112 protein-coding genes, 2 pseudogenes and 1 riboswitch (1 of these 115 cut by a window edge) are annotated in these 109,669 nt (G+C 65.9%); of the genes and pseudogenes, 52 read left to right on the top strand and 62 right to left on the bottom strand.

Going from position 1 to position 109,669, the window contains the following annotated elements; all coding sequences use genetic code 11:
- The 3 genes in view from ACH2CY_RS04690 to ACH2CY_RS04680 are tightly spaced (at most 17 nt apart) and all read left to right on the top strand, a layout consistent with a single transcriptional unit that may run on beyond the window.
- Positions 1-283, top strand: the end of a protein-coding gene (locus ACH2CY_RS04690; protein WP_395016470.1) for an adenylate/guanylate cyclase domain-containing protein. 794 nt of this gene lie to the left of the window's left edge; the window shows 283 of its 1,077 coding nt (coding positions 795-1,077); its start codon lies off the left edge, out of view; the stop codon is at positions 281-283.
- A 12-nt stretch (positions 284-295) separates the two neighbouring features.
- A complete protein-coding gene (locus tag ACH2CY_RS04685) occupies positions 296-1,198 on the top strand; it encodes an aldo/keto reductase (protein WP_395016468.1) in 903 nt (300 codons plus the stop codon).
- A 17-nt stretch (positions 1,199-1,215) separates the two neighbouring features.
- Positions 1,216-1,887 (top strand): DUF6064 family protein, encoded by a 672-nt coding sequence (locus tag ACH2CY_RS04680; protein WP_395016466.1) that lies wholly within the window; start codon positions 1,216-1,218, stop codon positions 1,885-1,887.
- On the opposite strand, the gene ACH2CY_RS04675 is transcribed toward ACH2CY_RS04680, so the two are convergent.
- Positions 1,847-3,274 (bottom strand): serine hydrolase domain-containing protein, encoded by a 1,428-nt coding sequence (locus ACH2CY_RS04675; RefSeq protein ID WP_395016465.1) that lies wholly within the window; start codon positions 3,272-3,274, stop codon positions 1,847-1,849. The genes ACH2CY_RS04680 and ACH2CY_RS04675 overlap by 41 nt on opposite strands.
- Before the next feature lie 99 nt (positions 3,275-3,373).
- On the opposite strand from ACH2CY_RS04675, the gene ACH2CY_RS04670 reads away from it, so the two are divergent.
- On the top strand, positions 3,374-4,219 hold the full coding sequence (locus ACH2CY_RS04670) for an NAD(P)-dependent oxidoreductase (protein WP_395016462.1): 846 nt from the start codon (positions 3,374-3,376) through the stop codon (positions 4,217-4,219).
- Here the strand turns inward: ACH2CY_RS04670 and ACH2CY_RS04665 are convergent.
- Genes ACH2CY_RS04665 through ACH2CY_RS04655 form a run of 3 tightly spaced genes read right to left on the bottom strand, consistent with a single transcriptional unit; the run spans position 4,201 to position 6,188 of the window.
- On the bottom strand, positions 4,201-4,575 hold the full coding sequence (locus ACH2CY_RS04665) for a nuclear transport factor 2 family protein (protein WP_395016459.1): 375 nt from the start codon (positions 4,573-4,575) through the stop codon (positions 4,201-4,203). The genes ACH2CY_RS04670 and ACH2CY_RS04665 overlap by 19 nt on opposite strands.
- 40 nt (positions 4,576-4,615) lie before the next feature.
- The gene (locus ACH2CY_RS04660; protein ID WP_395016456.1) at positions 4,616-5,833 is read right to left on the bottom strand and encodes an MFS transporter; all 1,218 of its coding nucleotides are present in this window, start codon (positions 5,831-5,833) and stop codon (positions 4,616-4,618) included.
- 13 nt (positions 5,834-5,846) lie between these two features.
- Positions 5,847-6,188: a GFA family protein gene (locus tag ACH2CY_RS04655; RefSeq protein WP_395016453.1), complete on the bottom strand. Its 342-nt coding sequence runs from the start codon at positions 6,186-6,188 to the stop codon at positions 5,847-5,849.
- 240 nt (positions 6,189-6,428) lie between these two features.
- Between ACH2CY_RS04655 and ACH2CY_RS04650 the strand changes: the two genes are divergently transcribed.
- Positions 6,429-7,871, top strand: coding sequence for an aldehyde dehydrogenase family protein (locus ACH2CY_RS04650; RefSeq protein WP_395016451.1), 1,443 nt, complete (start codon positions 6,429-6,431; stop codon positions 7,869-7,871).
- Positions 7,872-7,945: 74 nt separating this feature from the next.
- On the opposite strand, the gene ACH2CY_RS04645 is transcribed toward ACH2CY_RS04650, so the two are convergent.
- The 3 genes from ACH2CY_RS04645 to ACH2CY_RS04635 all read right to left on the bottom strand — a co-directional run bounded on the left by ACH2CY_RS04645 (position 7,946) and on the right by ACH2CY_RS04635 (position 11,386).
- Positions 7,946-9,622 (bottom strand): methyl-accepting chemotaxis protein, encoded by a 1,677-nt coding sequence (locus ACH2CY_RS04645; protein WP_395016449.1) that lies wholly within the window; start codon positions 9,620-9,622, stop codon positions 7,946-7,948.
- A 155-nt stretch (positions 9,623-9,777) separates the two neighbouring features.
- Positions 9,778-10,701, bottom strand: coding sequence for a DMT family transporter (locus ACH2CY_RS04640; protein ID WP_395016447.1), 924 nt, complete (start codon positions 10,699-10,701; stop codon positions 9,778-9,780).
- 10 nt (positions 10,702-10,711) lie between these two features.
- Complete coding sequence (locus tag ACH2CY_RS04635) at positions 10,712-11,386, bottom strand: peroxiredoxin-like family protein (protein WP_395016444.1); 675 nt, start codon at positions 11,384-11,386, stop codon at positions 10,712-10,714.
- Positions 11,387-11,513: 127 nt separating this feature from the next.
- Here ACH2CY_RS04635 and ACH2CY_RS04630 point away from each other — a divergent pair, with 127 nt between their 5' ends.
- The 3 genes from ACH2CY_RS04630 (at position 11,514) to ACH2CY_RS04620 (ending at position 14,367) form a co-directional block, all read left to right on the top strand.
- Positions 11,514-12,173 carry a TetR/AcrR family transcriptional regulator gene (locus ACH2CY_RS04630; RefSeq protein WP_395016442.1) on the top strand — a complete coding sequence of 220 codons (660 nt, stop codon included), beginning with the start codon at positions 11,514-11,516 and terminating at the stop codon, positions 12,171-12,173.
- 26 nt (positions 12,174-12,199) lie between these two features.
- Positions 12,200-13,003 carry a DODA-type extradiol aromatic ring-opening family dioxygenase gene (locus tag ACH2CY_RS04625; RefSeq protein WP_395016439.1) on the top strand — a complete coding sequence of 268 codons (804 nt, stop codon included), beginning with the start codon at positions 12,200-12,202 and terminating at the stop codon, positions 13,001-13,003.
- 104 nt (positions 13,004-13,107) lie between these two features.
- Positions 13,108-14,367, top strand: coding sequence for a hypothetical protein (locus ACH2CY_RS04620; protein ID WP_395016437.1), 1,260 nt, complete (start codon positions 13,108-13,110; stop codon positions 14,365-14,367).
- A gap of 39 nt (positions 14,368-14,406) precedes the next feature.
- On the opposite strand, the gene grxD is transcribed toward ACH2CY_RS04620, so the two are convergent.
- The 12 genes and pseudogenes from grxD to ACH2CY_RS04560 all read right to left on the bottom strand — a co-directional run bounded on the left by grxD (position 14,407) and on the right by ACH2CY_RS04560 (position 22,228).
- On the bottom strand, positions 14,407-14,748 hold the full coding sequence (gene grxD / locus ACH2CY_RS04615; RefSeq protein ID WP_395016434.1) for a Grx4 family monothiol glutaredoxin: 342 nt from the start codon (positions 14,746-14,748) through the stop codon (positions 14,407-14,409).
- 70 nt (positions 14,749-14,818) lie between these two features.
- Positions 14,819-15,058 (bottom strand): BolA/IbaG family iron-sulfur metabolism protein, encoded by a 240-nt coding sequence (locus ACH2CY_RS04610; protein WP_395016432.1) that lies wholly within the window; start codon positions 15,056-15,058, stop codon positions 14,819-14,821.
- A gap of 21 nt (positions 15,059-15,079) precedes the next feature.
- On the bottom strand, positions 15,080-17,308 hold the full coding sequence (purL, locus tag ACH2CY_RS04605; protein WP_395016431.1) for a phosphoribosylformylglycinamidine synthase subunit PurL: 2,229 nt from the start codon (positions 17,306-17,308) through the stop codon (positions 15,080-15,082).
- Positions 17,305-17,997, bottom strand: coding sequence for a phosphoribosylformylglycinamidine synthase subunit PurQ (gene purQ / locus ACH2CY_RS04600; protein WP_395016430.1), 693 nt, complete (start codon positions 17,995-17,997; stop codon positions 17,305-17,307). The genes purL and purQ overlap by 4 nt, the downstream gene beginning before the upstream one ends.
- Positions 17,998-18,003: 6 nt before the next feature.
- Positions 18,004-18,246 carry a phosphoribosylformylglycinamidine synthase subunit PurS gene (purS, locus tag ACH2CY_RS04595; protein ID WP_395016428.1) on the bottom strand — a complete coding sequence of 81 codons (243 nt, stop codon included), beginning with the start codon at positions 18,244-18,246 and terminating at the stop codon, positions 18,004-18,006.
- Positions 18,247-18,277: 31 nt separating this feature from the next.
- Positions 18,278-19,042 carry a phosphoribosylaminoimidazolesuccinocarboxamide synthase gene (gene purC, locus ACH2CY_RS04590; RefSeq protein ID WP_395016426.1) on the bottom strand — a complete coding sequence of 255 codons (765 nt, stop codon included), beginning with the start codon at positions 19,040-19,042 and terminating at the stop codon, positions 18,278-18,280.
- Between the two features lie 154 nt (positions 19,043-19,196).
- Positions 19,197-19,544 carry a hypothetical protein gene (locus ACH2CY_RS04585; protein WP_395016563.1) on the bottom strand — a complete coding sequence of 116 codons (348 nt, stop codon included), beginning with the start codon at positions 19,542-19,544 and terminating at the stop codon, positions 19,197-19,199.
- Positions 19,445-19,885, bottom strand: a complete 441-nt coding sequence (locus tag ACH2CY_RS04580) for a hypothetical protein (RefSeq protein WP_395016424.1) — start codon at positions 19,883-19,885, stop codon at positions 19,445-19,447. Before ACH2CY_RS04580 ends, ACH2CY_RS04585 begins: the two co-directional genes overlap by 100 nt.
- Positions 19,879-20,148, bottom strand: a complete 270-nt coding sequence (locus ACH2CY_RS04575) for a hypothetical protein (RefSeq protein WP_395016422.1) — start codon at positions 20,146-20,148, stop codon at positions 19,879-19,881. Before ACH2CY_RS04575 ends, ACH2CY_RS04580 begins: the two co-directional genes overlap by 7 nt.
- A pseudogene (locus ACH2CY_RS04570) lies at positions 20,139-20,393 on the bottom strand (DUF1007 family protein); the annotation flags it as partial. The pseudogene ACH2CY_RS04570 and the gene ACH2CY_RS04575, both read right to left, overlap by 10 nt.
- A 104-nt stretch (positions 20,394-20,497) precedes the next feature.
- Entirely contained in the window at positions 20,498-21,403 is a 906-nt protein-coding gene (locus ACH2CY_RS04565; RefSeq protein ID WP_395016419.1) for a metal ABC transporter solute-binding protein, Zn/Mn family, read from the bottom strand.
- A gap of 78 nt (positions 21,404-21,481) precedes the next feature.
- Complete coding sequence (locus tag ACH2CY_RS04560) at positions 21,482-22,228, bottom strand: NRDE family protein (RefSeq protein ID WP_395016418.1); 747 nt, start codon at positions 22,226-22,228, stop codon at positions 21,482-21,484.
- A gap of 171 nt (positions 22,229-22,399) precedes the next feature.
- On the opposite strand from ACH2CY_RS04560, the gene ACH2CY_RS04555 reads away from it, so the two are divergent.
- Positions 22,400-22,723: a DUF1476 domain-containing protein gene (locus ACH2CY_RS04555; RefSeq protein ID WP_395016415.1), complete on the top strand. Its 324-nt coding sequence runs from the start codon at positions 22,400-22,402 to the stop codon at positions 22,721-22,723.
- Here ACH2CY_RS04555 and ACH2CY_RS04550 read toward each other — a convergent pair.
- The 3 genes from ACH2CY_RS04550 to ACH2CY_RS04540 all read right to left on the bottom strand — a co-directional run bounded on the left by ACH2CY_RS04550 (position 22,720) and on the right by ACH2CY_RS04540 (position 25,487).
- Complete coding sequence (locus tag ACH2CY_RS04550) at positions 22,720-23,562, bottom strand: GNAT family N-acetyltransferase (RefSeq protein WP_395016412.1); 843 nt, start codon at positions 23,560-23,562, stop codon at positions 22,720-22,722. The two genes, ACH2CY_RS04555 and ACH2CY_RS04550, sit on opposite strands and share 4 nt — an antisense overlap.
- Positions 23,525-24,820 (bottom strand): adenylosuccinate lyase, encoded by a 1,296-nt coding sequence (gene purB, locus ACH2CY_RS04545; RefSeq protein ID WP_395016409.1) that lies wholly within the window; start codon positions 24,818-24,820, stop codon positions 23,525-23,527. The genes ACH2CY_RS04550 and purB overlap by 38 nt, the downstream gene beginning before the upstream one ends.
- 64 nt (positions 24,821-24,884) lie before the next feature.
- A complete protein-coding gene (locus ACH2CY_RS04540; protein WP_395016406.1) occupies positions 24,885-25,487 on the bottom strand; it encodes a helix-turn-helix domain-containing protein in 603 nt (200 codons plus the stop codon).
- 147 nt (positions 25,488-25,634) lie between these two features.
- Here ACH2CY_RS04540 and ACH2CY_RS04535 point away from each other — a divergent pair, with 147 nt between their 5' ends.
- The 5 genes from ACH2CY_RS04535 (at position 25,635) to ACH2CY_RS04515 (ending at position 31,389) form a co-directional block, all read left to right on the top strand.
- Positions 25,635-27,149 carry an aldehyde dehydrogenase family protein gene (locus tag ACH2CY_RS04535; protein ID WP_395016404.1) on the top strand — a complete coding sequence of 505 codons (1,515 nt, stop codon included), beginning with the start codon at positions 25,635-25,637 and terminating at the stop codon, positions 27,147-27,149.
- A 39-nt stretch (positions 27,150-27,188) separates the two neighbouring features.
- Complete coding sequence (locus tag ACH2CY_RS04530) at positions 27,189-27,350, top strand: hypothetical protein (protein WP_395016403.1); 162 nt, start codon at positions 27,189-27,191, stop codon at positions 27,348-27,350.
- Positions 27,347-28,747, top strand: coding sequence for a cytosine permease (locus tag ACH2CY_RS04525; RefSeq protein WP_395016401.1), 1,401 nt, complete (start codon positions 27,347-27,349; stop codon positions 28,745-28,747). The genes ACH2CY_RS04530 and ACH2CY_RS04525 overlap by 4 nt, the downstream gene beginning before the upstream one ends.
- Before the next feature lie 52 nt (positions 28,748-28,799).
- A complete protein-coding gene (locus tag ACH2CY_RS04520) occupies positions 28,800-29,363 on the top strand; it encodes an NAD(P)H oxidoreductase (protein WP_395016400.1) in 564 nt (187 codons plus the stop codon).
- 67 nt (positions 29,364-29,430) lie between these two features.
- Entirely contained in the window at positions 29,431-31,389 is a 1,959-nt protein-coding gene (locus tag ACH2CY_RS04515) for an FAD-dependent oxidoreductase (protein ID WP_395016398.1), read from the top strand.
- Between the two features lie 4 nt (positions 31,390-31,393).
- On the opposite strand, the gene ACH2CY_RS04510 is transcribed toward ACH2CY_RS04515, so the two are convergent.
- Both ACH2CY_RS04510 and ACH2CY_RS04505 read right to left on the bottom strand, forming a co-directional pair.
- Positions 31,394-32,038: a glutathione S-transferase family protein gene (locus tag ACH2CY_RS04510; protein ID WP_395016396.1), complete on the bottom strand. Its 645-nt coding sequence runs from the start codon at positions 32,036-32,038 to the stop codon at positions 31,394-31,396.
- Between the two features lie 119 nt (positions 32,039-32,157).
- Entirely contained in the window at positions 32,158-33,288 is a 1,131-nt protein-coding gene (locus ACH2CY_RS04505) for a branched-chain amino acid ABC transporter substrate-binding protein (protein WP_395016394.1), read from the bottom strand.
- 211 nt (positions 33,289-33,499) lie between these two features.
- On the opposite strand from ACH2CY_RS04505, the gene ACH2CY_RS04500 reads away from it, so the two are divergent.
- On the top strand, positions 33,500-34,159 hold the full coding sequence (locus ACH2CY_RS04500; protein WP_395016391.1) for a CGNR zinc finger domain-containing protein: 660 nt from the start codon (positions 33,500-33,502) through the stop codon (positions 34,157-34,159).
- Positions 34,160-34,163: 4 nt separating this feature from the next.
- Here ACH2CY_RS04500 and ACH2CY_RS04495 read toward each other — a convergent pair whose 3' ends face one another.
- The 7 genes from ACH2CY_RS04495 to ACH2CY_RS04465 form a co-directional block, all read right to left on the bottom strand.
- On the bottom strand, positions 34,164-34,517 hold the full coding sequence (locus ACH2CY_RS04495; protein ID WP_395016389.1) for a hypothetical protein: 354 nt from the start codon (positions 34,515-34,517) through the stop codon (positions 34,164-34,166).
- Positions 34,518-34,534: 17 nt separating this feature from the next.
- The gene (locus ACH2CY_RS04490; protein ID WP_395016386.1) at positions 34,535-35,479 is read right to left on the bottom strand and encodes a DMT family transporter; all 945 of its coding nucleotides are present in this window, start codon (positions 35,477-35,479) and stop codon (positions 34,535-34,537) included.
- A gap of 76 nt (positions 35,480-35,555) precedes the next feature.
- A complete protein-coding gene (locus ACH2CY_RS04485; protein WP_395016383.1) occupies positions 35,556-36,746 on the bottom strand; it encodes an SRPBCC family protein in 1,191 nt (396 codons plus the stop codon).
- 72 nt (positions 36,747-36,818) lie between these two features.
- Complete coding sequence (locus ACH2CY_RS04480) at positions 36,819-37,664, bottom strand: 4-(cytidine 5'-diphospho)-2-C-methyl-D-erythritol kinase (RefSeq protein WP_395016381.1); 846 nt, start codon at positions 37,662-37,664, stop codon at positions 36,819-36,821.
- Between the two features lie 41 nt (positions 37,665-37,705).
- Positions 37,706-39,412, bottom strand: coding sequence for a tetratricopeptide repeat protein (locus tag ACH2CY_RS04475; RefSeq protein WP_395016379.1), 1,707 nt, complete (start codon positions 39,410-39,412; stop codon positions 37,706-37,708).
- Positions 39,413-39,638: 226 nt separating this feature from the next.
- Positions 39,639-40,676 carry a carbohydrate kinase family protein gene (locus ACH2CY_RS04470; RefSeq protein WP_395016377.1) on the bottom strand — a complete coding sequence of 346 codons (1,038 nt, stop codon included), beginning with the start codon at positions 40,674-40,676 and terminating at the stop codon, positions 39,639-39,641.
- Positions 40,673-41,704 carry a hypothetical protein gene (locus tag ACH2CY_RS04465; RefSeq protein ID WP_395016374.1) on the bottom strand — a complete coding sequence of 344 codons (1,032 nt, stop codon included), beginning with the start codon at positions 41,702-41,704 and terminating at the stop codon, positions 40,673-40,675. Before ACH2CY_RS04465 ends, ACH2CY_RS04470 begins: the two co-directional genes overlap by 4 nt.
- Positions 41,705-41,825: 121 nt before the next feature.
- Between ACH2CY_RS04465 and ACH2CY_RS04460 the strand changes: the two are divergent.
- The 3 genes and pseudogenes from ACH2CY_RS04460 to ACH2CY_RS04450 form a co-directional block, all read left to right on the top strand.
- Positions 41,826-42,824 (top strand): annotated as a pseudogene (locus ACH2CY_RS04460) (esterase-like activity of phytase family protein); the annotation flags it as partial.
- A gap of 61 nt (positions 42,825-42,885) precedes the next feature.
- Positions 42,886-42,999: a hypothetical protein gene (locus ACH2CY_RS04455; protein WP_395016561.1), complete on the top strand. Its 114-nt coding sequence runs from the start codon at positions 42,886-42,888 to the stop codon at positions 42,997-42,999.
- A gap of 89 nt (positions 43,000-43,088) precedes the next feature.
- Positions 43,089-43,499, top strand: coding sequence for a hypothetical protein (locus ACH2CY_RS04450; protein ID WP_395016373.1), 411 nt, complete (start codon positions 43,089-43,091; stop codon positions 43,497-43,499).
- Here ACH2CY_RS04450 and ACH2CY_RS04445 read toward each other — a convergent pair.
- The 3 genes from ACH2CY_RS04445 to ACH2CY_RS04435 all read right to left on the bottom strand — a co-directional run bounded on the left by ACH2CY_RS04445 (position 43,496) and on the right by ACH2CY_RS04435 (position 46,789).
- Positions 43,496-44,407, bottom strand: a complete 912-nt coding sequence (locus ACH2CY_RS04445) for a YihY/virulence factor BrkB family protein (protein WP_395016370.1) — start codon at positions 44,405-44,407, stop codon at positions 43,496-43,498. The genes ACH2CY_RS04450 and ACH2CY_RS04445 overlap by 4 nt on opposite strands.
- 81 nt (positions 44,408-44,488) lie before the next feature.
- Entirely contained in the window at positions 44,489-44,890 is a 402-nt protein-coding gene (locus tag ACH2CY_RS04440) for a hypothetical protein (protein WP_395016368.1), read from the bottom strand.
- Positions 44,891-45,136: 246 nt separating this feature from the next.
- Positions 45,137-46,789, bottom strand: coding sequence for an electron transfer flavoprotein-ubiquinone oxidoreductase (locus tag ACH2CY_RS04435; RefSeq protein WP_395016365.1), 1,653 nt, complete (start codon positions 46,787-46,789; stop codon positions 45,137-45,139).
- An 87-nt stretch (positions 46,790-46,876) separates the two neighbouring features.
- Here ACH2CY_RS04435 and ACH2CY_RS04430 point away from each other — a divergent pair, with 87 nt between their 5' ends.
- The 3 genes from ACH2CY_RS04430 (at position 46,877) to moaB (ending at position 50,196) form a co-directional block, all read left to right on the top strand.
- On the top strand, positions 46,877-47,764 hold the full coding sequence (locus ACH2CY_RS04430; protein WP_395016363.1) for a uracil-DNA glycosylase family protein: 888 nt from the start codon (positions 46,877-46,879) through the stop codon (positions 47,762-47,764).
- Positions 47,765-48,069: 305 nt separating this feature from the next.
- Positions 48,070-49,614, top strand: coding sequence for a lytic transglycosylase domain-containing protein (locus tag ACH2CY_RS04425; RefSeq protein WP_395016362.1), 1,545 nt, complete (start codon positions 48,070-48,072; stop codon positions 49,612-49,614).
- Positions 49,615-49,656: 42 nt separating this feature from the next.
- A complete protein-coding gene (moaB, locus tag ACH2CY_RS04420; protein ID WP_395016360.1) occupies positions 49,657-50,196 on the top strand; it encodes a molybdenum cofactor biosynthesis protein B in 540 nt (179 codons plus the stop codon).
- On the opposite strand, the gene ACH2CY_RS04415 is transcribed toward moaB, so the two are convergent.
- The 3 genes from ACH2CY_RS04415 to ACH2CY_RS04405 are packed head-to-tail and all read right to left on the bottom strand — an operon-like array spanning position 50,186 to position 53,933.
- Positions 50,186-50,977 carry a class I SAM-dependent methyltransferase gene (locus ACH2CY_RS04415; RefSeq protein WP_395016358.1) on the bottom strand — a complete coding sequence of 264 codons (792 nt, stop codon included), beginning with the start codon at positions 50,975-50,977 and terminating at the stop codon, positions 50,186-50,188. The genes moaB and ACH2CY_RS04415 overlap by 11 nt on opposite strands.
- Positions 50,974-52,863, bottom strand: a complete 1,890-nt coding sequence (asnB, locus tag ACH2CY_RS04410) for an asparagine synthase (glutamine-hydrolyzing) (RefSeq protein WP_395016356.1) — start codon at positions 52,861-52,863, stop codon at positions 50,974-50,976. The genes ACH2CY_RS04415 and asnB overlap by 4 nt, the downstream gene beginning before the upstream one ends.
- Positions 52,863-53,933, bottom strand: a complete 1,071-nt coding sequence (locus tag ACH2CY_RS04405) for a glycosyltransferase family 2 protein (RefSeq protein ID WP_395016354.1) — start codon at positions 53,931-53,933, stop codon at positions 52,863-52,865. Before ACH2CY_RS04405 ends, asnB begins: the two co-directional genes overlap by 1 nt.
- 123 nt (positions 53,934-54,056) lie before the next feature.
- Between ACH2CY_RS04405 and ACH2CY_RS04400 the strand changes: the two genes are divergently transcribed.
- The 7 genes from ACH2CY_RS04400 to ACH2CY_RS04370 all read left to right on the top strand — a co-directional run bounded on the left by ACH2CY_RS04400 (position 54,057) and on the right by ACH2CY_RS04370 (position 61,020).
- The gene (locus ACH2CY_RS04400) at positions 54,057-55,643 is read left to right on the top strand and encodes a hypothetical protein (RefSeq protein ID WP_395016352.1); all 1,587 of its coding nucleotides are present in this window, start codon (positions 54,057-54,059) and stop codon (positions 55,641-55,643) included.
- The gene (locus ACH2CY_RS04395; protein ID WP_395016350.1) at positions 55,643-57,229 is read left to right on the top strand and encodes a hypothetical protein; all 1,587 of its coding nucleotides are present in this window, start codon (positions 55,643-55,645) and stop codon (positions 57,227-57,229) included. The genes ACH2CY_RS04400 and ACH2CY_RS04395 overlap by 1 nt, the downstream gene beginning before the upstream one ends.
- Positions 57,230-57,284: 55 nt before the next feature.
- The gene (locus ACH2CY_RS04390) at positions 57,285-58,421 is read left to right on the top strand and encodes a PA0069 family radical SAM protein (RefSeq protein ID WP_395016348.1); all 1,137 of its coding nucleotides are present in this window, start codon (positions 57,285-57,287) and stop codon (positions 58,419-58,421) included.
- Positions 58,422-58,470: 49 nt separating this feature from the next.
- A complete protein-coding gene (locus ACH2CY_RS04385; RefSeq protein ID WP_395016345.1) occupies positions 58,471-58,947 on the top strand; it encodes a hypothetical protein in 477 nt (158 codons plus the stop codon).
- A gap of 71 nt (positions 58,948-59,018) precedes the next feature.
- Complete coding sequence (locus tag ACH2CY_RS04380) at positions 59,019-59,591, top strand: ribonuclease HII (protein WP_395016559.1); 573 nt, start codon at positions 59,019-59,021, stop codon at positions 59,589-59,591.
- Positions 59,592-59,645: 54 nt separating this feature from the next.
- Positions 59,646-60,758, top strand: coding sequence for a site-specific DNA-methyltransferase (locus ACH2CY_RS04375; RefSeq protein WP_395016342.1), 1,113 nt, complete (start codon positions 59,646-59,648; stop codon positions 60,756-60,758).
- A 34-nt stretch (positions 60,759-60,792) separates the two neighbouring features.
- The gene (locus ACH2CY_RS04370; RefSeq protein ID WP_395016339.1) at positions 60,793-61,020 is read left to right on the top strand and encodes a hypothetical protein; all 228 of its coding nucleotides are present in this window, start codon (positions 60,793-60,795) and stop codon (positions 61,018-61,020) included.
- Between the two features lie 2 nt (positions 61,021-61,022).
- On the opposite strand, the gene ACH2CY_RS04365 is transcribed toward ACH2CY_RS04370, so the two are convergent.
- A complete protein-coding gene (locus ACH2CY_RS04365) occupies positions 61,023-61,859 on the bottom strand; it encodes a hypothetical protein (RefSeq protein ID WP_395016336.1) in 837 nt (278 codons plus the stop codon).
- 270 nt (positions 61,860-62,129) lie between these two features.
- Between ACH2CY_RS04365 and ACH2CY_RS04360 the strand changes: the two genes are divergently transcribed.
- Positions 62,130-64,544, top strand: a complete 2,415-nt coding sequence (locus tag ACH2CY_RS04360) for a mechanosensitive ion channel domain-containing protein (protein WP_395016332.1) — start codon at positions 62,130-62,132, stop codon at positions 64,542-64,544.
- Positions 64,545-64,555: 11 nt separating this feature from the next.
- Here ACH2CY_RS04360 and ACH2CY_RS04355 read toward each other — a convergent pair whose 3' ends face one another.
- On the bottom strand, positions 64,556-65,074 hold the full coding sequence (locus ACH2CY_RS04355) for a PAS domain-containing protein (protein WP_395016329.1): 519 nt from the start codon (positions 65,072-65,074) through the stop codon (positions 64,556-64,558).
- Between the two features lie 159 nt (positions 65,075-65,233).
- Here ACH2CY_RS04355 and ACH2CY_RS04350 point away from each other — a divergent pair, with 159 nt between their 5' ends.
- A complete protein-coding gene (locus tag ACH2CY_RS04350; RefSeq protein ID WP_395016326.1) occupies positions 65,234-65,494 on the top strand; it encodes a hypothetical protein in 261 nt (86 codons plus the stop codon).
- 23 nt (positions 65,495-65,517) lie between these two features.
- Here ACH2CY_RS04350 and mutY read toward each other — a convergent pair whose 3' ends face one another.
- A complete protein-coding gene (gene mutY, locus ACH2CY_RS04345) occupies positions 65,518-66,594 on the bottom strand; it encodes an A/G-specific adenine glycosylase (protein ID WP_395016324.1) in 1,077 nt (358 codons plus the stop codon).
- Between the two features lie 42 nt (positions 66,595-66,636).
- Here mutY and ACH2CY_RS04340 point away from each other — a divergent pair, with 42 nt between their 5' ends.
- From ACH2CY_RS04340 to ACH2CY_RS04295, 10 genes are all read left to right on the top strand, one after another.
- Positions 66,637-67,536 carry an ATP-binding cassette domain-containing protein gene (locus tag ACH2CY_RS04340; RefSeq protein WP_395016321.1) on the top strand — a complete coding sequence of 300 codons (900 nt, stop codon included), beginning with the start codon at positions 66,637-66,639 and terminating at the stop codon, positions 67,534-67,536.
- Positions 67,500-67,877 carry an ABC-2 family transporter protein gene (locus tag ACH2CY_RS04335; RefSeq protein ID WP_395016319.1) on the top strand — a complete coding sequence of 126 codons (378 nt, stop codon included), beginning with the start codon at positions 67,500-67,502 and terminating at the stop codon, positions 67,875-67,877. Before ACH2CY_RS04340 ends, ACH2CY_RS04335 begins: the two co-directional genes overlap by 37 nt.
- Before the next feature lie 13 nt (positions 67,878-67,890).
- Positions 67,891-68,418 carry a DUF721 domain-containing protein gene (locus ACH2CY_RS04330; protein WP_395016318.1) on the top strand — a complete coding sequence of 176 codons (528 nt, stop codon included), beginning with the start codon at positions 67,891-67,893 and terminating at the stop codon, positions 68,416-68,418.
- A 228-nt stretch (positions 68,419-68,646) separates the two neighbouring features.
- A complete protein-coding gene (locus ACH2CY_RS04325) occupies positions 68,647-69,309 on the top strand; it encodes a DsbA family protein (protein WP_395016556.1) in 663 nt (220 codons plus the stop codon).
- Positions 69,310-69,325: 16 nt separating this feature from the next.
- Entirely contained in the window at positions 69,326-72,790 is a 3,465-nt protein-coding gene (gene smc, locus ACH2CY_RS04320; protein ID WP_395016316.1) for a chromosome segregation protein SMC, read from the top strand.
- A gap of 181 nt (positions 72,791-72,971) precedes the next feature.
- Positions 72,972-73,292, top strand: coding sequence for an AtpZ/AtpI family protein (locus ACH2CY_RS04315; protein ID WP_395016314.1), 321 nt, complete (start codon positions 72,972-72,974; stop codon positions 73,290-73,292).
- A 42-nt stretch (positions 73,293-73,334) separates the two neighbouring features.
- Positions 73,335-74,099, top strand: a complete 765-nt coding sequence (locus tag ACH2CY_RS04310; protein ID WP_395016311.1) for a F0F1 ATP synthase subunit A — start codon at positions 73,335-73,337, stop codon at positions 74,097-74,099.
- Positions 74,100-74,157: 58 nt separating this feature from the next.
- Positions 74,158-74,382 carry an ATP synthase F0 subunit C gene (atpE, locus tag ACH2CY_RS04305; protein WP_395016309.1) on the top strand — a complete coding sequence of 75 codons (225 nt, stop codon included), beginning with the start codon at positions 74,158-74,160 and terminating at the stop codon, positions 74,380-74,382.
- Positions 74,383-74,416: 34 nt separating this feature from the next.
- A complete protein-coding gene (locus tag ACH2CY_RS04300) occupies positions 74,417-74,908 on the top strand; it encodes a F0F1 ATP synthase subunit B' (protein WP_395016308.1) in 492 nt (163 codons plus the stop codon).
- Entirely contained in the window at positions 74,908-75,501 is a 594-nt protein-coding gene (locus tag ACH2CY_RS04295) for a F0F1 ATP synthase subunit B (protein WP_395016307.1), read from the top strand. The genes ACH2CY_RS04300 and ACH2CY_RS04295 overlap by 1 nt, the downstream gene beginning before the upstream one ends.
- A gap of 121 nt (positions 75,502-75,622) precedes the next feature.
- Here the strand turns inward: ACH2CY_RS04295 and hpnR are convergent, their stop codons facing one another.
- From hpnR to ACH2CY_RS04235, 12 genes are all read right to left on the bottom strand, one after another.
- On the bottom strand, positions 75,623-77,134 hold the full coding sequence (gene hpnR / locus ACH2CY_RS04290; RefSeq protein WP_395016305.1) for a hopanoid C-3 methylase HpnR: 1,512 nt from the start codon (positions 77,132-77,134) through the stop codon (positions 75,623-75,625).
- 63 nt (positions 77,135-77,197) lie between these two features.
- Entirely contained in the window at positions 77,198-77,683 is a 486-nt protein-coding gene (locus ACH2CY_RS04285) for a hypothetical protein (RefSeq protein ID WP_395016302.1), read from the bottom strand.
- A gap of 51 nt (positions 77,684-77,734) precedes the next feature.
- The gene (locus tag ACH2CY_RS04280; RefSeq protein ID WP_395016300.1) at positions 77,735-78,907 is read right to left on the bottom strand and encodes an aminotransferase class V-fold PLP-dependent enzyme; all 1,173 of its coding nucleotides are present in this window, start codon (positions 78,905-78,907) and stop codon (positions 77,735-77,737) included.
- Between the two features lie 72 nt (positions 78,908-78,979).
- Entirely contained in the window at positions 78,980-79,504 is a 525-nt protein-coding gene (locus ACH2CY_RS04275) for a cysteine hydrolase family protein (protein ID WP_395016298.1), read from the bottom strand.
- Positions 79,505-79,576: 72 nt separating this feature from the next.
- Positions 79,577-80,140, bottom strand: a complete 564-nt coding sequence (locus ACH2CY_RS04270; protein WP_395016295.1) for a hypothetical protein — start codon at positions 80,138-80,140, stop codon at positions 79,577-79,579.
- Between the two features lie 5 nt (positions 80,141-80,145).
- The gene (gene gcvPB / locus ACH2CY_RS04265; protein WP_395016294.1) at positions 80,146-81,690 is read right to left on the bottom strand and encodes an aminomethyl-transferring glycine dehydrogenase subunit GcvPB; all 1,545 of its coding nucleotides are present in this window, start codon (positions 81,688-81,690) and stop codon (positions 80,146-80,148) included.
- 1 nt (position 81,691) lies between these two features.
- On the bottom strand, positions 81,692-83,044 hold the full coding sequence (gene gcvPA / locus ACH2CY_RS04260) for an aminomethyl-transferring glycine dehydrogenase subunit GcvPA (protein ID WP_395016293.1): 1,353 nt from the start codon (positions 83,042-83,044) through the stop codon (positions 81,692-81,694).
- 146 nt (positions 83,045-83,190) lie between these two features.
- Positions 83,191-83,568, bottom strand: coding sequence for a glycine cleavage system protein GcvH (gcvH, locus tag ACH2CY_RS04255; RefSeq protein WP_395016291.1), 378 nt, complete (start codon positions 83,566-83,568; stop codon positions 83,191-83,193).
- Positions 83,569-83,586: 18 nt separating this feature from the next.
- Positions 83,587-84,705, bottom strand: a complete 1,119-nt coding sequence (gene gcvT, locus ACH2CY_RS04250) for a glycine cleavage system aminomethyltransferase GcvT (RefSeq protein WP_395016289.1) — start codon at positions 84,703-84,705, stop codon at positions 83,587-83,589.
- Between the two features lie 180 nt (positions 84,706-84,885).
- A riboswitch (glycine riboswitch) is annotated at positions 84,886-84,990 on the bottom strand.
- A 90-nt stretch (positions 84,991-85,080) separates the two neighbouring features.
- On the bottom strand, positions 85,081-85,308 hold the full coding sequence (locus ACH2CY_RS04245) for a dodecin family protein (protein WP_395016286.1): 228 nt from the start codon (positions 85,306-85,308) through the stop codon (positions 85,081-85,083).
- 124 nt (positions 85,309-85,432) lie between these two features.
- Entirely contained in the window at positions 85,433-86,005 is a 573-nt protein-coding gene (locus ACH2CY_RS04240; protein WP_395016284.1) for a hypothetical protein, read from the bottom strand.
- A gap of 22 nt (positions 86,006-86,027) precedes the next feature.
- Positions 86,028-86,267, bottom strand: a complete 240-nt coding sequence (locus tag ACH2CY_RS04235) for a CDGSH iron-sulfur domain-containing protein (protein ID WP_395016281.1) — start codon at positions 86,265-86,267, stop codon at positions 86,028-86,030.
- 270 nt (positions 86,268-86,537) lie between these two features.
- On the opposite strand from ACH2CY_RS04235, the gene ispH reads away from it, so the two are divergent.
- From ispH to ACH2CY_RS04215, 4 genes are all read left to right on the top strand, one after another.
- Positions 86,538-87,497 (top strand): 4-hydroxy-3-methylbut-2-enyl diphosphate reductase, encoded by a 960-nt coding sequence (gene ispH, locus ACH2CY_RS04230; protein ID WP_395016279.1) that lies wholly within the window; start codon positions 86,538-86,540, stop codon positions 87,495-87,497.
- A 22-nt stretch (positions 87,498-87,519) separates the two neighbouring features.
- Positions 87,520-88,482 (top strand): homoserine kinase, encoded by a 963-nt coding sequence (locus ACH2CY_RS04225; protein ID WP_395016277.1) that lies wholly within the window; start codon positions 87,520-87,522, stop codon positions 88,480-88,482.
- Entirely contained in the window at positions 88,479-88,928 is a 450-nt protein-coding gene (gene rnhA, locus ACH2CY_RS04220; protein ID WP_395016276.1) for a ribonuclease HI, read from the top strand. The genes ACH2CY_RS04225 and rnhA overlap by 4 nt, the downstream gene beginning before the upstream one ends.
- Positions 88,929-89,161: 233 nt before the next feature.
- Entirely contained in the window at positions 89,162-91,090 is a 1,929-nt protein-coding gene (locus ACH2CY_RS04215; protein WP_395016273.1) for an AsmA family protein, read from the top strand.
- On the opposite strand, the gene ACH2CY_RS04210 is transcribed toward ACH2CY_RS04215, so the two are convergent.
- The 5 genes from ACH2CY_RS04210 to ACH2CY_RS04190 form a co-directional block, all read right to left on the bottom strand.
- The gene (locus ACH2CY_RS04210) at positions 91,085-92,323 is read right to left on the bottom strand and encodes a flavin monoamine oxidase family protein (RefSeq protein WP_395016271.1); all 1,239 of its coding nucleotides are present in this window, start codon (positions 92,321-92,323) and stop codon (positions 91,085-91,087) included. The two genes, ACH2CY_RS04215 and ACH2CY_RS04210, sit on opposite strands and share 6 nt — an antisense overlap.
- Positions 92,324-92,395: 72 nt before the next feature.
- Positions 92,396-93,202 (bottom strand): ABC transporter permease, encoded by an 807-nt coding sequence (locus ACH2CY_RS04205; protein ID WP_395016269.1) that lies wholly within the window; start codon positions 93,200-93,202, stop codon positions 92,396-92,398.
- On the bottom strand, positions 93,199-94,077 hold the full coding sequence (locus ACH2CY_RS04200) for an ABC transporter permease (protein ID WP_395016266.1): 879 nt from the start codon (positions 94,075-94,077) through the stop codon (positions 93,199-93,201). The genes ACH2CY_RS04205 and ACH2CY_RS04200 overlap by 4 nt, the downstream gene beginning before the upstream one ends.
- Positions 94,074-95,141, bottom strand: coding sequence for an ABC transporter ATP-binding protein (locus ACH2CY_RS04195; protein ID WP_395016263.1), 1,068 nt, complete (start codon positions 95,139-95,141; stop codon positions 94,074-94,076). Before ACH2CY_RS04195 ends, ACH2CY_RS04200 begins: the two co-directional genes overlap by 4 nt.
- A 206-nt stretch (positions 95,142-95,347) precedes the next feature.
- Positions 95,348-96,391 carry an ABC transporter substrate-binding protein gene (locus ACH2CY_RS04190; RefSeq protein ID WP_395016261.1) on the bottom strand — a complete coding sequence of 348 codons (1,044 nt, stop codon included), beginning with the start codon at positions 96,389-96,391 and terminating at the stop codon, positions 95,348-95,350.
- A 170-nt stretch (positions 96,392-96,561) separates the two neighbouring features.
- Between ACH2CY_RS04190 and ACH2CY_RS04185 the strand changes: the two genes are divergently transcribed.
- Positions 96,562-97,263, top strand: coding sequence for a GntR family transcriptional regulator (locus ACH2CY_RS04185; protein ID WP_395016260.1), 702 nt, complete (start codon positions 96,562-96,564; stop codon positions 97,261-97,263).
- On the opposite strand, the gene recQ is transcribed toward ACH2CY_RS04185, so the two are convergent.
- The 3 genes from recQ to ACH2CY_RS04170 form a co-directional block, all read right to left on the bottom strand.
- Positions 97,260-99,098, bottom strand: coding sequence for a DNA helicase RecQ (gene recQ, locus ACH2CY_RS04180; protein WP_395016258.1), 1,839 nt, complete (start codon positions 99,096-99,098; stop codon positions 97,260-97,262). The genes ACH2CY_RS04185 and recQ overlap by 4 nt on opposite strands.
- Before the next feature lie 44 nt (positions 99,099-99,142).
- On the bottom strand, positions 99,143-99,625 hold the full coding sequence (locus ACH2CY_RS04175) for a peroxiredoxin (protein ID WP_395016256.1): 483 nt from the start codon (positions 99,623-99,625) through the stop codon (positions 99,143-99,145).
- Between the two features lie 74 nt (positions 99,626-99,699).
- Complete coding sequence (locus ACH2CY_RS04170; protein WP_395016253.1) at positions 99,700-101,673, bottom strand: protein-disulfide reductase DsbD family protein; 1,974 nt, start codon at positions 101,671-101,673, stop codon at positions 99,700-99,702.
- A 150-nt stretch (positions 101,674-101,823) separates the two neighbouring features.
- On the opposite strand from ACH2CY_RS04170, the gene ACH2CY_RS04165 reads away from it, so the two are divergent.
- A complete protein-coding gene (locus ACH2CY_RS04165) occupies positions 101,824-102,399 on the top strand; it encodes a YqgE/AlgH family protein (protein WP_395016252.1) in 576 nt (191 codons plus the stop codon).
- Positions 102,400-102,405: 6 nt separating this feature from the next.
- Here the strand turns inward: ACH2CY_RS04165 and ACH2CY_RS04160 are convergent, their stop codons facing one another.
- Together ACH2CY_RS04160 and ACH2CY_RS04155 are read right to left on the bottom strand one after the other, a co-directional pair.
- Positions 102,406-102,846 carry a VOC family protein gene (locus ACH2CY_RS04160; RefSeq protein ID WP_395016250.1) on the bottom strand — a complete coding sequence of 147 codons (441 nt, stop codon included), beginning with the start codon at positions 102,844-102,846 and terminating at the stop codon, positions 102,406-102,408.
- Between the two features lie 64 nt (positions 102,847-102,910).
- On the bottom strand, positions 102,911-103,156 hold the full coding sequence (locus ACH2CY_RS04155; protein WP_395016554.1) for a helix-turn-helix domain-containing protein: 246 nt from the start codon (positions 103,154-103,156) through the stop codon (positions 102,911-102,913).
- A gap of 2 nt (positions 103,157-103,158) precedes the next feature.
- On the opposite strand from ACH2CY_RS04155, the gene ACH2CY_RS04150 reads away from it, so the two are divergent.
- The 6 genes from ACH2CY_RS04150 (at position 103,159) to ACH2CY_RS04125 (ending at position 109,569) form a co-directional block, all read left to right on the top strand.
- Complete coding sequence (locus ACH2CY_RS04150) at positions 103,159-103,602, top strand: 6-phospho-3-hexuloisomerase (RefSeq protein ID WP_395016249.1); 444 nt, start codon at positions 103,159-103,161, stop codon at positions 103,600-103,602.
- Between the two features lie 142 nt (positions 103,603-103,744).
- Complete coding sequence (locus tag ACH2CY_RS04145; RefSeq protein WP_395016247.1) at positions 103,745-105,472, top strand: diguanylate cyclase; 1,728 nt, start codon at positions 103,745-103,747, stop codon at positions 105,470-105,472.
- Positions 105,473-105,542: 70 nt separating this feature from the next.
- Positions 105,543-106,988 (top strand): amidase, encoded by a 1,446-nt coding sequence (locus ACH2CY_RS04140; RefSeq protein WP_395016245.1) that lies wholly within the window; start codon positions 105,543-105,545, stop codon positions 106,986-106,988.
- Between the two features lie 153 nt (positions 106,989-107,141).
- Positions 107,142-108,593, top strand: a complete 1,452-nt coding sequence (locus ACH2CY_RS04135; protein WP_395016242.1) for an amidase — start codon at positions 107,142-107,144, stop codon at positions 108,591-108,593.
- Entirely contained in the window at positions 108,548-108,925 is a 378-nt protein-coding gene (locus tag ACH2CY_RS04130) for a hypothetical protein (protein WP_395016565.1), read from the top strand. The genes ACH2CY_RS04135 and ACH2CY_RS04130 overlap by 46 nt, the downstream gene beginning before the upstream one ends.
- The gene (locus tag ACH2CY_RS04125) at positions 108,925-109,569 is read left to right on the top strand and encodes a glutathione S-transferase family protein (protein WP_395016240.1); all 645 of its coding nucleotides are present in this window, start codon (positions 108,925-108,927) and stop codon (positions 109,567-109,569) included. Before ACH2CY_RS04130 ends, ACH2CY_RS04125 begins: the two co-directional genes overlap by 1 nt.
- The last annotated feature ends 100 nt before the right edge of the window (positions 109,570-109,669 follow it).

Genomic DNA, 109,669 nt, shown 5'->3' with positions numbered 1-109,669 from the left:
GCGGGCCGCCGAGGGCTTGCCGCCCCTGCCCTTCGGCGTCGCGGTGCATCTCGGCGAGATCCTCTGGGGCAATATCGGTGCGGCCGACCGGCTGGACTTCACCGCGATCGGCCCGGCGGTCAACCTGGTGAGCCGCCTGGAGGGATTGTGCCGGCCGCTCGAGCGCCCCATCTTGGTCTCGGGCGCGGTGGCGGCGGAGACCGAATCCCCGCTGGTGTCACTGGGAACGCATGCGCTGCGCGGGATCGCCCTGCCCTGCGCCGTTTATACGCTGCCGGATTGAAGGGAGGGTCGGATGCGCACGACACGCCGGACGTTTCTGCAGGCTTCCGCCGCCGCGGCCGTTCTGCCGACCGTGGCGCGCGCCGCCGAGGCCACGCTTGGCACGCGGCCGATCCCCTCCAGCGGCGAGGCGATGCCGATGGTCGGGCTCGGGTCATGGATCACCTTCAATGTCGGCGATGACCCCAAGCTCAGGGACGAATGCGCCGCGGTGATGGCGGCCTTCTTCGCGGCCGGCGGACGGATGATCGATTCCTCGCCGATGTATGGATCGGCCCAGCCGGTGATCGGCTATGGCCTCGCGAAGCTCGGGCATCCGACCACTTTGTTCTCGGCCGAGAAGGTGTGGACCTCCGGCGACGGGCCGGCGCAGATCGAGGAGACGCGGCAGCATTGGGGTGTCGAGCGCTTCGATCTCCTGCAGGTCCACAATTTGGTCGACTGGGAGGCCAAGCTGCCGCTCCTTTTCGAGATGAAGGCGGCGGGCCGGCTGCGCTATGTCGGCATCACCACCTCGGAGGGACGGCGGCATGACCTCTTCGAAGCCATCATGCGCGACCAGCCGCTGGATTTCGTGCAACTGACCTACAATGCCGTCGATCGCGAGGTCGAGCAGCGCCTCCTGCCCCTGGCCGCCGAGCGCAAGATCGCCGTCATCGTCAACCGGCCGTTCGAGCAGGGCGCACTGACCCGGCGCCTGGCAGGCGAGAAGCTGCCGGATTGGGCCGGCGAGATCGGCGCCGCGAGCTGGGCGCAGGTCCTGTTGAAGTTCATTCTTTCGCATCCGGCGGTGACGGTCGCGATCCCCGCCACCAGCCGGGTCGATCACGTGCGCGAGAACCTAGCCGCCGCGCGTGGTCCCCTGCCCGATGCCGAGCTGCGCGAGCGTATCGCCGCCGCGGTCCGGGATCTCTGAATGCCAGGGCCTGCGCGATGAGCGAATGGTGGACCTACACGCCGGAAGACTTCCTGCTGTTCTCGCCGCGCAGCTATTGGCGGATGTTCGAGCTGCAGAACGAGGAATTCTGGCCGCTGCCGGTGGTGACCCTGGCCTTGGGTGGCATCGTCACCTTTCTCGCCGCACGCGGCAGCCGCACCGCGATCCGGGCGGCGGCCGTAATCCTGGCGCTGGTCTGGTGCTTCGTCGCCTATACCTTCCTCTGGAATCGCTATGCGGATATCAACTGGGCGGCATCCTATGTCGCACCGGTCTTCCTCATCGAAGCTTTGCTGCTTCTGCTGACCGCTTTCCGGACGGGCACGACCGCGGCGAAGACCGGGATTTCGTCGTGGATCGGCTCCTTGCTGCTGGCCTTCGCCACGGTCGGCGTGCCGCTGTTGCATGGCCGCGAACGCGCCAGCTCGGAGATCTTCGGCATCGCGCCCGACCCGACGGTGATCGCGACACTCGGCCTTCTCATCGCGCTGCGCGGCCGCTGGCTCTGGTCACTCTTTCCGATCCCGGTGCTCTGGTGCCTGATCAGCGGGATCACCCTGCACACCATGGGCGAGGCCCAGGCCTGGCTGCCTTTCACCGCCGTGGCGGTCACCGCGCTGACCCTGGCTACAGCGGCGGTCCGTCACCCGCTGCGGCCTCGAGGGTGAGCGCCTGGATCCGCGGGCTCTGCTCGCCAGTGAGGATGAGCTGGCCCTGCACGACGCCGCGTGCGCAGGTGAGCGTGAGTTTCGCCGACAAGGCGTGGTTCGGAACGGCGTCGATGTGGCGCAATTCTCCCAGGCGTTCGGCGAGTTTCGCCAGATGCCGGTCCCACTCCGCCGCCGGGCGGTCGAGCAGGAAGTTGATGGCGAGCAGCGACTGTGCCTCGGCGATGCGGCCGGCGCGGTAGATCCGCGACACCGCCTCGACCGCGGGCGCCAGTTGCGCGCTGACTGGAACCGGCGGCGCCTTCCAGAGGCCCGCATCCTTCAGCGCTTGCGCGGCATCGACATTGGGCTCGTTCATCGCCGCATAGGTGCGGTTGGCGAAGCTGAAGATGCCGACCCCGGTCTCCGGCGAGAACAGGAAATGCGAACCATAGCCTGGTAAGCCGCCGCGGTGATGCAGAATGCGGCCGAGCTCGCTCTCGACCGAGTTCACCAGGCCATAGCCATAGGCACTGGCAGACCAGATCTCGCGGCCCTGATGCTTGCGCAGGGTCGGCGCGCGTGGACCGCTGTGCAGGACCGCGAGCTCGCGGCGCGTGGCGCGGGCGACCGGTCCGCTCTCCGCGGCATCGCGCGCCGGCCAGGCGTCGATCATGAAGGCGACGAAGCGCGCATATTCGACCGCATTGGTGACGATGCCGGCCATGGCGCCATAGGCGCCGTCATGCTCGATCTCGGCCGGCGACCAGGTGTCGTCATGGCGTCGATAGCCGAGTGCCAGCGCGCCGGCCGGCAGGTCGTCGATCTCGTAGCTGGTCTGCACCATGCCGATCGGCCGCAGGATCTCGCGGCGGACGAAACCGGAATAGGGCTCGCCGCTCGCTGCCTCCACCACGCGGCCGAGCAAGGTATAGCCGAGGTTGGCGTATTCGAAGTCGATGCGCGGGGCCCGGGCGAAATGCATCCCCGCCTCCAGCATGGCGTTGAAGTCGCCGAGCGGCTGCGGGAGCAACCGGTCGCCCCAGGGATCATCGGTGACGAAACCGGCCTGGTGGGTAAGGAGATCGTGCAAGGTGATCGGCCGGCTGTCGGCGGTCGGCAGCTTGAGCCTGGCGAAGCTCGGCACCAGGTCGGCGACGACGGCGTCGAGCGAAAGCCTGCCGCGGTCGCGCAACAGCAGGACGGCGAGCGTGGTCACGCATTTGGTCATCGAGGCGATCCGGAAGAAGGTCTCGGGGCCGACCGGCACCTGGCTCCCCAGCGCGGCGACGCCGGATCCCTTCACATGGGCCAGCTTGCCGTCCTGGACCACGCCATAGACCAGGCCGGGAATATGCTCGGCCTGCTGGTAGCGCGCATAGATCGCGTCGAGTTCCTGGAACATCATTCGCCCCGCCATTCTTCGATGGCTGCCATGGTTACAGGCGGTTTGCGCGCGCGGCAAGCGGCCGGCTAAATTGGAACCAAAGCGAGCAAGGAGAGAAACATGGATGTCGGCTTCATCGGTCTGGGCAAGATGGGCATCGCGATGGCACACAACCTCGCCAAGGCAGGGCATCAGGTCCGCGCCTGGAACCGGTCTCCGGTCGATGCAGCGGGGCTGACCATGGTCAAGACTGCGCGCGAGGCGTTCCAGGCGGAGGTCGTCTTCACCATGCTGTCCGACGACGCAGCACTTCGTGCGGTCGTGCTCGACGGTGGCCTGCTGAAGGATACACGAACGGGCCTGGTGCATGTCGGCTGCTCGACCATCTCGATCGCGATGGCCGAGGAGCTGACCGCCCGGCATGCCGAAGCCGGCATCGCCTACATCTCGGCGCCGGTGTTCGGGCGGCCGGATGTCGCGGAAGCGGCGCAGCTCAACGTCGTGGCCGGCGGTGCCGAGAGCGCGATCGACAAGGTGGCGCCCCTGCTGGCCGCGATCGGCAAGAAGACCTGGGTGATGGGCGATCATCCCGCGCAAGCCAACGCGGCGAAGATCGCCGGCAACATGATGATCGGCACGGCCATCGGCGCGATGTCCGAGGCCACCCTGCTGGCCGAAGGCAATGGTGTCTCAGCCAAGGCCTTCTTCGAGCTGGTGCTGGAATCCCTGTTCGGCTGCCGGGTCTACCAGAGCTACAGCGCCAAGATCGTGGCCGAGGAATATTCGCCCGGCTTCAAGATGGCGCTGGGCCTGAAGGACCTGCGGCTCGCCGCCGAGGCGGCGGAGCGCTGCGGCGAGCGCCTGCCGATCCTCGAGGCGGTACGCGACCAGATGACCGAGGCCGTGCATGCCGGCCTTGGCGACAAGGACTGGTCGGCGCTGGCCGATTACATGCGCAAGACGTAACCGCCGGGCTCGGCTTTGTGCGGCAGGTCCCAGCCGAAATAGACTTCGGTCGAGACCAGCTTGCCGTCGCGCACGGTATGGAACTCGCAGTTCCGGAAGCGCTTGCCCGTCTTCGTCTGGGCTTCGTAGACGATGAAGACATGCTCGCCTTCGCCGATCGCTTGGACCAGGTCGAATGACGAGAATTGCGCGCTGTTCGGCCAGCACCGATCGAAGTAGGTGGCGCGATCGAGGCCGTTGTCGAGCGGGCTGGTGAAGCGATAGTCCGCCGCCACGAGCGCCTCCATGGCGGCGCGGTCCTTCTCCACATAGGCCTGGTAAGCCGCATGGGCGACGGCGATCGGATTCTTCTCCATCACGGCAAAACCGCCGCGATGGAGAAGTGTTCCATCCGGATCAGGCCGGCGCCGCCGCCCGGCGCGGCGGCGGGAAGGCGAGCGCGATCGCCACCGCGCCGAGGCCGACGACGGCAGAGGCGACATAGAGGCCGGTATAGGCGTTCCAGGTGTCGTAGATCCAGCCGCCGATCACCGGTCCCAAGGCCATGCCGAGGCTGGAGATCATCACCGCCGCGCCGAACACCGCGCCCATGATGTTGGGACCGAAGTAGTCGCGCGCCAACACCGCGTAGAGCGGCATCACCCCGCCATAGGCGAAGCCGAAGATGAAGGCGACGACGTAGAAGTACTCGAGGTTGGCCGCATAGAGATAGGCGCCCGCCCCCACCGCCTGGATCAGCAACCCGACGATCAAGGTCGGCTTCACCCCGAACTTATCGCCGGCGATGCCGAGCGCCACCCGGCCGAACAGCCCGCCGATGCCCTCGACGCTATAGATCGTGACGGCGAGCGCCGGGGCGATGCCGCAGATCTGGGCGAAGCTGACGGTGTGGAAGATCGGGCCGGAATGACAGGCGCAGCAGGCGAAGAAGACCAGCGCCAGCACGATGAATTGCGGCGTGCGCAAGGCCCGGCCGACGGTCATGCCCGCTGGTTCGGGCTGCGCCGCCGCCGCCACGGCTTGCGGCACTTCCGCCGCGTCGGGGGAGACCGCGGGCGGGCGGCGGATCAGCAGCGACATCGGCACCAGGAGCACCAGCACGGCGACACCGATGATGAACTGTGCCTCGCGCCAGCCGTAATTCGCGATCAGCCATTCGGCGAACGGCGACACGGTCAAGGGCGCCACGCCGATGCCGACCGAGACCAGGGAGACCGCGAGGCCCCGATGCTTCTCGAACCAGCCCACGGTGGTCGCGATCAGCGGCGGGAAGAAGCTGCCGGCGGCGATGCCGATCACCACGCCGTACCAGATCTGGAACTCCAGCACGCTCTGGGAGCGGCTCGTCATGATGAGGCCGAGCCCGGCCAGAGCATTGCCCATCAGCAGCACCGGTCGGGCGCCGATCTTGTCGCTCAGGGCGCCCCACCCGAAGCCGGAAGCGCCCATCACCAGGAATGCGACGGTCATGGAAAAAGAGACGGCGGTCTTCGACCAGCCGACGCTCTGCTCGATCGGGAGGAGGAATACCGGCAGCGCAAACATACCGCCCGCCCCGATGCACGTGATGATCGCGCCGGCCATGACGATGACCCAGCCATAATGCCATTTCATTTTCGTGTTCCCCCTAAACCGAACGGCCGTCGAAATACTGGAGCGGGACCTTGCCGAGATCCACGCCTTCGAGACAGCGGATGTTGATGTAGACGTCGTTGCCGCCGGTTTTGTCCTCGCCATGGGTGTGGATGCCGCAGCCGGTGCAGAAGCGGTGGCCGATCACATGACGATTGAAGGTGTACTCGCCGAGATCGCCGGGCTGCATCGCGAAACGCACCTGCCCTTTCGGCAACGCCCAGAGCAGCGCGCCCTTTCGCGAACAGATCGAGCAATTGCACGAAAGTGCAGCGCTCAAGTCTCCTTCGGCCTCGAAGGCGACCTTGCCGCAGTGGCAGCTTCCTTTATAGACCATGCTTCGCTCCCTTGGCTGCCGTCCCGACGGCAGGCTCTTGAGAACTCGTCGAAGGAAGACGCCGGGAATCGACAGACGCTCCAGAGTTTTTTCTAGCGGCCGGGCCCTCTGCCTACAACCTGTTGAAAACACTAGGTTCCGAGACGAAAGCCCTGGCCGCATCGCGGTTGCCGGATCGGGTCCGGGGCACTATTTTACCGGCCGAAATCGTCAGACAATTCAGCAATCGACGGAGCCGTCATGAACATGGAAGTGAAGCGCAACCTGATCGCCGGTCAGTGGGTCGAGGGTTCGGGATCGCGGGTCAACGAGAACCCCTCCGACAAGAGCGATCCCGTCGGCTCCTTCGCTTCCGCGACGGCGGACCAGGTGAACGACGCGGTCAGCGCGGCGAAGAAGGCCTTCACCGCCTGGTCGCGCACCAGCCCGCAGGTCCGCTCCGACATCCTCGACAAGGCCGGCAATGAGGTCATCGCCCGCAAGGAAGAACTCGGCAAGCAGCTCTCCCGCGAAGAGGGCAAGACCCTGCCCGAGGGCATCGGCGAGGCGACCCGCGCCGGGCAGGTGCTCAAGTGGTTCGCCGGCGAGGCGCTGCGCATCCACGGCGACAAGATGTCGGGCCTGCGCCCCGGCACCGAGGTCGAGGTCACGCGCGAGGGCCTGGGCGTGGTCGGCATCATCACGCCCTGGAACTTCCCGATCGCGATCCCGGCCTGGAAGGTCGCCCCGGCGCTGGCCTTCGGCAACACCGTGGTGCTCAAGCCGGCGGATCTGGTCCCGGCCAGCGCCTGGAGCCTGGTCGATATCCTGCAGCGCGCGGGCCTGCCGGAAGGCGTCTTGAACCTCACCATGGGCTCGGGCTCGGTGGTCGGCAATGCGCTGATCAACCACAAGGATGTCTCCGCGGTCACCTTCACCGGCTCGACCAAGACCGGCAAGACCGTCGCCGAGGCTTGCGTAAAGCGGCTCGCCCGCGTGCAGCTGGAGATGGGCGGCAAGAATCCGATGGTGGTGCTGGACGACGCCGATCTCGACATCGCGGTCGAGGCTTCGTTCCAGGGCGCGTTCGGTTCGACCGGCCAGCGATGCACCGCCTCCTCGCGCCTGATCGTGCAGCAGGGCATCCACGACAAGTTCGTGGCGGCGATGGTCGAGCGCCTGAAGAAGGCGAAGATCGACAACGCGCTGGAGCCGGGCGCCGAGATCGGCCCGGTGGTCGACCAGCGCCAGCTCGACCAGGACCTGGAATACATCGGGATCGCGCAGAAGGAAGGCGCCAAGCTCGCCTGGGGCGGCGAGCTCCTGAACCGCAAGACCCAGGGCTTCTATCTCAACTGCGCGCTGTTCACCGAGACCAACAACAACATGCGGATCAGCCGCGAAGAGGTGTTCGGTCCGGTCGCCAACGTGATCCGGGTGAAGGATTACGACGAGGCCTTGAGCGTCGCCAACGACACCGAATACGGCCTGGTCGGCGGCATTTGCACCACCTCGCTGAAGCATGCAACGCATTTCAAGCGCAACATCGAGGCCGGCATGACCATGGTCAACCTGCCGACCGCGGGCGTCGACTACTTCGTGCCGTTCGGCGGCCGCAAGAATTCCTCTTACGGCTCGCGCGAGCAGGGCGAGCTGGCGCGGGAGTTCTTCACCGTGGTGAAGACCGCCTATACCCGCCCGTAAGCCGGGATTGCCGGATCGAAAAGAAAGGCCGGGCGAGAGCCCGGCCTTTTCAGTTTGGAGAAAACTCGGGCTTCCTAGGCGCGCACGGTGCGCAGGAACTCCTCGACCTGCGACTTCAGCATCGAGCCGTTGCGCGAAAGCTCGCCGGCCGATTCCAGGACCTGCCGCGCGGCATGGCCGGTCTGGCCGGCCGCGTCGGTGACGCCGGTGATGTTGCCCGAGACCTCCTGGGTCCCCTGCGCCGCCTGCTGGACGTTGCGGGAGATTTCCTGGGTCGCGGCGCCCTGCTCCTCGACCGCGGAAGCGATCGCGGTCGAGATCTCGCTGACGCGGTTGATGGTGTGCACGATGCTGGAGATCGCCTGCGCGGAGCTCTGGGTCGCTTCTTGGATGGCGCGGACCTGGCCGGCGATCTCCTCGGTTGCCTTCCCGGTCTGCGTCGCCAGGGTCTTCACTTCCGAAGCCACGACCGCGAAGCCCTTGCCGGCCTCTCCAGCGCGCGCCGCCTCGATCGTCGCGTTGAGTGCCAGCAGGTTGGTCTGGCCGGCGATGTCGTTGATCAGACGCACTACGTCACCGATCCGCTGCGCGGCATCGGCGAGACCCTGCACCTTGGCATTGGTGTCGTTGGCCTGGGCCACGGCCTCGCCGACGATCCGCGTGGACTCGCTCACCTGGCTGGTGATCTCGCCGATCGAGGCTGACAGCTCCTCGGTCGCGGAAGCGACGGTCTGGACGTTCTGCGTGGTCTCCTCCGAGGCCGCCGCCACCGCGGTGGACTGGCGCGAGGTCTGCTCAGCGGTCGCCGACATCGACTGCGCCGTAGACTGCAGCTGGGTCGCCGCCGCGGTGACGCCGTTCACCACGCCGCCGACGGAGCCCTCGAACCGGTCGGCGAGGTCGAGCATCGCCTGGCGGCGTTCCGCCTCGCTGCGCTGCTTGGCTGCCTCCTGCTCTTCGCGCAGGCGATCGGCCTCGATCATATTGTCCTTGAACACGCCGAGCGCCGCCGCCATGGTCCCGATCTCGTCCTTGCGGTCCTGGCCCGGCACGGCAACGGTTTTGTCGCCGCCGGCGAGCGCCTGCATCGCCCCGGTGATCGACGCGATCGGCTTTGCGATGCCGAAGCGGGCTATGACCAGGGCCAGTCCGAGGCCCATCGCCAGGCCCAGGCCCACCAGGGTCAGGGCCAGGTAGACGGTGGACCAAGTCGCTTCCGTCGCGGCATCCGAGCTGTCGTCCTGGAACTTGATGGCAGCGTCCGAAAGCATGGCCATCTCAGCGGTGAGCTTGGCCATCGGCACCCGGATCTGTGCGGACAGGATCGCCATGGCTTCATCGTTCTTGTTGGCGAGCCCAAGATCGGAAGCCTGCCGAATGGAGACATAGAGCGCATCGTAGCGAGCGGCGAAATCATCGAGCTTGCCGGCGTCTTCCGGACGCGCCGCCTTGGCGATTCCGATGAATTTGTGAAACTGCTCCTTGTCGGCCTCAAGCACAGTGCTCAACGCCTTCATCTGCTCCGGCGTCGTCTCGGCGATGATTGCGTAGATGTCGCCGCGGGTCTGGGCCAGGGCCCTATTGGCGCGCGGAATCGCCACGGCCTCCCGCGCCGGCCCGGTCAGAAGGTCGCTGTAGAGATCGTCGATCCCGACCATGCGAAATGCAGCGAAGCCCATGGCGCCCACCGTGATGAGCGAGAGCAACAGGACCAAGCCGATGATCTTGGTGCCGATCGCGATGTTCTTCATAGAATGCTCCCAAGCGCAGAATGGTTTCCCTCAAGAGCGCCGAGACGCGCTCATGCGAGCGATTGATATCGATCTCTCTTGAAAATATTCTTAATACACAGTCTGTTGGGCAATCATCGTGGTACGATATAGATGTGAAATCGACTCCCGACGCATCAGAGTCGGGTTTCGCCGCGCACCGCGCGCAGGCCCATGATCATTCCGCTCGTCACGGCGACGACACCCAGAATGCCGGCCGGGCCCGGGACTTCCGAGAGCAACGGGATTGCCGCCAGCGTGGTCACGCAGGGCACCGCGGCGGTGAAGAATGCGGTCATGGTCGGGCCCAAGCTCGCCACCGCCCGGGTGTAGACGAAGATCGACACAGCGCCGATGAGCACGCCCTGAACGAGAATCTGCAGCAGCAAGGCATGAAGCGGCACCGCGAGCAGCGCCTTGCCAGGGATGACTGCATAAACCGGCAGGAAGGCGCACATGGAGAACACGGCGACGATGGCCGCGCCTTGCGCCGGCGGCAGTCCGAGGCGGCGCGACAGCACGCCATAGGCCGACCAGAGCAGCGAAGCGAGCAGCAGGAAGCCGTCGCCGATAAGCTGCCTGACGTTTGCCCCGGCCCAGCTGTCAAAGCCCATCAAGACGATGCCGCCGGCAATGATGAGGGTGCCGAGCTTCTGAGCGGCGGTGCGACGCTGCGGTGCGGATAGGCTGAGCACGGCCAGCGTGGTCAGCGGCAGTGTGCCGTGCAGCAGCACCGCGCCATGGGCCGCCGGCGCCAGCGCGAAACCGGCATAGGCAGCGGGCGCAAATCCCAGGCCGCCGAACAAGGCCAGCAGCGCGGCCTGCCACCAGCGGACGCCGGCAAGGCCGGTGCGCAACAGCACGGGCAGCAGCAGCATGCCGCCGATCCCGAACCGCAGCGCCGCGATATCGGGCAAGGTCAGCGACGACGAGAAGCCGAGCCGCGAGGCCAGGGTGAAGCTGGAGAACAGGAAGACCGAAAGCAGGCCGCACAACAGGCCGATCGTGCGCCGCCGATCGAAAGCCGGCGCGTTGCCCGCCGGCTCCCCGATATCGGCCATTTGCCCTGCCCTACGCTGCGCTCCTGGTCAGCGCTTCCAGCACCAGAACGACCTCCAGCGGCTCCGGCCTGCGGGTGTAGTCGGGATCGGCCTTGGCGTAGCGGATCTCGCCCTGGCGGTCGATCACGTAACGCGCCGGCATCGGCAGGGTCCAGCTCGCGTCGCCATTGAAGGCCTGAAGATCGACGCCAAGCTGCCTGTAGAGCGCGATCAGGTAGTCGGGCATGCGAAACCGCAGGCCGTATTGCTCGGCGACGACGTTGCCGGGATCGCTGAGCATCAGATAGCTGAGCTTGTGCTGCTCGATCATCTTGCGGCTGTTGGCGGCGCTCTGCGGGGTGACGGTGACCAAGGTCGCCCCCGCGGCGCGGATGCGCGACGCATGGAGCTCGAGTTCCTGGAGCTCGATGTTGCAATAGGGACACCAGGCGCCGCGATAGAAGCTCAGGACCACCGCCCCCTTCATCAACAGATCGCCGATCGGCACCCGCATGCCATAGGCGTCTTCCAGGGCGAAGAGCGGCGCGGGGCCGCTGCGCAGCGCGCGCTCGGCGATGCCGGAGGCGCGCAATTCGTCCACCGCGCGCCGCATCGCCGCATGGGCTTCGGCGGGAACCGCCTCGAACGGCGGCCGGCCGGATTCGAAACTGGCCTTAAAGGCGGAAAGCTTCTCTTGCAAGGACATGGGATGGGCTCCTGTTGCGGGATCGACAAATCGTCGCGGCCGGCATCAAGCCTATTTTGTAATTAACAGTCAAGAATTATTCTGTGATATACGTTCAAAAATTCGCCAGCGAGGAGCGGAGCGCAACATGGCACGACCCAAGGAGTTCGATGCCGAAAAGGTATTGGCCAACGCCGCCGAGGTATTCTGGCGCCGCGGCTATGACGTGGTGAGCATCCAGGAGCTCGAGGCCGCGACCGGGCTCGGCCGCGGCAGCCTCTACAATACGTTCGGCGACAAAGAGGACCTGTTCATCGCGGCGCTCGACCGCTACATCGAACGCCACGGCGCGGCGCCGTTCCGGCACCTTTCCAACCCGAACGTCCGCCTCGGCATCCAGCGGCTGCTCGAAGCAGTCATCGCCCGCATGGGCGATCCCGCCAATCCGCGTGGCTGCCTGCTGACCAATACCAGCCTCGCCTTCGGCACCGGTTCGAAGCGCATCGACGCGCATGTCGCCGAGAAGATCCAGACCATGGAGACTCTGCTCGAACAGGCGATCGCGCGGGCCCGGCGGGAGGGCCAGATTCCGGCGAGCGCCAGTCCAAAGCAGCTCGCGCGCTTCTACAGCGCGGTGACACAGAGCCTGGGCGTGATGCATAAGGCCTTCGGCGACGACGCGGCGCTGCGCGATATCGCCGCCGTCGCCATGTGCGCCTGGCCGGCCGAAGCGCCAAGGCGCGGCGCTTCAGGGCCTAAGCGCACCCTCCGGCATCACCAGTTGAAAACCACCCCTGCTTGCCGGTAAGTCTGTGCGCCTGAAAGGCGGTATTCGTGACTGAGATCGCATCCCCCCAGATGCCCGTCGTCTTCGTCTCGCATGGCAGCCCGATGCTGCCGTTCGAGGACATTCCGGCCAGGAAATTCCTGCTCGGCCTCGGCGCCAAGCTGCCGCAGCCCACAGCCGTCCTCTGCATCTCGGCGCATTGGGAGAGTCCGGTTGCGCGCGCGACCGGCGCCGCAGCCCCGAAGACGATCCACGATTTCGCCGGCTTCCCGAAGGCGCTCTATGAGCTGCAATTCGATGCACCGGGCTCGCCGGAACTCGCGGCCCGCGCGGTCGCGCTGCTCAAAGACGCCGGCATCGCGGCCGAGATCGATGCCCAGCGCGGGCGCGACCACGGCTGCTGGAACCCGCTGATGCTGGTCTTCCCGCAATCCGGCATCCCGGTGGTGCAGCTCTCGCTGATCGACGGCGGCGACGCCGCGGCGCATCTGAAGCTGGGCGCGGCGCTGGCACCGCTGCGCCAGGAAGGCGTGCTGATCTTCTGCTCCGGCGGCGCCGTGCATAATTTGCGCTGGCTCAACCGCGACGGTCGCGGCGGCACCGTCGACTGGGCGGCGGAGTTCGATCGCTGGGTCGACCAGAAGATCGCGGCCGGCGACGCGGCGGCGCTGGCGCAATATCGCGACCAGGCGCCAAACGCGACGCTCGCCCATCCGAGCGAGGAGCATTTCCTGCCCCTCTTGGTCGCGATGGGCGCCGCCTCCAACGGCGGCACCGGCGCCAAGGGCAAGCGCCTGCACGACAGCTTCAATCTCGGCAGCCTGTCGATGGCGGCCTATGAGTGGCGATAGATCCGCTTAGCGATTGATCATCCGCTCGTTTGCATCCTGCAGTGAAGCGGAGTATCTATTTTACAATCTAAGGCTTTGGTGCCCGGGCAGGCGTGCGAGCGGCAATGGGGAACGATCCCGCGGATGAGGTCGACGTCCCTGCGGACGGCGACTTCCTGCGCTGGGCCACGGGCAGCGGCCGGCGCGCGGCTGCCATCATCCTGCTGCCGGTCGTCGCGGGACTGATCGTCGGGATCGTTACGACGTTCATCGGGTTCGGCCTGCGCTACCCGACCTTCATGTACATGATCCCTTGGGATCTCACCGCCAATTACGAATGCTTCGTGCTGCCGCGTAATATGGTTCGTGGCTGCCTGGTGCTGGCGCCGATCGCCGCCGCCGTCGCCTTCTGGGTGCAGCCGCGCCTGCGCCTGGCGGCGGAGGGCGAGGTGCAGCGCGCCAGCCTGAACGGCCCGGCGATCAATCCCTATTACCTGCCGATCGCGGGGTTCGGCGCGCTGCTGATGGTGGTGGCGCCGGCGGTCTTCGATCTCTACGGCACCGGCTGGTATTTCGCCTGCCGGATGCAGGATCTCTACGGCACCGGCGGCCGCATTGCCCTCTCGGCCATGATCGCGCTGGTGGCACCGGCGGCCTGCCTCGCCGCAGTGGTCTTCGCCTATCAGCTGCGGCGGTACCTGGCCCTCGCCGCCGTGCCGAAAGCGGCCGCGAAGGCGCTGCGCCCGATCGGCCTCGTGCTGGTCGCCGCCGGGCTGATCAGCATCGTTTATGCCGGTTGGGTAGTGCGCAAATCGGACCCAGGCACCGCGATGCTGACCGGTGTCCTGTACCTCGCGCTCGGCACGCTGATCCTCAAAGGCAGTCTCGGCGCCGCGCGACTGATGGGCTGGCTCGCGGCCGGCGAGATTGCCGTCGCCTTCGGCCTGGCGCTGACGGCGCCGCTGCGCTCGCCGCTCGGGCTCCTGCAGGCAAAGCTCCATGTCGACACCCTGGCGACGGTCTTCCCGATCGTCGCGTTCTTCGCTTCCTTCGCGCTGCTGCTTTGGATCTACCTGGCGGTGCGCGACAAGACGATCCTGGCCGCGCGCCGGGCCGCCGGCCGATCCACCGCTCTGCCCTGGACCGGCTTCGCCTTTGGCGCACTGATGGTCGTCTCCGAGGTCTTCCAGATCTTCTATTGGCGACCGGCCGATCTCACCGCCGAAGCAGAACGCCGGGCGCGCACGAAATACGGCGCCGGCTACAGCTACTATGTGTCAAGCGTCAGCGTCAGCACCGGTGGGATCGAGACGCGCGCCTATGCGCAAGTCACCGGCTACAGCCGGGACAAGGTCTTTGACGCGGATGTGGACTGGAAGAGGTAGGCTGCCGGGGCTGCGGCGCGCCCCGGCCTGTCGCGGCGATCAAGCCGCTTCGTTGAAGCTGACGCCCTTGGTCTTCAGCATCTCCTGGAGCTCGCCGGACTGGTACATCTCGCGGACGATGTCGCAGCCGCCGACGAACTCACCCTTCACGTAGAGCTGCGGGATGGTCGGCCACTGCGAGAATTCCTTGATGCCCTGGCGCAAGCTGGGGTCGGTCAGGATGTCGATGCCCTTGAACTTCACGCCCAAATGGCTGAGGCATTGCACCACCGCCGCGGAGAAGCCGCATTGCGGGAAGACCGGGGTGCCCTTCATGTAGAGCACGACGTCGTTCGAGGTGATGTCGTTCTGGATACGGTCAACGACCGGGTTGTCACTCATCGCTCGTTCCTCTCACTGGGCGTGCCTTCAGTATAGGCCGCCAATATTAAAGCCTCTAGGCTATGTCCGGCTATGCGTTCGCCGGCGGATTGGTTTGCAGGGCCAGCGCATGCAGCTGGTCGCCCATCCGCCCTTTGAGGGCCTGGTAGACCATCTGGTGCTGCTGCACCCGGCTCTTGCCGACGAAGGTCGCCGAGGTGACCTGGGCGGCATAATGGTCGCCGTCGCCGCGCAGGTCCTCGATCACCACCTCGGCGTCGGGGATCGCCTCCTTGATCAGCCTGGCGATTTCACTGGCTTCCATCGCCATCCAATCACCCTATCCTTTCAATCACTTAGAAGCGCCCATGAGCTTCGGGAAGAAGGCTTCATGGGCCGATTTCAGCTCGGAAACAGATATGGCCCCGGCCCCGGTCAGAGTCAAATCCGCGCCCGCGGTCTTGCCGAGATAGCGGAAGGCGATGCCCATCTCCTTGGCCTGCAGCTCCAGCACCGCGACATCAGCCTGACGGACAGTGAGGACATAGCGGCCCTGGTCCTCGCCGAACCAGAAGGCGTGGTCGGGGCTCTCCTTCGGCCGCGCCAAGAGGTCGCAGCCGATGCCCGACGCGATCGCCATCTCGGCGATCGCGACCAGGGTGCCGCCGTCCGAGACGTCGTGGCAGGCGGTGATCAGGCCGCGCTCGATCAGGTTGCGCACGAAGTCGCCGTTGCGCCGCTCGGCCACGAGGTCGACCGGCGGCGGTGCGCCCTCCTCCCGGCCGTGGATCTCGCGCAGGAAGACCGAGCAGCCGAGCCAGCCGGCGGTCTCGCCGATCAGATAGATGGAATCGCCCGATTGCTTGAAGCCGATCTTCGGCGACTTCGTGACGTCGGCGATGACGCCGACGCCGCCGATGGTCGGCGTCGGCAGGATGCCCTTGCCGTTGGTCTCGTTGTAGAGCGAGACGTTCCCGGAGACGACCGGATAGTCGAGGGCGATGCAGGCTTCCGCCATGCCTTCGATCGCCAGCGCGAACTGGCCCATGATTTCTGGGCGCTGCGGGTTGCCGAAGTTCATGTTGTCGGTGACGGCAAGCGGCTTGGCGCCGACCGCGGTCAAGTTCCGCCAGCTCTCGGCGACGGCCTGCGCGCCGCCCACCTTCGGGTCGGCCTGGCAATAGCGCGGCGTGCAGTCGGAGCTCATGGCGAGCGCCTTCTTGCCGACCTTGCCGTCCTTGCCCTGCGGGATCAGCACCACAGCGGAGTCGCCGCCGGGCCGCTGCACGGTATGGCCCATGACCAGGTGGTCGTATTGCTCCCAGACCCAGCGCTTCGAGGCGAGGTCGGGGCAGGAAACTAGCTGCTTCAGCACCGCCATCAGGTCCTGCGGGGCAGGAACCTTGTTGGCGACGATCACCGGCTGCTCCGGCGACGGCACCCAGGGGCGCTGATAGACCGGGGCCTTGTCGACCAGCGGCGCCACCGGCATGTCGGCTTCGACCTTGCCGTTCTTCTTCAGCACCAGGTGGCCGGTGTCTGTAAGGACGCCGATCTCGGCGAAATCCAATTCCCATTTCTCGAAGATCGCCCGGGCCTTCTCGCGGCCCTCGGGTTTCAGCACCATGAGCATGCGCTCCTGGCTCTCCGAGAGCATGATCTCATAGGCGGTCATGCCGGTCTCGCGCACCGGCACCTTGTCGAGATCGATCTCGAGACCCAGGCCGCCCTTGGACGACATCTCGACCGAAGACGAGGTCAGACCGGCGGCACCCATGTCCTGGATCGCGACGATGGCGTCCGTGGCCATCAGCTCGAGACAGGCCTCCAGGAGCAGCTTTTCGGTGAAGGGATCGCCGACCTGGACGGTCGGGCGCTTCTCCTCGGAATCCTCGTTGAATTCCGCGGAGGCCATGGTGGCGCCATGGATGCCGTCGCGGCCGGTCTTGGCGCCGACATAGATCACCGGATTGCCGAGGCCCGCCGCCGCCGAATAGAAGATGTTGTTCGCATCGGCCAGGCCCACGGTCATCGCGTTGACCAGGATGTTGCCGTTGTAGCTGGGGTGGAAGTTTACTTCGCCGCCGACGGTCGGCACGCCCATGCAATTGCCGTAGCCGCCGATGCCGGCGACCACGCCGGAGACCAAGTGCTTGGTCTTCGGATCGTCGGGCGCGCCGAAGCGCAAGGCGTTCAAGTTGGCTATCGGCCGCGCGCCCATGGTGAAGACGTCGCGCATGATGCCGCCGACCCCGGTCGCCGCACCCTGGTAGGGCTCGATGAAGCTCGGATGATTGTGGCTTTCCATCTTGAAGACAACGGCCTGGCCGTCGCCGATGTCGATGACGCCGGCATTCTCGCCCGGGCCCTGGATCACCCAGGGCGCCTTGGTCGGCAGCTTCTTCAGGTGCACGCGCGAGGACTTGTAGGAGCAATGCTCTGACCACATCACTGAGAATATGCCGAGCTCGGTCATCGAGGGCTCGCGGCCCATGATCTCGAGAATGAGGTCGTATTCTTCCTTGGTGAGGCCGTGCTCGGCGATGGTGTTCGGGGTGATCTTCGAAGTGGCCGCACTCATGCCGCGAGAGCCTCCGCCATCGCCTTGAAAATCCCGCGGCCGTCGGTCGAGCCCAGCATCTCGCGGATCGCGTTCTCCGGATGCGGCATCAGGCCCAGCACGTTCTTCTCGCTGTTGAAGACGCCGGCGATCGAGCGGACCGAGCCGTTCGGGTTATGCGCCGGATCGAGCGATCCATCGGGTGCGCAGTAGCGGAAGGCGATCTGGTCGCGGCTTTCCATTTGGTCGAGAGTCTTTTCATCGCAGGTGTAGTTGCCGTCGTGATGCGCCACCGGCACCGAGAGCACCTGGCCCTTCTCGTAGCGCGAGGTGAACAGCGACTGCGAGGTCTCGACCCGCAGGTTCACATTGCGGCAGACGAACTTGAGGCCGGCATTCGGCATCAGCACGCCCGGCAGCAGGCCCGCCTCGCAGATGATCTGGAAGCCGTTGCAGATGCCGAGCACCGCCATGCCCTTCTCGGCCCGCGCCTTCACTTCGCGCAGGATCGGCGAATGCGCGGCGATGGCGCCGCAGCGGAGATAATCGCCGTAGGAGAAGCCGCCGGGGACCAGCACGAGATCAACCTTCGGCAGCTCGGTGTCGCGGTGCCAGACCAGGACCGGCGGCGTGCCGCCGATCTCGGTCAGCGCGGCCTCGGCATCCTTCTCGCGGTTGGAGCCGGGGAAGACGATGATCGCGGATTTCATGGCGCCCTACTCCACCAGATCGACCGAGTAGTTCTCGATCACCGTGTTTGCCAGCAGCTTGGCGCACATCTGGTCGACTTCCGACTTGGCCTTGGCCTTGTCGGTCTCTTTCAAATCGATTTCGATGAACTTGCCCTGGCGCACATCGCCGACCGAGGCGAAGCCGAGCGAGTGAAGGGCGTTGGCGATGGCGCGTCCCTGTGGATCGAGGACGCCGTTCTTGAGGGTAACGTGGACGCGGGCTTTCATGACACTCCGTTCTTCGCAATCAGTGAACGCGTCACTGCATCGTGGCGGGACCCTTCATGTCGCGCGGGCCGCCCTCGGGCAGAATGCCGAGGCGGCGCGCGACTTCCTGATACGCTTCCTCGACATTGCCGAGGTCGCGGCGGAAGCGGTCCTTGTCGAGCTTCTCGCCGGTCTTGGTATCCCAGAGCCGGCAATTGTCGGGGCTGATCTCGTCGGCGAGGACTAGGCGCATCTCCTCGTTCTCGTAGAGCCGGCCGAACTCGAGCTTGAAATCCACCAGGCGCAGGCCGACGCCGAGGAAGAGCCCGAGCAGGAAATCGTTGATCCGGAGCGACATCGCCAGGATCTCGTCGATGTCCTGGGGCGTCGCCCAGCCGAAGGCGGTGATATGCTCTTCGGAGACCATCGGGTCGTTCAATTCGTCGGACTTGTAGTAATACTCGACGATCGAGCGCGGCAGCTGGGTCCCTTCCGGCATGCCGAAGCGCTTCGAGAGCGAGCCCGCCACCACGTTGCGGATCACCACCTCGAGCGGGATGATCTCGACCTCGCGCACCAGCTGCTCGCGCATGTTGAGGCGGCGCACGAAATGGGTCGGCACGCCGATCTCGCCGAGCTTGGTCATCAGGTATTCGGAGATGCGGTTGTTGAGCACGCCCTTGCCGGTGATCGTGCCCTTCTTCTGGTTGTTGAAGGCGGTTGCGTCGTCCTTGAAATACTGGACGAGGGTCCCCGGCTCCGGCCCTTCGAACAGAACCTTGGCCTTGCCCTCATAAATGCGACGACGGCGGGACATCCGATTCTCCGACAACCGGTCATCCCGACGGGGTTGGCGGGAGTCGCGGTGGTTTCGGCACCTTCTAGCAGGTACCCCCGCCGGAAACAATCACGGGCGACCGCAGCGCACAAGGCCGCGCCGTCTCGATTTTCGACGCTTTTTCAGACGGTTATCAGGCAGGCGGGAGAAGCAATGCGCCGCATAGGAGCACTGCGCCGATTGCAGTGACGAGAATCGGCCCGATGAGGCCGAAGGCCCGGCTGGCATCGGCGCTCGCAGGGAGCCGGAGCACGATCTGGCGCCGGACCAGGATGCTCGCCACCCCCATGACCGAGAGGGTGATCGCCATGCCGACCGCGATCGCCAGGGTCATCGCAATGCCGGAGAGGACGATGCCGTTGGTCAGCGCGAAGACCAGGATCAGGATCGCGCCCGAGCAGGGGATGAAGCCCGCGGCGAAGCCCAGTAGCCCCTGCTCCCGCCGCGTGCCCCTGGCCGCGCCCCTGGCACATGGGCGCAGCGCTCGCCATGGGCGTGGCTGTGTCCGTGATGGTGTTCGTGGCCGCCGCCACGCAAAGCCTGCCACAGCATGCCGAGACCGATCAGCAGGATCGCGCCATAGCTGAAGACGCGCAGGCCATCGACCTCATCGACCGGCGAGGCGAGGCTCTGCGAGAGGATGAAATGCAGCACGGTCACGATGACGATGGCGCTGACCACGTGGCTCAAGGAGATCCAGCTCGCCATGGCGATGCCGTGCCAGGGATGCGCCTCCCGGCCGAGGAAATAGCCGATGATGATGCTCTTGCCGTGGCCCGGCCCGAGGGCGTGAAAGACGCCGTAGAGAAAGCCGATCAGCAACCCGCCCCAGAGTGCCCAAGGCTGTCGCCCGCCTTGATCGCCATAAGCTGGGCGTTGATCGCGCGGTTGACCTTGGACCGCAGCATGATCACCCAGGCGCCGACCCGGCGCAGGACGGAGGGCTGTCCTTGCGCCGCCGCGCCGGCCGTGGATTCAGCACCCGCGGCGCCGACGCCGAACGGCGAGGCCGTATCGGCCTGCGCCAGCTGCGCGCCGCAGAGGACGGCGAGCGCGACGAGGAGACTGCGCCGGATCAATGACATGACAGCGTGATCTCCTGGGGCGTGACGAAGCCGCCGTAATAGGCGTTCTCGTGGTCGTCGCGGATCCTGGCTTCGCAGGTGACGCCCGCGTTGCCGTGGAACAGGATCGGCTGTTCCTCGGCGAGATCGACCTCGACGTAATACTCGCGGTCGTTGATCTCGACCTTGAGCTGCTGGGTCTTCGGGTCCACGGGACGCGGCGGCTTCACCGAGAAGACGAAGGTGACCTTGCGGTTCTTGCCCGCGCTGGCGGTGAAGTCGACGGGATCAGGAAGGCCAGCAACGGGCCGATGAAGCGACTCACGCGGATCTCCGACTCACCGCGCCTCCACGCGCGGCGCACCCTAGCTCACTGCAGAACCTTCAGCAACGCCGCGAGATTGTATTTGAACATGTCGAGATAATGCGGCGCGAGGCCGCCCGGCTTAGTCAGCGCATCCGCGACCAGCGCGCCGCCCACGGGCAGGCCGGATTCACTGCTGATGGTTTGCGCCAGCGTCGGGTTCGCCATGTTTTCCAGAAAGATTGCTTTCACATGGCCGCTCTTCGCCTGGCGCGCGATCTCGGCGAGATCCGCGGCGGAGGGCTCTGTCTCCGTGCTGGCTCCCTGGATCGAGAGGATGTCGAGGCCATAGGCCTTGCCGAAGTAGTGGAAGGCGTCATGCGATGTGAGGATCCGCCGGTTCGGCGCCGGCAGAGCCGCGAGCTTCGCCTTGATCTCGGCGTCGAGCGCCATCATCTCGGCATCGAGCCTGGCGGCGCGAGCGGCGATCGCGCCGGCCTGGTCGGGCGCCAGCGCTTCGAGCGCCGCAGCAATCGCCTTCACGTAGAGCCGGCCGTTGGCAAGATCCTGGAAGGCATGCGGATCGTCGGGCATGGCGCCGGAAGAATCCGCCTCCTCCTTGAACGGCAGCGGTGTGACCGCGGCGCTGGCGATCACGGTCTTGCCCTTGAAGTCGGCGGCCTCGGTCAGGCGTTCGAGCCAGGGCTCCATGCCCAGCCCGTTGGCGACGATGAGGTCGGCCTTGGCCACCGCGGCGACATCCGTCGGCCTCGGCTCGAAGACATGGGCGTCGCCGTCCGGGCCGACCAAGGTGGTGACGCTGACCGCATCGCCCCCGACCGCTTCCACCAGGTCGCCGATGATGGTGAAGGTGGCAACCACCCGCGGCTTTTCCTGCCCCACCGCAGGCCCGGCCAGCGCCATCAGGAAAGCCGCCGAGACCATCACCTTTCGCAAAACCCGACGCGCCATCGCTGCCCTCCAGAATGTTATGTTATAACATTTCTAGCAGCGACCGGCGAATGGCGCAATGGCGCTTCGCGTCCGGCATCAGAGCTGGATGGTCTGCCAGGGGGTGCGGTCCGGCCTGCCCGCGGTGAAGCGCCAGACCGGCTTGCGGTCGGCCCATTGCACGCCGGGCAGCGCGATCAGCGACGAAGACGCGGTGCCGAAGCCGCTGTTGGAGATGATGTTCATCGCGTCGAAGGCGCTGCCGTCCGGCGCGTATTCGCGCGAGGTCAGCAGCTCCTGCCACTCGGTCCAGTCGTCATGCTCGGGATCCGGCGCCTCGGCCGCCTGCCAGAGCGGCAGGAAATGACGGATCCGTTTCGAAGTCGGGTCGTTGGCATCGGAAGCCGTGACCATGGTGACGCCCTCGGCCAAGGGAAAGGCCTCGACCTCCTCGCCGAGGTTGCGCAGCCAGTAAGCCTGGGTGTTGTCCGCAACCACCATGTTGAATGGGCGATAGGCATTGGTGTCGAGCTCGGTCAGCATCGCGACCGCATCCGCGGCATCGGCGAAGTCGAGCGCGTCGAGCACCAGCTCGCCGCGGCTGCGCTTGCCGGGCTGCGGGCCCAGCGTGTCGCGGCGGTTGAGGATGCCGGCGACGACGCCGAGATCGTTCAAGCCGAGCCAGGTGCCGCCCGCGAGCTCGTCGCGGCCGGCCATCACTTCGGGCCTGTCCGGCCAGTGCCGCGCCGGCGCGGTCCAGGGCCGGTCCAGCATCTCGTCGCGATTGCTGGCCCAAAGGATCGGCCAATCATGACCGGGACGAAAAAGAACGATGACGCTGCACATGATGGGGCTCGTGCATGTCCCATGAAATCAGCGGAATTCAGCGGGATATGCTGCGGCTCCAGACCGCCGCGCCGCCCGCGAAAGTCGATTCTTATAGACTTGACGGAGGGATACCGTCCAACCATTTTACCGGCAAGGATTTACGAATAGAGCGCCCCAGGAGACGCCCCAATGAGCAGCTTTGATGAACGCGAATCGTCGTTCGAGAACAAGTTCAAGCACGACAAGGAGCTGGAGTTCAAAGCGACCGCCCGGCGCAACAAATTGCTGGGGCTTTGGGCCGCCAACCTGCTCGGCATCCACGGCGCCGACGCCGAAGCCTTTGCCAAGGGCGTGGTGAAGGCGGATATGGAGAAGCCGGGCGACCAGGACGTGGTCGACAAGCTGCTCGCCGACTTCAAGCAGCGCGGCGTCGATATGTCCGAGCATCGCTTGCGCAAGCAGATGACCGAGCTGATGAGCGCCGCCGTCGCCCAGATCAAGTCGGAAGCCTAGACACTCCGCGTCAGCACATCCCGGTCCGCCGTGATCGCAAACCCGTGGCGCTTGTAGAGATCGAGCGCCACGCGATTGCTGCTGACCACGTTTAGGCTGAGCGCCCGGCCCGGCAATTGGCGGCGCGCTTCGTCGAGCACCAGGCGTCCGAATCCCCTGCCCTTCACCGCGGGATCGCGGACGATCGAATGCAGGAAGGCCTGGTCCGGCGAATAGCGCAGCGCGGCCAGCACGCGGCCGCCGTCGCAGAGCACGCGGATAGCGCCGCGTCCGACCGCGATCACCCGCCGCTGCTCCGATTCATCGGGGAAATAGACGCCCGGCAGGCCCGCGAAGGCCGCACGATACGTGCGCAAGAAATCATCGACCAGCCTCGGCACGATGTCGCGCCATTGCAGCAGCTTGGGCAAAGCCAGGTCCTGCCCCCAATCCGGCTCGGGACAATGCATGTCGAGATCGCCATAGGCATAGGCGAAGCCGGCATTCTCGATGCTGCGGCGGTGCGGCGCCCATTCCGGCGTGATCATCAGATCGACGCCCTTGAGGCCGAGCCGGCGCGACCTTGCCGCGATCTCCGCCACGAGTGAATCCGCCAGCGCATCCGTCATCGCCCCTGGACGCAGGCCGGCCAGCTCCACCGGCGCACAGCCGGTGCCGGAACGGGCGCGATCGAGAATGACACAGACCGCGCCGGCGTCGCGGGCGTCGATGATCGCCGCCGGGCCGCTGCTCAGATGGCGGAGGAAGCGCTCGGCATCCGCATCCGGGATCGGATGCGCGGCGCACCAGGCGACGAGATCGTCAATCGCCGAAGACGCGGCGGAAGATGGTGTCGACATGCTTGAAGTGATAGCCGAGGTCGAAGCATTCGGTCAGCGCGGCCTTGGAGATCTTGGCGGCGACCGCCGGGTCGGCCAGCAGCTCGGTCAAGAAATCCTTGCCCTCGAGCCAGACCTTCATCGCATTGCGCTGCACCGCCTGGTAGGAATCCTCGCGCGAGAGCCCGGCTTGCGTCAGCGCCAGCAGCACGCGCTGCGAATGGACCAGGCCGGAATAGCGGTCGAGATTGGCCTGCATCGCTTCCGGATAGACGATCAGCTTGTCGATCATGCCGGTTAGGCGCGCGAGCGCGAAATCGAGCGCGATGGTCGCGTCGGGGCCGAACACCCGCTCGACCGAGGAATGCGAGATGTCGCGCTCGTGCCAGAGGGTGACGTTCTCCAGCGCCGGCGTCACCGCCGCGCGCACGACCCGGGCCAGGCCGGTCAGGTTCTCGGACAAAACCGGGTTGCGCTTATGCGGCATCGCCGAGGAGCCCTTCTGGCCCGGCGAGAAATACTCCTCCGCCTCGCGCACTTCGGAGCGCTGCAGGTGGCGGATCTCGGTCGAGAGATTCTCGATCGAGCTCGCGATCACGCCGAGCACCGCGAAGAACATCGCGTGGCGGTCGCGCGGGATCACCTGGGTCGAGACCGGCTCGACATGCAGGCCGAGCTGCTTCGCCACATGGGCCTCGACCTTGGGGTCGATATTGGCGAAGGTGCCGATGGCCCCCGAGATGGCACAGGTCGCAATCTCGTCCTTGGCCGCGAGCAGGCGCTGCCTGGCGCGGTCGAAAGCGGCATAATGGCCGGCGAGCTTCACGCCGAAGGTGGTCGGCTCGGCGTGGATGCCGTGGCTGCGGCCGATGGTCGGCGTCATCTTGTGCTCGAGCGCGCGGCGCTTCAAAGCCGCCAGCAGCGCATCGAGATCGGCGAGCAGCAGCTCGGCAGCCTGCTTCATCTGCACGGCGAGGCAGGTGTCGAGCACGTCGGACGAGGTCATGCCCTGGTGCACGAAGCGCGCCTCGGGGCCGACATATTCGGCGAGATTGGTCAAGAACGCGATCACGTCATGCTTGGTCTCGCGCTCGATCTCGTCGATTCGCGCGATCTCCCACTTCCCGCGTCCCCAGACCGCCTTGGCGGCTTCCTTGGGGATAACGCCCAATTCGGCCTGGGCGTCGCAGGCATGGGCTTCGATCTCGAACCAGATACGGAACCGGTTTTCCGGCTCCCAGATGCGCGCCATTTCGGGGCGCGAATAGCGGGGAATCATCAGGACCTCAGCGTTTGCACCGCCGCAGAAAAGGCGGCTGGGCGCCGAATGTCAACTGGAGGCGCTAAATAAGCGGCGGGGTACAGGCGCAGACCACCACCGCGGTCTGCTTTCCCACATTAAACAGGCGATAGGGCTGCTTTGTGAACAGCTGGAACCCGCCGCCCGCCTCGATCCTGTGGCGTTCCCCGCTCACCTCCAGCTCGACCGTGCCCTGGATCACCACCGCCGCGGTCTCGCCGTTATGGACGATCGCCTCCGCGCCGGTATCTGCCCCGGGCGCGTAGCGCTCGTAGAAGAGCTGCAGCTTCTTGTCCCGCCGCTCGGAGCCCAGCACGCGGAGATCGGCACCGCCCCGGGTCACCACGGCGAGATCGGCCTTCTTGTAGAAGAGCGCATTCTGGCGCGAGACCGGCAGCGCAAAGAACTCCGCCATCGAGATCGGAATCGCGTTCAAGATCCGGTGCAGCGAGGCCAGCGACGGCGCATGGCTGTCCTGCTCGATCAGCGAGATCGTGGCGTTGGTGACGCCCGCGCGCTTCGCAAGCTCGCGCTGCGAGAGGCCGGCCTGCTCGCGCACCGTCTTCAGGCGCGACCCCACCGCCAGCGCGCTGGTGTCGCTTTCCTTCTTCTGCGCCCGCTTGGTCTGCAACGCCCGCTTCGCCACGCCCGAGACTCCGCTCTTGTTGGTGCCGACTTGGTAACACGGCGCAGGCCTCCGGCGACACGAATTGATTCCGCTTGCGTGATTAAAAAAACATGGCATCATTCAAAAAAAATTAAACACCAACCCAGACAGGATGGGAGGCTCGCCTTGACGGCCCTGGACGATTTCGCACGCCTTTCCGGCAAGCTGTTCCTCGACGGCGCACTGGTCGCCAGCAAGAGCACCAGCACATTGGACGTGATCGAGCCGGCGACCGAGGACCGGATCGGCGCCATCGCCGACGCGACCGACGGCGAGGTCGACCAGGCGATCGACCTAGCCGACATCGCGCGGCGCAAGTGGTGCGCCCAGGACACCCGCACCCGCGCCATCATCCTGCACGAAGTCGCGGCGACGCTCCGGCGCAACAAGGAGATGTATGCCGAGTGCCTGACCCGCGAGGAAGGCAAGCCGTTCAAGGAATCGGTGGACGAGGTCTCCTGGTGCGCGACTGCGCTCGACTACTACGCCGAGATCGCGCGGCACGAGACCGGCCGGGTCGCCGGCACCACCGTGCCGGGGCAGTTCCATTTCGCGGTCAAGGAGCCGCTCGGCACCGTCGTCATCATCCTGCCCTTCAACTATCCGCTGGTGCTGCTGTGCTGGGAAGCGGCGGCGGCGCTCGCGGCCGGCAATGCGGTCATCGTGAAGCCGCATGAGCAGACCAGCCTGACCACCCTGAAATTCATGGAGCTGTTCGCCGCCTTGCCAGCGGGGCTCATCCAGGTGGTGACCGGCGGCGCCCGCGTCGGCCAGCGCCTGGTCGCCAGCAACAAGACCCATGGCGTCGCCTATACCGGCTCGGTCGCGGTCGGCCAGGCGGTGGCGAAGACCTGCGCCGAGACCTTCAAGCCCTGCCTAATCGAAGCTTCCGGCAACGACCCGATGATCGTCATGCCCTCGGCGCCGATGGAGATGGCGGTGCGCGGCGCCGCCTTCGCCGCCTACTTGAATTGCGGCCAGGTCTGCACTTCCTCCGAGCGCTTCTACGTCCACACCAAGATCCACGACGAGTTCGCGGAGCGGCTGGCGGCGGAGGCGAAGAAGCTGCGGATCGGCAATGGCCTCGAGAAGGTCGATCTCGGTCCGCTCGCGACGTCGAAGCAACGCGACCGCTTCGAAGGCCTGATCGCCCGCGCCCGGAAGGAAGGCGCCAAGGTGCTGACCGGCGGCGGGCGTCCGGCCAACCTCAACCGCGGCTGGTTCGTCGAGCCGACGGTGCTGACCGATGTGACACCGGAGATGGAGATCCTGAACGAAGAGCCGTTCGGACCGGTGGCACCGATCTGCCGGGTCGACAGCTTCGACGAAGCGATCGCGCTCGCCAACCGCTCGCGCTACGGGCTCGGCGCCAATCTCTACACCCTCGACATGGACGAGGCATTCCGCGCGGTCAACGAGATCGAATCCGGCATCCTCTGGATCAACGCGCCGCTGCTCGACAACGACGCCCTGCCCTTCGGCGGCCGCAAGCTCTCCGGCACCGGCCGGCAGCTCGGGCCGGAGGGCCTGAACCAGTTCCAGAACACCAAGTTCGTGATGCTCGATCCCAAGGCGTCGAACCAGGACTTCTGGTGGTTCCCCTATGCGGAGAAAGAGATGTTCAAGGGGAAAACAAAGTAAGGCGCGCAAATCGCCGCTCAAACATAGGGAGGGGAAAACATGGCGAGTGAGATTCCGGCGGAGCTCGAGCGCCGCATCAAGCTGCTCGAAAACCCGGCGAACCAGGGCGAGGACTTCGACGGCACCAGCTGGTTTTGGCTGATCGCGCTTGGCGTCGCCTTGCCGATCGTGGCGCTCGTCACCGGATGGGGGCTGCAATGACGACGACGGAAATGCAGATCGCGGCGGAAGCCGACAAGAGCGCCTGGCCGCTGCTTCCCGCCGAGCGCAACTGGGGTTCCTGGAAGCTCGGCATCAGTCTGGCGACCGCCGCCGCCGCCACCTGGTGCTACATCATCGGCGAATACGTCGGCTATTATCTCGGCTTCGGCAAGGGCTTCATGGCCTTGGCCGCCGGCAGCATGATCGGCATGTTGATCGTCGCCATTGCCGCGGTGCCGATCTGCATCCGCTTCGGCGTCGATTCCATCGCCTCGACCAAGCCGCAATTCGGTTCTCAGGGCTGGATCATCCCGGCCTTGATGCAGCAGATCTCCATCGTCGGCTGGAACTCGCTGCTGCTGATCTTCTTCGCGAAATCGACCACCCAGCTCCTGATCGCGCTCGGCTTCATGGCCGAGGGTGAGACCAGCCTGCTGGTGCCGATCACCATCCTGGTCGCCTGCGCCCTGGTCTTCCTGTTCCTGCTCAAGGGTTCCGGCGGCCTCGATCGCATCGCCAAGATCCTGGTGGCCCATGTCTTCATCGGCTTCTGGATGCTCTACATCCTCTTGAGCCAGCGCTGGGGCGACATCGCCGCCGCCAAGCCCGCCTATGCTTCCGGCGACCCGGTCTGGGACTACACCACCGGCATCGAGATCGGCATCGTCTCGCTGCTGTCCTGGTGGCCCTATATCGGCGCGATGGTGCGCATGGCGCCGCGCGGCCGCACGGCGGCGGTGCCGATCATGGTCGGCATGGGCGCACCCGTGCCCCTGCTCTCTCTGATCGGCGTCGCCGGCATCCTGGCGCTGCAGATCTCCGATCCCGCGCAATGGCTGCGCACCGTCGGCGGCCCGACCTACGGCATCATCGCGCTCATCTTCGTCGCCGCGGCCAACCTCGGGACGGCGGTGGCGGGCGTCTATGCCTCGGCGATCGGGCTGCGGCATTTCCCGGCGCTCGACAAGTGTTCCTGGCCGGTGCTGCTGCTCCTCACCATCGCGCCCGTTGTGCTGGTCGGCATCTTCATCCCGGAGCTGTTCTTCGCCAACTTCGGCTCCTTCCTGGCCTTCATCGGCGTCAGCTTCGCGCCGCTCTGCGGGATCCAGATCGCCGACTACTTCTTCCTCCGGAACCGCAAGATCGACGTGCGGGCCTTGTTCGTCGGTCATCCGGGCACGGCCTATCGCTTCTGGAGCGGCTGGAACCCGGCGGCGCTGATCGCCATGGCGGTGGGTTGCGGGACCTATATCTATCTCCTCAACCCGCTCACCTATGTCAGCCATTCGCCCTATGACTTCACGACGGCCTCGCTGCCGACCATCGTGATCGCCGGAATCGTGCACATCCTGGCGACCAAGATCATCGTGAAGCCCGCCGGCAAAGGCGGCTACTGACCCTGTGAATGCCGGCCGCTATGATGCGGCCGTCATTTCCTCGGAGTTCCACATGAACGTGCTGATGGTGCTCGCCGTCCCGCGGCGGGATTCCCTGACCGGCCAGGCGGCGGATGCCTTTGCGGCCGCCGCTGCTGCGAACGGACACCGGCTCGAATGGGCCGACCTGCAGCGGGAAGGCTTCGATCCGGTCCTGCACGAAGCCGACGAGCCCGACTGGAACGACCCCGACAAGATCTATTCGGAGGAAGTCCGCCGCGAGATGGCGCGGGTCGAGCGCAACGACGCCACGGTCATGGTCTTTCCGGTCTGGTGGTGGTCGGTGCCGGCGCTGCTGAAGGGGTGGATCGACCGGGTGTGGAACAACGGCTGGGCCTATGGCGCGCGCAAGTTCCCGCAGCGCCGGGCCTGGATGATCGGCATCGCCGGCGGCGATCTCGCCGCCTACCAGAAACGCGGCTACGACGCGGCGATGAAGACGCAGCTCGATACCGGCATACTGGATTACTGCGGCGTTCCGGAACGCCGTCTGGAGCTGCTGTTCGGCGCGATCGAGGGCGCGCCCTATCCCGAGCAGATCCTGGCCGCGGCGAAAGATCTGGGCGAGCAATTCTGAGTGCCCGCCCCTTGCCCTTCGCGCGGGATTCGTCGCACAGTCACCGCATTCGCCTTGGGAGGGGCATTTGTCCGGCACAACTCTGCAACATCTCTTTTCACCTCTGACCATCCGCGGCAAGACCATCAAGAACCGCATCCTGTCCACCGGTCATGACACCACCATGCCGACGGATTCCCTGCCGAACGACCGGCTGGTCGCCTATCACCAGGCGCGGGCCGAGGGCGGGGTCGGGCTGATCATCGTCCAGGTCGCCGGTGTGCATGATTCCGCGCGCTACACCACCCATGTGCTGATGGCGACCAGCGACGACTGCATTCCGGGCTACAAGAAGATCGCCGATGTCTGCCACGCCAACGGCACCACCGTGTTCGGCCAGCTGTTCCACCCCGGCCGCGAGGTGATGGAGAGCCAGGACGGCACCGCGCCGGTCGCCTACGCCCCCTCCGCGGTGCCCAACGAGCGCTTCCACGTGATGCCGCGGCCGCTGACCAAGCGCATCATTCGCGAGATCATCGACGGCTATGGCAGCGCCGCGCGACGGCTGCAGAAAGCCGGCCTCGACGGCGTCGAGATCGTGGCCAGCCATGGCTATCTGCCGGCGCAGTTCCTGAACCCGCGGGTCAACCTGCGCGAGGACGAATACGGCGGAAGCCCCGAGAACCGGCTGCGCTTCATCCGCGAGATCATCGCCGCCATCCGCAAGGAATGCGGCGACGAGCTGATCGTCGGCATGCGGATCAGCGGCGACGAGAAGGATTATGCCGGCTTGCAGGACGGCGAGGCGCTGGAGGCGATGGGCGCACTCGAGGGCACGCTCGACTTCTACAACATCGTGGTCGGCAATTCGGCGAGCTTCGGCGGCGCGATCCACATCGCAGCACCCATGGCCTTCGAGCATGGCTATGTCGCGCCGTTTGCCGCCGCGGCCAAGGCGCGGGTGAAGACCCCGATCTTCGTCGCCGGCCGCATCAACCAGCCGCAGGACGCGGAGAAGATCCTCGCCTCGGGCCAGACCGACATGGTCGGGATGACCCGGGCGCTGATTTGCGATCCCGAGATGCCGGGCAAGGCCGAGGCGGGCCGGCTCGACGACGTGCGCGCCTGCATCGCCTGCAACCAGGCCTGCATCGGGCATTTCCACCTCGGCTACCCGATCTCCTGCATCCAGCATCCGGAGACCGGGCGCGAGCTCACCTACGGCAAGCGCAAGCCGATCGCGAGGAAGAAGCGGATCCTGATCGCCGGCGGCGGCCCGGGCGGCATGAAGGCCGCCGCGGTCGCGGCCGAGCGCGGCCACGACGTCACGGTCTATGAGGCCACCGAACGGCTGGGCGGGCAGACCTTGCTGGCACAGCTGTTGCCGACCCGCGCCGAGTTCGGCGGCATCGTCACCAACCTCACGCGCGAGATGCAGCTCGCCGGCGCGAAGGTCGTGACCAAGACCAAGGTGACCCGTGCGCTGGTCGATGAATTGAAACCCGACGCGGTGATCGTCGCGACCGGCGCCAGGCCGCGCGCCGGGGAGATCGAGGGTGTCGAGACCGGCCATGTGGTCAACGCCTGGCAGGTGATTAAGAACGAGGTCAATGTCGGCACCTCGGTGGTGGTCGCCGACTGGCGCTGCGACTGGATCGGCATGGGGATCGCCGAGAAGCTGGCCCGCTCCGGCTGCCGGGTGCGCCTCGCGGTCGACGGCTACATGCCGGGGCAGCGCATCCACCAATACGTCCGCGACAACTGGTGGGGCGAATTGCAGAAGCTCAATGTCGAGATCATCCCGCTGGTGCGGCTCTACGGCATCGACGGCGAGACGGTCTACCTGCAGCACGCCACCAACGGCGAGCCGATCGTGCTGGAGGACGTGAACACCGTCGTCGCCTCGCTCGGGCACGAGCGTGTCGACGCGCTGGCCGACGAGCTCGAAAGCTGGTCCGGCGAAGTGCACATGATCGGCGACTGCCTCACCCCACGCACCGCCGAGGAAGCGGTATTCGAAGGGCTGAAGGTCGCGGCGGAGATATAAGCCGCTATTTCGGCACCATCGCCAGATAGGGCTCGGCTTCCTTCCAGACGCGGGCGTAGGACGGCCGCGCCTTCAGCCGTTCGAGATAGGCTCCGAGATTCTTCCGTGCGCCGATCGGCACCTGCATGTCGGCGAATTGCAGCGGGCCGGCGGCGGCGCAGTCGGCCAGGCTGAAGCCGCGGCCGTTCATCCATTCCCGTCCGGCGAGATGCGTCTCCAGCATGTCATAGGCGGTGGCGATCAGATTTCTCGCCTGATCGACGCCGAAGCCGTCGTTGCTGCCTTGCGGGCGGAGCCGGTCGGTCACGATCTTCTGCATCGGCACGTGGACATAGAGATCGAGGAAGCGGTCCCAATAGCGCGTCTCGTCGGCGAGGTCGCGGTCCTCCGGGATGAAGCGGGTGCGGCCGGGCCGATGGCGGTCGAGGTATTCGATGATCACCGTTGATTCCGGCACGGTCTTGCCGCGCTGCTCGTCGCGCAGCACCGGGAAACGGCCGATCGGCCAGAGCCGGGTGAAGGCCGTCCACGACGCCTCGTCCATGAAGTTCACGACCTCGCCCGCGAAGGGCGTGTCGTTCTCATAGAGCGCGGTCAGCACCTTGTGGCAGAAGGATGACAGGGGGTGGAAATAGAGCCGCAACGTCATCGGCAATTCTCCTTCATGCTTTCTTCTTGGACGGCATGCTCGCGTGCAGCATGGACCGGCGCAAGAAAAAAGGCCCGGGTGGGACGCCCGGGCCTTGCGATCGCCAGAGAGCGAAGCGATCAGTTCAGCGGCTCCTGTGCGTATTTGCCGTCATGCCAGAGGAACCAGGCGTAGCGAATCTTCTTCAGGTCGCCCTTCTCGTCCCAACCGAGGTCGCCGATCACGGTCGGGATGGTGCTGGCACGCAGCGCCTCCGCCACCTTCTCCGCATCGGTGGTGCCGGCCTTCGTGACCGCGGCGGCCCAGGCCTGGATCGCGGCATAGGAACTCAAGGTGTAGCCCTCGGGCTCATAGCCCTCGGCGCGGAACTTCGCGACCACGTCCTTGGCGGAATCGAGGTTGACCGCCGAGGAGGCATCGGAGAAACGCATGCCCTCGCCCGCCGGACCGGAGATCGACCAGAACTCCTGAGAGTTGGTGGCGTCGGCCGAGATGAACTGCGCCTTCAGACCCTGCTCGCGGGCCTGGCGCAGCATCAGCGCGGAATCCGGATGATAGCCGCCGATATAGACGACATCGATCTTGGCCGCCTTCATTTTGGAGATCATCGCCGAGAAGTCCTTCTCGCCGGCGGTGTAGTTCTCCCGCATCGCGGGCTTGAGGCCGTTGGCCTCCATGTTCTTGGCGGTCTCGTTCGCCAGGCCCTGGCCATAGGCCGAACGGTCATCGAGCACCGCCACGTTCTTGCCGGGATAGGTCTTGGCGAGCCAGGGACCGGCGAACAGGCCCTGCTTGTCGTCGCGCCCGCAGGTGCGGAACAGGGTCGTGATGCCCTTTGCGTGCGAATCCTCGGTATAGGCGGGATTGGTCGAGGCCGGCGTGATCTCGAGGATGCCTTCCTCAGCATAGACCGACGAAGCCGGGATCGACGAGCCGGAGCAGAAATGGCCGGCGACGAAGACGACGCCCTGGCTCACCATGTCGTTGGCGACCTGCACCGCCTGCTTCGGATCGCACTGGTCGTCGCCGACCACCAGCTTCAATTGCTTGCCCATCACGCCGCCGGCGGCGTTGATGTCCTTCACCGCCATTTCTGAGCCGCGCCGCAGCTGCTCGCCGAAGGCAGCCAGCTGGCCGGTCATCGGGCCGGCGACGGCGATGGGGATATCCTCGGCCTGGGCCGGCGCGATGCCGATTCCCAAGCCTATGACGGCCGCGAGGGCGCTCGCGGCGAGCAAATTCCTGATCATTCTGTTCCTCCCATGGGTGTTCGCTCGCCGCGTCTTCGCGCGCCGGCGATGGGTCAAAGCGATCCCTTGATGCCCGCCGCTGCGGCATGGGACCATGCCGGCGGCGGAATCAAGGGATCGAGTTTCAACGGTTAAAAGGCATTTAGACCGTTAGACTATGGAACCAGGGAGGCGGCGCTGTCAATATGGCGCCGCGAGGGATAAGCGCGACGTGACGAAACGAAACGAGCCGCTGCAATCGGCCCATTCGGGCATGGCAATCGAGACCGGCCATGTCTGGGGTCCCCTCGACCTGGTGGGCGGGCTGCCCTGCCTCGACTTCGCCAACACCGCCGGCGGTCATACCAAGATCCGCGAGGTCGAGCGCATCCCGACCTATCAGGACGCGCTCAACTGGGCGCTGTTCGCAGAGATCCTCGGCGCCGGCGAGGCACGCAGCATCGCCCAGGCGGCCAAGGCCAAGCCCGCGGCCGCGGCGCGGCAGGTCGAGGCGATGCATGTCTTCCGCGAAGCGCTGCAGCGGACGGTGGCGGCGATTTCCGGCGGCCAGCCGGTTGCGCCCAGGGACTTCGCCAAGGTCCGCGCGGTGATCACCGAGGCGGTCGGCGTCGCCGAGATCGCGCAGCAGGACGAGGCCTTTCTCTGGACCGCCGATGCGGCAGCGCCGGGGCTCGGCACCGTGCTGGCCCGGGTCGCGCTCTCCGCCCATGACATGCTGACGCGCGAGAAGCCGTCACAGCTCCGGGTCTGCGAGCGCTGCACCTGGGTCTTCATCGACCGCACCAAGAACCAGCGGCGCCGATTCTGCCGCCAGGACGCCTGCGGCGCGAAAGCGCGCTCGGAGCGGTTCTACCACCTGCACAAGGCTTAGCGCCTCAGAGGTTGTGGCGCTTGCGCCAATCGACCGGATAGAGCGCCCAGCAGACCAGCGATTTCTCGCCGCGATAGGAGATCGGCGTGTTCTCCGGGATCCAGATGACGTCGCCGGGCCTGGCCGAGATCTCGCCGTCCGGCGTGCCGAGGCGGAAGGTGCCTTCGATCACCACGATCATCTCGTCGTAGAGCACGGTCCAGTCGATTGAGCAGCCGTCGAAAGTGGCGAGACCGGCGCCAAGCGTCTTCGACATGTCGGGACCGACCAGCCGGGCCAGCGCCCCGCTGCCCGGGCTCTCGGCGCCGAAGTCCTCGAACTTCATCTCGCTGCGCTTGAAAAGAACCACCTTGCCCATCGCTCTCCCTCCCCTAGTTAAAGTCCCGGTGCCTCGTCGATGCCGGCGGGCGGCGGCGAGGCGTTTCGCATCGTCGCCAGCTCGGCCCAGAGGATGCCCAGGATCACCATGGCCCCGCCGATCACCTGCTGCAGGTTCGGCGTGGTGCCGCCGAGCGACAGGATCAGGATCGCGACGATCGGGGTCAAGTTGAGATAGAGGCTGGCGGTCACCACACCGCTCCGTTTCACACCAAAGTTCCAGAGCAGGACCCCGAACGAGACCAGGGCCAGGACCAGCCAGAGCAGGACCAGCAGGTCCTCGGTCGAGCCCGGCGCCGCCGGTGGGAACGGCACGCCGCCCAGCCCGGCGACGATCAGATAGACGACGGTGAGCGCGACGCCGCCGACCGTCATGGTGACGCAGGAAATGCGCACCTGCGACCAGCCGCCGAGCCAGCGCTGCGCCGCCGTCGAGTACCAGGACCAGCAGGCGAAGGCGGCCAGCATCAGCAGCTCGCCGCCGCGCAGGTCGAAGGGATTTCCGGCCCGGCTGAAATCCACCGTGGCAACGACGCAGCCGATGATCGCCAGGCTGAGCCCGGGCAGCATGCGGCGATCGAGACGGCGGCCGAAGATCACCCGGTCGGTGATGGTGGCGACCGCCGGGCTGGCGGCGCTCAGGATTGCGGCGGTGACGACATTCGAATGAGCAACACCCAGCGTGTAGAGCCCGGCATAGCCGCCGATCCCGACCGCGCCCAGCAGGGTGATCTTCCAAAAGCCGACCGGCTGGGCCGGAGCGGCGGCGCTGCGGCCCCTCAGCAGCAGGATCGGCAGCAGCGCCGGACCGCCGCCGAGATAGCGCACTGCCGCCAGAAACAGCGGATCCCACGCCTTCAGCAGATGCGAGATGGTGGGCACCATCGTGCCCCAGAGCACCGCGAGCAGAAGCAGGCCCGCCGTACCGGCCCAACGGCCCATGATTTCAAATCCAACGTGATGACGCGCAGGGCCGCAATCTGGCAGAGCGCCGCGCGGGCGTCAAAATGGTTCGGGGTTACCGCGCGACGCTGAGCTTAGGCCGCGGTTGGCTCTCGGTCTCGCCGCTGTCCAAGCGCCGCAGCAGGTACTGCATGAAGTCGTGGATCTCGCGTTCCAGCCAGGAGAGGCGCCCGCCTTTGGCCAGCGGCGCGCGGGAACCCTGGTAGATGCCTTCAGTGACCAGGCGGTCCTCGTCGTTGACGCGGTCGAAGAAGGCGTTGGTCTCGGCGATGAAGGCGTCCTTGTCCTCGAGGCTTTCATAGACCTCGGGCGCCAGCGCGTAGCCGAAGCGCAAATGCACTTCGCCCAGCGACTTCGGCCGCAGCGAGAGATACCAGAGGTGATCCGGCGCCAGCACATACATATGCGTCGGGAACACCGTGGGCATCACCGAGGTATAGCGCCAGCGGTCGGTGAGGCGCGTGTTGTTCGCATGCGCCAGCCCGTATTTCGCGGTCTGGTCCTTGATGAAGGTCTGATAGGTGAAGGCCTCGTGGCGCTCTTCCGGAAAGCCGGTTTCCTCGGCAGGAAACCAGGCGCCGACGGTCTTCCGATGCGCGACCGGGAGGTGATAGCCCTCCATGAAATTCTCGGTCAGTAGCTTCCAGTTGGTGCTCCAGACGAAATCCGCGGTCTGGCAGTGCACATAGTCGGCCATCTGGTAGCGCCCGACCACCGGCAGCAGCGGCGCCAGCAACTCGGCGACGCTCGGCGCCTGGTCGTTGAGCGTGATGTAGATCCAGCCTTCCCAGATCTCGGTGCGGATCTCCGGCAGCGCATGGTCGCGCGGGTTGAAGCCCGGCGACTTCTTCATATGCGGTGCCGCGAGCAGATGCCCGGCGTTGTCATAGGTCCAGGCGTGATACGGGCAGACGATGCGGGTGCAGCTCCCCTTCCCGTCCACCAAGCGCATCATGCGATGCAGGCAGACATTGGAGAAGCTGCGGATCTTGCCGTCGTCGCCGCGGATCGAGAACACCGGCTGGTCGTTGATCGCGAAGGAGATGTAGTCGCCGGGATTGGGGATGTCGGCGGCGCGGCCGGGCGAGAGCCATTCCCTGGCGAAGATCTCCTTGAGCTCGCGGTCGTAGAGCGCGGCGCTGGAATAGAGCTCCGGCGGCATGGCCGTCGCCTGCTCCAGCGGCAGCGCGGCACAGGCCCTGAGCTTGGCCAGCACGGATTCCAGATCGGCGGATACTTCAGGCATAGCTTCCCCCGTCAAACCGATGCCGCGAGGGTACGGGTGCACCGCGTGGCTGACAAGCGCCGCCGGGTTGAATCAGCGCGCGATCGGCGCCGCCACCGCCCACCAGCCGGGGTTCGCCGCGAGCACGGCGCGGCGCGCCGCCTCGGCCTCTCCCGCCTCGGCATAAATGCCGAAACAGGTGGCGCCGCTGCCGGAGAGACGGGCCAGCAGGCAATGCTCGGTGCCGGCGATGGCGGCCAGCACATCGCGGATCGCCGGCGTCACGCTGATCGCGGCCTCAGTCAGGTCGTTGCCGCGTTCCTGCAGCGCCGCGGCCAGCGCCCTGGCATCGGCGGGTGGCGCGGTCCAGCGGCCCGACGGCGAGAAGCCGCCCTGCCTTGCCTTGAACACCGCCGGGGTCGGCGTCGCGATCCCGGGATTGACCAGCAGCAGATGCGCCTCCGGCAGGGTCCCGACCGGCGCGATCTCCTCGCCGATCCCGCCCATGAAGCTCGGCCGGCCGGCGAGGCAGACCGGGACATCGGCGCCGAGACTCAAGGCCAGCCGCTCCAGTGTCGCGCGCTCCGGCTTCACTCTCCAGAGCGCCATCAAGGCATGCAGCGTGGCGGCGGCATCGGCCGAGCCGCCGCCGATTCCGGAAGCGACCGGCAGGTTCTTGGTGAGCAGGATCGCCGCGCCCTGGGTGACGCCGGCGAGATCTCGCAAACCCCGCGCCGCCCGCAGCACCAGGTTGTCGTCATCGGCCGCGAGATTGCCGGCGAACGGGCCGACGACCTTCAGCAACAGGGTATCGCTCCGCGCAACGACGATTTCATCCCCGGTCTCGGCGAAGACCACGAGGCTGTCCAGCAGATGAAAGCCGTCCGGCCGGCGGCCGAGGACGTGGAGATAGAGATTGATCTTGGCGCGGGCGAACATGAGCGACGAGGCAGCCGAAAGGTGAAGCGCGATGGGAGGACTCAGCCGTCCTGCTGCGTGGCCTTGCCGGGCTCGACCTCGGGCATCCCCTTGTCGATCTTGTCCTCGATCTGGCCGATCGTGTCCGGCTCCGGCTTGAAGTTGAGCGCGCGGCTCCACTGGAAGCGCGCCTCGACCTTGCGCCCGACCCGCCAATAGGCGTCGCCGAGATGGTCGTTCAGCACCGGATCGTCGGGCTGCAGCTCGACCGCGCGCTCGAGATAGCCGACCGCCTTCTTGAAGTCGCCGAGCTGGAAATAGGCCCAGCCGAGGCTGTCCACGATGAAGCCTTCCTCGGGCCGCGCCTCGACCGCCTTCTCCAGCATCGGCAGCGCCTTGTCGAGATGCTCGCGCTTCTCGACCCAGGTATAGGCGAGGTAGTTCAGCACATAGGGCTGGTCGGGCGAGAGCTCGAGCGCCTTCAGGAAGTCCGGCTCGGCCTTGTCCCACTGCTTGTTGCGCTCGTAAGCGGTGCCGCGGAAATAGAACACCGCCCAGTCGTTCTGCTGCGGCGCGCCGATTCGATCGATCGCGGTCGAATAGGCCGCGGCGGCGTCGCCGAAGCGCTTCTCCTTGCGATAGAGATCGCCGAGCGCGACGGCGGCCTCGGCGCGCTTGGGCTCGGCGGTCACCAAGCCCTGCAGCTGCGTCTCGGTCTCGTCGGTGCGCTCCAGGTCGCGCAGGCAATCGGCGATCGCCAGCTGCGCACTCCAGTGATAGGGCGAATCCGCCGGGATGCCGCGATAGGACTCGATCGCGGATTCGAGATGCTTGCCGTCCTGCAGCAGGCCGCCGACCAGCAGCTTGGCGATGTCGAGGTTCGGGTTGAGATAGAGCGCCAGGCGCGTGAACAGGATCGACTGGCCGTTGAGCTTGTCGGAGCGCAGCAACCCGCCGATGTCGAACAGCACTTCCGCCACACCCTTGGCGGCGCTGTCGACCAGCGGCTGCTTCGGCGCCGGCTGCTTCAGCTTCTGCTCCATCACATCGGACATGGCGCCGGTGATCTCATCCGACATGCTGCGGAACTTGGCGAGGACCTTCTTCGCCTCCTCGTCCTTGCCCTGGCGGTGCAGCAGGTCGAGATAGACTTCGACCACGTGCGAGGTCACGTGGTCGTCGGCGATCAGGGCAGCGAAGCGCTTCTCGGCATCGGCCGGCTTGCCGGCGATCACCTCCATCATCGCAATGTGGGATTCGACCAGCGGCTTCAGGCCATCGACCGAAGTGACCGGCTTCATGGCCTCCTTCGCCTGGTCGAGCCCATCCTCCTCCAGCGCCAGCCAGGCCAGGATCAACGGCTGGGCGATGCGGCCGACGGCATCCTCGCCCATGCCGTCGAGCAGCCTGCGCGCTTCCGCCGGCTTGTCGCGCTGGATCGCATCGACCGCGAGCATGATCGAGGCCAGCGGCGCCTTCGGGTCGGCCTCATTGGTCTGCTTGGCCAGCGCGATCGCCGGCGCGAAGCGGCCGTCGCTGATCAGCGCGATCAAGGCCTGCTGCGCCAGCGCGCCGTTGCTCGGATCCGATTGCAGCGCCAACGGCAGCAGGTCGGCCGCCGTCTTCATGTCGCCGGAATCGACCGCGTGCTGGCCCGCGAGATAGAGGCCGGCCGGCGACCAGTTCTTCTGATTGGTCGGGCCGCTGTCGGCGACGGCCGGATGCCCGGCCTGGCAGGCGGCCAAGGCGGCCGGCAACAGTGCAAACATCAACGGGCGGAAAAATCGAAGCGCGGGCAAAATCTGGCATCCTTTCATGGAGAAGGAAATCCGGCCCCTGTTACGGCTGATCACAGCCTTCCCTTTGGCGGTTCTACCAGGAACCGGACCCCATTCATAGAAGCCTGTTAACGATTGGGTCCAGCGGCTGGAATGGGCCCTAGAGGAAGCCGGGGGCGCGGCGAATGTTCCCCTCAATCAAGGCCGTATCAAGGCGTCAGATCGCCTCGCGCGAGCCCCATCGGCGGGCCAGGCTCAGACAGGTTTGCCACGGCTCGACGGTGCCGCTGGTGGAGATCCCGCGCAACGAGGCGCCGGCGGTGGCATGGGCCAGCGCCAGGCATTCCGCCGGCTCCCAGCCCTCGTGAAAGCCGTAGAGAAAGCCGGCCGCGAAAGCATCGCCGGCGCCGTTCGCGGCGACGATTTCCTCCTTCGGCACGGCCAATGAAGCTTGCCGGACCAGCTCGCCGCCGCGCACCAGCGCCAGGCCGCCCTTGGGAAAATGCACCGCCACCATGATGAGGGTACTCTGGTTCATGACCATGTGCATGGCGCGGATGCAGGCATCGACATCGGTGCCTTGCGCCGTCACGGTCTGCTCACCGGCGACCGCGCCGATCTCGTGATCGTTGACCACCATGAGGTCGAGATGCGGCAGGCAGGGCCGCGCCAGCGCGGCGATCCGCGCCGGCTCGATGCTGACCAGCTCGATGTTGGTCAGCAGCCCGGCGGCGCGCGCCTTCTTCAGCACCGCGACCCAGCCATTGGCCTCGCTTTGCCAAGGCGCGTCCATCGTCCGGTGCACGCCCGGCAGGCCGAGATGCGCGATCCGGGCGCGCGTCGTCGAAAAATCGAAATGATCCGGCGAAAGATGCGCGCCGACCCCGTTGAAGGTCATGTGGGTGCGGCGGCCGCTGCGCTTCGAGCCGAAGCATTCGGTGTAATGCGTCGGCGCTTCGCGGCTCACCGTCATCTGCCGGCGGTCGATGCCGTAGCAGTCGGCCTCGGCCTGGAGGAAGCGGCCGTCATCGTCGTCGCCGACGATGGCGATGGTCTCGACCGGCATCGCGGGGTCGAGCTTCTTCATGTCGATCGCGAGATTGCTGCCGGAACCGCCGTTGCGGCGCTCCTCGGACAGGATCTCGCAGATCGAATCCTCCTCCGGCCAGAACTCGATCAGCTTGTTGCGATCGACGCACCAGGAGCCGCCGGTGATGAAGCCCCGGCGTTCGGCGCCGTTAGAGGCTGTACTCACGCAGCCGCATCTTTCAGGACCTCTTCGGTCACCTTCGAATCATCCTCGAGCGAACGATCCGGCTTGATCCCCTTCTTCTGCAAGGCGGCGTGATAGGCCTTCACCGCCTCTAGCGGCTTCACCACGCCGGATGCGACCCGGCGCAGCATCGCCACCATCTCCAGCGGCGATTCCGCGAGGTTGATCTTGCGCCCGAACAGTGCCACCCGCGCGCCATAGCGCTCGGCCTGGGAGATGAGCTCGAAGGCGTCGCGGTTGGTGCCCGCACCGCCGCCGAGCACGCCGACCACCAGGGAGGGATCGAAGGAGGCCAGCTCCTCCAGCGCCTTCGGGCCGTTATAGGCGATCTTCAGGAATTCCGGCCGCTCCGCCTTGGTGACGCCGGCGAGGCAGCGCAGGATCGCGTCGTTGACGTAATGCGGCACCAGATCGGGCGCGATCCCGCTATCGACATTCGGGTTGAAGACCTCGAGGAAGTAGCGGAAGCCGATCGCCGAAGCATCGGCGCGGAACTGGTTGAAAGCCTCCAGCGAGCGGACATCGGCTTCGATGTCGTTGTTGAAGGTGATCGAGTAGAGGCCGAGATCGGGACCCTTCGCCGCCCGCTTGCCCGCCGGCGCCTTCGCCGTGCCGTACATGACGCGCGGCAGGTTGGCGCTGCGGAACGGGATCGAGGCGGTATGGTGATAGGCGGCACCGCGCATCCGCCAGACGCAGGTCGTGTCGTTGGCGCGGATCGCCGAGGTGACGGCACTCTTCTGGAACAGCTTCTCGCCGTGCAGGACCTCGGCGTTGGAGGCCGACATCAGCATGATGTCGAGGATGTCCTGCTTCACTATGGCGCGGATCTGGTCCAGGAACTCCGCCCGGGTGCGTACCCTCGTCCAGCTACCGTCCTTGCCGCGGTTGGGACCGCTGGAGGTCAGGCTCGGCCCCATGTCGCCGTCTTTCGCATCTGCGATGATGAAGTCAGTCGGCTTGTACTTGCCGGCGCGGATGCGGGCCAGTTTCTGGTCCAGGCGTTTCATGAGGGTTTCCCGTAAAGTGCGTTCCCCTGAAGCTGTAGCAAATCCGCAGGCCCGGTGAAACAGGGGTCGTCACCACCCTGTCACGCTTGATCTGCTTTTCTCCGTGGGGCGAACAAGGAGCATGGAGATGTCCGGCCGAACGCTGCTGCTCGCTGCCAGCCTGCTCGCCTTCGTGGGCGCGACGGCGGTCGCCGACGAAGCCCTGACTCTGCATCCCGAGGATCCCTGGACCGGCCCGACCACGATCGCATCCCTCCGCTTCTTCGGCGCCGCCACCATTCCCAATGACCAGCAGGTGCTCGGCGCCCTGGTCGGCGGGCTGTCCGGCCTCGACTACAGTCGGGAATACGGCAGCTGGGTCCTGGTCAGCGACGACCGGTCCGAGCATGCACCGGCCCGTTTCTATCAGGCGACCATCGAGCTGAAGAAAGGGACCCCCAAGGTTACCTTCTTCCACATGACCACCTTCGGTCAGCCGGACGGCAGCCTCTTCCCCGATGCCAAGACCGGGGGCGAAGTGCCGGATCCGGAATCGATTCGTTTCGACCCCGTGGGTGGCGGGCTTTGGTGGAGCAGCGAAGGCGACCGCAAGCGCGGCTTGGCACCTTTCGTCCGCAGGAGCCAACTCAACGGCGTCTATCTGGGTGCGCTCAAGCTGCCCTCGATGTTCGACATCCATCCGGAGCCGCAGACCGGCCCTCGCAACAACAATGCATTCGAAGGCCTGGGCGTCACCCCGAAGGGCGATGCGCTTTGGGTGGCGATGGAATCGGCGCTCTATCAGGACGGGCCGGCCGCGACGGTCGACGCGGGTGCGGTGGCACGCTTCACCAAGTTCGACCCGGGTGGCAAGCTGGTCGCTCAATACGCCTATCCGCTCGACCCGATCCAGGCCGAGACCGCCGGCGCCGGCAGCGACAACGGGGTCAGCGAGATTCTTGCGCTGGACGACGACCGGCTGCTGGTGCTCGAGCGGTCCGGCGTCAATGAAGGCGGCCTGCTCTGGACCTTGCACATCCGGCTCTATGAAGCTTATGCCGCCGGGGCGACCGATGTCTCTGCTCTGGAATCGCTGGTCGGCGCCGACTATCGCCCGCTGAGCAAACGCCTGATCCTCAATCTCGACGTCTTGCCGGAGCTCGGCTCCCCCGGCCTTGCAGCGGATCGACAATATCGAAGGGATGAGCTTCGGCCCCGATCTGCCCAACGGCCATCGCAGCCTGGTGCTGGTCTCCGACAACAACTTCAATCCGCTGCAGATCACGCAATTCCTCGCCTTCGAGGTCCTGCCTTGAGATTCGGAACCCTGCTTTCCGACACCGGTTGACTGCTGGAGAGATTGTGGCGCGCCCGGCGCGCCTCGTTGACCCGCAGGAGACCGAAAATGAACACCATGACTCGGGACGCCTTGTTCGGCGCGGCTTGTGCGCTTTGCGCGATCGTGGCGGCGGGTTCCGCCGCGGCCCAGACCTATCCGCCGGGCACCAACTGCCAGAGCCTGCTGCCCGGCCTGCGCGCCGCCTGCATCGACCAGGCGCAGCAGATGAACAGCGGCACCACCATCCCGAACAGCGCCGGCTCCAACACCGTGCAGTCGCCGGGCAGCCTCAATTCCGGCAACACGGTCACGCCGAACGGGACGGTCAGCCCCAATGCCGTCACCGCGCCGAACGGCACGGTGAACGGCGTCCCGGTGACCATCATTCCACCGGCCAACACGGGAACGGGTGCCTCGGGTGCGCCGGGTACGTCCGGCACCGGCACAGGTGCCGGCGGCGCCGGGACCGGCAACTAGATCCGCTTGGCTTCCCGCCGTACCGGCTGTTTCTTCCTTTCGGTATAGGCTCTGACGAACTCGGCGCCGAACAACAAGATCTGCGCCGAGTAATAGACCCAGAGCATCAGGGTGATGACCGACGCGGCTGCGCCGTAAGTTGTCGCGATGTTGCTGCGGCCGAGATAGAAGCCGATCACGAACTTGCCGAGCACGAACAACACCGCGGTCAACAGTGCGCCGGGCAGCACGTTGCGCCAGGAGATGCGGATGCTCGGCAGCACCTTGAAGATGAAGGCGAAGAGCGCGGTCGACATCGCGACACTGAACAGCAGGTTCACGCCGGCGACCAGCATCGCCTCGTCCTTCCAGGCGAAATACTGGCTGGCCGCCGAGGACAAGGCGTCGAAGGTGAGCGAGGTCAGCAGCAGGAAGGCGATCACCGCGATCATCGCGAAGCTCAGCAGCCGCGCGACCAGGAAGGCGACGACGCTGGAATATTTCGGCGGCGGCGCGCGCCAGATCGCGTTGAGGTCGGCCTGCAGCTCGCCGAAGGCGCCGCTCGCGGTCACCAGGAAGGTGCCGAGGCCGATCGCGGTGCCGAGCAGGCCCGAGCCGAAGTTGCTGGCGCTGGCCAGGATCTTGGCGACGGCCTCGGCGCCCGACTGACCGATCAATCCGCCGAACTGCGCCAGCACCGCGGTCTGCGCGACGTCGCCGCCGAACACCAGCCCGCCGATCGCGATCACGATCAGCAGCACCGGCGCCAGCGAGAAGATCGCATAGAAGGCGATCGCGGCGCCCATGCTCAAGCACCGGTCCTCCCACCAGCCCATCGCCGTATGCTTCAGGATCGAGGCGCTCTTCGACCCTGCGACATGGCGCAAGGTCTCGGTCCATTCCTGCGAAAATTTGAGATCGCCCTGCATGCGTGCCGCGCCGGCTCCGGTTGACCCGAAAATCAACCGGCGGAGCGGCCGATCGTTCCTACGTGCCGGCGGGGTACTGCGCTAAGCGCCGCGAAGTTTCGAGACGATTACCGAAACGACATTTATGAAACCCCAGCCAAACAAGAGTGCGATGACGAGGGTAAGCATGTCGAGATGGCCATGGAAAAGGCGAATCACGCAGGGCGCGACGAATACCAGGCTTATCAACGCGCCTAGCACCAGTTGGGCGTAGCCAAAGGCGCGGGCGCTGTTGCGCACGTGCTCGGCGTAGCTCATGCGCTCGTCGGAGATCGCATAGCCCGAAGTCAGGCGTCGCAGGTAGAGCTCCGTTCCTACGCCCGAAACAGCAGCGGCGGCTAGTATCGTGCCAAAGAAGACGTAAGCAATTGAGGCGTAGGGAAGACCGACATTGACCAGAGCGAAGAGCACCACCATTAACACGGGGAGGACGTACATCTGCATCGTGAACAATTTGCGATAAAAGCGGGCGAGCTTAGTGCGGAAGATGACAGCACCCCCATGGGCCGGGGAGAATGCGTCCCTTGCCTAGCCAGCCGTGAGGAAAAAATAGATCGCGCCCCTGCCCGTCCTTCTTGAACGGCATACTTGCTAACTGGTCGGCATGTCTCTCAAAGTAACCCACCGCTCTTCCCTGCTCCAGCCGTGGTCTCCAGGAGCAGTTTATCCCGACGGATCAGGCATCGCGAGCTACATGTTCGGGTAGTTCGGGCCGCCGCCGCCTTCGGGGTTGACCCAGACGATGTTCTGGGTCGGGTCCTTGATGTCGCAGGTCTTGCAGTGGACGCAGTTCTGCGCGTTGATCTGCAGCCGCGGGTTGGAGCCGTCGCCTTCGCGCACGATCTCGTAGACCCCGGCCGGGCAGTACCGCTGCTCCGGCGCGTCGTAGATCGCGAGGTTGGTCTTGATCGGAACGCTCGGGTCCTTCAGCGTCAGATGGACCGGCTGGTTCTCCTCGTGGTTGGTGCTCGACAGGAACACCGAGGAGAGGCGGTCGAAGGAAAGCTTGCCGTCCGGCTTCGGATAGACGATCGGCTTGCATTCCCGCGCCGGCTTGGTCTTCTGCGCATCGGTCTTGTGCGCGTGAAGGGTCCAGGGCGCCTTGCCGCCGAACAGCTTCTGGTCCATGCCGGCCATCAAGGTGCCGATCAGCAGGCCCTTGTTCATCCAGGGCTTGAAGTTGCGGGCGCGCCAGAGCTCGTCATGCAGCCAGGAAGATTCGAAGGCCTTCGGATAGGAAACGAGCTCGTCATGGGCACGGTCCTCGCCCAGCGCGGCAAAGGCGGCCTCGGCGCCGAGCATGCCGGTTTTGATCGCGGCATGGCTGCCCTTGATCTTCGGCACGTTCAGGAAGCCGGCATCGTCGCCGATGAGAGCGCCGCCGGGGAAGACCAGCTTCGGCAGGGCCTGGACGCCGCCGGTGACGATCGCGCGGGCGCCGTAGGCGACGCGGCGGCCGCCTTCCAGGAACTGCGCCACCTGCGGATGGTGCTTGTAGCGCTGGAACTCCTCGAACGGGTTGAGGTACGGGTTCGCATAGCCCAGGCCGACCACGTAGCCGACCGCAACCTGGTTGTTCTCACAGTGATAGAGGAAGGAGCCGCCGTAGACGTCGGTGGTCACCGGCCAGCCGGCCGTGTGCATGACCAGGCCGGGCTCGTGCTTGGCCGGGTCGATATCCCAGAGCTCCTTGATGCCGATCGAATAGCTCTGCGGGTCGCGGCCCTCGGCGAGATTGAAATGCGCGATCAGGCGCTTGCCGAGATGGCCGCGGCAGCCTTCGGCGAACAAAGTGTATTTGCCGGTCAGCGCCATGCCGGGCTGGAAGTCCGGCTTCTCACTGCCGTCCTTGGCGCGGCCCTTGTCGTCGGTGATGACGCCCAGCACCTTTTGCCGAGCATCGTCCCAGAGAATATCGGTGGCGGCGAAGCCCGGGAAGATCTCGACGCCCAGCACCTCGGCCTGTTGCGCCAGCCAGCGCGTGACGTTGCCGAGGCTGACGATGTAGTTGCCTTCGTTATGCAGCGTCTTCGGCAGGAAGATGTTGGGCAGGCGGAAGGAATTCTGCTCGGTGGTGAGGAACAGGAAGCGGTCCTCGGTCACCGGCTGATTGAGCGGCGCGCCCAGCTCCTTCCAGTTCGGGAAGAGCTCGGTGATGGCGCGCGGGTCCATGACTGCGCCGGACAATATATGTGCGCCGGCCTCGGAGCCCTTCTCGAGCACGACGACGGAAACTTCCCGGCCCGCTTCCGCGGCGAGCTGCTTCAAGCGGATCGCGGCGCTCAAGCCGGCGGGCCCACCGCCGACGATCACCACGTCGTATTCCATCACTTCGCGATCCATGAACCCCTCCCAAGACTCATTTGCGGGCTGCTTACACCCCCGGTGCCGGGTGATGCAAACCCTCCGGCCGGGTGCTAGCTTCCCCGCATGGGCGACCCGCTGACACTCCAAACCTCTGGCGAATCCCTCGCACTACTCAAGCTCTATATCGAGTGGGGTGCCGACGAAGCTATTGAATCGACGCCGCAAAGCCGCCTCGGCGCGACGGCGGCGCCGGCCGTACTGCTCCGCCCGCAGCCCGGCTTCAGCGAGGCGCCCCGCCCCGTCGTCTCAGAGAGGCCTGCCGCACCGCCGCCGCCGCCGGCGGCCGCCAAGCCGGGGTCGCCCCGGATCGATCTCCGCAAACTCGGGCCGATGGACCAGGCGGCGATCGAAAGCGCGCGGGATTCCGCCCGCAGCGCCGCCAGCCTGGAAGACCTGAAAGCCGCCCTCGCCCGTTACGACGGGGTTTCGTTGCGCAAGACGGCGACCAATCTGGTCTTTGCAGACGGAAACCCGAAAGCCGAGGTGATGCTGGTCGGCGAAGCGCCGGGCGCGGACGAAGACCGGCAGGGCCTGCCCTTCGTCGGGGTCTCCGGCCAACTGCTGGACCGGATGATGGCGGCGATCGGCTATGACCGCAGCACCTTCTATATAACGAATGTCTGCTTCTGGCGGCCGCCGGGCAACCGCAAGCCGACCGAGGCCGAATTGGCCGCGCAGCAGCCCTTCGTCCTCAGACATATAGAGTTGATCCGGCCGAAGGTGCTGGTCCTGGTCGGCGGCTCTTCGGCCCAGATGCTGCTCGGCACCACCGATGGCATCACCCGGCTCCGCGGCAAGTGGTTCGACTATCGATCGGATGGGCTCGACCAGCCGATCCCGGCCCTGCCGATCTTCCATCCGGCCTATCTGCTCCGGCAACCGGAGCTCAAACGCGAGGCTTGGCGCGATCTGCTGAAGCTTCGGGTCCGGCTCGACGCGCTCGGCGCCTGACGCTCGGGGCGGCCGGCTGCGCTGCCCGGAAATCGCCGCGACTCATCCTGAAATTAACCAAATTCGGCCCGTAGAAGGCCGTTTCTTAACACTTTTCCTGTGGATAAATCGGGCGAAAAATCGGTGGATCAATCAACATATGGTGGGTGCGGCATATCACGACGCCATATCTATTGATTGGACACGGCAAATTTTCTGGACATGCAAGACATCGTCGTCTAAAGCGGAACCCGAATTAGAAACCATTCGTTAAGAAAACGCAGACCTCTGGATGGGCCGGGGGCGACCTTTCAAGGGGGCATACCTTGAAGCTAGACCGTGCACAGCGCGGCGGACGCTTGGCTTTGGCGTCGACCGCGATGGTGGCGATGTTGCTCACGGCGAGCGTAGCCGTCGGGCGACCGGCCTGGGCGCAGGAAGCGACCGCGGCCCTGCCTGGCGACGATTTCAACACCCCCGGCGCCCGCTCTTCCCTGCCGGAGCCCCTGGAGCCGATCAACGCCGACCGCTACCGGCAGATTTTCAAGCTCCAAGCCTCGGGCGACTATCGTGACGCCGACAAGCTGATCTCGGAATTGACCGATCAGTCGCTGCTGGGCCACGTCCTGGCGGACCGTTATCTCTCGCGCGGCTACAAGAGCTCGGCGAAGGAACTCGCCGACTGGCTGAAGCAGTATGCCGCCCAGCCGGATGCGGAACAGATCTACCAGCTGGCCCTCCGCAAGGGCGCCGAAAGCCCGACCAAGCCGCAAGCCTCGATCACCCGGACCGGTTCCCCGGACGAGGCCTCGACCGCGGACAGCGGCTACTGGCAGTGGGGCCTGGAGAACTGGCGCTCGAAGAAGTTCACCGACGCCGCCACCAACTTCACCAAGGCGGCCGGGCTGAAGGACTCCTCCTCCTGGGACCGCGCCGCGGCCGCCTTCTGGGCGGCGCGCGCCTATTTGCGTGCCCAGCGTCCCGAGCAGGTCAGCCACTGGCTCAAGGAAGCCAGCAAGTATCCGCGCACCTTCTACGGCCAGCTCGCCCAGCGCGCGCTCGGCATCGACCCGGTCTACGACTGGGCAGTGCATGACCTCAGCATCTCCGATCGGTCCAAGCTGATGCGGTCGGGCGCTGGCAAGCGCGCGCTCTCGCTGATCCAGGTCGGCAAGATCGGCGCGGCCGAGAAGGAGCTGCTGGTGCTCAGCGGCGATTCCGACGGCGAGATGGACGATGCGCTGCTGGCCGTCTCGCAGGCCGCGGGCCTGCCTTCGCTCGCGGTCAAGATCGGCAACCGGCGCCTGCTGAAGGGCGAGGAGTTCATCGACGCGGCGATGTATCCGATTCCCGGTTGGGTGCCGGAAACCGGCTACGTCGTCGATCGCGCGCTGCTGTTCGCCGTAATGCGCCAGGAATCGGGGTTCAACCCGAATGCCACCAGCCAGGCCGGCGCGGTCGGCCTGATGCAGCTGATGCCGCAGACGGCGACGCTGACCAGCGGCGAGAAGAAGCCCAACCTGCGCGACCCTAAGGTCTCGATCAGCATCGGCCAGAAGTATATCGACAAGCTGCTGAAGATGGACACGGTCGGCAACAACCTGTTCATGCTGGCCGCGGCCTACAACGCCGGCCCCGGCAACCTGCAGAAGTGGAAGGCCTCCAGCCGGCATGTCGATGACGATCCGCTGTACTTCATCGAGAGCATTCCCTCACGGGAAACCCGGCTGTTCATCGAGCGCGTGATGGCCAACTACTGGATCTACCAGAACCGGCTGGGCCAATCGACCTCCACGCTCGACGCGGTGGCCTCCGGCGCCTCGCCGATCTATGATCGCCAGGATGAGAAGGTGACGGCCGCCTCCAACTAAGGGGTGCGTCACCGCTCTCGCGGCGGTTTGGATTCAAATACCATGGCGAAGATCGACGAGACGCGGCCGTTCAAGCCCGTCCATATCGCAGTGATGACGGTTTCCGATTCCAGGACCGAGGCGAATGATACCTCGGGCCAGGCTTTGGTCGATCTGATCGCGCGCGACGGCCACCTGCTCAAGGCCCGCACCATCGTGAAGGACGAGCAGGCGGCGATCGTCGCCCAGCTCAAGGCCTGGATCGCCGATCCGGAGATCGACGTGGTGATCTCCACCGGTGGCACCGGCGTCACCGGCCGCGACGTGACGCCGGAAGCTTTCGAGAGCGTGTTCGAGAAGAAGATCGACGGCTTCGGCGAGCTGTTCCGCTGGCTCTCCTATGAGAAGATCGGCACCTCGACGATCCAGTCGCGGGCCGTGGGCGGCGTCGCCAACGCCACCTATCTGTTCGCCCTGCCCGGCTCGCCCAGTGCCGCGCGCGACGGCTGGGAGCAGATCCTGAAGCTCCAGCTCGACAACCGGCTGCGCCCCTGCAACCTGGTCGAGCTGATGCCGCGACTGAACGAGCACCTCAGGAAATAGGCCTGACGCCGACCGCGCTCCAGGACATGTTGTTGACCGGCTCGACCCGGATCTCGGTGAGGCCGGCCTGCTTCATCAGCGCTTCCACCTCGTCGCGACGCCAGTAATTGGCGATCCGCGGCAGCATCTGGTCGAAGACGATGCTGCGCAGATGGCGGAAGGTGAAGCCGCGGATCAGGCGGAAATACTCCAGCCGGTTTAATCCCAGCCGCAGCAGCAGCCAGAGGATCGCGGTCAGCACGGTCGAGAGGAAATGCGTGACCCCGACCGGCAGGCGGGCGAACAGCAGCTTTCGCAGCGGATCGAACCAGCGCACGATCCACTCGTTGTTCTCGTAGCCATAGACCCAGATCATCACCCGGCCGCCGGGCTTCGCCGCCTTCACCATCTGCGCCAGGGCGCGCGCGGGCTCGGCGAGATGGTGGATGACGCCGATCGAGAAGGCGATGTCGAACGCGTCCTCGAAACCGATCTCATAGGCGCTCATCTTCTGGACTTCGACCGCGGGCCAGGCCGCCAGTGTCCGCCGTGCCGAGGCCAGCGAGCGATCGTCCACATCGATCGAGGCGCCGCCGGCGGCGCCATAGGTCATCGGCCAATGGCTGTTGCGGCCCATGCCGCAGCCGACGTCGAGGAAGCGCTTGCCCTTCCAGTCGGCCTCGGGGATGACCACGGTCCAGCGCCGGAACTGCTCCTCGTATTCGGGCCGCAGCTCCGAATACTCGTTCCACTCATAGCCGAAGCGGTCCGGCGAGCCGAGGCGATCGCTGCCGCCGCTCATGCCGCCCCCGCCGTGATGGTCGCGCCGCGCATCCGTTCCATGCCTGAAAGATGCTGCTCCAGGCTGAGCCCGCTCCACAGCGCCAGGCGATGGTCGGCCTCGCCCCCCGCATGCTCGCACCAGAGCCGGTTGAAGGCGCCGGGCTTGAAGCCGGCGATATCGCCGCGCGGCGCCGGCAGCTCGCGCAGCCAGCGCGAGATCGGCACGCCGAAGCCCTTCTTCGGGCGGTCGAGCACGGCATCCGGCACCACGCCGCGCAAGGCTTTTCGCAAGAGATACTTTCCCTTTCCGCCGGCGAACTTGAACCGCGCCGGCAGTCGCTCGCAAAACGCCACCAGATCGTTGTCGAGGAATGTAGCCCTGGTCTCGAGCCCGTTCATCATGGCGGCGCGATCGACCTTCATCAGGATATCATCCTGGAGATAGAAGTTGGTGTAGAAGGCGAGCGTCTTGTCGATGAGATTCGCGCTCTTCGTGCTCGCCCAGCAGGCCAGGGCCTCGCTGTAGACCTCTTCGATACTCGCGCTGTCGACGAGCAGATCGGCCATGTCCTTGGGCTCGACCGGTGCCAGCCAGACCGGATTCCAGAACGGCGGTGCATAGGAAAGGCCGCCGAGGAACCGCTTCAGCTTGAAGTCCAGGCTCATGTTCCGGCGCGAGATCGGCAGCAGGTCGGCCAGCCGCCGCAAGCCGCCGTGCAGCGCCCCCGGCATCAGGCTCGCGTAGAGCCGCGCCGGCAGCAAGGCCTTGAAGGGATCATAGCCGGCGAAGAGCTCGTCGCCGCCGTCACCGGACAGCGCCACCGTCACCCGGGCGCGCGCGAAACGCGACACCATGTAGGTCGGCAGGATCGAGGCATCGCCTAGCGGCTCGTCGAGCCGGCCGAGCACCGGGCCCATCAGATCCTTCGCCGTCTCCAGGTCGAGCACCTGCTCGTGATGCCGGGTGCCGTAATGCGCCGCGGCGCGCCGGGAATGCTCCGATTCATCGAAGGACGGATCGCTGAATCCGATCGCGAAGGTGTCGATCGAATCCGCCGGACGACAGGCCGCGGCGGCGGCGACGCTGGCGGTGGAATCGACGCCGCCGCTCAGGAACAGACCGAGCGGCACGTCGCTGATCAGCCGCCGCTGCACCGACTGGAAGAACAGATGCTTGAGCTCCTCGGCCAGGCGCGGCTCGTCCGCGGCGGAGAGGCTCTCGTCCGGATCGAGCGTGAAGCGCCAATAGCGGTGGATGTCGAGAGCGCGCGTGGCGAGATCATAGGTCGCGGCATGGCCGGCCGGGAGCTTGCAGCATTCGGCATAGATCGTGTTCGGCGCCGGGGTGAAGCCATGCGCCAGGAATTTCTGCAGGCCGAGGCGATCGATCGAGAAGCGGAGATCGGCATGCGCGGCCAGTCCGGTCACCTCGCTGGCGAAGGCGAAGACCCCGTTCTGCTGCGTGTAATAGAGCGGTTTCTCGCCGAAGCGGTCGCGGGCCAGGAAGATCCGGCCGCGCACGGCATCATAGGCGGCGAAGGCGAACATGCCGTTGAGCTTGCCGGGCAAGGCCTCGCCCCATTCCTCATAGCCATGCACGATGACTTCGGTGTCGGAATGATCGCTCTTGAAGCGGTGCCCGGCGGCTTCCAGCTCGGCGCGGAGTTCGCGGTGGTTGTAGATCTCGCCGTTGTAGACGACCGCGACCTTGCCGTCCTCGTTGAAGAAGGGCTGGTGCCCGCCGGCGAGGTCGAGGATCGAGAGCCGACGATGGCCTAGGAAGACCGCACGGTCGGGATCGTGATGGAAGCCGTCGCCGTCCGGGCCGCGATGCGCCAGCGCCGTGGTCATCCGGATCAGGTCGCCGCGATCGCCGCGGCCGGCAAACCCGGCGAGCCCGCACACTATTGCTTCGCCCGCGCCACGGATTTTTCCGCCATGGGCCGATCGGTCGGCTCGAAGTTCAGGCGCTCGCGGACCACGTAGGAGGTCTTGCCCTGGGATTCGAAATAGGTCCGCATCAGGATCTCCGACAGCAGCCCCATCAGGATGCACATGAAGCCGGTGACGAAGGTCATCACCGCGAGCAGCGGCAGCGGCGTCTGGATCAGCGAGAGCCCCTCGAAGAACTTCAGATAGAGCGCCCAGATCACCGCCAGCCCGGAGACCGCCAGGCACAGCATGCCGAAGCCGCCGAACACGTAGATCGGCTTCATGAACTGCCGGTCGAGGAACTTCACGACAATGAGGTCGAGGATGATCTTGGCGACCCGCTCCAGCCCGTAATTGGACTTGCCGTGCGAACGCGGATGGTGGCGCACGGGAATCTCGGTGACCCGCGCCCCCATCCAGGAGGCATAGACCGGAATGAGCCGATGCATCTCGCCGTAGAGGCGCACACCGTCGAGCACGTCCAGGCGATAGGCCTTCAGGGTGCAGCCGTAGTCGTGCAGATGCACCCGCGAGACCAGGGAGATGATCTTGTTGGCGATGCGGCTCGGCAGGTTGCGGCGGATCGCGGCGTCCTTGCGGTCCTTGCGCCAGCCGGAGACCACGTCATAGCCCTCATCGATCTTGGCCAGCAGCGCCGGGATGTCGGCCGGATCGTTCTGCAGATCGGCATCGATTGGGATGATGACGTCGCCCGACGCATGGTCGATGCCGCACATCATCGCCGCGGTCTGGCCGGAATTGCGCTTCAGCTCGATAACCTTGATCTCCTTGCGCGCTGCCGCGGCCGCGCGCAGGACCGATCCGGTCTTATCCTTGCTGCCGTCGTTGACCAGGATGATCTCGAACGGCACGCCCAGCCCATCGAGCACGGCCAGCAGCCGCTCGCACAGCACCGGGACATTCTTCTCTTCGTTATAGGCCGGAACCACCACCGAGAGCATGCGATAGGCCGGCGCTGTCGCGCGCGCCGTTTCGCGCTCGGCCAGTTCCAGAGTCACCGCCTGCCCTCCGCCGTCCCGCATGCGTCTTCCTTCGCGCGCCCCCACCCGGTTTGCTTATGCATATACATGGTTAAGAAATATGCCATAATGAAGTGGCTCAACCCAGGCCTAGAAACCAACCGCCAAACCCGGACTTTGACCCGCATGTCGTCCGACTGCCCGTTGCGTCCCTGGGAAACGGTGGTCCTGTATCTGGCGCTGGCGGTGGCGGCACTCTTTCCGGTCTTCGCCGTGGCCTTCCCGCCCCTGGCCGACCTCCCCAATCACCTGGCCCGCGCCCATATCATGGCCAACCTGGCGGCCGATCCGGCGCTGCAGCCGCATTACGCCATCGAGTGGCAACTGCTCTCCTTCCAGGTCAGCGACCTGATCCTGCCGGCGCTGGTCGAATGGGTCGGCATCGAAGCCGCCGCCCGGATCTTCATCCTCGCCACCTTCGCGGCCTTGCTGGGCGGCGTCCTCGCCCTGCACAAGGTGCTGTTCGGCCGGGTCGGGGTCTGGCCGGCCTTGGCCTTTCTGCTGATCTACAACTTCATGTTCGGCTGGGGCCTGCTCAGCTATCTCTTCTCCACGGGTCTGGCGCTATTGCTGCTCGCCGGGTGGATCCACACCGCGCCACGTGAAGGCCTGCCGCGATCGGCGGGCTTCGCGATCGCAACGGTGCTGCTGTTCTTCTTTCACTTCCTCGCGCTCGCCGTCTTCGCCCTGACCGTGCTCGCCTTCGAGCTCTGGCGCTGGCGGCACGATCGCCATCATCTGGTGCGCCGGATGCTTCTCTCCGGCGCGGTCTTCGTCATGCCTGCGGCGCTGTTCCTGCTGGCGCCGCGCGCCACCATCCCGATGCTCAACTACTACGGCGACGGCGCCGACAAGGTCCGCGCCATCCTCGCGCCGTTCAACCTGTATTTCGGCTGGCAGGACCTGCTGCTGGAATTCCTGGCCTTGCTGCTGGCGGCGATCGGAATCTGGAAACGGCTGTTTCCGGTCGCCCCGGCCTTGCGCGGACCGCTGATCGCGGTCGGCGGCGCGGCGCTGCTGATGCCGAACCAGCTGATGAGCGTCTGGGGCTCCGACTTCCGGCTGCCGACGGTCTTCCTGCTGCTGCTGATCGCCGCGACCGACCTGCCCTCCAAGAAGCGCGCGCCGGCCGCGATCTTCGTGGCTGCGGTCGTCGCGCTGCTGCTGGTCCGGGTCGGCACCGTGACCGCGGATTGGCGGCGGCTGGATGACGACATCACCGAGCTGCGCGCCGCGCTGACGGTCATCGACCGCGGCAGCAAGGTCGCGGTGGTGCAGTCGATCCGCGATGACCGCAACCCGCCGGCGCCGAGCCTCTATCCCTACCGCCATCTCGGCGCCTTCGCGGTGATCGATCGCGATGTCTTCCTGCCGCAGCTGTTCAGCGCCGCCACCCCGCTTCGTTTCATCAGCCCGGGTGACCGCTGGACCACCGATCAGCTGGCGGTGATCCGGGATCCCAAATGGCATCCCAGCGATCCCGCCTTCGCCGCGGACGTCCGCTCGCAATTGCAGGCCCGGGTGGTCACCCAGGCGATCCAGCAATTCGAGCTCGCCACCAGCACCGTCGACTGGACCGACTGGCCGGAGCGCTTCGACTTTCTGGTCGCCTTCGACTACGGGCATCCCGTGAATCCCGTGCCGGCCTTGCTGACCGAGCTCAAGCGCGGCAGCTTCTTCTCCATCTACCGCATCCACGCCCCGGCGCCGTGATGGTGATCCCGGTCCGGCCGCCCACGCTGCTTGCGATCTATGCGCTGGTGCTGGCCGGAGCACTGCTGCCGGTGCTGCTCAGCGGCGTGCCGCCGCTCGCCGATCTGCCGAACCATCTGGCCCGCGCGCATATCATCGACCGGCTTTCTTCCAGCCCGGACCTGCAGAAATACTATGCCGTCGAATGGCGGCTGCTCTCCTTCCAGTCGACCGACTTCATCCTGCCGGCGCTGGCCAGGGTCGTCGGCCTCGCCGCCGCCGCCAAGGTCTTCGTGGCGGCGACCATGCTGCTCCTGCTGGCGGGCACCGCGGCTTTGCACCGGGCGCTCTATGGCCAGGTCGGGCTCTGGCCCGCGGTCTCGGCTTTGTTCCTGTTCAACTTCCTGCTGGCCTGGGGCTTCGTCGCCTTTCTCTCCGCGGCCGGCCTGGCCTTGCTGCTGTTCGCGGCCTGGGTCCAGACCTCGGACAAAGCCGGCGCAGTCCGTATGCTCCTGTTTGCGATCGCGACCGTCCTCCTGCTGCTCTGCCATCTCTTCGCCTTCGCCTGCTATGCCGTGCTGGTCGGCGGCTACGAGATCGGGCTTGCCGCACGCAGCGGCGCGCCGCTCCGCCGGCGTATCCTCCGGCTCGCCTCCGGGGCCGCGAGTTTCGTTCCGGCCATCGTCCTCGCCGCGCTTTCCATCGACACCTCGGTGCGCACGATCCTGCAATTCGGCGGCATCGCCGATCTCGCACGCGGCTTCGTATCGCCGACCATCATGTATCTCGACTGGGCCGACCTGGTCGTCACCTATGCGGTCGCGCTGGTGCTCTGGCTGCTCTATCGGCGCCAGGCGCTCAGCTTCGATCGGCGGATGCTGGTGCCGCTCGCGATCCTCTTCCTCCTCGCTCTGGTGATGCCCGTCTCGATGGCAAGTGTCTGGGGCGCCAACCTGCGCATTCCCTGCCTGCTCGCCTTCCTGCTGGTCGCCTCCTCCGATCTTCGGCTCCCGCAACGCGCCGGGCAGCTGCTGGCCGCCGGCCTGGTCCTCCTGCTGGCGACCCGCGCGGTCGCGCTCTCGGTCACCTGGTCGGGCTATGAACGCGATGTCGCCGAATTTCGCGCCGCGGACCAGCAGATCGCGCGCGGCAGCCGCGTGCTCGCCACCGCCTTCCCGGTCGATTACCAGCAGCGCCGCGATCCCGCGATCTTCCCGCTGGTGCATCTCGCGGCCTTCTCCGTGATCGATCGCGACGCCTTCCTGCCCTCGCTGTTCACGTTCGCGACGCCGTTGCGCTTCACCGCCGACAGGCGTGACCCCACGGCTTTCGCCTTCCAGTCCATGGAGCCGATCATCTGGCAGCCACGCAATCCGGCTTTCGCCCCGGCCGACGCGACCACGCGGCAGGCGGTCGCGGACCTGGCCGAGAGCAATCGCCTGAATGACTCCTACTTGAGCGTGGTCGACTGGGCCCATTGGCCGGAGGATTTCCACTATCTGGTCGTGTTCGACTTCGACACCGCGACGAACCCCGTGCCCGCCCTGCTGACCGAAGTCGCCCGGGGCCGGATCTTCACGCTCTACCGGATCCACCCGCCCCAGTGACGGCACTTGCGCTGAGGCTTGATCCGGCTGGCGCATTGTGTTCTATATTTGTTCTATGTCACAAGCACCCAAGACCAGGCCCGTCGCCGCGCCCGAACCCGAGGAGATCCCCGACCTGCCGCAGAAAGGTCGCGGCGCGGTCAGCAACCGGCCCGGCCGCTACGAGCCGGGGGACCGGCCGCGCGAGAGCGACGGCTGGGACTGGCAGGACGAGGAAGACCTGCCGAAGCTCCGCACCACGGTCGCGGTCGACAAGACCAAGTCGATCATCGCCCGCAACCAGTCGCCGGACATCGCCTTCGACCAGTCGATCAACGCCTATCGCGGCTGCGAGCATGGCTGCATCTATTGCTTCGCCCGGCCGACCCACGCCTATCTGGGCCATTCGCCGGGCCTCGATTTCGAGAGCCGGCTCTATGTGAAGCCGGAAGCGGCGAAGCTGCTCGACGCCGAGCTCAGGAAGCCCGGTTACAAGCCGAAGGTGATCGCGATGGGGACCAACACCGATCCCTATCAGCCGATCGAGCGGCGCTACAAGATCACGCGCCAGGTGCTGGAGGTCCTGAACCGCTTCAACCACCCGGCCGGCATCACCACCAAATCCGCCAATGTGCTGCGCGACGTCGACATCCTGGCCGACATGGCCAAGCGCAATCTGGTGAAGGTCTTCATCTCGGTCACCACCCTCGACCGCGATCTCGCCCGGACCATGGAGCCGCGCGCCTCGACGCCGGAATTGCGGCTGAAGGCGATCGCCGGATTGCACGAGGCCGGCATCCCGGTCGGCGTCTCGGTGGCGCCGATCATCCCGGCGCTGACCGACATGGAGATCGAGAGCATCATCGAACGCGCGGCCGAGGCCGGCGCCGACAGCGCCAACTTCACCCTGCTCCGCCTGCCGCTCGAGATCAAAGACCTGTTCATCGAATGGCTGGAGGCGCATGCGCCCTTGAAGACCAAGCATGTGATGGACCTGGTCCAGGACATCCATGGCGGCCGGACCTACAACGCCGAGTTCGGCGAACGCATGACCGGCTCGGGGCCTTACGCCGACCTGATCCGGCAAAGGGTCCAGGCTGCGGCCAAGCGGTTCATGCTGGAGCCGCGCTACCGCTTCAACGTCGATTGCAGCCAGTTCAGGGTCCCGCGCGCCGACTCTCCGCAAGGCGACCTTTTCGCTCTTTCGGAGTAATCCCTCCCGCCGTTTGACACGACTCCGGGCGCCCGCCAGGATCGCGCTCATGTGGATCCGTACCAGCATGGCGCTCGGCGCCCTATTCCTCGTTGCGGTTTCGGCCGAGGCCGTGGCGGGCGATCCCGTGGCGCTGGCCCAGGGCTTCAAGGACGAAGAGGCCTGCAACCAACCTTATGCCGAGACCCTGGATGCCAAGGCCTTCATCAGCTGCCTCAACAAGCTGGAAAAGGCCTACAAGGGCGACAAAGCCCAGAAGCAGAGCTACATCGTCGGCCTCGGCTTCAACGGCTGGTCGCTGGCCAATATCATTGCCGCGACCGCGGACAACAGCCTGTTTCCGGACATCCCGAGCCGCGCCAAGGCCAGCAAGGAGCGCAAGGTCGCGCTCCAGCTGTTCGACGTCTTCCGCAAGGCCCAGAAGGACCAGAAGATCAAGGACGAGGACCTCGCCGAGCTGGCGGAAGCCAAGGTAGAGGAACTGAAGCCTGTGCTCGACTACTACGACGCGCTGCCGAAGAAGTAGCGCAGGACTGGGGGACGGAATCCGTGCCGAACTGGAAGCACGAGATCGAAGCGGGGATCAAGAACGGCGTCATGGTCTGCGGCGTCGATGAGGTCGGCCGCGGCCCCCTGGCCGGCCCGGTGGTGGCCTGCGCGGTCTGCCTGCCGGTGGACATGCCGCGCAAGATCACCCGGCGGCTGAAGGACTCAAAGCAGATCGACCGCGAGGAACGGGAAGAGGTCGCCCTGATCCTGCGCGAGACCGTCGCCTTCGGGGTCGGCATGGCCGATGTCGAGGAGATCGACAGGATCAATATCCTGCGCGCTTCGCATCTGGCGATGCTCCGGGCCTATGAAGGCCTGCCGAGTCGACCCGGCTACGCCCTGGTCGACGGCAACCAGCCGCCCAATCTCCCCTGCCCGATCACCTGCATCATCGGTGGCGACGGCATCTCGCTTTCGATCGCCGCGGCCTCGATCATCGCCAAGGTCGAGCGGGACAAGATCATGCGGGAGCTCGCCGTCGCTCACCCCGTATATGGGTGGGAGACGAATGTCGGCTACTCGACCCGCGACCACCTGACGGCCCTGAAAGAGCATGGCGCCACCCCCCATCACCGCCGATCGTTTCGCCCGGTTTATGAGCTTCAGCTTCCACTAGACTGACTCTAAAGCATTTTTTTATTGACTTGCCGAGTCGCTCGAATCACCATCGGGCGCATGACGAAGAAGAACGGCGCGGCCGCCCAGGCCAAATCCTCGGAGAAGATCCGGCTCGACACGATCATCGAGGGCGATTGCGTGGCGGCGATGAACGCGCTCCCGGCCGGGTCCGTGGACATGATCTTCGCCGACCCGCCCTACAACCTGCAGCTCCAGGGCGACCTGCACCGGCCGAACAATTCCAAGGTCGATGCCGTCGATGACGCCTGGGACAAGTTCGACGACCTCGGCACTTATGACCGCTTCACCCATGAATGGCTCTCGGCCGCCCGCCGGGTCCTGAAGGACGACGGCACGATCTGGGTGATCGGCTCCTATCACAACATCTTCCGGGTCGGTTCCAAGCTCCAGGACCTCGGCTTCTGGGTCTTGAATGACGTGATCTGGCGCAAGACCAACCCGATGCCGAATTTCCGCGGCCGCAGGTTTACCAACGCCCACGAGACGATGCTCTGGTGCTCCAAATCGAAGGACAGCCAGAACACCTTCAATTACGAGGCGATGAAGACCCTGAACGACGACCTGCAGATGCGGTCCGACTGGCTGATCCCGATCTGCTCGGGATCCGAACGAATCAAGGGCGACGATGGCAAAAAGGGCCACCCCACGCAAAAACCCGAGGCCTTGCTGCATCGGGTGATCGTGGCGGCCACCAAGCCAGGGGACGTCGTCCTTGACCCCTTCTTCGGCAGCGGCACCACGGGTGCGGTGGCCAAGCGGCTGGGCCGTCACTGGATCGGCCTGGAGCGCGACAAGGGCTACATCAAGCTCGCCCTCGCCCGCATCGCCAAGGTCGTGCCGGCCGAGACCGACATGGTGACCATCCAGGCCAAGCGCGAGGAACCGCGGATCCCGTTCGGCTGGCTGGTCGAGCGCGGGCTGCTGCAGCCAGGCGCGGTGCTGGAAAGCTTCAACCGCCGCTGGAGCGCCAAGGTCCGCGCCGACGGCACGCTGATCTCGGCCGAGCATAAGGGCTCGATCCACCAGGTCGGCGCCGCGGTCCAGGGCGCGCCCGCCTGCAACGGCTGGCAGTTCTGGTGTGTGCCGAAGGACGGCGTGCTGGTGCCGATCGACCATTACCGCCAGCTGCTGCGCGCCGAATTGCACTGAGTTCGTAGATCATTTGGCACTGAGGGGGATGACTGTGCCGAAGCCCACCAAAGAGACACTGACCACCACTGCTGCGCCTGAAGCCTTGCCGGCCCTGCCGGCGAAGCGCGCCCGCCGCCGGACGACCCGGGCGTCGCATTCCTGGCGCTTCCGCCGGCCGCCCTCGCGCAAGCGCGTTGAAGTCGCGACCGCCCGCGGCCTGCCCGAAGCAGCGCAACCGCCGGCGCCGGACCTGCTGCCGATCAACGACAGCTGCAACTGAGCTCAGCGCCCGGGCGGCCGCAGCCGTGCGGGGATCTTCGACCAGGCGGTGAGAGCGATCTGGTGGTTGACCTCTTCCAGGCGACCCTGCGCATCCGCAACTCCACCTCGCTGCACGCCGGAAGCCCGCTCTACCGAGGTCATGATCGAAGCGATCGTGCGCTTCGCCCGGTCGACCTGACCGGAGACAGCCATCGCACCAATCCGAGTGCGAACGCGCGAAAGCCTATCTGCAATCGCCACCAGTGGCGCGCTGTCCGCCTCCGCCGCGACTTCCGGATGGCTCCGGGCCAGTATTCGCAGCACATTCGCGAAACCACGGATCGCATCGGCGGCGTGGTTGATGGCTCCTACCCTTTGGGCGATCTCGTCGGATGGAAGGTCGGTTACGGCACCGAAGATCACCTCAACAATGATGAGCGCCGGGCTGTCGGTGTCAGCAACCGCATCAATCTTGTAGAGGGCACTGAGCGCGCGCTTGCCGGACATCAGCGCGAGATCCCAATCATGATAGTCATCGTTGGCGTCGCGCAGTTCGGCTTCGGGCGGCGCCAGCATCGCGCCGCTCCAAGGTGCCGCACGAAGCTGCTCGCAATGTGCCAAGTGCAGTTGATCGACGGCAATCCTGAGAGCGGCGCGGGCGCGGGTGTGCTCCCGTTCAAGCATTTTGACCTTTGCAGCTGCCCGATCCGGCAAGAGCTTGCCCCAGAGGCCGGCGCCGCCTTCGCGCAATTCCTCAGACCGCCGCTTTCCCTTCGCGGCGAAAAGTAGGCGATCCAGCTCATCGACCTGATCGGCGCGCCGCAAGGCGCGCGCCTGCAACTGCTGAATCGTCTGCACTGCAACCCCGACTGGTCCCCGGCACCACCCTTTCAGCGCGCCGATGCTTCGTCAAGCCGGCTGGGCTGATGCGCATTAAGCCTTTGAAATCTCTTGGACGCGGAGGCCCGCCGGAACTTCGGCTGGACACGATCGGTTTATCCACGCGAACCCGGCGTTGCCGGTCCCCGATGGGTTCAGTAGCATCGAGGCTTCTGAGAATCGGCGCTCGGACCCGGCGCCGCCTCGCTCCCGACAACTGTTCTGTTTCGCATGGCGGCCTCTCACTCTTTGAAAGCTCCGCGGCTTGGCCGCATCCTCGCAGCCCTGGTGCTGGTCGGGCTCTGCTGGCTGCTCCCGGTTTTGCAAGCCGCGGCGCAGACCATCCCCGGCGTCACGCCCCCCGTGGCGTCGAAGCAGACGACGGCCGATCTCGAGAACCTGATCAAGACCCTCGACGACCCGAAGGCGCGCGACGTGCTGAAGAAGCAGCTCCAACTCATGCTCCAGGCGCAGCGCGGCAGCCAGGACGAAGGACAGGTTGTCGAGGAACGCGGGCTCGGCGCGAGGCTGCTGGCCACGATCTCGCACCAGGTCGAGTCAGTCAGCAACACGCTGGTCAACCTGGTCGAGGCGATCGCCGACATGCCGCAGCGAGCGCGTGAGGCGGCCTACCTGCTGGCGGACCCGCAACGCCGCGCCTATTGGATGGACGTCGTCATCGACCTGGTCGGCGTGCTGGCGACCGCCTTCATCGCCGCCTGGGGGGCGCGGCGGCTGCTGATCGGCGTGCATGGTCGTTTGGCCCGTCAGCATCCGGAGCGCTGGCTGACCAGGCTCTTGTTCCTGCCGCTGATCTTCCTGCTCGAGGTGCTGCCCACCCTCGCCTTCGCCGTCGCGAGCTCGGTCGCGGCACCGGTGTTCCAGCCCAATCCGGATGCGACCCGGATCATCTCCGCCATCGTCATCGCCCAGCTGGCGACCATGCTGACCGCGGTCATCAGCTCGAGCCTGCTGGCGGCCCGCGCGCCGGGCCTGCGCTTGTTCCGCATGAGCGACGAGTCTGCCGTCTATGCCCAAGTCTGGGTGCGTCGGCTCTCGGTCGTCGCCTTCTACGGCTATGCGATCACCCAGCTGGCCGAGGTGATCGGCGTCGATCCGGCCCTGCGCGAGGTGATCGCCAGGCTCTGGGGACTGCTGCTGGCGGCGATGTCGCTGATCGTGGTGCTGCAGAACCGCGCCGCGGTCGCACGGCGCATCGCCGGCGGCCCGCTCACTGACCCTGTGAACCCGGCGCCGACCGACGAGCCAATGGCGACGCCCCTGCCGGACGCGGAACAGGCGAGCGGCACGACCCAGCGCTTCAAGCTGTTCCGCCGCCAGCTGGCGAAGTTCTGGCATATCCTGGCGATCGCCTACATCGTCGCCAACTACCTGGTCTGGAGCTTCCAGATCGCGGGCGGCTTCGCCTTCCTGCTGCGCGCCACGGTGCTGACCGCCATCCTCTTCGTGGTGGTGCGGCTGGCCGACCGGGCTCTGCGCCAGGTGTTCGACCGCAGCTTCGCCTTGCCCGAGGACGTGAAGCGCCTGCTGCCCGGCCTCGAGGTCCGCGCCAACCGGTATCTCCCAGTGCTGAAGAAGACCGTGCTGGTGGCGCTCTACGTGGTCGGCGCCTTCGCGCTGCTGCAGGTCTGGGGTCTCGACATGATCGGCTGGCTGTCGACCGGATCGGGGCGGCCGGCGATGGCGGCGGCTTTCAAGATCGTGATCATCATCCTGCTGGCCGGCCTGCTCTCCGAGCTGGTCAATATGGCGATCGAGCATTACCTGCGCGACACCGACGCGCAGGGCCGCCGCATCTATCACAGCGGCCGGATGCGCACCCTGCTGCCGCTGCTCCGCAACGCCTTCCGCATCACCTTGGGCGTCCTGGTGCTGATGGTGGTCCTGTCCGAGATCGGGCTCGACATCGCGCCGCTGCTGGCCGCCGCCGGCGTGGTCGGCCTTGCGGTCGGCTTCGGCGCGCAGACCCTGGTCAAGGACATCATCACCGGCGTCTTCATCCTCTTGGAGGACACGATTGCGGTCGGCGACGTGGTCGATCTCGGCGGCCATGCCGGCGTGGTCGAGGGCATGACCATCCGCACCATCCGCCTGCGCGACGGCGCCGGCGCGGTGCACACGGTGCCGTTCGGCGCGGTCACCATCGTGCAGAACATGACCAAGGACTTCTCCTACGCCACCTTCGACATCAAGGTCGATTACCGCGAGGATCCCGACAAGGTGATCGCGATGCTGAAGCAGGTCGGCGGCGAGATCGAGAAGGAGCCGCAGTTCCGCTACGGCCTGCTGGGCACGACCGAGATCATCGGCCTCGATACCCTGGGCGACAACGGCTACATCATCAAGGCCCGCATCAAGACCCGCGCCATGAGCCAGTGGGACGTGATGCGCGCCTTCAACCTGCGCCTCAAACGCGCCTTCGACGAGGAAGGCATGCTGTTCCCTGGCGTGATGGCCGCGATGCCGCCGCGCACCGCCGCCAAGGTGATCTACGAGCACGCACCGCCGCCGCCCGTGGCGAAGGCTGTCGAGAGCGAGGCGCCCAAGACCAAGGACCAAGCCGCCGCCGAGCCGACGGAATCGCCGGACCAGCCGGTCGCCCCCGCCAATCCGGCGGGCAGGACGATCGTGCCGCCGCGCTGACGCGGCGCGGATTAGCTCTCGGAGGCGTCCGGGCGTCGCGCCGCCACGTCCTCGAAGGGGATGCTGTCGTCGGCCATCGCCCGGGTGAAGCCGGAATAATCCTCGATCGCGAGGCATTGCTGGACTTGCTCGCCGACGCGCAAGGGGAACATGCCCACCCGCACCTCGAGCGTGTAGCCGGCGCGGGTCGGCCAGCTGTAGGTGCAGAAAACCGGCGCCGCGGTTTCGAAGACCCGGGTATAGGCATCGAGCAGGATGCGGTTGGCATTGTTGGTATCGTTGCCGAGGAACTCGTCGACATAGCGACCGGTGAGGTTGAAGCCGTTCCAGCGGTCGACCTCGGTGCCGGTCAGGATGTAGCGCACCCGAAACGGATCGCGCTCATAGGCGACGATGTAGAGAAAGGGGAGCAGCGGCTTGATGTCAGCGGGGTCGATGTCGCTGCGCTGCGGCGCGAGACCGCCGGCGCAGCTGCTCCAATAGCGGTGGAGCGCTTCGATGCTGCCCTTGGAGCTGTCCCAGCTTGACATCCGGCAAGCATGGTCTGTCATCCCGAAGCTGTCGAGCGGCATTCGCGCTCGATGCATCGGTTAACATCTGGTTTCGATATCGCCGAGACCGAACAAATATTTGCTGTAACCTCTGCCCTTGCCGCTGCGTACCGCCCCTGAGAGAGCAGGGGCATCGACATGTCGATCGGGAGCGCCAACTATCCGCAGCCCGTTCAGGTGAACGGTTTCACCTGTCGCAACTGCACCGACGTCGACAATGCGAAGAAGCATATCGACCCGGCGCACCCGAGATCGGGCCCCTACGGCATCTATGCCGACACCGACCCGAGCAACCCGAAGAGCTTCATCCAGTTCGGCGGCAGCCTGTCCGGCACCGAAGCCGCAACCGCCAGGACCACGGCACGGTCGACCGGGCAGGTCCTCGACATCCAGGTTTGAGCGCGCGCACCCGCGTCGAGAGCTCAGCCGCCCTTCACCACCGCGTTGACGATCTTGCGCATGACGCTGGGCAGCGCGTAGTCGCCGAGCTTGTCGAGCGGCGCGGCGACCAGGCCGGCGGGGACTTTCTCCAACCTTCCGCCCAGGAGCGTGAGCCGGAGATCGATATGGGTGAAGACATGGCGGATGTTGCCCGGCAGGTCGCGCCACTGCGCGTCGAAGGGCGCGGCGGCGCGGGCTTCGTCCGGATCCCAAGGTGCCGCGCGCCAGCTGTTGGTGGGGATCTCCATCATGCCGCCGAGCAGCCCCTCCTCCGCACGACGGCGGAGCAGCACGCTGCCGTCGGGGAGAGTCATCCAATAGGCGGTGGCGTGCAGGATCGGGCGTTCCGCCTTCGGGGTCTTGCGCGGGTAGTCTTCGGCATCGCCGGCCTTGAAGGCGGCGCAGTCGTCGCGCCAGGGGCAGAGGCCGCAGCGCGGCTTCCTTGGTGTGCAGATGGTGGCGCCGAGATCCATCATCGCCTGGGCGAAGTCGCCCGGGCGTTGATCGGGCGTCAGCGCATCGGTGAGCGCGCGGAACTCGGGCTTGGCGGCGGGCAGCGCGTTCTTCACCCGGTTGAGCCGCGCGACCACGCGCTCCACGTTGCCGTCCATCACCACGGCGCGGCGGTCGAAGGCAATCGCCGCGATCGCCGCCGCGGTGTAGCCGCCGATGCCGGGGAGTTCCAGCAAGCCGGCTTCGCTGTCGGGAAAGCGGCCGCCATGCCGCGATGCCACAACCTGCGCGCATTTGTGCAGGTTGCGGGCCCGCGCGTAGTAGCCGAGGCCGGCCCAGGCGGTGAGCACCTCGTCGAGCGATGCCGCGGCCAGCGCATTCACATCCGGCCAGCGCGCAAGAAAGGTCAAGAAATAGGGGCCGACCGTCGCTACGGTCGTTTGCTGCAGCATGATCTCGGAGAGCCAGACGCGATAAGGATCGGCCGCCTCGCCGGCCCTGGCGCGCCAGGGCAGCACGCGGCGGTGCCGGTCGTACCAGGCGAGCAGCCGTGCGGGCATGGTGTCGTCGGACGCTGAGTCTGGCTTGCGGTGGCGGGCAGGCATCGCCCTCTCTATCATGCCGCGCACGGAAGGATCAAAGGCGGCATGATCGAAGTCGAAGGCCTCGTCAAACACTATAAGGTGACGAAACGCGAGGGCGGGTTCCGGAAGAGCCTGCGCACCTTCTTCAAGCGCGAGCGCGAGACCGTGAAGGCGGTGGACGGCATCGGCTTTGCGATCCCCAAGGGCGAGATCGTCGGCTTCCTGGGCCCGAACGGCGCCGGCAAGACCACCACCTTGAAGATGCTGGCGGGCCTCTTGCACCCGACCGCAGGAACGCTCTCGGTCGCGGGTTTCCGGCCGCAGGACCGGCAGCGCGATTTCCTCGGCACGATTTCCATGGTGCTCGGGCAGAAGCAGCAGCTGATCTGGGACCTGCCGCCCTCCGACACCTTCCTGCTCAACAAGGAGATCTACGGCATCGCCGATGCCGATTACCGGGAGCGCATCGGCGAGCTGACCGAGATGCTGGGCCTGGCGACGCTGGTGACGCGGCAGGCGCGCAAGCTCTCCCTGGGCGAGCGGATGAAATGCGAGCTGGCGGCGGCGCTCATCCACCGGCCGCAGGTGCTGTTCCTCGACGAGCCGACGATCGGCTTGGACGTCAACATGCAGCAGGTGCTACGCGACTTCATCGCCGACTACAACCAGCGCACCGGCGCCACCATTCTGCTGACCTCGCATTACATGGCCGACGTGACCGCGCTCTGCAAAAGGGTGATCGTGATCGACCGCGGAAAGCTGATCTTCGACGGTGACTTCGCGGCAATCCTGGAACGCATGGCGCTGGACAAGGCGGTGAAGCTCAACTTCTCCGCACCGGTCGCGCGGGAGAAGCTGGATGGCTATGGCGGCATCACCCGGGCTATCTGCTGGCAAGCGGAGTCATCGCTTATGCGATGGCGGCGATGGGCTCGCTCACCCTCGCCAATGTGCTGGCGCTGATCCTGTTCCTGATCTGCGCCATGCTGATCGTCTATGCGATCTGGGCGCTCCTGCACACGCTGGCCTTCTGGCTGGTGAAGATCGAGAATATCTCGCAGATCTTCTTCGCGGTGTTCGAGACGGCGCGCTTCCCGGTCGGCGCCTTTCCCGGCGTGCTGCGGGTCTTCTTCACCGTCGTGGTGCCGGTCGCCTTCATGACCACGGTGCCGGCCAGCGCCGCCGCCGGGACGCTCGACTGGCGTTATGCCGTCGCGGCGCCGCTGATCGCGCTCATCGGGCTCTGGCTCAGCCACCGCTTCTGGCAGTTCGCACTCCGGCATTACACCAGCGCCAGCAGTTGATAGACTGGACGGCATGAAAGAGACCGAAAAGAAAGAAGTCGAAGTGCAGCGGCGCAACGGCGTCGCGCGGCTGTCGTCGGAGCTCTCCGCCCTGACCAAGACGGCGTTCCGCAACACGCTGGGCGGGCGTGGTTTTGCCGAGGCCGGGCTGATCACCGAATGGGCTTCGATCGTCGGCAACGACGTGGCGCGGATGAGCCGGCCGGTCGGGCTCGCCTTTCCGCGCGGCGAGCGCAAGGGTGGCGTGCTGACCGTGGAATGCGGCGGCGCCGCGGCCTTGGAGCTGCAGCACCTGAAGCCGCAGATCCTCGACCGCATCAACAGCCATTTCGGCTATGGCGCGGTCGCCGAGCTGCGCTTCCGCCAAGGTTCCACACCGGTCAAGGCGCGATCTCGCTCCGGGCCGCGCGACTCGAAGCCGCCCACCGCGGCCGAGATCGAGGAAACCACCGCGGCGCTCGCCGCCGTGCCGGAGGGCGAGATTAAGGCAAGCCTGATGCGACTCGGGCTGGCGATCCGCCGCGACAACCGTAAGAAATGAGACGGGTAAACGGCGGGATTCCGCGGCTTTTTCGGTCATGGCGGGATAACGCGGATTTCATCCACAGAAGATGACGAATCGCCTGCGGCGCAAGCTGCCCCGCATCTTGCACTCGCCTTTGAATCCTGCCAAAAACGCCGCTCAATCCTGAGCAGAATTGCCGCCACTCGCGACTCGGGTCGCGGCGCTTCCGGCTCTGAAATTCAGATGGAGTGTCGCTTGCGGAATGTGCTGATTGCGGGAGCTGTCGTGGTCGTGGCCGGGATCGGCGGTTTCCTCGCCTGGCAGCATTTCCAGGGCGCGACCGTGACCACCGCGGGCCTGGCGCCGGCCGAGCTGAAGCCGATCAACAGCCCGCTCGCCCAGCCGCAGCCCGACGATGTGATCGAAGGCGACGCCAATGCGCCGATCACGGTCATCGAGTATTCGTCGCTCTCCTGCCCGCATTGCGCGCGGTTCCAGTTGGAAGTCCTGCCGCAGTTGAAGAAGGACTTCATCGACACCGGCAAGATGAAGCTGATCCAGCGCGACTTCCCGCTCAACAAGCCTGCGGTGCAGGCGGCGCAGCTCGCGCATTGCGCCGGGCCGATGCGTTATTCCGCGCTGGTCGACGTGCTGTTCCAGACCCAGGAGCAGTGGCTGAACGAGCAGGCCGTGGAGAAGCTGGCGCAGATCGCGGCAACCGCCGGCATGGACCGCCCGACCTTCGACGCCTGCCTCGCCAACAAGGACATCGAGGCCAAGATCGTCGCCAGCCGCAAGGCCGGCGAGGACGCATTCCAGGTCAACGCCACGCCGACCTTCATCGTCAACGGCGTGAAGATGGAAGGCGAAACCTCCTACGACGCGTTCAAGGATCTGTTCGCGAAGCTGGCGCCGTCCGGTTCCTGAGTTCGGAGTTCTTTCGTTGGTTCATTTCACCAAGCTTCGTCTTCAGGGTTTCAAGTCCTTCGTCGAGACCACCGAGCTCGCGATCCAGCCCGGCATGACCGGCATCGTCGGCCCGAACGGCTGCGGCAAGTCGAACCTGGTCGAGGCGCTCCGCTGGGTGATGGGCGAAACCTCCGCCAAGCGCATGCGCGGCGGCGAGATGGACGACGTCATCTTCGGCGGCACCGGCAACCGCCCGGCCCGCAACGTGGCCGAAGTGCAGCTGCTGCTCGACAACAACGACCGCAAGGTCCCGGCGCAGTTCAACACCTCGAGCGAGATCGAGATCTCGCGCCGCATCGACCGCGGCATGGGCTCGACCTACAAGGTGAACGGCTCGGAAGCCCGCGCCCGCGACGTGCAGATCCTGTTCGCGGACGCTTCGACCGGGGCGCATTCGACCGCACTGGTCAGCCAGGGCCGCATCGGCGCCATCATAAACGCCAAGCCGATCGACCGCCGTTCGCTGCTCGAAGAGGCGGCGGGGATCACCGGCCTGCATTCGCGCCGGCACGAGGCCGAGCTGCGCCTGAAGGCCGCCGAGACCAACCTCTCGCGCCTGGATGACGTGATCGTCACCCTGGAAAGCCAGCTCGCGGCCTTGAAGAAGCAGGCCCGGCAGGCGACCCGTTATCGCAACTTGCAGGACCATATCCGCCGCGCCGAGGCGACCCTGTCGCATCTGCATTGGCTGGACGCGACCTCGCGCAAGGAACATTCGGATGCGGCGCTGCTGAACGCGGAAACCGCGGTCACCGCTTTCACCGAAGCCGCCGCGATCGCCGCGACGCAGCAGGCGGAAGCCGCCGCCTCCCTGCCCGCCCTGCGCCAGAGCGAGGCCGAGGCTTCGGCCGAGTTGCAGCATCTCACCATCAGCCACGCCAACCTCGCCCGTGAGGAAGAGCGCGTCTCCGCCGAGCTCGCCGGCCGGCAACAGCAATTGCAGGACAACGCGACCGACACCGCGCGGGCGCAGCAGCTGGCGCAGGATGCCGCCGAAGCCGCCGCGCGGCTGAACGCGGAAGCCGTCGAGATCGACGAGACCACCGCGCATGAAGCCGCGATCGCCGAGGAAGCGGCGCGCGCCGTCATCGCCGCCAATGCCGATCTCGAGGAATGCGAGGCCGAGCTGGCGCAGGTCACCGGTGCCGTCGCCGAGGGCGAGGCGCAGCTTTCGGCCTTGAACCGCCGGATCAACGATTTCACCCATCGCCTCGAGCAGCTGCAGCGCCGCCGCGAGGATGCCGAAGGCGAGCTCGCGCGCCTGCGCGAAGAGATCGCCAACGACGCCGGGATCCAGACCGCGCGCGCGGCACTTGCCGCCGCCGAGGCGCAGCTCGAAGCCGACCAGGCGACCCTGACCCAGACCGAGGCCGCTCGCGCCGCCGCGGTCGCCAAGGAAACCGAGCGCCGCGAGCAGCACCAGGCATTGAGCGCCGAGCGTGCGAAATTGCAGGCCGAGGCCGATGCCCTGGCGTCAATCTTCGCCGGCAGCGATTCCGACATGTGGCCGCCGCTGATCGACGCGCTCTCGGTCGCACCGGGCTATGAGCAGGCCCTGGGCGTGGCGCTGGGCGAAGACCTGCAGGTCTCGACCGATGCCGGCGCGCCGGTGCATTGGCGCGACCTCGGCAGCGATCCTTCGGCGCTGGAGCTGCCGGGCGGCCTGCCGCGGCTCTCCGATTTCGTCACCGGCTCCTCGGCCTTGCTGCGCCGCCTGAACCAGATCGGCGTGGCGCCGGACGAGGCCACCGGCCGTGCGCTCTCGGCCGAGCTGAAGCAGGGCCAGCGCATCGTGACCCGCGAGGGCGCCATGTGGCGCTGGGACGGCTACACCGTGGCCACCGAAGCCGCGACCGCCGCCGCGACGCGCTTGCGCCAGCGCAACCGCCTCAATGAACTGACCGCCCAGCTGGCCGACAGCCTGCCGGTGTTCGAGAGCAGTGCCTCGGATCTCACCTGGTTCAAGGAAGAATCCGTCGCCCTCACCGACCGTGAGAAAGCGGCGCGCCAGGCCCTGCAGGTCGCCTACAGCGCGGCGCGGGCCGCGCGCGACGAGGCCGACCGGGCCGAGAAACGCGCGATCGACAAGAACGCGCGGATCGCGGCCCTCGAGCAGGCGGTGCAGAGCATTGCCGGCGATACCGAAGAAGCGGCGGCGCAGAGCGCTTCAGTGCAGGAAGAACTCGCCAGCCTGCCGGATCTGCAGGTCGCGCGCGACCGCGCGGCTGAGCTGCGGCCGGTCCTGGCCGAGCGCCGCGCCCGGCTGATCGAATGCCGTTCCGCGTCGGACCGCCTGCAGCGCGAGGCCGAGGCCCGCGCCCGGCGTCGGACCGCGGTCGACCAGGAGGTTGCGTCCTGGAACGAGCGCGCCGCCCAGGCGCAGCGCCACGGCGAGGAACTCGCCGAGCGCCGCGAGGGCATCGCCGCCGAGATCACCCGCCTCGAGACCGAGCCCGCCCGCATCGCCGGCGAGCGGGCGCGCCTGTTCGACCTGATCGCCGCCTCGGAAGAGAAGCGCAAGCTCGCGGCCGACACGCTGGCCGAGGCGGAAACCGCGCTCAGCGCGGCCGACAAGAATCTCAAGGCCGAAGAGCATCGTCTGGCCGAAGCCCGCGAGAATCGCGTCCGCGCGGAATCCATGGTCGCGCAGGCGACCGAGGCCGCCGAGACCCTGGCGGCGCATATCCGCGAGAAGCTGGAATGCGCGCCGGAACAGGTCCTGGAACTGGCCGAGCTCGATCCCGGCGAGCCGCTGCCCGACCACGCCTCGACCGAGGCGAAGGTGCAGCGGCTGCTGCGCGAGCGCGAGAATATCGGCCCGGTGAACCTGCGCGCCGAAGCCGAGGCCGCCGAACTCGACCAGCAGCTCGCCGGCATGCAGACCGAGCGCTCCGACCTCATCAACGCGATCTCGCGGCTGCGCCAGGGCATCAACAGCCTGAACCGCGAGGGCCGTGAGCGGCTCCTGGCCGCCTTCGAGCTGGTGAACGGCCATTTCGAGCAGCTGTTCACCCGCCTGTTCGGCGGCGGCAAGGCCTTCCTGCGCCTCACCGAATCTGAGGATCCGCTGGAAGCCGGGCTGGAGATCATGGCCTCGCCCCCGGGCAAGAAGCTGCAGGTCATGTCGCTGCTCTCGGGCGGCGAGCAGGCGCTGACCGCCTTGGCCCTGCTGTTCGCGGTGTTCCTGGTCAACCCGGCGCCGATCTGCGTGCTGGACGAGGTCGATGCCCCGCTGGACGACGCCAACGTCGAGCGCTTCTGCGACCTGGTGGACGAGCTCGCCCGGCAGACCGGGACCCGCTTCCTGGTCATCACCCACCACCGCCTGACCATGGCCCGGATGGACCGCCTGTTCGGCGTCACCATGGCCGAGCGCGGAGTCTCGCAATTGGTCTCGGTCGACCTCCAGGAAGCCACCCGGCTCAAGGCCGCGTCTTAACCCTTCTCCGCCCGTCGTTTTCGAGGCTTTTTATCCGCCCCGCCAAAGACTTAGCGGGGGGCGAATCAAACTTGACGGGATTAGGGCGTTTACCTATGTTGCGCGCGCTCACGGCGGGGCGACTGTCGGGGGTGTCCTGTAGCAGTGCGTAAGTCTCGGAGCATCGCTTGAGGATCGGCAGATGACCGAGAAGGAGCCACCCAATCTCGGTTCGCTGGACGCGAAGCTCAAAGCTGCGCGAGAGGCGAACAAGGGACCAGGTGAGTCCTCCGGACCGTCCCAAGGGACGGAGTCCGGACTGGGGTTTGGATCCCGCCTATCGGTGGAGATCATCACCAGCCTTCTCGCGGGCTTGGGTTTGGGCTGGGTGATCGATCACTACGCCGGAACGCAGCCCTTGTTCATGCTGGTCTTCATGTTTCTGGGCATGGGATTGGGCGTCTATCACGTGATGCTCATCTCGCGGCGGCAGCAGGAAGAAGACGAACGCAAGGAGCAATGAGCGCCTGGCTTAACGGGCGCTCTAGACAGCCGGGGACGACAATTGGCAACAGCCGAACATTCACCGCTCGCTCAGTTTGAGATCAAGAAGCTGATCCCGATCGAGATCGGCGGCGTCGATATCTCCTTCACCAACTCCGCGCTGGTCATGACCAGCGTGGCGATCTTCATCACCGGCTTCATGCTGATTGGCATGCGCAAGCGCGCGGTGGTGCCGGGACGTTTCCAGGGCGCGGTCGAGTTCTTCCACGACTATGTGCACGGATTGATCGCCGAGAACGTCGGCCCCGCCGGCAAGCGCTACTTCCCGTTCGTCTTCACCATCTTCATCTTCATCCTGTTCCTGAACCTGTTCGGCCTGGTGCCGAGCGGCCCGACCAGCCTGATCTTCACCGCGACCAGCCACATCATCGTGACCTTCGCGATGGCGCTGGTGGTGTTCCTGCTGGCGACCGTCGTCGGCTTCATGCATCACGGCCTGCATTTCCTGTCGTTCTTCGTGCCGAAGGGCGTGCCGGGCTGGCTGCTGCCGCTGATGGTGCCGATCGAGGTCGCGTCCTACTTCCTGCGCCCGATCACGCTCAGCGTCCGGTTGTTCGCGAACATGGTCGCCGGCCACGTCATGCTGGCCGTCATCGGCGGCTTCGTGGTCACCCTGGGCGCGTTGTTCGTCGTGCCGGGCGTCGTTCCGCTGGCGGCCGTGGTCGCGATCTTCGCGCTCGAGCTGCTGATCGCCTGCCTGCAGGCCTATGTCTTCGCGACGCTGACCTGCATCTATCTCAACGACGCCATCCACATGGCGCATTGATCGCACTCACTCACAACTCACTCTCACCAAGTCATCTAAGCAAAAGGGAACGCTAAAAATGGATATGGAAGCAGCAAAGCTGGTTGGCGCGGGTCTCGCGGTTCTGGCGCTCGCCGGTGCCGGTATCGGTCTCGGTGTCATGTTCGGCCACTACATGGAAGGCGCGATGCGCAATCCGGAAGCCCAGGCCAAGCTGAAGGTCCAGCCGATGGTCGCCTTCGCGCTGATCGAAGCCACCGGTCTGATCGGCTTCGTCGTCTCGATGCTCATCCTGTTCAAGTAATCGAGCACGGACTCGCGCGACGAGGTAAGGCGACATGCCGCAGTTTGATCCGACGTTCTGGGTGCCGCAGCTGTTCTGGCTGGCGGTGATCGCGACCGTCCTGTTCCTGGTGATGTGGAAGATCACCCTTCCCCGGGTCGAGGTGGTCGTCACCGACCGCCAGGACCGGATCGCCGGCAACCTGACCAAGGCCGAAGCGCTGAAGGCCGAGGCGGAAGCCGCCCTCGCCGGCTATCAGAAGTCGATCGCCGACGCCCGGGCCGCGGCCCAGGCGGAGCATGCCAAGGCGGCCTCCGCGATCGCGGCGGAAACCGCCAAGCGCGAAGCCGTGTTCGGCAAGCGCCTGGGCGACCAGGAAGCGGCGGCGGAAGCCAACATTGCCGCCGCACGAACGGCCGCCATGGCGCAGGTGAAGCCGATCGCGATCGACATCGCCTCGGCCCTGACCGAGAAGCTGATCGGCACCAAGGTCGGTTCCAGCGACGCCTCGAGCGCCGTTGAAGCCGCCGCGAAGGAGCGTGCGTAATGGAGACGGAAACCAACAACGCCGTCACCACCACCCCGGCCGAGAGCGCCACCACGGCGACCACCGAGCAGGCGACCGACCACGCGGCGGAAGCCGGCGAGCACGGCCCGATCCTGGAGAACCCGGAGCTCTGGGTCGTCGTCGGCTTCCTGATCTTCCTGGTCTATGTCGGCCCGAAGGTCTGGAAGATGATCGTGACCGGTCTCGACCAGCGCTCGATCCGGATCAAGGGCCAGCTCGACGAGGCGCAGAAGCTGCGTGACGAGGCCCAGGCGCTGCTGAACGAGTATCAGCGCCGCCAGAAGGAAGCCGCCCAGGAAGCCGACGGCATCCTGGCCGCCGCCAAGGAATCCGCCGCGCACCACACCAAGGACGCGATGGCCGCCCTGGAAGCCTCGATGGCCCGCCGCGAGAAGCAGGCGCTGGAGAAGATCGCCCAGGCCGAGGCGCATGCCACCGCCGAAGTCCGCCGCGAGGCGGTCGAGGTGGCCACCGCCGCAACCCGCAAGCTGCTGACCCAGGCTCTGACCGACGACCGCGCGACCCAGCTGGTCGACCAGTCGATCAAGGAACTGGACCGCAAGCTGCATTGAGCTCGCGGCTGGATGGTTTGATGGAAACGGCGCCCTTGCGGGCGCCGTTTTCGTTTGCGGGGAGCGCTGGATCTTGAGCGCTCGGGCTGCATCAGAAGGCGCGCCGCTGGAAGATCCCGTGTTACTCGGCCGGCGCCGCCGCTTCCACCGCGCCCGCCGCGCGTTTTGGCTTGGGGTGGATGTAAAGCTCGCTGCGCTCCTTGCTAAGCGCGGCAACCGGCTGCGGCGGGCGGATGTTGTAGGCGACCGGTTTCTGGTGGTCGGCGAACTGGCGGTCGGCGTTGTAGACCTTGTTGAACTTCCAGATCGACTTGATGAAGTTGAACTGGCCGTCGAGCGCCAGGCTCCCCATCCGCTTCGCCGCCTTGCGCAGCACGGCGACGCCCAGATGCTTGCGGGCGATGACGCGCTGGGTCTCGACCAGCTCGGAATAGAACTCATGCAGCGGCAAGGTGGTCGGCAGCACCGCGTGCTGGATGTCGAACAGGCGATAATCCTGCGTGGTCAGCTTGCGGGATTCGGTCAGCCACAGCTCCGTGCCCGGATAGGGCGTCGCCACGGTCAGGTGCACGATGTCGGGAATGCTGCTCGCCCATTCGCGCACCACGGCGAAGCGCTCCTTGTCCCAGGAAGGATCGGCGATCAGGTTGATCGCGACCTTGACGCCGATCTCGCGCGCGACTTCCAGCGCCTCGGTGTTGGTGCCCATCGAGACGCGCTTGCGGTGCAGCTTCAATCCCTCGGCATCGATCGCCTCCAGGCCCAGGAACAGGTATTTGAGGCCCAGCTTGCGCCAGTAGGCGAAGACCTCCTTGTTCTTCAACAGCACATCGGCGCGGGTCTCGAGGTAGAAGCGCTTCTTGATGCCGCGGCGCTCCATCTCCTGGCCGATCGCGAAGCCATGCTCCGGATGGATGAAGGCGACGTCATCGACGATGAAGACATTGGGCTCCTGGATCGAGGCCAGCTCCTCGCCGATCATTTGCGGCGTGGCGCTCCTGTAGCTGCGGCCGTAGAAGGTCCAGGCGCTGCAGAAGGCGCAGTCCCAGGGGCAGCCCCGAGTGAACTCGATCGAGGCGCAGGGATCGAGCTCGCCGATGAAATACTTGCGCCGCCGCTTCAGCAGGTCGCGCGCCGGCTGGTACATGTCGAGATTCTCCAGCAGCACCGGCGCCGGGCCTTTGCCCTGCAAGGTCACCGCGCCCGGCACGGTCTCGACCTCGCGCTTCGGGATGGCCTTCAGCAGCATCTGGGTCGAAAGCTCGCCCTCGCCTTTCAGCACGCAGTCGATGGTGCCGCGGCCATGTTCCAAGAGCTCGTCGGCGATGAAGGAGCCGCTATGGCCGCCGATGAAGACATAGCAATCGGGCAGCCGGCCCTTGACCGCCTTGGCGAGGTCGATGACCTCGGGGACGTTGGCGAGATAGTTGAGCGAGAAGCCGACCGCCTCCGGCTTGAATGCCTTCAACTCGGCGAAGAGCTCGGGATGGGAGTGGGTCTGCAGGTCGATGATGCGGACGTCGTGTCCGGCCATGCGCACCGCCTGGGCCACCCGCTCCATGCCGAGCGGTTCCAGGCGCAGGTAGATCTCGCTGTACATCAGCGGCGACGGATGCACCAAGAGAACCCGCATTGCAGCTCCTTGCTGTGATTGGCCCCTACTCGCTACTCGCCTCCGGAAATCTTGTTGCGCCGTTCAACCGAGGAATCGGCGCTGTGGGCTTTCAGTCTCAGTCAAGATTGCCACCACCAGGGCGCTGAAGGCCAGCAGGAACAGCGCGGCACTGACCGCGTGGCCCGCCTCCCAGCGGTCCCGGAAGCTTGCCCAATTGTCGGGCAGGGTCTCCGGCGTCCAGGCGTTGAGGGCGGTGTTCACCGGATCGACCCAGGCGAACCAGATGCCGAGCGCCGCCGTGGCCGCGAGTGCCGCCAGCAGGGTGAGGATTCGGGCGGCCTTCCAGCTCCGAATCTGGGCGAACACGATCCAGGTGGTGAGGATCGCGGTCACCTCAATGATGGCGCCGACCACGCCGAAGGCGAGATAGATGTTGTGCTGCACGGTCAGCCATTCCGGCCCGTCCAGCTTCACCTTTCCCGGATATTCCAGGGCAGTGGAGAAAGCGATGCCGAGCGTCAGCGCGACCAGCAGCAAATTCACGAAGCGAACGAATTTCAGCAGCATCTCCCCGTCCACCCTCGGTCCTTGCCCCCGAGGTGGCTGGGGTCCGAGGCTTCAGATTTCGGCGACGGCCTTGATCAGCCGGTCAAGTTCCGCCGTGCTGTTGACGTAATGAACGGAAGCCCGAACCAGTTCCCGTAAACCCCTGGCCGACATGTCAAAAAGCGTCGAGGAGGCGCCCGAGACCGAGGTGTTGATGCGGCGCTTGCCCAGGGCCACCTTGATCGCGCCGGCGCTGGACCCTTGCTTGGTGAAGGTCACGATCCCGCCCTGCTTCCGGCCGATGTCATGGACCGTGACGCCGGGGATCGCCGCAAGGCCCTCGCGGAGCTGTACCGCCTTCTCGGTCAGGTCGGCCTCGATCGCCTTCATGCCGACCTTCATCGCATAGTCGGCCGCGGCGCCCAGCCCGAGCCGGCCCGCGACATAGCTCTCCCAGTTCTCGAAACGCCGCGCGTCCTTGCGGATCTCGTAGCGGTCGGGTGCCACCCATTCCGCCGCATGGAGATCAAGGAAGGGCGGCTCCAGACGCTGGATCCAGTCGCGCTGCACATAGAGAAACCCGGTGCCGCGGGGCCCGCGCAGGTATTTCCGCCCGGTCGCCGAGAGCATGGTGCAGCCGATCTTGCGGACGTCGATGTCGATCTGGCCGACCGACTGGCAGGCATCGAGCAGGAAGGGGATGCCGTGTTTCTTCGCCACCGCGCCGATCTTCGCGGCGGGATTGACCAGCCCGCCATTGGTCGGGACATGGGTGAAGCTGATCAGCTTCACCTTTCCGTCGATCATCCGTTCGAGGTCGGCGACCGAGACCTGGCCGTATTTGTCATTGGGCACCGCCTCGACCACCGCGCCGGTTTTCTTGGCGATCTGCAGGTAGGAGATCACGTTGCTGGCATATTCCGAGATGCCGGTGAGGATGCGGTCGCCCGGCCGGAAGTTCATCGCGTAGAAGGCCATGTCCCAGCCGCGGGTGGCATTCTCGACCAGCGCAATCTCGTCGGGCCGCGCGTTGATGAGTTTCGCCACCGAGGCATAGACGGCTTCGAGGCGATCGTCCGCCTTGGCCGCCGCCTCATAGCCGCCGATCTCGGCTTCGAGCTCGAGATGATCGATGACCGCCTTCAGCACCGGCTTCGGCGGCAGCGATGAGCCCGCATTGTTGAAATGCGCCACCTTCGCGCAGCCCGGCGTATCCGCCCGCAGGCGCTTGAGGTCGATGGTCATGCGTGTTTTCCCCTGATTTGAGCCCCCTCCCCCCGAGATCGGGGAGGGGAAGAAAGCGGTAATCTTGGCCGCCTACTTGAACTCGATCTTCGCCACCGGCTGGAACCGGGCGAAGCGGTCTTTCAGCAAACCGCTGTGATAGGCGATGGTGTCCGCGGCGCTCATGGTGGCATTGTCGAGCGTGGTATGCGCGTCCTCAGCCAGGGTCACGTCGTAGCCGAGGCTGTGCGCGACCCGACAGGCGGTGTCGACGCAGAAGTCGGTCTGCATCCCGGCGATCACCAGCTTGTCGACACCGAGCTTCCGGAGCTCGGCATCGAGGCCGGTATCCTTGAACGAGCTGCAGTGATACTTGGTGACGATCTTCTCACTGCCCTTGGGCGCCACTTCCGGGCGGATCTCGAAGCCTTCCAGCCCCTCGTGGAAGGCATCGCCCTCGCCGCCGTCATGGCGGATGTGGATCACCGGAACGCCCTTGGCCCGCGCCTTCTCCAGCAGCGCCGTCGCGTTCTTCAGGAATTCCTGGTCGTTGTGCGGCGGCTTCGGCTCCATCCACATCGCCTTCTGGATGTCGATCATCAGCAATGCCGTGGTCATGCCAACCTCATGTCAATGAAGGAAACCGGTTCACCTGATAGCGCCGGACCGCGCCGCGATCAATCCGCGTCCTCATTCAGGCTTCTTGAGAATGCTCTCGCATTCATCGTCATTGCGCAGGGAAATCACTTCTCCCTCGTGGTCCAGGCAGCCTTGGATCCATTGGCCTTCGTAGCTCTCATCGCCCGTTGTGTAGACGCCGGAGCCGTGTGGCTGGCCGTCCTTCCACGTGCCGGCATATTTCGCATCCTCCCAGACGAAGACGCCCTGGCCGTCCTCATTGCCGCCCCGGTACTCGCCGTCGTAGCGGTTGCCGTTGGGGAAGACGTAACTGCCGCGGCCCTCCTGCTTACCGTCCAGCATGGACCCCGAATAGGTCTCGGTCTGCGCCTGCCCGGTGCGGTCGGTGTAGGACCAGGTGAGGACGCCATCGCCCTGCGCCTTGCCGGACCGGCAGGGGCCGGTCCAGGTCACGGTCTCATTCCGCTGCGGGAAGGCGTCCCAGGCCTGGCAGTCGCGGCGATCGGTGTCCATCCATTTGGCTTCCGGGTCCCAATGCGAGTCCCAGATCCCCCAGCCGGCGATGCCGACCACGGCGATCGCGATCCCGCCGAGGACGAAGGTCGGCCAGCGCATCGCCCCTACTCCGCCGCCTTCTTCGGCTCCTCCGGCTTCCAGCGCAGATGGGGCGAGCGGGCGGCCAGCGTCTCATCCAGGCGGCGACGCGGCGTGTGGTAGGGACAGCCTTCGAAATAGGCCTTGTCTCCCGCCTTCGCACGCTTCGCCAGGCCCTTCACGCTCTCGATATAGCGGTCGAGGGCGTCGCGGCTCTCGGTCTCGGTCGGCTCCATCAGCAGCGCGCCGTGGACCACCAGCGGGAAATACATGGTCATCGGGTGATAGCCCTCGTCGATCATCGCCTTGGCGAAATCGAGGGTGGTGACCCCGGTGCCTTCGAGGAAGCTGTCGTTGAACAGCGCCTCGTGCATGCAGGTGCCTTCGAAAGCAGGCGTCAGCTCGTCCCTGAGGCCCGCAAGCAGGTAGTTCGCGTTCAACACCGCATCGCCGGAGACATGGCGAAGCCCGTCCGAGCCGTGGCTCATCATGTAGGCGAGCGCGCGGACGAACATGCCCATTTGGCCGTGGAAGCCCTTGAGACGCCCAAACGACTTGCCGCTCGCATCATGCTCGATGAGGTCGAAGCCGGTCTTGCCGTGCACCACGTAGGGCACCGGGGCATAGGGCGCCAGCGCCTCCGAGAGCACCACCGGGCCGGCGCCCGGGCCGCCGCCGCCATGCGGCGTCGAGAAGGTCTTGTGCAGGTTGATATGCATGGCATCGACGCCGAGATCGCCCGGCCGCACCCGGCCGACGATCGCGTTGAAGTTGGCGCCGTCGCAGTAGAAATAGCCGCCGACCGAATGGATCGCGTCGGCCAGCTCCTTGATGTCGTTCTCGAACAACCCGCAGGTGTTGGGGTTGGTGATCATGGTGCCGGCGACGTCCGGGCCGAGCTTGGCCTTGAAGGCGACGACGTCGACCCGACCCCGGGAATCTGCAGGCACCGGATCGACCTCGTAGTTGGCCGCGGCCGCCGTGGCCGGGTTGGTGCCATGGGCGGATTCCGGGACCAGGATGCGCTTGCGGGCGTTACCCTTGGCCAATTGGGCGGCGCGGATCGCGAGAATCCCGCAGAGCTCGCCATGGGCGCCGGCCGCCGGCGACAGCGCCACGGCCGGCATGCCGGTCAGGACTTTGAGCCAATGCGCCAGGGTGTCGATCAGCTCCAGCGCCCCCTGCACCGTTGATACCGGCTGCATCGGGTGGAGATCGCCCAGGCCCGGCATCCGCACCGCCTTCTCGTTGAGGCGCGGGTTGTGCTTCATGGTGCAGGAGCCCAGCGGGTAGACCCCCATGTCGATCGCATAGTTCTTCTGCGACAGCCGAGTGTAATGCCGGACCACCTGCGGCTCGGAAAGGCCCGGGAGCCCGATCGGATTCTGGCGGCGGAGGCCACCCAGGCGGTCCTTGTGCTCGGGCACCGCGGGGAGGTCGACGGCGGTGCGGCCGGCCATTCCCTGTTCGAAGATCAGCGGCTCCTCGAGCATCAGGCCGCGGTTGCCGGAGATGGTCCCCGCCCCCGCGCTGATCGGCGCGGTCACCGTGCCGCTCGGTCTGTCGGCCATGTTACTTCACCTCCGCGAGGGATTCTTTGAGGGCGGCTTCGAGCGCCGCCATGTCGGCATCGGTCACCGTCTCGGTCGCCGCGACCAGGAGCAGGTTCTCGAATTCCTTGCCGGGAATGAGGCGCGCCACCGGCACGCCACCCAGCACCCGGCGCTTCGCCATCGCCTCGACCACCGGGATCGCCGGCTTCGGCAAAGCGAGGGTGAACTCGTTGAAGAAGCTCTCGTTGAGCAGCTTCACGCCGGGGATCTTGCTGAGCCGGTCGGCCAGGTTCGAAGCGGTGGCGTGATTGAGTTCAGCCAACCGCTGCAGCCCGGCCTCGCCCAGCAAGGTCAGGTGAATGGTGAAGGCCAGCGCACAGAGCCCTGAATTTGTACAAATATTTGAGGTCGCTTTCTCGCGGCGGATATGCTGTTCGCGGGTCGAGAGGGTCAGCACCCAGCCACGCTTGCGGTCGACATCGACGGTCTGCCCGGCGAGGCGGCCCGGCATCTGCCGCAGGAACTTCTCCTTGGCTGCGAAGAGCCCGACGTAAGGCCCGCCGAAGCCCAGCGGATTGCCGATCGACTGCCCCTCGGCCACGGCGACGTCGCAGCCTGTGTTCCCCGGCGCGCGAACCAGGCCATAGGAGATCACCTCGGTCGAGACTGCGATCACCAGCGCGCCAGCGGCATGCGCCGCTTCGGATAAAGTCGCGAAATCAATCAGATGGCCGAAGAAGCTGGGATTCTGGATGACGACACAGGAGGTTTCCTTGTCGATCATCTTCAAGATGTCTTCGCGCGCTTCCGGGTCGTAGGGCGCGGCGGCCACCTGGAAGCCGGTATGCTCGCCGTAGGTCTCGATGACTTCGCGGTAATGCGGGTGGAGACTGCCGGAGATGACCGCCTTCTTCCGGCGGGTGACCCGGTTGGCCATCATCACCGCTTCGACCGTCGCGGTCGCGCCGTCATACATCGAGGCGTTGGCGACATCCATGCCGGTCAGCAGCGCGACCTGGGTCTGGAACTCAAACAGATACTGCAAGGTCCCCTGGGTCACCTCCGGCTGGTAGGGCGTGTAGGAGGTCAGGAACTCGCCGCGCTGGATCAGGTGATCGACCGAGGCCGGAACATGGTGCCGGTAGGCGCCGGCGCCGAGGAAGCTCGGCACCGAGCCGGTCCCGAGGTTTTTGGCCGCCATGGCGCCGATCGCCCGCTCGACCTCGAGCTCGCCGGCATGGGGCGGCAGGTCGACCGGGCCTTTCAGCAGGGCGGCGGCGGGCACGTCGCGATAGAGGCTCTCGACCGAGGGGACCCCGATCTTGGCCAGCATCGCCCGACGGTCTTCGTCGGTCAGCGGGAGGTAACGCATTCTAGTTGTCCTTGGAGAGATTCATTGTGCGGCACCCCACCCCAACCCTCCCCCGAAGTCGGGGGAGGGAGAAGCAAGCGCGGTGCACCCCTCCCCCAGCTTTGGGGGAGGTAGGGAGGGGGTGCTCCAAACTGGATGCATGACGATCAGTGCAAGCCGTCGACGTAGGCCTTGTAGGCGGCCTCATCCATCAGTCCGTCGAGCTCGGCCTTGTTGGCGAGCCTGATCTTGGCGAACCAGCCCTTGCCCAGCGCGTCCTCGTTGACGGTGGCCGGCGCGTCGGTCAGCGCATTGTTGACCTCGGCCACCTCGCCGCTGATCGGGGCGTAGACTTCGCTCGCCGCCTTCACGGATTCGACGACGGCCATCTCCTTGCCCTTCTCGATCTTCTTGCCGACTTCCGGCAGCTCGACGAAGACCACGTCGCCCAGCTGCTCCTGGGCATAGGGGCTGATGCCGACGGTCGCGGTGTCGCCGTCGACCAGCACCCATTCATGTTCCTTGGTGTAGCGGATCGCACCCATCTCGAAGACTCCCCGATGTTAATTGCGGTGATAGCGGTGTGGCGTGAACGGCATCTTGGCGACGCGGGCCGGCAAGGCCTTGCCGCGCACCACCAGGTTGACGGCGTTGCCGATGCCCGCCGAAGCGGTCGCGACATAGCCCATGGCGATCGGCTTGCCCAAGCTGGGGCCGAAGCCGCCGGAGGTCACCTCGCCGATCTCGCGGCCCTCGTCATTGGCGATCTCGGTATGCGCCCGGGCCGGCGCCTTGCCTTCGGGCAGGATGCCGACGCGCTTCCGCGTGACACCCTCGGCCCATTGCTTCTGCAGCACGGCATCGCCGGGGAAGCCGCCTTCCTTGCGCCGCCGCTCGGCGATCGCCCAGGAGAGCCCGGCCTCGACCGGCGAAGTCTTCTCGGTGATGTCGCTGCCGTAGAGGCAGAGCCCCGCTTCCAGGCGCAGCGAATCGCGGGCACCCAGGCCGATCGGCTTCACCTCCGGCTCTTTGAGTAGTGCCTGGGCGAAAGCGACCGCCGAGGCGCCGGGGACCGAGATCTCGAACCCGTCCTCGCCGGTGTAGCCGGAACGCGTCGCGTAGCATTTCACGCCGGCGATCTCGAGCACGGCGCCGGTCATGAAGGTCATCTGGGCGCTGCCCGGTGCAAGGCGCGCGATCACCGCCCCGGCCTGCGGGCCCTGGATCGCCAGCAGCGCGAAATCGTCGAGGCGCTCGAGCTTGCAATCCTTCGGCAGGTTGGCGGCGATATGGCTGTAGTCGGCATCCTTGCAGCCGGCATTGACCACCATGCGTAAGGTCTCGCCGTCTCTTGTCACCATCAGGTCGTCGAGGATGCCGCCCTTGGTGTTGGTCAGGAACCCGTAGCGCTGCTGCCCGGATTTCAAGGAGCGGAAGTCGTTGGGACAAAGCTTCTCGATCGCCGCCGCGGCCGCGTCATAGCTGGGCCCAGTGATGCGGAACTGGCCCATATGCGAGACGTCGAACAGGCCGGCCGCGCTGCGCGTGTGCTGGTGCTCGCCCAGGATTCCCATCGGGTATTGCACCGGCATGTCATAGCCGGCGAAGGGCACCATCTTGGCGCCGAGTTCCACATGCAGCGCGTGGAGCGGGGTTTGCTTCAGGGATTCAGTCTCTGACAACGCGGCCTCCGACAGAAATGGGATGCGCGGACTCCCCCTCACGGCGGAAGCGCAACCCCCCTCTGTCCTTGGACCTGAGAGATTTCCCGAACGTCGACTCCACGCCAAGAGAAGCGCGCGCCGGGTTTACTCCTTCGGTGGGCCGAGTCGTGAACTCTGCTCGGCCGCTTTCCAGAGCTGCATGTCGCCGCGGTCCTTTTGCCTGAGAGTTTCCGGGGGCGGTTGCTCCTTCGGCGTCGGACCACACTCTCCTGAATGCGGCTCGATCTCTCCCGCAGGCGACAGTGTCGCGCGCACCTTGGGCCGGGCGCCGCGCAAGGTCAAGGGGGCAAGTAGATCCTTGGGATGAGGCCGACGGAAGGCCGCCGTCGCAGCCTATTTCTTCTTGCCGCCGCTGGGATCGTATTTGAACGAGACCTTGAGCTTGGTGCGGAAGGCTTCGACCTTGCCGTTCTCGATCACCAGGTCCTGCTCGATCACTTCCGCGACCCGCAGATCACGCAGGCTGCGCGAGGCGAGCTTGACCGCCGACATCGCGGCGTCTTCCCAGGACTTGTTGCTGGTCCCGATCAATTCCAGGACCTTATAGACGCTGTCAGCCATTCCTGCCTCCCGGTCGCTTGGGCTCTGCGGAATGTCCGGTTCGGACCCAAGCTCCCGAACCGGGCCTTGGTGATGCGGGAATGCTAGGACCGAACGAAGCCCGGCGTCAAACCGGGGCGGGAAACTACTGCTGCGGGTTGCGGCGGTTGTAGGCGAGCTCTTTCTCGGTCACTTCGAGGAAGACGTAGATCTGGTAGAAGTCGCCGTTCTCGCCCTGCTTCAGCGGGATCGTCACCAGCGGGTTGTCGACCACCTGCGCGCTCGGCTTGTCGGCGGTGAGCGGGATGGTGACGTCGAACTGCTGGCGGGTCAGCTTCTGGCCGCCCCGGCCGGTCAGCGCGATCACGTAGTTGAAAGTGACCTGTTCGCCGGTCAGCTTCGGCCCGCGCGAAGCCATCAGGGTCACCAGGAGATCGCTCTGGATCTTGGTCTTCTTGGTATCGGTGTCCTCGATGTATTTGCACATCGGCTTCACGCTGACGATGCGCGCCTCGAAGGCGGTGTCGGTCAGATCCTCGGACTCGCCGGCAAAGCGGGTGATGTAGGAAGCGTCCGGCACCGGCTTGATCGCCGGGCAAGGCATCGACTGCTTCGGCGTCTCGGCGCAGGAGCCCAGCGCCAGGACGGGCAGCATCGCCGCGAGCAGACCGCCGCGCTTCATCCAACCGATCGCGCGCCCGCCGGCAGCCATCGCCATCCTCTTCCCCGTCATGAATGCTTCACAGCGTCTTGTGCGAACCGTCGCAGAACGGCTGGCCTTTGGTGTGCTTGCAACCGCAAAAGAACACGGTCTTCGCTTCCGTCGCGTCGTATTTGACCGGCGAGAACGCCGAGCCCTTGTGCGAGCCATCGCAGAACGGCTGGTTCTTGCTCTGCCCGCAGGCGCACCAGAAGTAGGCCTTGCCCGCCACCACATCGACTTTGAAGGGCGCCTTCTGCGCGATATTCGGCTCGGCCATCGGTGATCCTCTCCCGCCCGACCGGGGCTGGCCGAGACTCCGCTCCTGGAGTCGCCGGGCCGGACCGGGGTCGTGGCCGGGACTTTAATTAACCCCCTGAAATTCCACAAGCCCGCCGCGGTTTGGTCATGAACCGGCGGCATCATCCGCCCCGCCATGTCCGCCCCCTTCGTCTGCCGCCATGCCCACCGGAACGTCGCCCGGTTTGAAGTTGCCCGCCCGCCGCAAATCCCTATATTCCGGGGCAACGGTGCAATTGCGGAATCCGGAATGCCCCAGCGCGCATCCAAGGGTCGGCCCCTCACCATATTGCTTTCCTCGCCGCGCGGCTTCTGCGCCGGGGTCGATCGCGCCATCCAGATCGTCCAGCGGGCGCTGGAGCGGTTCGGCGCCCCGGTCTATGTCCGCCACGAGATCGTGCACAACCGGCATGTCGTGCAGGAGCTGGAGCGCCAGGGCGCGGTCTTCGTCGAGGAGCTGGACGAGATCCCGGGTCAGTATCCTGTCGTCTTCTCCGCCCATGGGGTGCCGAAGTCGGTCCCGGCCGACGCCGAAGCACGCAACCTGCTCTATCTCGACGCCACCTGCCCGCTGGTCAGCAAGGTGCACCGCGAGGCCGAGGTCCATTACAACGCCGGCCATCACCTGATCCTGATCGGCCATGCCGGACATCCCGAGGTGATCGGCACGATCGGCCAGCTGCCGCCCGGCGCAGTCACCCTGATCGAGACCGCCGAGGACGCCGAGAAGCTCGAGTTCAAGGACCCTACGCGGCTGGCCTACATCACCCAGACCACGCTTTCGATCGACGACACCGTCGGCATCATCGACGTGCTGCGCCGCCGCTTCCCGGCGATCCACGGGCCGCGCAAGGAAGACATCTGCTACGCGACGACCAACCGCCAGTCGGCGGTGAAGACCATCGCCGAGCGCTGCGACCTGATGCTGGTGATCGGCGCGCCGAATTCCTCGAACTCGCGCCGCCTGGTCGAGGTGGCCAAGAGCTGCGGCTGCCCCGAAGCCCATCTGGTGCAGAAGGCGACCGAGATCGACTGGAACTGGCTGGAGAATGTCGACACCGTCGGCATCACCGCCGGCGCCTCGGCGCCGGAGCTCCTGGTCCAGCAGGTGATCGACGAGCTCAAGGAACGCTTCGACGTCACCATCGAGGAAGTCTCGGTCACGGTCGAGACCACCCATTTCAAGCTGCCGCGCGCCCTCACCGCCTGACATTCCCCACGACTGATCCACCATGGCCGTCTATACCGAAGTCCCCGACGGCGATCTCGCCCAGTTCATCGCCGACTACGACATCGGCGATGCCGTCTCCTGCAAGGGCATCGCCGAGGGCGTCGAGAACAGCAACTACCTGCTCAGGACGACGAAAGGCACCTTCATCCTGACGCTCTATGAGAAGCGGGTGAAGCTCGAGGACCTGCCCTTCTTCATCGGGCTGATGCAGCATCTCGCAAGCAAGGGCCTCAACTGCCCGACGCCGATCACCGACCGCCAAGGCCAGGCGCTGAAGGCGCTCTGCGGCCGGCCGGCGGCGATCATCAGCTTCCTCGAAGGCATGTGGCCGCGCCGGCCGAACGAGAAGCATTGCCAGGCTTTGGGCGGGGCGCTCGCCGATTTCCACTTGAAGGGCCGCGACTTCGCCCTGCGCCGGCCGAACAATCTCTCGGTCGAAGGCTGGCGCAAGCTGATCGCGGACACCGCGGCGCGCGCCGACGAGGTGGAGCCCGGCCTCAAGGATCGCCTGGCGGCGGAATTCGCCTATCTCGAGGCAAGCTGGCCGAAGCAGCTGGAGAGCGGCGTCATCCATGCCGATCTCTTCCCGGACAATGTCTTCTTCCTCGGCGACCGGCTCTCCGGGATCATCGACTTCTATTTCGCCTGCACCGATTTCCTGGCCTACGATCTGGCGGTCTGCCTGAACGCCTGGTGCTTCCAGCCGGATTTCAGCTTCAACGTCACCAAGGCGAGGCTGATGTTCGACAGCTATCGCAAGATCCGCCCGATCCCCGAGGCCGAGATGCAGGCGATGCCGCTCTTGGCCCGCGGCGCCGCGCTGCGCTTCCTGCTGACCCGGCTCTATGACTGGCTGAACCACCCGCCCGGCGCCTTCGTGAAGCCGAAGGATCCGGTCGAGTACATCAGGAAGCTCCGCTTCCATCAGGGCGCGCGGGACATCGGCGCCTACGGCTTGAAATGACGGACAAGCCTATCGTCGACATCTTCACCGACGGCGCCTGCAGCGGGAATCCCGGTCCGGGCGGCTGGGGCGCGCTGCTGCGTTACGGCACGGTGGAGAAGGAGCTCTCCGGTGGCGAGGAGCAGACCACCAACAACCGCATGGAACTGATGGCGGCGATCGCCGCGCTGGAGGCGCTGAAACGCCCGGCGGTGGTTCGGGTTCATACCGATAGCCAGTATGTGAAGAACGGCATCACCGAATGGGTGGCGCAGTGGAAGCGCCGCGGCTGGCGCACCGCCGACAAGAAGCCGGTCAAGAACTCCGACCTCTGGCAGCGGCTGGAGAAGGCGGAACAGCCGCACCAGGTCCAATGGCTCTGGGTCAAGGGCCATAGCGGCCATGTCGAGAACGAGCGCGTCGACCAGCTGGCCCGGCTGGCGATCCCGGCCAAGGCGGTCGGATAAAGCGGCGCGCTGGATGTGAAACGCTGAGCCTTCGTCAGCGTTAACCCCCACCCCAACCCGCCCCCATCTTGGGGGCGGGGGATGGGTAGACCCGTCACTCTCATCAGGCTCTTCAAGAGAGTCCCCTCTCCCAAGATGAGAGGGCTAGGGAGGGTGTTGACGCCTCCGCATGCACTCATGCGCAGGGAACGCTCCACCCCAACACCGGTTGATCTCCCACGGCCCGGTGTTCAATGGGATGGCATCCCTTGCGCAGACTCGGAAAAATTCTCCTCTGGGTATTGGGAACCCTTGTGGCGCTGATGGTGGTTGCCGCCATCGGTCTCTATGCGCTGCTGCATTCCTCCTATCTCCTCGAACAAGCCCAGGGACGCGCCAGCAAGGCGACCGGCCGCGCCGTCACCATCGGCGCGCTCGATGTCGATTGGAGCTGGACCCCGGTGATCCATCTGCGCGACGTCAACCTCGCCAATTCGGAGTGGGGTGAGGCGGAGCAGATGTTTTCCGCAGAAACCGTCGCCTTCGCGATCAAGCCCTGGCCTTTGCTCGGCGGGCATGTGGTGCTGCCGTTCATCCGAATCGAAGCTCCGAAGGTGTCGCTGGAGAAGCGCAAGGACGGCACCAGCAATTGGGACTTCAACGAAAATCCCGTCGCGGCGACCGCGGTGGAAGCCGTGCGTCCCGACGATCGCGCCGAGGCGCCGTTCATCGGCCAGCTGGAGATCACCAAGGGCAAGATCGCCTACCGCGACGCCTCGCGAAAGCTGAAGCTCGACGGCGATATCGATCTCGCCGCGGGCGAGGCCGCGGGCAACGATCCGACCGTCGAATTCAAGGCCGAGGGCACGCTGGAAGAAAGGCCGCTCAAGCTCGCCTTCAAGGGCGGCTCGATCGCCATGCTGCGCGACACCGAGCATCCCTACCCGCTCGATCTGCGCGTCGACTACGGTGCGACCTTCATCACGCTCAAAGGCACGGTCGGCGATCCCTTCACCTTCGGCGATGCCAATGTGAAGATGCACCTCAAGGGCCCCGATCTCGCCGACGTCTTCCCGCTGCTCGGCATCCCGGCGCCGTCGACGCCGCCCTACGATCTCGCCGGCGACCTGAAGCGCACGCCGAAGGAATGGCGGCTGGAGAACATGAAGGGCCGGATCGGCAACAGCGACGTGACCGGCGTCGTCGCCGTGGAGCCGCGCGAGAAGCGCAACTATCTGGAAGCGAAGCTCGTTTCCAACAATCTCGATTTCGACGATCTGGGGCCGCTGATCGGCATTCCGCCGGAAACCGACGAGGCTGCTTCCAAGGAGCAGAAGAAGGAAGCCGGCGAGATGAAGGCGGAGGGCAACCTCTTCCCCGACAAGCCGCTGCAGACCGAGAAGCTGCGCGCCATGGACATGGACGTGACCCTGGACGCGAAGAAGGTCACCGCCGCGCCCTACCTGCCGGTCAAGGCGATCACCTTCAACGTGAAGGTCGATGACGGCAATGCCCAGCTCAGCAAGCTCAACATGGCGATCGCCAATGGAACCGTGACCGGCAAGATGGGCCTGGATGCACGCAAGGATGTGCCGATTGCCACCGCCGAGCTGTTCCTGAAGAATCTCGACCTCAAGACATTCTTCAAGGACTCCGAATACATCAAGACCACCAATGGCAAGGTCGGCGGCAAGGTCACGCTTGAGGGCCAAGGCAAGTCGCTGGCCCAGGTCTTCGGCGTCGCCGACGGCGCGATCGAGCTCGGCATGACCGGCGGATCGTTCAGCGGGCTGATGCTCGCTTTGGCCGACCTCGACATCCAGAACGCGCTTTTTCTCTACATCACCGACGATAACCAGATCCCGGTGCGCTGCGTCGCCGGCGGCCTCACCTTCTCCAACGGCAATGCCAAGTTCTCGCGCACCCTGATCGACACCAAGGAATCGGTGATCTACGTCAACGGCAACATCGACTTGAAGTCCCAGACGCTGAAGACGGAGCTCGACGCGGATTCCAAGGTGGTCAGCGTGCTCAACATCCCGGCGCCGATCCTTGTCGAAGGCAAGATCCGCAAGCCGAAATTCTCGCTGGGCAAGGGCTTCCCGATCCCGATCCCGCGGATCGGCGATGCCGAGGACAAGCCCTGCGACAAGATGCTGAACGACATCTTCTCGCCCTCATAAGCCGGCCATTCCCTCCACCGCCGCGACGGCGGTGAGATAGGCGCCGTGGGCGGTGCCCGCAAATTCCACGGAACAGGCTTCACCGGCGAAAAAGAGGATGTCGTCGATCGGCCGCGCCAGCACGGCGCGCTGATCGCTGGCGCCGGGTGAAGCCGATGAATAAGAGCCGAGAGTCCAGGGATCGCCGGCCCAGGCGGTGACGATGCTGCGGGTCGAAAGCGCTGCGCGGATATCGCTGCCGAAAGCGCCGACCAGGCGCTCGGTCAGGTAGTCCACCGAGGCCGCGGCACCGGCGCGCTCCAGCCAGGCGCCGTGGCGCCCGCCGGTGACACCGACCACGTAGTCATAGCCGAACGGCCGCAGTTGGGTCGCGATCGGCATCTCGCCGTCCAGCATCAGGGTGGCGCTGGTCGGCGCCTCGGGGCCGAAGGGATTGCGCTTCAGCAGGATGCCGATCCGATTGTGCACGCCGAGCGGCAGGGCGCCGGCCGCCGCCAGCTTCCAATCCGGCAACGGCGGGTCGAAGGCGATCCGGCCGGACGCCAGCAGGTTGGTCGACACCGTCAGCAGCAAACGCCGGCCGGCGATATTGCCCTTGACGGTCTCCACCACCACGCCGCCGGAGCCCCAGCGGATGCGGGTCGCCGCGGCGTTGAGCGTCACCGGGACATCCGCCCCCCAGCCTGCCACCAAGGCGCCGTAGCCCTCGCGGACCGGCCAGTTCTCATCGGTGTCGTTATAGGCATCGACATCGATCGTGGAGATCTCATCGGGGTCGTGGGAGGTCCCGAGCGAGAACCAATAGGCATGCAGGGCCACCCAGGGATGGTCGAGGTCCATCACCTCGGACACGGCGACATCTTCGCCGCGCGCCGCGGCCTTGGCGATCGCGGCGTAGTTGCCGGCCATGCCGCGATGCACTTCCGCATGCTCGGCCTCGGTCAAGCGGCGCGCGCCCATGAAACCATTCATCCGCCAGGCGCCGTCGCGCCGATAATGGAAGCCGAGGCGATCGGCGATCGCCGGAAAAGGATTGAGGCTGGCCGAATGCATCCAATGGCAGCCGAGATCCATCGGCATGCCGGGGGCCATCTCCTCGGTATAGGCGCGCCCGCCGATCCGATGCGCGGCTTCGATCAGGTGAAAGGTGAGGCCCCGCCCCTGCGCTGCCTTGGCCGCGGCCAGGCCCGCGGCACCCGCGCCGACGATGACGACATCCACATCCGCACTCACGCAACACCCTCGCTGAAATCCGCGCGCACTCTATGGCGCGGCGGCGTCATGCCGCAACGGTTATCGCCCCGGCTACCTTTGGCGGCGATTGCCGAAGACCTGGGCCAAAGCCAGCAGGAGGATCGAGAGGACGATGAGGCAGGTCGAGATCGCGGCGATGGTCGGATCGACCTGGTCGCGGAGTGCGCTGAACATGCGCCGGGTCAAGGTCGTGGTCTCGCCGCCGGAGATGAAGAAGGAGACCACCACCTCGTCGAAGGAGGTGATGAAGGCGAACAGGCCGCCGGAGACGATCGAGAACTGGATCTGCGGCCGGGTCACCTGCCAGAAGGCCTTGAAGCGGCTGGCGCCGAGGCTGCGCGCCACCCGCTCCTGGTTCATGTCGTAGGTCCTGAGGCCGCTGAGCACGGTGATCACCACCAGCGGCAGGGCCTGCACCGTATGCGCGATGACCAGGCCGGCGATGGTGTTGTTGAGCCCGATCTTGGCATAGAGAAAGAAAGTGCCGATGCCGACCAGGATGACCGGCACGACCAGCGCCACGGTCAGCAGCAGCATGATGGCGCGGCCGAAACGCAAGCCGCCGGCGTTCAAAGCATAGGCCGCGGCAACCCCGATGGGTGTGGCCAGCAGGGTGGTGAGGATCGCCACCTTGACCGAGACCAGGGTCGCGTCGCGCCACTCGACCGCACCGAAATAGGCCTCATACCAGCGCAAGGACCATTTCTCCGGCGGGAACTGCAGCAGGGTCGCGTCGGAAAAGGACATCGGGACGATGATCAGCGAGGGCGCAATCAGGTAGAACAGCGTCAAGCCGCCGACCAGGTAGAGCCAGAGCCGGCTGCGGTGCGGGATCGGCAGGCCGAGCTCGGCGCTCATCGCACGCTCCAGGCGCCGGTGACGCGCGATCCGACCAGCTTCTGGAACAGCGCCAGCAGGCCGAGCGTCACCACCAGCAGCACGACACCCAACGCACTCCCCGCCCCCCAGTTGCTGTAGAGCCGCGTCGTCTGTTCGATCCGCATCGCCCACATGATGACGTTGCCGCCGCCCATCAGCGCCGGGGTCACGAAGAAGCCGAGGCAGAGCACGAAGACGGTGACCAGGCCCGAGGCGAGGCCCGGCAGCGAGAGCGGAAAGAAGATCTGCCAGAAGGCGGCGACCGGCCCCGCGCCGAGATTCATGCCGGCCCTGACATAGTCGAGATCGATCGACCGCATCGAGGCATAGAGCGGCAGGATCAGGAAAGGCAGCAGGATATGGGTCATGCCGATGACCACCCCGGCGAAATTGTTGGCGAGCGAGATCGGCTGGTCGATGACGCCGAGGTCGATCAGCCAAGTGTTGAGCAGGCCTTTCCGTTGCAGGATCACCAGCCAGGCATAGGTCCTGACCAGCACCGAGGTCCAGAACGGCAGGATCACCAGGAACATGCAGAACGCCGCCCAGCGGCGCGGCAGTTGCGAGAGCATGTAGGTGACCGGATAGCCGATGATGAGGCAGAGCACGGTCACCAGGAACGAGACCTTGAAGGTGGTGATGAGGGTCTTGAGATAAGAAGGCTCGGTGAAGAAGCGGCGATAGTTGGCGTCGCTCAAGGCGCCCTGCGCGTCGAACAGCGATTGCCAGAACAGCCACCCGACCGGCATCACGATGACCAAGGCCACCAGCAGCAGGCCCGGCGAGCAGAGGATCAGGAGAACGGCGGATTCACGCCGCTCGCCTTGCGCCAGGACATCGGCATTGCGGGTCATTCGTCACCCGTGACCACGGTGGCGTCCTCGGCATTGAACTTCAGGCGCACCATTCCGCCGGGCTCGGGCAGCAAGGCCAGCACGTCGCTGCGGCAATAGTCACGCAGCATGATCTGCCGGCCGTCGGGAAGTGCCGCGTAGCAGAGGAAGCTGTCGCCCTGATAGACAACGTCGCGCACCACGGCGTCAAGCATGCTTTCGCCTGCAAATGTGTTGCCGTTGCTGAGGCGCAGCTTCTCCGGCCGCACCACCATCCAGCCCGGCCCGGCCGGCAGCGGCGTCGCCACCTTGAAGCGCTGCCCGCCATACCAGGCGCCGTCCGGCTTGCAATCGACCGGAATGAAATTCGATTCGCCGACGAAGCTGGCGACGAAGCGGGTCGCCGGCCGGGCGTAGAGCGTCTCCGGACTGTCGAGCTGCTCGATCCGCCCCTGGTTCATCACCGCGATGCGATCCGACATGGTGATCGCCTCGCGCTGGTCATGGGTCACGTAGATCGTCGTCATCCCCAGCCGGCGATGCAGGTTGCGGAGCTCGATCTGCATATGCTCGCGCAAGCCCTTGTCGAGCGCCGAGAGCGGCTCGTCCATCAGCACGATCTTCGGCTCGAACACGATCGCCCGCGCCAGGGCGATACGCTGGCGCTGGCCGCCGGAAAGCTGGTCCACCCGGCGCTCGGCCAGCTCGGAAAGCTTCACCAGGTCGAGCGCCTTCTTCACGCGCTCCGCGATCACCGCCTGCGGCAGCTTCCGCTGCTTCAGCGGGAAGGCGATGTTGTGGAAGACGTTCATATGCGGGAAGAGCGCATAGTTCTGGAACACCATGCCGATGTTGCGCTTATGCGGCGGCATCGCGATCACTTCCTCGCCGCCGATCCTGATGCTGCCGGCATTGGCGCGGACGAAGCCGGCCAGGATCATCAGCAAGGTGGTCTTGCCGGAGCCGGAGGGCCCGAGCAGGGTCAGGAACTCGCCCGGCGCCACGTCGAGGTCGAGCTGCTCGAGAACGGTGATGTTGCCGTAACGCTTGGCAAGGTCGCGGATGCTGATCGGCAGCGCGGTCAATACAAACTCCCCTGTCTCCTTTCGACCGCTATCGCGATCGACATTTTTTCTCGTCATCCTCCGCGAACGCGGAGGATCCACGAGTTTGCAGCCGTCGCACGAGAGAAACTCGTGGATGGTCCGCCTGCGCGGACCATGACGACTGTATATGGCCGAACAATGCGCGGCGGAAACGGCAACGCGCCGTCTCCGCCCAGGTCATCCGTTCATTGCTGGATCAGGTTGTTGAGCTTCTCGGTCGCCTCGACCAGGTGCTCGCCCCAGAAGACCGGATCAAGCAGCACCTGCTGTTTGGCGTTGTCCGGCGCGGAGGTGATGCCGGCGACCTTGTCGGCCGGGATCTTGCCGGTATCGAAGGCCTTGAGGTTGACCGGGCCATTGGCGATGTAGAGCGGCAGGTTGGCCTGGATCTCCGGCTTCAGGAACATGGCCAGCGCCTTCATGGCGAGATCCTTGTTCTTGGCGCCCTTCGGGATGACCATGCAATCGGCGCTCAGTACGCCCTGGTCATAGGAAAAGGCGATCGGCGCGCCCTCGGCCTTCAAGGTGCTGGCGCGGCCATTCCAGATGCTGGCCATGTCGACTTCGCCATCCTTGACGAGCTGCATCGCCTGGGCGCCGGAGCTCCACCAGGCGTTGATATGCGGCCGGATCTTATCGAGCGACTTCAGCGCGCGGTCGATGTCGAGCGGGAAGACCTTGTCCATCGGCACGCCGTCGGCGAGCGTCGCCACAGTCAGCGTTTCCGAGGTCATCGCGCCGCTCAAGGCGCGGCGGCCGGGGAACTTCTCGACATTCCAGAAATCGGCCCAGGTCTTCGGCCCGGCGTCCTTGTAGACGTCGGTTCGGTAGATCAGCACGACCGAGTAATAGGTGATGCCGACCCAATCCGGGTTGACCAGCTTGGGATCGATGCCGGAAGCGTCGATCTGGCTGTAGTCCAGCTTCTCGAACAGGCCTTCCTTGGTGCCGCGCGCGCATTCCTCGGAGCCGAGCTCGACCAGGTCCCACTTCACCGCATTGCCGGTGACCTGCAGGCGGACGTCGTCGAGGCCGTTGGTGGTGTCTTCCTTGATCGTGATGCCGAGCGCGTCCGCGGTCGGCTTGAAGAAGGCCTTGGTCTGCGCCTCCTGGTACGAACCGCCCCATGAAGCGACGGTGATCGAGTCCTCGGCCTGGGCCGAGCCGGTCGCAAGCGCCGCCCAAACGGTCAGTGCCGTCGCCGCACCCAGAATCCTGCGTTTACTCATTTTATGCCTCCTGCCAATGGTTTATCGTTGTCTTTTTGGTACGCGAAATTGTATACAAAAATGAATGTAAAGAGCCCTCAGGCAGGCGTCAATTGGGAGGGCACAAGAATCTCGCTTGGCCCCCGCTTTGCCTGCATGCTGCGGCAGCCGCTTTGGGAACCGGGAATCGGATGCCGCCGAGAAGGAAGAACACGCTTCGTGACTCCGTCTATGAGTCGGTGAAGCAGATGATCGTGACCGGCCAGCTTCCGCCGGGCGCCCGCATGACCGAGGCCGAGCTTGCGGAGAAGCTCAAGGTGAGCCGCACGCCCGTTCGAGAGGCGTTGAACCGGCTGGAGCGCGACGACCTCGTGACCGGGCGGCCGCGCCAGGGCTATGCCGTGAAGGCCTTCGACCTCGACATGTTCCGCGAGGCCTTCGAGGTGCGCGAGCTGCTCGACGGCTACGCGACCGAGCTCGCCACCGCGCGGATCACCGCCAAGGGCAAGGCCAGGCTTCGCGCCATGGTGGCGGAATGCGAGCGGCTGGCGGCGGCGCCGCAGCGCAATTCGCAGGACATGTTCAAGGAGCTGCAGGTCGGCATCGATCTCCACCGCGTGATCGCCGAGATCGGCGGCAACGAGATGCTGTCGGGGATGATCAACAAGATCCTGGACAAGTGCCAGCACTACGTCTGGATGGAGCTGCTCTGGCTCGACGAGTGGAAGCTCACCCGCCACGAGCATACCGCGATCGTCGATGCGATCTGCGCCGGCGATGCGAAGCGCGCCGGCGACCTCGCCCGCCACCACGTCCGCGGCTCGCGCAACAACATCCTGCGAATGCTGGAAACGCGAACCGGCTACCAGAAATTCCTGGTCACGGCCTCCTAGGCGAACTCCGCGATCACCGCCATGAAATCCTGGGCGTAGCGCGCCACCTTGCGCTCGCCGATGCCGGGGATTTCGAGGAAGGCGTCGCGGCTCTGCGGCTTCCGGCGCGCGATCTCCGCCAAGGTCGCGTCGTGGAAGATGACATAGGGCGGCACGTTCTGCGCCTGGGCCAGCGCCCGGCGGCGCGCCCGCAACGCCTCCCAGAGATTCTGATCGAGATCCTGGGCGCCGGCCGGCGCACTCAGCTGGCGCTTGCGCCCTTTGCCGCGCTCGGCGGGCTTGCGGAGCATCACCTGCTGCTCGCCCTTGAGGATCGGCCGCGCCGCCTCGGTCATGGTTAGCACATTGAAGCCGTCGCCCTCCACCTTGAGGAAGCCCAGCGAAATCATCTGGCTCGAGAGCGCGCGCCAGTCGTGCAGCGAGAGATCCTTGCCGACGCCGAAGGTCGGCAGATTGTTGTGGCCGTAGTGGATCACCTTCTCGGTCTCGTTGCCGCGCAGCACGTCGATCAGATGGGTGATGCCGAAGCGCTGGCCGGTCCGGAGCACCGCCGAGAGCAGCTTCTGCGCCGGCACGGTCGCATCCCAGGTTGCCTGCGGGTTGAGGCAGAGGTCGCAATTGCCGCAAGGCTGGGATTCCTCGCCGAAATAGCCGAGCAAGGCCATGCGCCGGCATTCCGGCGTCTCGCAGAAGCGGAGCATGGCGTCGAGCTTCCTTTGCTCGACGAATTTGCGTGCCTCCGGCGCATTGGAATCCGCGATGCGCTTGCGGAGCAGCATGACATCGCCGCGGCCGAAGGCGAGCCAGGCATCGGCGGCGGCGCCGTCGCGCCCCGCCCGCCCGGTCTCCTGGTAGTAGCTTTCGATGCTGGAGGGCAGATCGAGATGCGCCACGAAGCGCACATCCGGCTTGTCGATCCCCATGCCGAAGGCGACGGTCGCGACCACCACCACGCCGTCATCGGTGATGAAGCGGTGCTGGTTCTCGCGCCTTTCCTCCTGGGTCATGCCGGCGTGATAGGGCAGCGCGTTCACGCCATGACCGCGCAGCCAGCCGGCCACCTTTTCGGTCTTGTTGCGCGACTGGCAGTAGACGATGCCGGGCTCGTCCTTGTGCTCCTTCTCGATGAAGTTGAGGAGTTGGCGCTTGCCGTCGATCTTCTCCACCAGCTGGTAGCGGATGTTGGGCCGGTCGAAGCTGGCGCGGTAGACCTCCGCCTCCTCCAGCTTCAGGCGCTGGATGATCTCGCGCTGGGTGTCGTGATCGGCGGTGGCGGTAAGCGCGATCCGCGGCACGTCCGGGAAACGCTCGTGCAGGATCGAGAGCTGGATGTATTCCGGCCGGAAGTCGTGGCCCCACTGCGAGACGCAATGCGCCTCGTCGATCGCGAACAAGGCCGGCTTCAGGGTGGAGATCAGCTCGAGGAAGCGCGGCGTGGTCAGCCGCTCCGGCGCCACGTAGAGCAGTTTCAGCGCGCCCTTGCGCAACTGCTGCTCGATCTCGCGCATCTCCTCGAATTGCAGGCTCGAATTGAGGAAAGCCGCGGGAACGCCGAGCTGGCGCAGGGCGGCGACCTGGTCCTGCATCAGTGCGATCAGCGGCGAGACCACGAGGGTGACGCCTTCGCGCAGCATGGCCGGGATCTGGTAGCAGATCGACTTGCCGCCGCCGGTCGGCATCAGCACCAGCGCGTCGCCGCCGGCACTCACATGGCGGATGATCTCGGCCTGGTTGCCGCGAAAATCGCGATGGCCGTAGATCTTGTGGAGGATGTCCTCCGCCCTCTGCAAGAGGGTGGCGGCGGTCGTTGTTTCCGATTGTGTTCCGACCGCCATCCTGGACCCCGGGGCGCGCGGCGACCGCCGCGCGCCGGTTGCTGTTAGAGCGTCTTCATCACCGCTTCGGCGCTGGAAACCTCGAAGGCGCCGGGCGCCTCGACATTCAAGGTCCTAACCTTGCCGTCCTCGAGCACCATCGCCCAGCGGCTGGTGCGCAAGCCCATGCCGTAGCCGGTGCCGTCCATGGTGAGGCCGGTCGCCTTGGCGAAATCCGCATTGCCGTCGGCCAGCATCATCACCTTCTCGCCGGCATTCTGTGCCTTGCCCCAGGCGTCCATCACGAAGGCGTCGTTGACCGAGAGACAGGCGATGACCTCGACGCCCCTCTTCTTCAGGTCGTCGGCATGGGTGACGAAGCCCGGCAGGTGCTTGGCCGAGCAGGTCGGCGTGAAGGCGCCGGGCAGGCCGAACAGAACGGCCTTCTTGCCCTTGAACAGATCGTCCGTCGTGGCGGTCTGCATGCCGTCCTTGTTCATGTACTTGAGGGTGACGGAGGGGAGCTTGTCGCCGACCTTGATCGTCATCGGAAGTTCCTTTCAGCTTCAGGCAGTATGTCGGGAAATTCGAACCGGAACTTAGCCCGGCCGGGCGGCGAAATTCAACCACCCGTCGCTTGGCGGATGGCCTGCTCCACGGCGTCGGAGGTGAGCAGCTCCGGCAACACGATGCCCTCCGGCGCCTTCGGTCCATAGACCACATTCAAAGGAATGCCATAGCGGTTGAAATGCGCAAGATAGCGGCTGATCGCCGGGTCGGGCCGGGTCCAGTCCGCCACCATGGGGACGACGTCCGCCCGGTTGAGGCTGGCGCTCACAGGAGGACGATCGATCACCAGGGTCTTGTTGGCCTTGCAGGTGAGGCACCAGTCGGCGGTGACATCGACGAACACCACCTTGCCCGACGCGACCAGGTCCGGGATCGCCGCCGGATCGAAGACCTGCCAGTGCACTGCCTCGCCCTGGGCCTGGTCGGCGGGGGTCGCGCGCAGGATGCCGAGCTGGCCCGCCAGCACCCAGCCGAGCCAGAGCGCGGTCGCGGCCATGCTGACGCCGAGCATCTTGCGGAGCCAGACCATCCAGCGGCCGGGCCGCGGCAGCATCACCGCGAGATGCGGCGCCGCCGCGACCGCGAGATAGGGCAGCGCGAGGCCGACCGACATCGCCAGGAAGATCGCAAAGATCTCGGTGGTGCCGCGCGACAAAGCGAAGCCGATCGCCGTGCCGACGAACGGCGCCGAGCACGGTGTCGCCAGCACGGTCGCGAAGACGCCGGTCAGGAAGGCGCCGCGCATCTTGTGTTGGCCCGCCCGGCGATCGGCGGCCAATGCCAAGTCGCCGGCCAGCGCCGGCAGCGGCACTTGAAAGAGGCCCCAGAGGTTGGCGGCGAAGACCAGGCAGATCGTCGCCAGAACGCCCAGGAAGACCGGTTGCTGGAACTGGATGCCCCAGCCGATCTCATGGCCCGCGAGCTTCAATCCCACGAGCGACGCGGCCAGCGCCAGAAAGGCGGAGACGATGCCGGCAGCGGTCGCGAGGAAGCTCAAGCGCACCTGCCCGCCCTCCCCGCCGCCATGCTGCAGCACGGAGGTGAGCTTCAGCACCAGCACCGGCAGCACGCAGGGCATCACGTTCAAGATCAATCCGCCGAGCAGCGCGATGCCGAGGATCAGCAGCAGCGGCGATGCCTCCGGCGCAACCGGCGCCGCCGCGGCGTTCGACAGCAAAGCGGCCGGCGCCAGGCTCGGCAGATTCACCTTGGCCTCGAGCCCGCGCTCGCCGTCGGTCAAGGTCAGCGTGAGATTGCCCGCCGTCTGCGACGTATCCGTCGATGGCTCGATCGGCACGGTGAGCGTCGCATGCCGATCATTGTCGCTCAGTGAAACATCCGGCTTTCCGAACAACAGGCTGGCCGGCCCCTCGACGAGCAAATCGGGATCGCTGAAATTCTGGCCGTCGCTCACCGCTTCGGCCACCAGCTTGTTGCCGGCCTCGACGCGCACGTTGGTGAGCTGCAATCCCGCGCTGCGTCCGTCGCCCGGCACCATGGCCTGGAAACGGTTGACCAGCGGCGCCTGGTCGCTCGGGCCAGGCGGGCCGGCGGGGATGTCCAGCGCGAGATCGGCGTCGTAGGGGATGCAGACCTGCTCGCAGACCAGGTAGCGCAGATGGGCGCGTAGCTTCACCGCCTCGCCCGGCCGCTCCGGCGTCACCGCGATCGGGTAGACCACTTGGTCCTTGTAGCCGAAGGTCTGCAGGCCGAAGAGCTCAAAGCGGTGCGGCGTCGGGTACTGCAGCTCTGCGGCCGCCACATTCTCCGAGCCGTCGAATTTGAGCTCCGGCGGGAAGCCGGCATCGCCCGGCGAGCGCCAATAAGTCTTCCAGCCGGATTTGAGGGTGATCTCCAGCCCGGCCGGCAAGGCCTTCAAGTCCCCTGCCCCGGTCACCGCGGTCACCAGGCGCGCCGCGCTCTGCTCGGTCGCCACCGCGTTGCCCGCGCCCGATTCGGCATGCGCGATGCCTGCCCACAGGAGGGCCAGCAGGAGCATGGCGCCGGAAGCACACTTGCGGGTCAAGCTATTGTGATTCCGCTGCTTATTTGGATCCGCCGGTCTTGATGTCGCATTCATCATTTGCCAACTTTCGAGGCGGATTATAGGCTTACTCAACGATGGTTAAGGTCACGAAATGGTGGCTGCGACCAGATGGCGTGCGAGAGGGAAGCTATGGGTAAAACTGTTTCTCATCAAGGCTTTATGACCGGAGAATTGCTGGTCGCGATGCCGCAGATGCGCGACGCCCGCTTCACCCGCTCGGTCATCTATATCTGTGCCCATACCAGCGACGGCGCCATGGGCCTGGTGGTGAACCGGTTGGTCGGCTCCCTCACCTTCCCGGACCTGTTGCAGCAGCTCAACATCGACGCCCACGGCAAGGGCGAGCATATCCGCATCCGCAGCGGCGGTCCGGTCGAGACCGGGCGCGGCTTCGTTCTGCACAGCACCGACTATGTCGATGACGCGACCCTGAAGGTCGGCGACACGGTCGGGCTGACGGCGACCATCGACATCCTGAAGGACATCGCCTCGGGTTCCGGCCCGCGGCGCAGCCTGCTGGCCCTGGGCTATGCCGGCTGGGGTCCGGGCCAGCTCGATCAGGAGCTCCAGGCCAATGCCTGGCTGACCGTGCCGGCCGACGAGGAGCTGATCTTCGACGACGCGCTCAACGACAAATGGGAGCGCTCGCTGAGCAAGATCGGCGTCGATTTCACCTTCCTCACCGGCGAAGCCGGCCACGCCTGAGCGCGGTCAGGCGTTCTTCAGCATCTCGGTATAACGGCGCTGCATTTCCGAGGGCTCGACCACTTCTATCGAATGCCCGATCAGCCAGTCGTAGCCGAAGGGATCGCGCACCGCACCCGAACGCTCGCCGTAGAAATGATCCGCCGCCGGTCGGACCAGGGTGGCGCCGGCCGCAATCGCCCGCGCCATCAGCGCATCGCAATCCTCGACATGGATATGGATGCACATCTTCACATCGGCAGGCTCCGGCGCGGTGATGCCGTATTCCGGAAACTCGTCGGAGAGCATCAGCGTGTTGGGGCCGAAGGCGAGCTCGACATGGCCGATCCGCCCGCTCGGCTCGACCAGGCGAAACCTCTCCGCGATGCCGAAGGCTTCCTTATAGAAGCGGATCGCCGCCGCGGTGTCCTTCATGCGGAAATAGGGATACATCTCATGGATCTGCATGGCTCTTCTCCTGAGGTTGAGAAGGTCAATCTGCGCGCGCCGGCCAGAAGGGTATTGAACGAATTTACCGGCGCTTCTCCGGGACATGGCGACCGGCCCCGCCGGCCTTGCGATATTCGCCCGGCGAGATGCCGGCGAAATCGCGGAAGTCGCGGTTGAAATGCGCCTGGTCGGCATAGCCCGCCGCCTGCGCGATCTCTGCGAGACCGGTGTCCGGCTGTTTCTCCAATCGCAACAGTACCCGGCCGAAACGGGCGAGGCGCGCATAGCGTTTCGGCGAAAGGCCGACCGACGCCGAGAAGCGCGCGATGAATGGCGGTGGCTACAGTCGAGCGCCACCGCCACCTTGCCGACTGGCCGCCGATGCGGTTGACCCATCTCGGCAAGCCGACCCATTGGATCTGGGACGACACCACGCCCGGCATCGCCAAGGGCGATCTCGTGATCGTCGTCTCCGGCGGCGGCTCGATCGGGCATATCGACTATGTCTTCGACCGCGCGGCCGAGGCCGGCGGCGAGATCGCCGTCATCACCGGCGATCCCGCCGGCGTCACGCCCAAGAAGGCAAAACTGGTGCTGTTCCTGCCCGCCGCGGTCTACAAGGGAAAGGCGGAAGTCGTCGCCTCCACGCAACCCATGGGCAATCTGTTCGAGCAGGCGCTGTTCATCCTGTTCGACCAGATCGCGGTAGCCCTGGCTGAACGAATGGGCATCTCCAGGCCCGCCATGGAAGCTCGGCATCGCAATGTCGAGTAGATTTATATGATCCTTATCAATATCTTAGCCTGACGCAGTGCGGTCGTTAGGGAATTGTCAATTTGATCTTGATCATGCTTCACTGAAACCAGCGCCGGGCAGCGGCGTTGCATCTTCGAGTGTGCGACCGATCGAGACCGGTATGAGCTGGCATCGCAGGCGTCAGATCATCACTCTTCTGTTCGGGGCCGGGATCGCCTTGCTGATCGCATTGGCGGGCGTTTCCGTCTATCTCGACAACCAGGCGGTCAAGCGCAGCGCCGAGCTGTCGCAGATCCGCGACCACACCGATGCGGCCCAGCGCGTCCTGGTCGCCCTGGTGGACATCGAAACCGGCGTCCGCGGCTATCTGATCACCGGTGAATCGAGTTATCTGGCGCCGCTGTTCCGCGGCCGCGACCAGATCACCAACCTGCGCGCGGTGATGGGGCCGGAGATCGATCCCTGGTCCGCGCCGGGTTACAGCGAGCTCACCCTGGCGCAGTTGATGACCCGGCGACAGAACCTGATCGACAGCCTGCTGGAAACGGCCAGGGTCAAGGGCTTCAACATGGCGCGCGAGGAGCTGCGGCTCGGCGAGAGCAAGTTCCTGATGGACCGCATGCGCGCGGTGCTGACCTACAAGATAAACATGTTCGAGGAAGAGGCCGATCGCACGCAGCGGAGCGCCGACTATTACGCCGAACTGCACTCGTTCCTGGTCGTCGCGTCGCTCGGTATCGCCATCCTGTTCTCGATCGCCCAGTTCTTCCTGTTCCGCAGCGAGGTCAGTGGCCGCGGCGCCGTCGAGCAGGTGCTGCGCCGGCGCAACGAGGATCGTCACCAGGTGACCGAGATGTCGACCGCGCTGCAGCTCGCCGATTCCCGGCACGAGGCCTACGCCATCATCGCCTCCTTTGCGCGGCGGATGATGACCGAGGTTTCGGGCGTGCTCTACGTCTACACCGCCTCGCGCGACCAGCTGACCCGGGTCGCACAATGGAGCCGGAAGGGCGAGGCGCATACCTTCGCCGAGCAGCTGCATCCGCAGGAATGCTGGGGTCTGCGCCAAGGCAGCCGCCATGACGGCTGTGCCGGGGAGTCCGGCGCCGCGACCGATGCGGCGCCGATCACCTGCCGCCACCTGGACGGCGAGGACGAACTCGGCCCCTATGCCTGCATCCCGATCGTCGGGCGCGGGCAGATCCTCGGCATGCTGCATCTCCGCGGCGAGATCCTGCGCAGGCGCAAGACCGCCGCGGTGCTGGACGATACGATCGAGCGCCTGACCGACCAGCTGTCGCTGTCGCTCACCAACATCGAGCTGCGCGAGAAGCTGGAGAACATGGCGCTGCGCGACGGTCTGACCGGCCTCTACAACCGCCGCTTCCTCGACGAGACCCTGGAGCGCGACCTCTCGAAGCTGCAGCGCGACCGGAAATCAGGCGCGGTCCTGCTCCTCGACGTGGACCATTTCAAGCGCTTCAACGACACGCACGGCCATCAGGCCGGTGACGAGGCCCTGCGCCGCGTCGGCACGGCGCTCCTCGCCTCGGTCCGGCAGAGCGACGTGGTCTGCCGCTACGGCGGCGAGGAGTTCCTGGTCTTCCTCCCCGACTGCAACACCGCCCAGGCGACCGCCAAGGCGGAGAAGATCCGGGCCGCGGTACCCGGAACATCGATGACGATGGGCGAGCGTGTCATTCCCTCGGTCACGATCTCGATCGGCCTGGCCATGTTCCCGGCCCATGCCCAGACCCGTGCGCTCCTCCTCCAGATGGCCGACCGCGCGCTCTATCAGGCCAAGGCGGCGGGACGCAACCGCGTGGTGGTGGCTGGCCCCGAGCCGACCCCAGCACCTGTTGCCGCGCCCGCCGAGGCTGCCAAGTAGCATCTTCCGCCCGGAGAAGCGGATCGTCTAAGCTCCGGCGCAAAGATCGAAGCGCAGGGGAAATCCGTTCATGAAGATCGCCGAATACGCCGGCTATGACGCGACCGGTCTCGCCGAGCTTGTGGCGAAGAAGCAGGTGACGCCGAAGGAGTTGGCGGAGACCGCGGCCGCCGCGATCGCCGCCGCCAACCCCAAGGTCAACGCGGTGGTGGAGACCTATCCCGACCGGATCGAGGGGCTGGACGAGAAGACGCTGCCGGACGGTCCCTTTCGCGGCGTGCCCTTCCTGATCAAGGATATCGGCCAGCATCTCGACGGGCGCAAGTTCGAATGCGGCAGCCGGCTGATGAAGGGCTTCGTGGTCGAGGGCGACAGCCATGTCGGCAAGCTGTTCAAGGAATCCGGCCTCAACATCATCGGCCGCTCCAACGCGCCGGAATATTCGATCGCCGGCACCTCGGAGAACGCGCTCTACGGCAACACCTCGACGCCCTGGCGCGAGGGCTATTGCGCCGGCGGCTCGAGCGGCGGCAGTGCGGCGGCCGTGGTTGCGGGCATGGTGCCGATGGCGCATGGCTCGGATATCGGCGGCTCGATCCGCATCCCGGCGAGCTTCTGCGGCGGGGTCGGGCTGAAGCCGTCGCGCGGGCGGGTCTCGGCGGGGCCGCGGGTCGAGGAAGGCGGCTGGGGCCTCGCCATGAATCTCGGTCAGACCAAGACCATCCGCGACACCGCCGCCCTGCTCGACGCGATGGCGAAGCCGCAGGTCGGCGATCCCTTCTGGATCCCGAAGCCGGAGGAAAGCTATCTCGCGCTGATCAAGAAACAGCCGAAGAAGCTGAGGATCGCCTGGTCGGTCGATCCGGTGATGGACTGGCCGGTGGACAAGGAGGTGGCCGCGGCGGTCGAGCGGACCGCGAAGCTGCTGCAGTCGCATGGCCACGAGGTCTGGGAGGAAGCGCCGGAGTTCGATGGCGAAGAGGCGAGCCGGAAGATGCTCGACGTCTGGTTCTTCGGCTTCGCCGACAATCTCGATGCGGTCGGCGCCAAGCTCGGGCGCAAACCGGGGCCGGAACACCTCGAGCCGGTGACTTTGAAGATCTACGAGCATTCGAAGCGCATCACGCCGGCGCAATTCCTCGCCAGCCACAACATGATCAACACGCTGCGGCGCAAGCTCGGCAAGCTGATGGCGAAATGCGATGTCTGGATCTCGCCGACCACGGCGCATGTCGCCGAGCCGAACGGGCTCTACAACCAGGGCCGCGAAGGCGTCTCGGCGGAAGAGTTCCTGGTGACCGCCGACCGGCCGCTGCAATTCACCTTCCAGCACAATGTGATGGGCACGCCGGCGATCTCGCTGCCGCTGGCGATGCATTCCCACGGAATGCCGATCGGCGTGCAGCTCGGCGCCAACCCGGCGCAGGAGCATATCCTGCTGCAGCTCGCCGCCCTGCTGGAGCAGGAGATGCCCTGGAAGGACCGGGTTCCGCCGCTGCATGTGACGCGGACGTAATTATCTTGCGTTCGGCATCGGCAAGAAATCGCGACCGATCAAAGGCTTGGATATGGGATTGACGTCGCTCACACCGGGGTGTACGGTCTTGACGACCTCAGGAGCGGCGAAACGGAATCCGCCCGCAGCTTGGGCGCGGGCTTGGGGTCAGCCATGAAAATTGCGGAATACGCGTCCTTCGATGCGACCGGCCTAGCCGGCCTGGTGCAGAAGCGCGAGGTCAGCCCGACCGAGCTCGCGCGCGCGGCGGCGGATGCGATCCAAGCGCTCAACCCGAAGATCAACGCGGTGGTCGAGCTCTATCACGACCGCATCGACAGCTTGGCCGAGAGCACGCTCCGCCCCGGCCCCTTCCATGGCGTGCCCTTTCTGATCAAGGACATCGCCGGGCATCTCGACGGCCGCAAGGTCGAGTTCGGCAGCCGGCTCTGCGAAGGCCTGGTCACCACCGACGGCGACACCAATCTGGGGCGGATGTTCCAGGAGGCCGGGCTCAACATCATCGGCCGTTCGAACGCGCCCGAGTTCTCGATGTCCGGCACCACCGAGAACGCGCTCTACGGCAATACCTCCACGCCCTGGCGCGAAGGCTACAGCGCCGGCGGCTCCACCGGCGGCGGCGCCGCGGCGGTCGCGGCCGGCATGGTGCCGATGGCGCATGGCTCGGACATCGCCGGCTCGATCCGCATCCCGGCGGCCTTGTGCGGCGGCGTCGGGCTGAAGCCGTCGCGCGGCCGGGTCTCGGTCGGCCCGAAGATCGACGAGGGCGGTTGGGGCCTCGCCGCGAATTTCGCGCAGACCAAGTCGATCCGCGACACCGCTTTGCTGCTCGATTGCATGAGCGTGCCGCAGCCCGGCGATCCCTTCGTCATTCAGCGGCCGTCGGAGACCTACGCCACCCTGATCGGCTGGGCGGCTCCGCGTCTGCGGATCGGCTGGTCCGCGAAACCGCTGAACGACCGCCCGGTCGATCCGGAGATCGTCGAGGCGGTGAAGCGCACCGCGAAGATGCTGAGCGGCCTTGGCCATATCGTCGAGGAGGATCACCCGGACTATGACGGCGAGGACGCGGCGCAGCGCATGCTCGACGTCTGGTTCTTCGATTTCCCGAAGCGGATCCACGACCTCGCCGCGAAGACCAAACGCAAGCCCGGCCCGGATACGCTCGAACCGGTCACGCTGAAGATCTACGAATACGCCAAGACCATCTCGACCGACCGTTTCCTCGCTTCGCATGCCAGCTTGAACGCGATCCGCCGCAAGCTCGGGCCCTATTTCCAGCGCCACGATCTCTGGCTCTCGCCGACCACCGCCGCGGTGGCGGAGCCCTGGGGCCATTACAATCTCGGCCGCGACGATCTTTCGCCGCAGGACTACATGGCACATATCTTCCGCCAGATCCAATTCTGCTTCCCCCACAACGTCATGGGCACGCCGGCGATCTCACTGCCGCTGGGGATGCACAGCACGGGGTTGCCGATTGGGGTGCAGCTCGGCGCAAGGCCGGGCGAGGATCATCTGGTGCTGCAGGTGGCGGCGCAGCTGGAGCGGGAGATGGGGTGGGAGAAGCGCGCAGCGACGATCAGCGCTCAGGGGGCTCGATAGCAATGTGCAATGCACGACACCGCTGCTTTGCGCTGCTTCTAGTTTGCGTCGGATTCCTCGCGGGCTGCGCGGTAGACAAGAAGTTCGAAGGCATCACTGTCAGTCGGAACGGCAAAGGCACATCGCCCTACCTCTACAACGCCATGGGTTCGCTCGAGTTTGCCGGTCAGAATCCGGTCGTCAAAGCCACCAAAGTCATGAACGCCGCTTGTCCGCAAGGTCAGCCAACCTTGCTGATGGCTGATGGGCCAGAGTTCAAGATTGAGAACAGCAGTCGGAGCATGCTTATAGCGATCTTTAGCTGCAACCAGTTGATCCCTGGTGTGGAGTGATGCTCACCATCCACCACCTCGGCCGGTCGCAATCGGAACGCATCGTCTGGCTCTGCGAGGAGCTGGGCATTCCCTATGAGTTGAAACGCACCGAGCGCCGCGCCGACAACCGGCTGGCGCCGCCGGAATACAAGGCGCTGCACCCGATGGGGATCGCGCCGGTGATCACCGACGGCGACCTCACGCTCGGCGAGTCCGGGGCGATCGTCGAGTATGTCGTGCAGACCTATGGCGACGGCAGGCTGGTGCTGAAGCACGGCGATCCTGGCTTTGCCGATTATCTCTACTGGTTCCACTTCGCCAATGGGACTTTGCAGCCGACGCTCGGGCGGATGATGGTTCTGGAGCGGGTCGATCCGGCCGGAACCAGCGCGCCGATGCAGGCGGCAAAGGAGCGGCTGGCGCTGGTCTTCTCGACCCTGGAGCAGCGACTGGGCGAGGCGACCTGGCTGGCCGGCGATGCCTTCACCGCGGCGGACATCATGTCGGTGTTCTCGCTGACCACGATGCGGCTGTTCCGGGCGATGGATCTTTCGCCCTATGCTAACATCCTCGCCTATCTGCAGCGGGTCGGGGCACGGGCGGGGTATCGGCGGGCGATGGCCAAGGCGGAACCTGGATTTGCGCCTCTTCTGAACGCCTGAAGCAGTCTTTGCGCGGATAGGTCAACCCCCACCCCAACCCGCCCCCATCTTGGGGGCGGGGGACGGCACCGGTCTTCTACTTCAGGATACGTGGCAGTAT

Source organism: Dongia sp. (assembly GCF_041905885.1).
Taxonomy (GTDB): Bacteria; Pseudomonadota; Alphaproteobacteria; order Dongiales; family Dongiaceae; genus Dongia.
This window is presented reverse-complemented; position numbering and strand designations above follow the sequence as displayed.

Excerpts from the sequence above, each read along its gene's own strand:
- ACH2CY_RS04640 (WP_395016447.1), bottom strand. The coding sequence starts at position 10,701 with ATGGCCGATATCGGGGAGCCGGCGGGCAACGCGCCGGCTTTCGATCGG.
- ACH2CY_RS04475 (WP_395016379.1), bottom strand. The coding sequence starts at position 39,412 with ATGTTTGCACTGTTGCCGGCCGCCTTGGCCGCCTGCCAGGCCGGGCAT.
- ACH2CY_RS04400 (WP_395016352.1), top strand. The coding sequence starts at position 54,057 with ATGTCGTCCGACTGCCCGTTGCGTCCCTGGGAAACGGTGGTCCTGTAT.
- purB (WP_395016409.1), bottom strand. The coding sequence starts at position 24,820 with ATGATTCCCCGCTATTCGCGCCCCGAAATGGCGCGCATCTGGGAGCCG.
- ACH2CY_RS04190 (WP_395016261.1), bottom strand. The coding sequence starts at position 96,391 with ATGAGTAAACGCAGGATTCTGGGTGCGGCGACGGCACTGACCGTTTGG.
- ACH2CY_RS04445 (WP_395016370.1), bottom strand. The coding sequence starts at position 44,407 with ATGCAGGGCGATCTCAAATTTTCGCAGGAATGGACCGAGACCTTGCGC.
- ACH2CY_RS04685 (WP_395016468.1), top strand. The coding sequence starts at position 296 with ATGCGCACGACACGCCGGACGTTTCTGCAGGCTTCCGCCGCCGCGGCC.
- ACH2CY_RS04295 (WP_395016307.1), top strand. The coding sequence starts at position 74,908 with ATGGAGACGGAAACCAACAACGCCGTCACCACCACCCCGGCCGAGAGC.
- ACH2CY_RS04380 (WP_395016559.1), top strand. The coding sequence starts at position 59,019 with ATGGTCTGCGGCGTCGATGAGGTCGGCCGCGGCCCCCTGGCCGGCCCG.
- ACH2CY_RS04480 (WP_395016381.1), bottom strand. The coding sequence starts at position 37,664 with ATGTTCGCCCGCGCCAAGATCAATCTCTATCTCCACGTCCTCGGCCGC.
- purS (WP_395016428.1), bottom strand. The coding sequence starts at position 18,246 with ATGAAAGCCCGCGTCCACGTTACCCTCAAGAACGGCGTCCTCGATCCA.
- purC (WP_395016426.1), bottom strand. The coding sequence starts at position 19,042 with ATGTCCCGCCGTCGTCGCATTTATGAGGGCAAGGCCAAGGTTCTGTTC.
- ACH2CY_RS04495 (WP_395016389.1), bottom strand. The coding sequence starts at position 34,517 with ATGGGCAAGGTGGTTCTTTTCAAGCGCAGCGAGATGAAGTTCGAGGAC.
- ACH2CY_RS04520 (WP_395016400.1), top strand. The coding sequence starts at position 28,800 with ATGAACGTGCTGATGGTGCTCGCCGTCCCGCGGCGGGATTCCCTGACC.
- ACH2CY_RS04300 (WP_395016308.1), top strand. The coding sequence starts at position 74,417 with ATGCCGCAGTTTGATCCGACGTTCTGGGTGCCGCAGCTGTTCTGGCTG.
- purL (WP_395016431.1), bottom strand. The coding sequence starts at position 17,308 with ATGAGTGCGGCCACTTCGAAGATCACCCCGAACACCATCGCCGAGCAC.
- ACH2CY_RS04675 (WP_395016465.1), bottom strand. The coding sequence starts at position 3,274 with ATGATGTTCCAGGAACTCGACGCGATCTATGCGCGCTACCAGCAGGCC.
- ACH2CY_RS04630 (WP_395016442.1), top strand. The coding sequence starts at position 11,514 with ATGGCACGACCCAAGGAGTTCGATGCCGAAAAGGTATTGGCCAACGCC.
- ACH2CY_RS04270 (WP_395016295.1), bottom strand. The coding sequence starts at position 80,140 with ATGCGCTGGCCGACCTTCGTCCTCGGCGGGATCGCGATCGCCGTGGTC.
- ACH2CY_RS04405 (WP_395016354.1), bottom strand. The coding sequence starts at position 53,933 with ATGCGGGACGGCGGAGGGCAGGCGGTGACTCTGGAACTGGCCGAGCGC.
- purQ (WP_395016430.1), bottom strand. The coding sequence starts at position 17,997 with ATGAAATCCGCGATCATCGTCTTCCCCGGCTCCAACCGCGAGAAGGAT.
- ACH2CY_RS04205 (WP_395016269.1), bottom strand. The coding sequence starts at position 93,202 with ATGAGCGCCGAGCTCGGCCTGCCGATCCCGCACCGCAGCCGGCTCTGG.
- ACH2CY_RS04670 (WP_395016462.1), top strand. The coding sequence starts at position 3,374 with ATGGATGTCGGCTTCATCGGTCTGGGCAAGATGGGCATCGCGATGGCA.
- ACH2CY_RS04125 (WP_395016240.1), top strand. The coding sequence starts at position 108,925 with ATGCTCACCATCCACCACCTCGGCCGGTCGCAATCGGAACGCATCGTC.
- ACH2CY_RS04655 (WP_395016453.1), bottom strand. The coding sequence starts at position 6,188 with ATGGTCTATAAAGGAAGCTGCCACTGCGGCAAGGTCGCCTTCGAGGCC.
- rnhA (WP_395016276.1), top strand. The coding sequence starts at position 88,479 with ATGACGGACAAGCCTATCGTCGACATCTTCACCGACGGCGCCTGCAGC.
- ACH2CY_RS04340 (WP_395016321.1), top strand. The coding sequence starts at position 66,637 with ATGATCGAAGTCGAAGGCCTCGTCAAACACTATAAGGTGACGAAACGC.
- ACH2CY_RS04465 (WP_395016374.1), bottom strand. The coding sequence starts at position 41,704 with ATGAAACGCCTGGACCAGAAACTGGCCCGCATCCGCGCCGGCAAGTAC.
- gcvPB (WP_395016294.1), bottom strand. The coding sequence starts at position 81,690 with ATGGCCGACAGACCGAGCGGCACGGTGACCGCGCCGATCAGCGCGGGG.
- recQ (WP_395016258.1), bottom strand. The coding sequence starts at position 99,098 with ATGGCGGTCGGAACACAATCGGAAACAACGACCGCCGCCACCCTCTTG.
- ACH2CY_RS04525 (WP_395016401.1), top strand. The coding sequence starts at position 27,347 with ATGACGACGACGGAAATGCAGATCGCGGCGGAAGCCGACAAGAGCGCC.
- ACH2CY_RS04165 (WP_395016252.1), top strand. The coding sequence starts at position 101,824 with ATGGGTAAAACTGTTTCTCATCAAGGCTTTATGACCGGAGAATTGCTG.
- ACH2CY_RS04240 (WP_395016284.1), bottom strand. The coding sequence starts at position 86,005 with ATGGCGATGGCTGCCGGCGGGCGCGCGATCGGTTGGATGAAGCGCGGC.
- ACH2CY_RS04435 (WP_395016365.1), bottom strand. The coding sequence starts at position 46,789 with ATGGATCGCGAAGTGATGGAATACGACGTGGTGATCGTCGGCGGTGGG.
- ACH2CY_RS04490 (WP_395016386.1), bottom strand. The coding sequence starts at position 35,479 with ATGGGCCGTTGGGCCGGTACGGCGGGCCTGCTTCTGCTCGCGGTGCTC.
- ACH2CY_RS04185 (WP_395016260.1), top strand. The coding sequence starts at position 96,562 with ATGCCGCCGAGAAGGAAGAACACGCTTCGTGACTCCGTCTATGAGTCG.
- ACH2CY_RS04620 (WP_395016437.1), top strand. The coding sequence starts at position 13,108 with ATGGGGAACGATCCCGCGGATGAGGTCGACGTCCCTGCGGACGGCGAC.
- ACH2CY_RS04455 (WP_395016561.1), top strand. The coding sequence starts at position 42,886 with ATGAGCTTCGGCCCCGATCTGCCCAACGGCCATCGCAGCCTGGTGCTG.
- ACH2CY_RS04335 (WP_395016319.1), top strand. The coding sequence starts at position 67,500 with ATGGGCTCGCTCACCCTCGCCAATGTGCTGGCGCTGATCCTGTTCCTG.
- ACH2CY_RS04135 (WP_395016242.1), top strand. The coding sequence starts at position 107,142 with ATGAAAATTGCGGAATACGCGTCCTTCGATGCGACCGGCCTAGCCGGC.
- ACH2CY_RS04145 (WP_395016247.1), top strand. The coding sequence starts at position 103,745 with ATGAGCTGGCATCGCAGGCGTCAGATCATCACTCTTCTGTTCGGGGCC.
- ACH2CY_RS04635 (WP_395016444.1), bottom strand. The coding sequence starts at position 11,386 with ATGTCCTTGCAAGAGAAGCTTTCCGCCTTTAAGGCCAGTTTCGAATCC.
- gcvPA (WP_395016293.1), bottom strand. The coding sequence starts at position 83,044 with ATGCGTTACCTCCCGCTGACCGACGAAGACCGTCGGGCGATGCTGGCC.
- atpE (WP_395016309.1), top strand. The coding sequence starts at position 74,158 with ATGGATATGGAAGCAGCAAAGCTGGTTGGCGCGGGTCTCGCGGTTCTG.
- ACH2CY_RS04275 (WP_395016298.1), bottom strand. The coding sequence starts at position 79,504 with ATGACCACGGCATTGCTGATGATCGACATCCAGAAGGCGATGTGGATG.
- ACH2CY_RS04660 (WP_395016456.1), bottom strand. The coding sequence starts at position 5,833 with ATGAAATGGCATTATGGCTGGGTCATCGTCATGGCCGGCGCGATCATC.
- hpnR (WP_395016305.1), bottom strand. The coding sequence starts at position 77,134 with ATGCGGGTTCTCTTGGTGCATCCGTCGCCGCTGATGTACAGCGAGATC.
- ACH2CY_RS04215 (WP_395016273.1), top strand. The coding sequence starts at position 89,162 with ATGGGATGGCATCCCTTGCGCAGACTCGGAAAAATTCTCCTCTGGGTA.
- ACH2CY_RS04550 (WP_395016412.1), bottom strand. The coding sequence starts at position 23,562 with ATGTCGACACCATCTTCCGCCGCGTCTTCGGCGATTGACGATCTCGTC.
- ACH2CY_RS04235 (WP_395016281.1), bottom strand. The coding sequence starts at position 86,267 with ATGGCCGAGCCGAATATCGCGCAGAAGGCGCCCTTCAAAGTCGATGTG.
- grxD (WP_395016434.1), bottom strand. The coding sequence starts at position 14,748 with ATGAGTGACAACCCGGTCGTTGACCGTATCCAGAACGACATCACCTCG.
- ACH2CY_RS04555 (WP_395016415.1), top strand. The coding sequence starts at position 22,400 with ATGAGCAGCTTTGATGAACGCGAATCGTCGTTCGAGAACAAGTTCAAG.
- ACH2CY_RS04575 (WP_395016422.1), bottom strand. The coding sequence starts at position 20,148 with ATGTCATTGATCCGGCGCAGTCTCCTCGTCGCGCTCGCCGTCCTCTGC.
- ACH2CY_RS04415 (WP_395016358.1), bottom strand. The coding sequence starts at position 50,977 with ATGAGCGGCGGCAGCGATCGCCTCGGCTCGCCGGACCGCTTCGGCTAT.
- ACH2CY_RS04285 (WP_395016302.1), bottom strand. The coding sequence starts at position 77,683 with ATGCTGCTGAAATTCGTTCGCTTCGTGAATTTGCTGCTGGTCGCGCTG.
- ACH2CY_RS04450 (WP_395016373.1), top strand. The coding sequence starts at position 43,089 with ATGAACACCATGACTCGGGACGCCTTGTTCGGCGCGGCTTGTGCGCTT.
- ACH2CY_RS04175 (WP_395016256.1), bottom strand. The coding sequence starts at position 99,625 with ATGACGATCAAGGTCGGCGACAAGCTCCCCTCCGTCACCCTCAAGTAC.
- ACH2CY_RS04430 (WP_395016363.1), top strand. The coding sequence starts at position 46,877 with ATGGGCGACCCGCTGACACTCCAAACCTCTGGCGAATCCCTCGCACTA.
- ACH2CY_RS04565 (WP_395016419.1), bottom strand. The coding sequence starts at position 21,403 with ATGGCGCGTCGGGTTTTGCGAAAGGTGATGGTCTCGGCGGCTTTCCTG.
- ispH (WP_395016279.1), top strand. The coding sequence starts at position 86,538 with ATGCCCCAGCGCGCATCCAAGGGTCGGCCCCTCACCATATTGCTTTCC.
- ACH2CY_RS04560 (WP_395016418.1), bottom strand. The coding sequence starts at position 22,228 with ATGTGCAGCGTCATCGTTCTTTTTCGTCCCGGTCATGATTGGCCGATC.
- ACH2CY_RS04375 (WP_395016342.1), top strand. The coding sequence starts at position 59,646 with ATGACGAAGAAGAACGGCGCGGCCGCCCAGGCCAAATCCTCGGAGAAG.
- ACH2CY_RS04610 (WP_395016432.1), bottom strand. The coding sequence starts at position 15,058 with ATGGCGATGGAAGCCAGTGAAATCGCCAGGCTGATCAAGGAGGCGATC.
- ACH2CY_RS04280 (WP_395016300.1), bottom strand. The coding sequence starts at position 78,907 with ATGACCATCGACCTCAAGCGCCTGCGGGCGGATACGCCGGGCTGCGCG.
- ACH2CY_RS04645 (WP_395016449.1), bottom strand. The coding sequence starts at position 9,622 with ATGAAGAACATCGCGATCGGCACCAAGATCATCGGCTTGGTCCTGTTG.
- ACH2CY_RS04140 (WP_395016245.1), top strand. The coding sequence starts at position 105,543 with ATGAAGATCGCCGAATACGCCGGCTATGACGCGACCGGTCTCGCCGAG.
- ACH2CY_RS04385 (WP_395016345.1), top strand. The coding sequence starts at position 58,471 with ATGTGGATCCGTACCAGCATGGCGCTCGGCGCCCTATTCCTCGTTGCG.
- ACH2CY_RS04315 (WP_395016314.1), top strand. The coding sequence starts at position 72,972 with ATGACCGAGAAGGAGCCACCCAATCTCGGTTCGCTGGACGCGAAGCTC.
- ACH2CY_RS04390 (WP_395016348.1), top strand. The coding sequence starts at position 57,285 with ATGTCACAAGCACCCAAGACCAGGCCCGTCGCCGCGCCCGAACCCGAG.
- ACH2CY_RS04530 (WP_395016403.1), top strand. The coding sequence starts at position 27,189 with ATGGCGAGTGAGATTCCGGCGGAGCTCGAGCGCCGCATCAAGCTGCTC.
- ACH2CY_RS04650 (WP_395016451.1), top strand. The coding sequence starts at position 6,429 with ATGAACATGGAAGTGAAGCGCAACCTGATCGCCGGTCAGTGGGTCGAG.
- moaB (WP_395016360.1), top strand. The coding sequence starts at position 49,657 with ATGGCGAAGATCGACGAGACGCGGCCGTTCAAGCCCGTCCATATCGCA.
- ACH2CY_RS04160 (WP_395016250.1), bottom strand. The coding sequence starts at position 102,846 with ATGCAGATCCATGAGATGTATCCCTATTTCCGCATGAAGGACACCGCG.
- ACH2CY_RS04350 (WP_395016326.1), top strand. The coding sequence starts at position 65,234 with ATGTCGATCGGGAGCGCCAACTATCCGCAGCCCGTTCAGGTGAACGGT.
- ACH2CY_RS04680 (WP_395016466.1), top strand. The coding sequence starts at position 1,216 with ATGAGCGAATGGTGGACCTACACGCCGGAAGACTTCCTGCTGTTCTCG.
- mutY (WP_395016324.1), bottom strand. The coding sequence starts at position 66,594 with ATGCCTGCCCGCCACCGCAAGCCAGACTCAGCGTCCGACGACACCATG.
- ACH2CY_RS04330 (WP_395016318.1), top strand. The coding sequence starts at position 67,891 with ATGAAAGAGACCGAAAAGAAAGAAGTCGAAGTGCAGCGGCGCAACGGC.
- ACH2CY_RS04665 (WP_395016459.1), bottom strand. The coding sequence starts at position 4,575 with ATGGAGAAGAATCCGATCGCCGTCGCCCATGCGGCTTACCAGGCCTAT.
- ACH2CY_RS04200 (WP_395016266.1), bottom strand. The coding sequence starts at position 94,077 with ATGACCCGCAATGCCGATGTCCTGGCGCAAGGCGAGCGGCGTGAATCC.
- ACH2CY_RS04355 (WP_395016329.1), bottom strand. The coding sequence starts at position 65,074 with ATGTCAAGCTGGGACAGCTCCAAGGGCAGCATCGAAGCGCTCCACCGC.
- gcvH (WP_395016291.1), bottom strand. The coding sequence starts at position 83,568 with ATGGGTGCGATCCGCTACACCAAGGAACATGAATGGGTGCTGGTCGAC.
- ACH2CY_RS04150 (WP_395016249.1), top strand. The coding sequence starts at position 103,159 with ATGGCGGTGGCTACAGTCGAGCGCCACCGCCACCTTGCCGACTGGCCG.
- ACH2CY_RS04440 (WP_395016368.1), bottom strand. The coding sequence starts at position 44,890 with ATGCAGATGTACGTCCTCCCCGTGTTAATGGTGGTGCTCTTCGCTCTG.
- ACH2CY_RS04510 (WP_395016396.1), bottom strand. The coding sequence starts at position 32,038 with ATGACGTTGCGGCTCTATTTCCACCCCCTGTCATCCTTCTGCCACAAG.
- ACH2CY_RS04225 (WP_395016277.1), top strand. The coding sequence starts at position 87,520 with ATGGCCGTCTATACCGAAGTCCCCGACGGCGATCTCGCCCAGTTCATC.
- ACH2CY_RS04505 (WP_395016394.1), bottom strand. The coding sequence starts at position 33,288 with ATGATCAGGAATTTGCTCGCCGCGAGCGCCCTCGCGGCCGTCATAGGC.
- ACH2CY_RS04395 (WP_395016350.1), top strand. The coding sequence starts at position 55,643 with ATGGTGATCCCGGTCCGGCCGCCCACGCTGCTTGCGATCTATGCGCTG.
- ACH2CY_RS04485 (WP_395016383.1), bottom strand. The coding sequence starts at position 36,746 with ATGCCTGAAGTATCCGCCGATCTGGAATCCGTGCTGGCCAAGCTCAGG.
- ACH2CY_RS04245 (WP_395016286.1), bottom strand. The coding sequence starts at position 85,308 with ATGGCTGACAGCGTCTATAAGGTCCTGGAATTGATCGGGACCAGCAAC.